The 115,343-nt window shown below is 43.7% G+C and carries 100 protein-coding genes and 2 other annotated features (2 of these 102 cut by a window edge); of the genes, 34 read left to right on the top strand and 66 right to left on the bottom strand.

From position 1 onward, the window contains the following. Nucleotides 1–159, top strand: partial view of an alpha/beta hydrolase gene (locus CIK80_RS07475; protein WP_095569442.1) — the end only. The gene continues 1,257 nt to the left of window position 1, outside the view; only the last 159 of its 1,416 coding nucleotides appear in the window; its start codon lies off the left edge, out of view; its stop codon occupies nt 157–159. A gap of 3 nt (nt 160–162) precedes the next feature. Here CIK80_RS07475 and CIK80_RS07470 read toward each other — a convergent pair whose 3' ends face one another. From CIK80_RS07470 to fmt, 10 genes are all read right to left on the bottom strand, one after another. Then, entirely contained in the window at nt 163–1,311 is a 1,149-nt protein-coding gene (locus tag CIK80_RS07470; protein WP_095569441.1) for a metallophosphoesterase, read from the bottom strand. A 196-nt stretch (nt 1,312–1,507) separates the two neighbouring features. Further along, on the bottom strand, nt 1,508–2,482 hold the full coding sequence (locus CIK80_RS07465; protein ID WP_095569440.1) for a DUF1731 domain-containing protein: 975 nt from the start codon (nt 2,480–2,482) through the stop codon (nt 1,508–1,510). 170 nt (nt 2,483–2,652) lie between these two features. Beyond that, nucleotides 2,653–3,618, bottom strand: a complete 966-nt coding sequence (locus CIK80_RS07460; RefSeq protein WP_095569439.1) for a fatty acid desaturase — start codon at nt 3,616–3,618, stop codon at nt 2,653–2,655. Nucleotides 3,619–3,732: 114 nt separating this feature from the next. After that, nucleotides 3,733–4,251, bottom strand: coding sequence for a MarR family transcriptional regulator (locus CIK80_RS07455; protein WP_095569438.1), 519 nt, complete (start codon nt 4,249–4,251; stop codon nt 3,733–3,735). A gap of 133 nt (nt 4,252–4,384) precedes the next feature. After that, nucleotides 4,385–5,014: a Sua5/YciO/YrdC/YwlC family protein gene (locus CIK80_RS07450; RefSeq protein ID WP_095569437.1), complete on the bottom strand. Its 630-nt coding sequence runs from the start codon at nt 5,012–5,014 to the stop codon at nt 4,385–4,387. A gap of 136 nt (nt 5,015–5,150) precedes the next feature. Beyond that, nucleotides 5,151–6,428: a DNA-processing protein DprA gene (gene dprA, locus CIK80_RS07445; protein WP_095569436.1), complete on the bottom strand. Its 1,278-nt coding sequence runs from the start codon at nt 6,426–6,428 to the stop codon at nt 5,151–5,153. A 60-nt stretch (nt 6,429–6,488) separates the two neighbouring features. Beyond that, nucleotides 6,489–7,586 carry a LysM peptidoglycan-binding domain-containing protein gene (locus tag CIK80_RS07440; protein WP_062846034.1) on the bottom strand — a complete coding sequence of 366 codons (1,098 nt, stop codon included), beginning with the start codon at nt 7,584–7,586 and terminating at the stop codon, nt 6,489–6,491. 206 nt (nt 7,587–7,792) lie between these two features. Beyond that, on the bottom strand, nt 7,793–9,214 hold the full coding sequence (gene thrC, locus CIK80_RS07435; protein ID WP_095569435.1) for a threonine synthase: 1,422 nt from the start codon (nt 9,212–9,214) through the stop codon (nt 7,793–7,795). A gap of 45 nt (nt 9,215–9,259) precedes the next feature. Continuing rightward, nucleotides 9,260–10,828 (bottom strand): transcription antitermination factor NusB, encoded by a 1,569-nt coding sequence (locus tag CIK80_RS07430; RefSeq protein WP_095569434.1) that lies wholly within the window; start codon nt 10,826–10,828, stop codon nt 9,260–9,262. Nucleotides 10,829–10,893: 65 nt separating this feature from the next. After that, nucleotides 10,894–12,042 carry a methionyl-tRNA formyltransferase gene (fmt, locus tag CIK80_RS07425; protein ID WP_095569433.1) on the bottom strand — a complete coding sequence of 383 codons (1,149 nt, stop codon included), beginning with the start codon at nt 12,040–12,042 and terminating at the stop codon, nt 10,894–10,896. Between the two features lie 205 nt (nt 12,043–12,247). Here fmt and CIK80_RS07420 point away from each other — a divergent pair, with 205 nt between their 5' ends. Next, a complete protein-coding gene (locus tag CIK80_RS07420; protein ID WP_095569432.1) occupies nt 12,248–15,133 on the top strand; it encodes a response regulator in 2,886 nt (961 codons plus the stop codon). An 83-nt stretch (nt 15,134–15,216) separates the two neighbouring features. Here the strand turns inward: CIK80_RS07420 and CIK80_RS07415 are convergent, their stop codons facing one another. The 8 genes from CIK80_RS07415 to rpmH form a co-directional block, all read right to left on the bottom strand. Further along, nucleotides 15,217–15,891: a riboflavin synthase gene (locus CIK80_RS07415; RefSeq protein WP_095569431.1), complete on the bottom strand. Its 675-nt coding sequence runs from the start codon at nt 15,889–15,891 to the stop codon at nt 15,217–15,219. A gap of 452 nt (nt 15,892–16,343) precedes the next feature. Continuing rightward, on the bottom strand, nt 16,344–17,399 hold the full coding sequence (ribD, locus tag CIK80_RS07410; protein ID WP_095569430.1) for a bifunctional diaminohydroxyphosphoribosylaminopyrimidine deaminase/5-amino-6-(5-phosphoribosylamino)uracil reductase RibD: 1,056 nt from the start codon (nt 17,397–17,399) through the stop codon (nt 16,344–16,346). A 281-nt stretch (nt 17,400–17,680) separates the two neighbouring features. Continuing rightward, the gene (nrdR, locus tag CIK80_RS07405) at nt 17,681–18,142 is read right to left on the bottom strand and encodes a transcriptional regulator NrdR (protein ID WP_062845766.1); all 462 of its coding nucleotides are present in this window, start codon (nt 18,140–18,142) and stop codon (nt 17,681–17,683) included. A gap of 88 nt (nt 18,143–18,230) precedes the next feature. Beyond that, the gene (mnmE, locus tag CIK80_RS07400) at nt 18,231–19,610 is read right to left on the bottom strand and encodes a tRNA uridine-5-carboxymethylaminomethyl(34) synthesis GTPase MnmE (RefSeq protein WP_095569563.1); all 1,380 of its coding nucleotides are present in this window, start codon (nt 19,608–19,610) and stop codon (nt 18,231–18,233) included. A gap of 264 nt (nt 19,611–19,874) precedes the next feature. Further along, nucleotides 19,875–21,563, bottom strand: a complete 1,689-nt coding sequence (yidC, locus tag CIK80_RS07395) for a membrane protein insertase YidC (RefSeq protein WP_095569429.1) — start codon at nt 21,561–21,563, stop codon at nt 19,875–19,877. 212 nt (nt 21,564–21,775) lie between these two features. Then, a complete protein-coding gene (gene yidD / locus CIK80_RS07390) occupies nt 21,776–22,153 on the bottom strand; it encodes a membrane protein insertion efficiency factor YidD (RefSeq protein ID WP_095569428.1) in 378 nt (125 codons plus the stop codon). A 1-nt stretch (nt 22,154) separates the two neighbouring features. Then, nucleotides 22,155–22,526, bottom strand: a complete 372-nt coding sequence (gene rnpA / locus CIK80_RS07385) for a ribonuclease P protein component (RefSeq protein ID WP_095569427.1) — start codon at nt 22,524–22,526, stop codon at nt 22,155–22,157. A 192-nt stretch (nt 22,527–22,718) separates the two neighbouring features. After that, a complete protein-coding gene (gene rpmH, locus CIK80_RS07380; RefSeq protein WP_007394757.1) occupies nt 22,719–22,853 on the bottom strand; it encodes a 50S ribosomal protein L34 in 135 nt (44 codons plus the stop codon). Nucleotides 22,854–23,507: 654 nt separating this feature from the next. Between rpmH and dnaA the strand changes: the two genes are divergently transcribed. The 4 genes from dnaA (at nt 23,508) to gyrB (ending at nt 30,822) form a co-directional block, all read left to right on the top strand. Next, the gene (gene dnaA / locus CIK80_RS07375) at nt 23,508–24,953 is read left to right on the top strand and encodes a chromosomal replication initiator protein DnaA (protein ID WP_095569426.1); all 1,446 of its coding nucleotides are present in this window, start codon (nt 23,508–23,510) and stop codon (nt 24,951–24,953) included. A 172-nt stretch (nt 24,954–25,125) separates the two neighbouring features. Further along, the gene (gene dnaN / locus CIK80_RS07370; RefSeq protein ID WP_095569425.1) at nt 25,126–26,301 is read left to right on the top strand and encodes a DNA polymerase III subunit beta; all 1,176 of its coding nucleotides are present in this window, start codon (nt 25,126–25,128) and stop codon (nt 26,299–26,301) included. 185 nt (nt 26,302–26,486) lie between these two features. After that, nucleotides 26,487–27,689 carry a DNA replication and repair protein RecF gene (recF, locus tag CIK80_RS07365; protein WP_095569424.1) on the top strand — a complete coding sequence of 401 codons (1,203 nt, stop codon included), beginning with the start codon at nt 26,487–26,489 and terminating at the stop codon, nt 27,687–27,689. 505 nt (nt 27,690–28,194) lie between these two features. Then, nucleotides 28,195–30,822: a DNA topoisomerase (ATP-hydrolyzing) subunit B gene (gene gyrB / locus CIK80_RS07360; RefSeq protein ID WP_095569423.1), complete on the top strand. Its 2,628-nt coding sequence runs from the start codon at nt 28,195–28,197 to the stop codon at nt 30,820–30,822. Between the two features lie 145 nt (nt 30,823–30,967). On the opposite strand, the gene rlmF is transcribed toward gyrB, so the two are convergent. Next, entirely contained in the window at nt 30,968–32,005 is a 1,038-nt protein-coding gene (gene rlmF, locus CIK80_RS07355; RefSeq protein ID WP_095569422.1) for a 23S rRNA (adenine(1618)-N(6))-methyltransferase RlmF, read from the bottom strand. Between the two features lie 65 nt (nt 32,006–32,070). Further along, nucleotides 32,071–32,772, bottom strand: coding sequence for a LysE family transporter (locus tag CIK80_RS07350; protein WP_095569421.1), 702 nt, complete (start codon nt 32,770–32,772; stop codon nt 32,071–32,073). A gap of 204 nt (nt 32,773–32,976) precedes the next feature. Here CIK80_RS07350 and CIK80_RS07345 point away from each other — a divergent pair, with 204 nt between their 5' ends. Next, nucleotides 32,977–33,780: a crotonase/enoyl-CoA hydratase family protein gene (locus CIK80_RS07345; protein ID WP_095569420.1), complete on the top strand. Its 804-nt coding sequence runs from the start codon at nt 32,977–32,979 to the stop codon at nt 33,778–33,780. 93 nt (nt 33,781–33,873) lie between these two features. Beyond that, nucleotides 33,874–34,533, top strand: a complete 660-nt coding sequence (locus CIK80_RS07340) for a hypothetical protein (RefSeq protein ID WP_095569419.1) — start codon at nt 33,874–33,876, stop codon at nt 34,531–34,533. Nucleotides 34,534–34,806: 273 nt separating this feature from the next. On the opposite strand, the gene CIK80_RS07335 is transcribed toward CIK80_RS07340, so the two are convergent. Both CIK80_RS07335 and CIK80_RS15500 read right to left on the bottom strand, forming a co-directional pair. Continuing rightward, nucleotides 34,807–35,301 carry a cupin domain-containing protein gene (locus CIK80_RS07335; protein WP_095569418.1) on the bottom strand — a complete coding sequence of 165 codons (495 nt, stop codon included), beginning with the start codon at nt 35,299–35,301 and terminating at the stop codon, nt 34,807–34,809. 148 nt (nt 35,302–35,449) lie between these two features. Continuing rightward, on the bottom strand, nt 35,450–35,581 hold the full coding sequence (locus CIK80_RS15500; RefSeq protein ID WP_257011701.1) for a hypothetical protein: 132 nt from the start codon (nt 35,579–35,581) through the stop codon (nt 35,450–35,452). Nucleotides 35,582–35,621: 40 nt separating this feature from the next. Here CIK80_RS15500 and CIK80_RS07330 point away from each other — a divergent pair, with 40 nt between their 5' ends. Further along, nucleotides 35,622–36,785 (top strand): MalY/PatB family protein, encoded by a 1,164-nt coding sequence (locus tag CIK80_RS07330; protein WP_257011700.1) that lies wholly within the window; start codon nt 35,622–35,624, stop codon nt 36,783–36,785. Nucleotides 36,786–36,909: 124 nt separating this feature from the next. Here the strand turns inward: CIK80_RS07330 and CIK80_RS07325 are convergent, their stop codons facing one another. Both CIK80_RS07325 and CIK80_RS15495 read right to left on the bottom strand, forming a co-directional pair. Beyond that, complete coding sequence (locus CIK80_RS07325; protein WP_095569416.1) at nt 36,910–37,758, bottom strand: hypothetical protein; 849 nt, start codon at nt 37,756–37,758, stop codon at nt 36,910–36,912. A gap of 125 nt (nt 37,759–37,883) precedes the next feature. Beyond that, nucleotides 37,884–39,890, bottom strand: a complete 2,007-nt coding sequence (locus CIK80_RS15495) for a YadA-like family protein (RefSeq protein ID WP_095569415.1) — start codon at nt 39,888–39,890, stop codon at nt 37,884–37,886. 715 nt (nt 39,891–40,605) lie between these two features. On the opposite strand from CIK80_RS15495, the gene guaA reads away from it, so the two are divergent. Beyond that, the gene (gene guaA / locus CIK80_RS07315) at nt 40,606–42,216 is read left to right on the top strand and encodes a glutamine-hydrolyzing GMP synthase (protein ID WP_095569414.1); all 1,611 of its coding nucleotides are present in this window, start codon (nt 40,606–40,608) and stop codon (nt 42,214–42,216) included. An 80-nt stretch (nt 42,217–42,296) separates the two neighbouring features. Here guaA and CIK80_RS07310 read toward each other — a convergent pair whose 3' ends face one another. The 4 genes from CIK80_RS07310 to soxR form a co-directional block, all read right to left on the bottom strand. Beyond that, the gene (locus CIK80_RS07310) at nt 42,297–43,136 is read right to left on the bottom strand and encodes an IS3 family transposase (protein WP_257011714.1); all 840 of its coding nucleotides are present in this window, start codon (nt 43,134–43,136) and stop codon (nt 42,297–42,299) included. Continuing rightward, nucleotides 43,124–43,642 (bottom strand): helix-turn-helix domain-containing protein, encoded by a 519-nt coding sequence (locus tag CIK80_RS07305; protein ID WP_095569412.1) that lies wholly within the window; start codon nt 43,640–43,642, stop codon nt 43,124–43,126. The genes CIK80_RS07310 and CIK80_RS07305 overlap by 13 nt, the downstream gene beginning before the upstream one ends. Nucleotides 43,643–43,773: 131 nt before the next feature. Beyond that, nucleotides 43,774–44,226, bottom strand: a complete 453-nt coding sequence (locus CIK80_RS07300; RefSeq protein ID WP_062843464.1) for a GNAT family N-acetyltransferase — start codon at nt 44,224–44,226, stop codon at nt 43,774–43,776. Between the two features lie 85 nt (nt 44,227–44,311). After that, nucleotides 44,312–44,761: a redox-sensitive transcriptional activator SoxR gene (gene soxR / locus CIK80_RS07295; RefSeq protein ID WP_084387205.1), complete on the bottom strand. Its 450-nt coding sequence runs from the start codon at nt 44,759–44,761 to the stop codon at nt 44,312–44,314. Nucleotides 44,762–44,866: 105 nt separating this feature from the next. Here soxR and CIK80_RS07290 point away from each other — a divergent pair, with 105 nt between their 5' ends. The 5 genes from CIK80_RS07290 to CIK80_RS07270 all read left to right on the top strand — a co-directional run bounded on the left by CIK80_RS07290 (nt 44,867) and on the right by CIK80_RS07270 (nt 51,931). After that, entirely contained in the window at nt 44,867–46,042 is a 1,176-nt protein-coding gene (locus CIK80_RS07290) for an MFS transporter (protein WP_095569411.1), read from the top strand. 89 nt (nt 46,043–46,131) lie between these two features. After that, nucleotides 46,132–46,653: an NAD(P)H-dependent oxidoreductase gene (locus CIK80_RS07285; RefSeq protein ID WP_095569410.1), complete on the top strand. Its 522-nt coding sequence runs from the start codon at nt 46,132–46,134 to the stop codon at nt 46,651–46,653. Nucleotides 46,654–46,804: 151 nt separating this feature from the next. Continuing rightward, nucleotides 46,805–49,156: a hypothetical protein gene (locus CIK80_RS07280; RefSeq protein ID WP_095569409.1), complete on the top strand. Its 2,352-nt coding sequence runs from the start codon at nt 46,805–46,807 to the stop codon at nt 49,154–49,156. A 47-nt stretch (nt 49,157–49,203) separates the two neighbouring features. Beyond that, nucleotides 49,204–50,423 (top strand): IS3 family transposase gene (locus CIK80_RS07275; RefSeq protein WP_095568366.1). Its coding sequence is split into 2 segments (ribosomal slippage): nt 49,204–49,480 and nt 49,480–50,423, totalling 1,221 coding nucleotides; the frame shifts between segments, so codons are not numbered across the junction. Beyond that, nucleotides 49,479–49,595 (top strand) — a sequence feature (AL1L pseudoknot). It overlaps the preceding gene by 117 nt. A 74-nt stretch (nt 50,424–50,497) precedes the next feature. Further along, on the top strand, nt 50,498–51,931 hold the full coding sequence (locus tag CIK80_RS07270; protein ID WP_095569408.1) for a hypothetical protein: 1,434 nt from the start codon (nt 50,498–50,500) through the stop codon (nt 51,929–51,931). A gap of 105 nt (nt 51,932–52,036) precedes the next feature. Here the strand turns inward: CIK80_RS07270 and CIK80_RS07265 are convergent, their stop codons facing one another. The 6 genes from CIK80_RS07265 to CIK80_RS07240 form a co-directional block, all read right to left on the bottom strand. Continuing rightward, complete coding sequence (locus CIK80_RS07265; protein WP_095569407.1) at nt 52,037–53,041, bottom strand: YhdH/YhfP family quinone oxidoreductase; 1,005 nt, start codon at nt 53,039–53,041, stop codon at nt 52,037–52,039. Nucleotides 53,042–53,194: 153 nt separating this feature from the next. Next, nucleotides 53,195–54,172 carry a zinc-binding dehydrogenase gene (locus CIK80_RS07260; protein WP_095569406.1) on the bottom strand — a complete coding sequence of 326 codons (978 nt, stop codon included), beginning with the start codon at nt 54,170–54,172 and terminating at the stop codon, nt 53,195–53,197. A 246-nt stretch (nt 54,173–54,418) separates the two neighbouring features. Then, nucleotides 54,419–55,030, bottom strand: a complete 612-nt coding sequence (locus CIK80_RS07255; protein WP_095569405.1) for a GDYXXLXY domain-containing protein — start codon at nt 55,028–55,030, stop codon at nt 54,419–54,421. After that, nucleotides 55,027–57,282, bottom strand: coding sequence for a DUF2157 domain-containing protein (locus tag CIK80_RS07250; RefSeq protein WP_095569404.1), 2,256 nt, complete (start codon nt 57,280–57,282; stop codon nt 55,027–55,029). The genes CIK80_RS07255 and CIK80_RS07250 overlap by 4 nt, the downstream gene beginning before the upstream one ends. 82 nt (nt 57,283–57,364) lie before the next feature. Further along, nucleotides 57,365–57,619: a DUF2798 domain-containing protein gene (locus tag CIK80_RS07245; RefSeq protein ID WP_062843474.1), complete on the bottom strand. Its 255-nt coding sequence runs from the start codon at nt 57,617–57,619 to the stop codon at nt 57,365–57,367. A 52-nt stretch (nt 57,620–57,671) separates the two neighbouring features. Continuing rightward, a complete protein-coding gene (locus CIK80_RS07240; RefSeq protein ID WP_095569403.1) occupies nt 57,672–59,183 on the bottom strand; it encodes a right-handed parallel beta-helix repeat-containing protein in 1,512 nt (503 codons plus the stop codon). A 221-nt stretch (nt 59,184–59,404) separates the two neighbouring features. On the opposite strand from CIK80_RS07240, the gene CIK80_RS07235 reads away from it, so the two are divergent. Further along, nucleotides 59,405–60,166: an aspartate/glutamate racemase family protein gene (locus CIK80_RS07235; protein WP_095569402.1), complete on the top strand. Its 762-nt coding sequence runs from the start codon at nt 59,405–59,407 to the stop codon at nt 60,164–60,166. Nucleotides 60,167–60,409: 243 nt separating this feature from the next. On the opposite strand, the gene CIK80_RS07230 is transcribed toward CIK80_RS07235, so the two are convergent. After that, the gene (locus tag CIK80_RS07230; protein WP_095569401.1) at nt 60,410–61,975 is read right to left on the bottom strand and encodes an MATE family efflux transporter; all 1,566 of its coding nucleotides are present in this window, start codon (nt 61,973–61,975) and stop codon (nt 60,410–60,412) included. Nucleotides 61,976–62,449: 474 nt separating this feature from the next. Here CIK80_RS07230 and CIK80_RS07225 point away from each other — a divergent pair, with 474 nt between their 5' ends. Next, nucleotides 62,450–63,403 (top strand): alpha/beta hydrolase, encoded by a 954-nt coding sequence (locus tag CIK80_RS07225; RefSeq protein ID WP_095569400.1) that lies wholly within the window; start codon nt 62,450–62,452, stop codon nt 63,401–63,403. A 1-nt stretch (nt 63,404) separates the two neighbouring features. Here CIK80_RS07225 and CIK80_RS07220 read toward each other — a convergent pair whose 3' ends face one another. Then, on the bottom strand, nt 63,405–64,451 hold the full coding sequence (locus tag CIK80_RS07220; RefSeq protein WP_095569399.1) for a nitronate monooxygenase: 1,047 nt from the start codon (nt 64,449–64,451) through the stop codon (nt 63,405–63,407). Nucleotides 64,452–64,735: 284 nt separating this feature from the next. Between CIK80_RS07220 and CIK80_RS15420 the strand changes: the two genes are divergently transcribed. Continuing rightward, on the top strand, nt 64,736–65,167 hold the full coding sequence (locus CIK80_RS15420; RefSeq protein ID WP_218830308.1) for a RelA/SpoT domain-containing protein: 432 nt from the start codon (nt 64,736–64,738) through the stop codon (nt 65,165–65,167). Between the two features lie 138 nt (nt 65,168–65,305). Further along, entirely contained in the window at nt 65,306–65,707 is a 402-nt protein-coding gene (locus CIK80_RS15415) for a hypothetical protein (protein ID WP_218830307.1), read from the top strand. Between the two features lie 57 nt (nt 65,708–65,764). Here CIK80_RS15415 and CIK80_RS07210 read toward each other — a convergent pair whose 3' ends face one another. The 3 genes from CIK80_RS07210 to CIK80_RS07200 form a co-directional block, all read right to left on the bottom strand. Continuing rightward, nucleotides 65,765–66,307 carry an acyl-CoA thioesterase gene (locus CIK80_RS07210; RefSeq protein WP_095569398.1) on the bottom strand — a complete coding sequence of 181 codons (543 nt, stop codon included), beginning with the start codon at nt 66,305–66,307 and terminating at the stop codon, nt 65,765–65,767. 74 nt (nt 66,308–66,381) lie between these two features. Further along, nucleotides 66,382–67,467, bottom strand: coding sequence for an alpha/beta fold hydrolase (locus CIK80_RS07205; protein ID WP_095569397.1), 1,086 nt, complete (start codon nt 67,465–67,467; stop codon nt 66,382–66,384). Between the two features lie 225 nt (nt 67,468–67,692). Next, complete coding sequence (locus CIK80_RS07200) at nt 67,693–68,289, bottom strand: YigZ family protein (protein WP_095569396.1); 597 nt, start codon at nt 68,287–68,289, stop codon at nt 67,693–67,695. A 196-nt stretch (nt 68,290–68,485) separates the two neighbouring features. On the opposite strand from CIK80_RS07200, the gene CIK80_RS07195 reads away from it, so the two are divergent. Continuing rightward, nucleotides 68,486–69,190 (top strand): pseudouridine synthase, encoded by a 705-nt coding sequence (locus CIK80_RS07195; RefSeq protein WP_062845775.1) that lies wholly within the window; start codon nt 68,486–68,488, stop codon nt 69,188–69,190. 485 nt (nt 69,191–69,675) lie between these two features. Next, nucleotides 69,676–70,740, top strand: coding sequence for a thioredoxin fold domain-containing protein (locus tag CIK80_RS07190; protein WP_095569395.1), 1,065 nt, complete (start codon nt 69,676–69,678; stop codon nt 70,738–70,740). Nucleotides 70,741–70,888: 148 nt separating this feature from the next. On the opposite strand, the gene CIK80_RS07185 is transcribed toward CIK80_RS07190, so the two are convergent. Continuing rightward, nucleotides 70,889–71,539 carry a DUF2939 domain-containing protein gene (locus CIK80_RS07185; protein ID WP_095569394.1) on the bottom strand — a complete coding sequence of 217 codons (651 nt, stop codon included), beginning with the start codon at nt 71,537–71,539 and terminating at the stop codon, nt 70,889–70,891. A gap of 424 nt (nt 71,540–71,963) precedes the next feature. On the opposite strand from CIK80_RS07185, the gene dnaJ reads away from it, so the two are divergent. The 5 genes from dnaJ to CIK80_RS07160 all read left to right on the top strand — a co-directional run bounded on the left by dnaJ (nt 71,964) and on the right by CIK80_RS07160 (nt 76,857). Next, on the top strand, nt 71,964–73,097 hold the full coding sequence (gene dnaJ, locus CIK80_RS07180; RefSeq protein ID WP_062843485.1) for a molecular chaperone DnaJ: 1,134 nt from the start codon (nt 71,964–71,966) through the stop codon (nt 73,095–73,097). A gap of 185 nt (nt 73,098–73,282) precedes the next feature. After that, nucleotides 73,283–74,113, top strand: a complete 831-nt coding sequence (dapB, locus tag CIK80_RS07175) for a 4-hydroxy-tetrahydrodipicolinate reductase (protein ID WP_095569393.1) — start codon at nt 73,283–73,285, stop codon at nt 74,111–74,113. Nucleotides 74,114–74,144: 31 nt separating this feature from the next. Continuing rightward, nucleotides 74,145–75,521, top strand: a complete 1,377-nt coding sequence (locus CIK80_RS07170) for an ATP-binding protein (protein WP_095569392.1) — start codon at nt 74,145–74,147, stop codon at nt 75,519–75,521. After that, nucleotides 75,522–76,019: a hypothetical protein gene (locus CIK80_RS07165; protein WP_095569391.1), complete on the top strand. Its 498-nt coding sequence runs from the start codon at nt 75,522–75,524 to the stop codon at nt 76,017–76,019. Then, nucleotides 76,003–76,857 (top strand): hypothetical protein, encoded by an 855-nt coding sequence (locus CIK80_RS07160; protein ID WP_095569390.1) that lies wholly within the window; start codon nt 76,003–76,005, stop codon nt 76,855–76,857. The genes CIK80_RS07165 and CIK80_RS07160 overlap by 17 nt, the downstream gene beginning before the upstream one ends. An 87-nt stretch (nt 76,858–76,944) precedes the next feature. On the opposite strand, the gene CIK80_RS07155 is transcribed toward CIK80_RS07160, so the two are convergent. The 8 genes from CIK80_RS07155 to erpA form a co-directional block, all read right to left on the bottom strand. Continuing rightward, nucleotides 76,945–78,120, bottom strand: a complete 1,176-nt coding sequence (locus CIK80_RS07155; RefSeq protein WP_095569562.1) for a type III PLP-dependent enzyme — start codon at nt 78,118–78,120, stop codon at nt 76,945–76,947. A 151-nt stretch (nt 78,121–78,271) separates the two neighbouring features. Further along, nucleotides 78,272–78,826 carry a peptide deformylase gene (gene def, locus CIK80_RS07150; RefSeq protein WP_062843488.1) on the bottom strand — a complete coding sequence of 185 codons (555 nt, stop codon included), beginning with the start codon at nt 78,824–78,826 and terminating at the stop codon, nt 78,272–78,274. A gap of 234 nt (nt 78,827–79,060) precedes the next feature. Next, the gene (locus CIK80_RS07145) at nt 79,061–79,315 is read right to left on the bottom strand and encodes a GlsB/YeaQ/YmgE family stress response membrane protein (RefSeq protein ID WP_062843489.1); all 255 of its coding nucleotides are present in this window, start codon (nt 79,313–79,315) and stop codon (nt 79,061–79,063) included. 351 nt (nt 79,316–79,666) lie between these two features. Then, nucleotides 79,667–81,151: a UDP-N-acetylmuramate:L-alanyl-gamma-D-glutamyl-meso-diaminopimelate ligase gene (gene mpl / locus CIK80_RS07140; protein WP_095569389.1), complete on the bottom strand. Its 1,485-nt coding sequence runs from the start codon at nt 81,149–81,151 to the stop codon at nt 79,667–79,669. 397 nt (nt 81,152–81,548) lie between these two features. After that, nucleotides 81,549–82,190, bottom strand: a complete 642-nt coding sequence (locus CIK80_RS07135) for a copper resistance protein NlpE N-terminal domain-containing protein (RefSeq protein WP_095569388.1) — start codon at nt 82,188–82,190, stop codon at nt 81,549–81,551. A gap of 481 nt (nt 82,191–82,671) precedes the next feature. Next, on the bottom strand, nt 82,672–83,199 hold the full coding sequence (locus CIK80_RS07130; protein ID WP_062843492.1) for a disulfide bond formation protein B: 528 nt from the start codon (nt 83,197–83,199) through the stop codon (nt 82,672–82,674). Between the two features lie 56 nt (nt 83,200–83,255). Continuing rightward, nucleotides 83,256–84,830: a glutamate--cysteine ligase gene (gene gshA, locus CIK80_RS07125; RefSeq protein ID WP_095569387.1), complete on the bottom strand. Its 1,575-nt coding sequence runs from the start codon at nt 84,828–84,830 to the stop codon at nt 83,256–83,258. Nucleotides 84,831–85,162: 332 nt separating this feature from the next. Beyond that, nucleotides 85,163–85,543, bottom strand: coding sequence for an iron-sulfur cluster insertion protein ErpA (erpA, locus tag CIK80_RS07115; protein WP_062843495.1), 381 nt, complete (start codon nt 85,541–85,543; stop codon nt 85,163–85,165). 460 nt (nt 85,544–86,003) lie between these two features. Between erpA and CIK80_RS07110 the strand changes: the two genes are divergently transcribed. After that, the gene (locus tag CIK80_RS07110; RefSeq protein WP_095569385.1) at nt 86,004–88,064 is read left to right on the top strand and encodes an ATP-binding cassette domain-containing protein; all 2,061 of its coding nucleotides are present in this window, start codon (nt 86,004–86,006) and stop codon (nt 88,062–88,064) included. Nucleotides 88,065–88,171: 107 nt separating this feature from the next. On the opposite strand, the gene CIK80_RS07105 is transcribed toward CIK80_RS07110, so the two are convergent. Further along, entirely contained in the window at nt 88,172–88,534 is a 363-nt protein-coding gene (locus CIK80_RS07105; RefSeq protein WP_095569384.1) for a septal ring lytic transglycosylase RlpA family protein, read from the bottom strand. A 620-nt stretch (nt 88,535–89,154) separates the two neighbouring features. Between CIK80_RS07105 and CIK80_RS07100 the strand changes: the two genes are divergently transcribed. After that, a complete protein-coding gene (locus tag CIK80_RS07100; protein WP_095569383.1) occupies nt 89,155–90,165 on the top strand; it encodes a DnaJ C-terminal domain-containing protein in 1,011 nt (336 codons plus the stop codon). Between the two features lie 90 nt (nt 90,166–90,255). Then, nucleotides 90,256–90,579, top strand: coding sequence for a chaperone modulator CbpM (locus CIK80_RS07095; protein ID WP_095569382.1), 324 nt, complete (start codon nt 90,256–90,258; stop codon nt 90,577–90,579). Nucleotides 90,580–90,714: 135 nt separating this feature from the next. On the opposite strand, the gene CIK80_RS07090 is transcribed toward CIK80_RS07095, so the two are convergent. The 5 genes from CIK80_RS07090 to CIK80_RS07070 form a co-directional block, all read right to left on the bottom strand. Next, nucleotides 90,715–91,902 carry an MFS transporter gene (locus CIK80_RS07090; RefSeq protein WP_095569381.1) on the bottom strand — a complete coding sequence of 396 codons (1,188 nt, stop codon included), beginning with the start codon at nt 91,900–91,902 and terminating at the stop codon, nt 90,715–90,717. A gap of 555 nt (nt 91,903–92,457) precedes the next feature. Continuing rightward, nucleotides 92,458–93,660 carry a serine/threonine transporter SstT gene (sstT, locus tag CIK80_RS07085; RefSeq protein ID WP_062843501.1) on the bottom strand — a complete coding sequence of 401 codons (1,203 nt, stop codon included), beginning with the start codon at nt 93,658–93,660 and terminating at the stop codon, nt 92,458–92,460. A gap of 203 nt (nt 93,661–93,863) precedes the next feature. Further along, a complete protein-coding gene (locus CIK80_RS07080; protein WP_095569380.1) occupies nt 93,864–94,346 on the bottom strand; it encodes a DNA polymerase III subunit chi in 483 nt (160 codons plus the stop codon). Between the two features lie 21 nt (nt 94,347–94,367). After that, nucleotides 94,368–96,032: a leucyl aminopeptidase gene (locus CIK80_RS07075; protein WP_095569379.1), complete on the bottom strand. Its 1,665-nt coding sequence runs from the start codon at nt 96,030–96,032 to the stop codon at nt 94,368–94,370. Nucleotides 96,033–96,460: 428 nt separating this feature from the next. Beyond that, complete coding sequence (locus tag CIK80_RS07070) at nt 96,461–97,066, bottom strand: cysteine hydrolase family protein (RefSeq protein WP_095569378.1); 606 nt, start codon at nt 97,064–97,066, stop codon at nt 96,461–96,463. 567 nt (nt 97,067–97,633) lie between these two features. Between CIK80_RS07070 and lptF the strand changes: the two genes are divergently transcribed. Next, nucleotides 97,634–98,920 carry an LPS export ABC transporter permease LptF gene (lptF, locus tag CIK80_RS07065; protein ID WP_095569561.1) on the top strand — a complete coding sequence of 429 codons (1,287 nt, stop codon included), beginning with the start codon at nt 97,634–97,636 and terminating at the stop codon, nt 98,918–98,920. Then, nucleotides 98,920–100,128, top strand: coding sequence for an LPS export ABC transporter permease LptG (gene lptG, locus CIK80_RS07060; protein ID WP_095569377.1), 1,209 nt, complete (start codon nt 98,920–98,922; stop codon nt 100,126–100,128). Before lptF ends, lptG begins: the two co-directional genes overlap by 1 nt. A gap of 280 nt (nt 100,129–100,408) precedes the next feature. Here lptG and CIK80_RS07055 read toward each other — a convergent pair whose 3' ends face one another. Together CIK80_RS07055 and CIK80_RS07045 are read right to left on the bottom strand one after the other, a co-directional pair. After that, on the bottom strand, nt 100,409–101,017 hold the full coding sequence (locus tag CIK80_RS07055) for a methyltransferase (RefSeq protein ID WP_062843507.1): 609 nt from the start codon (nt 101,015–101,017) through the stop codon (nt 100,409–100,411). 437 nt (nt 101,018–101,454) lie between these two features. Beyond that, a protein-coding gene (locus CIK80_RS07045) for an IS3 family transposase (protein ID WP_095568366.1) occupies nt 101,455–102,674 on the bottom strand; the annotation gives its coding sequence in 2 pieces (ribosomal slippage) (nt 101,455–102,398 and nt 102,398–102,674; 1,221 coding nt in all). Beyond that, nucleotides 102,283–102,399, bottom strand: a sequence feature (AL1L pseudoknot). (Overlaps the previous gene by 117 nt.) 50 nt (nt 102,675–102,724) lie before the next feature. Between CIK80_RS07045 and CIK80_RS07040 the strand changes: the two genes are divergently transcribed. Beyond that, entirely contained in the window at nt 102,725–103,771 is a 1,047-nt protein-coding gene (locus tag CIK80_RS07040) for an ImmA/IrrE family metallo-endopeptidase (RefSeq protein ID WP_095569375.1), read from the top strand. Between the two features lie 3 nt (nt 103,772–103,774). On the opposite strand, the gene xerD is transcribed toward CIK80_RS07040, so the two are convergent. From xerD to recN, 6 genes are all read right to left on the bottom strand, one after another. Next, on the bottom strand, nt 103,775–104,713 hold the full coding sequence (gene xerD, locus CIK80_RS07035; protein WP_095569374.1) for a site-specific tyrosine recombinase XerD: 939 nt from the start codon (nt 104,711–104,713) through the stop codon (nt 103,775–103,777). Nucleotides 104,714–104,761: 48 nt separating this feature from the next. Continuing rightward, nucleotides 104,762–105,088: a sulfurtransferase TusA gene (tusA, locus tag CIK80_RS07030; protein WP_062843510.1), complete on the bottom strand. Its 327-nt coding sequence runs from the start codon at nt 105,086–105,088 to the stop codon at nt 104,762–104,764. A gap of 187 nt (nt 105,089–105,275) precedes the next feature. Further along, on the bottom strand, nt 105,276–105,761 hold the full coding sequence (locus CIK80_RS07025; RefSeq protein WP_257011699.1) for a hypothetical protein: 486 nt from the start codon (nt 105,759–105,761) through the stop codon (nt 105,276–105,278). 95 nt (nt 105,762–105,856) lie between these two features. Next, entirely contained in the window at nt 105,857–106,387 is a 531-nt protein-coding gene (ruvX, locus tag CIK80_RS07020; RefSeq protein WP_095569373.1) for a Holliday junction resolvase RuvX, read from the bottom strand. 47 nt (nt 106,388–106,434) lie between these two features. Continuing rightward, a complete protein-coding gene (locus CIK80_RS07015; RefSeq protein WP_062843512.1) occupies nt 106,435–106,998 on the bottom strand; it encodes a YqgE/AlgH family protein in 564 nt (187 codons plus the stop codon). 116 nt (nt 106,999–107,114) lie between these two features. Beyond that, nucleotides 107,115–108,794 carry a DNA repair protein RecN gene (gene recN, locus CIK80_RS07010; RefSeq protein WP_095569372.1) on the bottom strand — a complete coding sequence of 560 codons (1,680 nt, stop codon included), beginning with the start codon at nt 108,792–108,794 and terminating at the stop codon, nt 107,115–107,117. Between the two features lie 743 nt (nt 108,795–109,537). Between recN and CIK80_RS07005 the strand changes: the two genes are divergently transcribed. Together CIK80_RS07005 and rlmB are read left to right on the top strand one after the other, a co-directional pair. Next, a complete protein-coding gene (locus CIK80_RS07005) occupies nt 109,538–109,873 on the top strand; it encodes a pyrimidine/purine nucleoside phosphorylase (protein WP_095569371.1) in 336 nt (111 codons plus the stop codon). Between the two features lie 211 nt (nt 109,874–110,084). Further along, nucleotides 110,085–110,855: a 23S rRNA (guanosine(2251)-2'-O)-methyltransferase RlmB gene (rlmB, locus tag CIK80_RS07000; RefSeq protein ID WP_095569370.1), complete on the top strand. Its 771-nt coding sequence runs from the start codon at nt 110,085–110,087 to the stop codon at nt 110,853–110,855. Here the strand turns inward: rlmB and coaE are convergent. From coaE to pilB, 4 genes are all read right to left on the bottom strand, one after another. Next, a complete protein-coding gene (coaE, locus tag CIK80_RS06995) occupies nt 110,818–111,501 on the bottom strand; it encodes a dephospho-CoA kinase (RefSeq protein ID WP_095569369.1) in 684 nt (227 codons plus the stop codon). The genes rlmB and coaE overlap by 38 nt on opposite strands. 135 nt (nt 111,502–111,636) lie before the next feature. Then, nucleotides 111,637–112,536 carry an A24 family peptidase gene (locus CIK80_RS06990; protein WP_095569368.1) on the bottom strand — a complete coding sequence of 300 codons (900 nt, stop codon included), beginning with the start codon at nt 112,534–112,536 and terminating at the stop codon, nt 111,637–111,639. A gap of 7 nt (nt 112,537–112,543) precedes the next feature. Then, nucleotides 112,544–113,767: a type II secretion system F family protein gene (locus CIK80_RS06985; RefSeq protein ID WP_095569367.1), complete on the bottom strand. Its 1,224-nt coding sequence runs from the start codon at nt 113,765–113,767 to the stop codon at nt 112,544–112,546. A gap of 218 nt (nt 113,768–113,985) precedes the next feature. Further along, nucleotides 113,986–115,343, bottom strand: partial view of a type IV-A pilus assembly ATPase PilB gene (gene pilB, locus CIK80_RS06980; RefSeq protein WP_095569366.1) — the 3' portion only. 349 nt of this gene lie beyond the right edge of the window; the window shows 1,358 of its 1,707 coding nt (coding positions 350–1,707); the start codon falls outside the window, past its right edge; it ends in the stop codon at nt 113,986–113,988.

The following is a 115,343-nucleotide window of genomic DNA, read 5'->3' as shown; positions in this document are numbered from 1 at the left end:
ATCCTCGTTAAAACACATACTGTCCTTGGGGCACCGCATGGTTTTATTCATCTCATGAGTATTCATCATGGTTTGGGGCAAGAAACAAACGATATCATCGATGGCTTTGTACACTTCGTACACGATCTTTTGAGTACCAACGTTCAGTTAGCCGCGTAGTCATCAATCAATTTTTTGATTGTCTTTATTGCCAACCAAGCTGATGAGCCAAATCTCAGAACGTGAACCCAAGCGAAAAGGGATACCCCAGAAGCCGTAACCAGAGGACACCACGAAATGACCTTTGCCAATGGCTTCATACCCGTAACCCAAACGATTAATGGCACTGACGATAAAGTTGGCAGGAAAGATTTGTCCATTATGAGTATGGCCAGATACTTGCAAATCAATTGGCAACTGACTGTGCGCCTCAATATCGCTTGGTCGATGATCAAGCAATACAATCGGTTGTTCGGTATCTACGTGCGCCAGTAATGCAGTCGTCGCCACGCGTTGGTGTTTATGATTGTCAAAACGACCAACTAGCCAAATCGGGGTGCCTTCGTGCTCTATGCTCATGACGTCATCATTCAATAACTTGACTCCTGCATTTTTTAATGCCTCGCTGATTGGCTGCTCATGACCATACAAATCATGATTGCCTAGCGTGGCATAAACCCCAGATGGCACGCTATCACAGAGCATTTTTAAATTAACGGCCATCTTATGGTCAACAAACGCGTCTGTGTTGTCGTCCATGATGTCACCAGGCATTAGCAGTATATCGGCGTTATTCTGCATAAGAAGATGTTGTAGCCTATCTATCGCCCCACTACCAAACAGCTTTCCTAAGTGTAAATCACTGGCTACCGCAACCCTCAAGGTTTTGGGCAGCACTTTATCTATAGTGATTGTCACTTTACGTACAACAGGAACGTAAGCACTGTATAACGCATAAGCAAACAATCCTAAAAATATAGCTAAAGCCAACGCTCGTAAGTCTTCATCGATTACAGCAGATACATTTATCCCATCTCCCATAAATGAGGCTATGAGCCAATATCCACCGTATAATATGCTCGTCAGCAAAGCCGTCAGTAGCACAAAATGCATGACCAACATCCAGCCGCTTATCCAGCGATAGCTATTGGCAAAAACTCTTTTGACACTTAACAGTAACAAGCCATTCGTAATAACAAATATAACAATCCACACGATGGTTGGTAAGTTTCCTATCTCCCAAGGTTGTAGCCACCACTGCAAGCTTAAAGCCGTACCAAGGCTAAACAGCTGCAATAGTGCAAAAATGGTGATAAAAAAAACATAGCGCATGGACGATCCTTGAGGGTTACTTTTAAAGCCACTTTGCTAAAATGAACCTTGATAATGTTAGAAGCCAATTTTGGAGCAAACAGAAAAACCTCTACTAAGATACATAGAAATAGTAGAGGCTTACGAAGTCACTATCAGGTTTCACATGAAACAATTTATCATAATGTTAAAACAAAGTTTCACGTGAAACAAAAAATCATACTTTTTGTTCTTCCAATGCTTGACGAAGGGTTGGCTGCTTGAATTCATATCCTGCATCAAGTAACGCTTGTGGCAATACTTTTTGTCCATCAATAAGCAGTGTCGACATCTCCCCAAACATCAGTTTAAGTAAAGCTTCTGGCAAAGTGAAAAAGGTAGGACGATGTAAGTGAGAACCCAGCGTTTTGGTAAACGTATGATTGGTCACTGGATTGGGGGCCGTCAGGTTATAGATCGTCACTGGTGTGTTATTGTCAATTTCTAGCGCATTGTCATCATTCGATACACTTTGTTGGTTATTGGTCTGGTTGGCAAGATGTTGCTCCATAATAAATATCGCCGCCCCTACCCAATCTTCACGGCTTATCCAGCTCATGACTTGTTTACCATTCCCCAGTTGTCCGCCAACACCCATTTTAAAGGGGGCCAAAAGCTTACCAAGCATACCGCCGTCGGGATGTATAACCACACCTGTACGAATAATAGCGACTGGCACCCCATAGGTAGTCGCTCTCACTGCCAGTTTTTCCCACTCATCACACAGTTTGTGAGCAAAGTCTGTCTCAAACCCACTACTTTCAGTTAAAGGTTTGTCTCCTTGAGTACCATACCAGCCAATCGCTGAACCACTGATCAATAATTTGGGTTTGTGCCCAGTGCTGGCAATGTAAGCAAGTAAAGATTCAGTAGGTTTGATTCGACTGGCAAGCAGCGCTTCTTTACGGTCATCACTCCAGCGTTTATCTGCAATACCTGCGCCCGCCAAATTTAATATGACATCGAAAGTCTTGTCGGACGTTGCAAGCTTATCGTAAGTCATCAGATCAATATTATCAGGATGCGCTTGACTGCTGTCACGCGTCAGCCAAGTGATCTGTAAATCTTTATGCATGCCCTGATAACGTTGCGTGATCTCTTTACTAAACGCACTTCCTAAAAACCCTGAGCCACCGCTGATTAAAATATTCATCGTCATATCCTTACGTTGTGTTTTTCATTATTCTAAAAAAGATAACTCTTGGTAATTATCGTGTTCTTTTTCGCCCCTCTTGTCAAAATGGCTTTTACATGACTTTGGTAAGGCAATATTCTTACAAGACTAAAGACAAGGTTTGTATTCAAATAATTCACTAAATTCATTTACGCAAAATATTTATGGATTGGACACTCATTTTCATCCTTCCTATTGCGTCTCACCTTCTTTATGTTTTTCCATCGATTGTCTATAAAACTTATAACTACCGCTTTATTTGGCAATACATGCTGCTTAGTCAAATGCGGCGCGGCCCTATCTAAACGTTTTGCCAGTTCTGGTGGATGATTTGAGGGTACGGCAGGAAATAGATGATGCTCTACGTGGTACAGCAGATTGAAAGTCAGTAAATTGACCACTGGGTTACGCTCTGTACGGGCAATCGTCTCATCACAATCATGATGCACGCCCCACACAGCGATGATACCGACACTAGCGTTTGCCAACATCATGATGAATAGGTGATACATCAATACTTGTGCTGACAGGGTGATAGCAGAGACATTGAAAAGCGTTAAGCCCATCAAAGTTAAGGTAACCATAATGACCAAAGCAATCAGACCAAACTCCAACCAAATGATACGCTGATTACGCTGGCTGCTTAGACGTAACCCTTGGCGATAAATATCCAGTCGATAGGTCACTCCATCTAACATAGCTTGCCACCATGAAAGCTTTGCCAGACTGCCTTCCATATCACTATCGCCTAGCGGGTCGCGATGATGTTCCATATGAGTGGCGCGAATGCTATGCAAACTCGTCAAGAGCAATACGCTTAATAGCAATAATAGCACGGTGGTCACACGCTTACCTGTGCCTAAGCCATGATGGTAGCCGTCATGAGCTTGACGGAAGGCGGCCGCAAAAAACAAATAAGAAGCACCGCACGCCAGTACATACCATGATTGACTGGCAAACCACCATGACAGCAATAAAAACGGATAAGGTAAAATAGTATTGTAGACAATTTGGCACCGAGTGAGCTGGCGCAAGTCTTGCCATTCTACTGAGCCAAGCGACTGCTTGATCACTGATTGTCTAGCCTCATGTTTATATACATTATTCGCTTTCATTGTCCCCACCCATTGTTTGTGGTTAATAAAAGAGCTAACAGATATTTTCATTAATTTCTGTCAAAACAGAAATATACATCTAAATTTTTTATTTTTAACAGTGCAATATGATTACTAGCGCAAAACCTTCTTGATACTGGCACCCAGTTTTAGTATTTTTTTGAGCGCGCTGGTCGGCAATTTAAGCATCTCAGAAGACCAAGTGGTCACCGTTTCCACGAATTCCTGCGTTTCACGGATACGGGTTTTTACTTCGCTATTCTCATGTTCAAACTCGGGACTGTCCATCAACTCTTGTAAGAATTGTACGGTGGGATCAAGTTCGCGCTTTTGGCGCTCAATTACGATAATACGTGCCAGCTCCCAAACATCGGTATTGGTACTAAAATGATCACGGCGATCGCCTAATATTGAAACTTTCTGTACCAAGCCCCAATGCTGCAACTCTTTAATGCTATTTGAGACATTGGAGCGTGCAACCCCAAGCGTTTCGGTAATCTCTTCTGCATTTAACGGCTTGCCAATGATATATAACAAGGCGTGAATCTGCGACATGGTACGGTTGACGCCCCATTGCGAGCCCATCTCACCCCAGTGCAAAATAAATTTTTCAGTAACGGGGTTTAGTTTCATGATGGATACTCATTTCATTATGGATACAGTATTGATCGACTGCTTAAGCTGTTCATAGAACCATCTTGCGCCATTCTTTTATTTCTGTCAATACTGAAATAAATAAAAAGATTTTTAAGTACTCATAGTATTTTTAGCGCAAAATTAATCCAGTCATTGCATCCCGTATTTGGCTTGGGAGCGTATAGCCCAAGGTATCGGCTTGCAAATAGCTGATTTGTTCGCCAAAATAATGATACGCTTCAGAAAACGTAGTGGCGGGCGGTTGTCCAGATGGATTACAACTGGTAGAAACCACTAATCCAAATGGATTGTGCGGACTGACTATCTGCTGACAAAGCCCTCGGATAATCGGATGTGCAATGACTCTAACTGCCACTGTCGGATGCTGACCTGTTATCCATGCAGGAATACGGTTAGCCAATGCCTCTGGAATTGGGAGTAACCAAGTATGCGCCTGCTGATATTGTAAGTCGGTATGCTCGCTGTCCGTTTGCCAGCTCTCTAAAATTGGAGCGCGCTGCATCTCATTTAATGACGCTAATAAAGGCGCTAAACGCTCTACGCTGTCAGTGATGACAATCATACCTTTGGCTTGAGGTCGATTTTTTATTGCCAAAATTTGCTGAACTGCTGCTTCATTATAAGGATCACAACCTATCCCCCACACGCTCTCAGTGGGGTATGCAAGCAGTTGTCCAGCCTTTAGACAGTCAGCCGCTTGAATAACAGAAGAGGTCGTTATGGAAGTAATTTGGTTCATGGTGCCAGTCATTTATGATGTTAAAGAAGTCAATATGAATCATAGCATAGCAGTCACACTGACTCAGTGCGTCACGGTAAAAAATAGTTAACGAACAGCTATGAAGTATTGGTTCATTACAAAGAAATGTATCATATTAAATACGAGAATAACGCCCACCTTGTACATTGATTGCGCCCAATAGCTCAAGCTCCATCAACTGTCCTATCAGACTTGGTGCGGTTAACTTAGTAGCAGCGATGAGGGCATCTAAGTCTTGTCCATGCCAATCAAGCTGCTCATAAACCACGCTCAAATGCTCAGGAATAACGATAGCAGTGCGCTGAGGCTTTATACTCACTGGCGACAATTGGCTAGCATTTTTACCCGTAGAATAAGAAGAACGGCGACTCAGATGGTTTTCTTGACTATCTGCTAGATTGTCGTTAATGACTGCTGCAGGCTCGTTAGAATCAGTGGTTGAAGTATCTGAACAAGTATCTAAATAAGGACTGTGAGCCAATTGACTGTTCACATCCTCAATCACTTGTTGCGGATGATAAATTAACGTCGCGCCTTCCCGTATCAAATGATGACAGCCCTCAGCATTGTTATTATCAATATGACTGGGAACAGCAAAGACTTGCTTACCTTGTTCAGACGTCAGGCGTGCCGTAATTAGGGAGCCACTTTGAACAGCAGCTTCTGTCACAATGGTCGCTAAACTGAGACCAGCAACCAAGCGATTACGACGAGGAAAGGTATGCTTATGCGGCTGAGTATGCGGTAGCAGCTCACTGATGATACAGCCGCCTTTCTCAATAATTTGAGTAAAAAGTTGGTCTTGATGATTGGGGTAATTCACATCAATACCCGTTCCCATCACCCCAATCGTACGACCTTGATAGTCGGAATCAGCCTGTGCCAATGCTCCTGAATGCGCACGTTTATCCACGCCCAGTGCAAGGCCGCTGGTGATAACATAACCAGCTTGCGCAAGATACTGCGCCATATCAAACGTGGTTTTTTGGGCATGAGCAGTGGGTTTTCGACTGCCGACAATGGCAACCTGCGCTTGCTGTAAGCGCATTCTATTACCACGATAAAACAACAAAGGCGGTGGATCGTAGATTTGTAAAAGCTGGGCAGGATAATCAGGTTGGTCAGCAAACAGAAGGCCATAACGCCCTTCTGTGAGTGCTTGCTGAATATTATCAATACTTGTGCGAGTTTGTTCAGGTTGCTCATGGCGTTTAAGATGAGTGTGATGCAGACCCAACTGCCGCCACGCCTCTACTTTGGCCTGCCAAGCAAGCCTGGCATGACCAAAAGAGGTAATAAGCTTATGATAGGCGGAGAGAGAGGCGTTTACCTCAAACCATAGCGCCAATACGGCGCGCTGATCGTCGGTTAATAAAGAGGAGACTGCCGTCATAGTCAGTTATCTCGTACAGGCGGACTTAGCTGGTTTATTTATCAAACCAGCGATAGATCGTTATAAGTAAGGCGGCGGTAATAGCTGATCGCCCACGTTGAGTGGTAGCTCAGAATCTAATACATACGCATAGCTAATATGGTCAAAGGTATTAAAAATCATTACCGTACCACTTGGCTCATTTGGCAAACGAACAGGCATGTCATTGTCTTTAGTATCACGCACCAATGGGCCTTTTTGATAGACTGTCAGCACATCACCAGGTTTAGCGCCTTGCGCACTACCTAGATTGATGGCGACCACACTACCCTTCGCCGCTGAGCTGATAGAATCCATGACTCGCACAATGAGTCCACCACGGCTTACAGACGCGGGCTCAGGATAAAACACTGGCGGAATAGAGTTATTCAGCTCAACAAATACTCGGTCCCCTTCACGTACTTCTTTGCCATAACTGTCTGTGAGCTGTAGGCTTGTGACACCATTGGTTTCTGTCGCGGTAACCAATCCTGTCGCCACTTGTGTAACCTCTAAGCCAATCACTTCTTGCGTTTTGGGCTCCACATATAGCTCACCTTCGCGGTAAATACCATAGCGCTGACCCACGATAAGGGGCACACCTTTGGCATACACTTTATCACCACTTGCCGTGATTAAATTACGGTTTTTAGAAGCCAATATATAAGGCGTGGTATTGAAATCTTGGGGATTGACGATGATCGCTTTATCTAACCAATGTTGAATAGCAGATAGCGGGATAGGAGGAATACTGTTGGCAGTAGAAGTGACGGTGACTGTGCTGGCAACTGTATTGCCTAATAATTGTTTTTCGACCCCAGCGCACCCTTCGCCAGTGTCCACACCGATGAGGGTTTTGCCTTGAATCACACACAAGATGAGAATGTCATCAGGATAAATAAGATTTGGGTTTTTGATTTGTTTATTAGTGGCCCAAATTTCTTTCCATCGCCACGGACTGTCTAGATAGCGTCCTGAGATGTCCCACAAGGTGTCGCCTTTTTTGACGATATAGCGATTGGGCGCATCTGCTTTAATGGTTGGTGGTGGGTTATTTGCGTAAGCCGTGGTCATTAGCATGGCACTGCTAAAGGTTGTCAATAACAGTGCTTTTGCTATCTTTTTTAAGCTCATCTTCATTATTATATCCACAATATATACCACTGTTTGGCTGGTATGATTCTTAAAAGAGCATCTGGCATAATAATGACCCGCCAACGCTGTTTCTAATATTACAATCATATCTACCATAACACAATCATAAACAATTTATTACAATGGCGTAACCTTAAAACCGTTATTCGTGTGGTGTTTTTTAGAAGATGTCGCTATAAATTCCCAGTATATTAAGCTGAGGTTGGTATGACATGCTGACGTATTTGCTCAGCGACCAGTTCAGCATTATTGTCCAGTACCACAACGTGCTGTGGCAAACTCTCTAGACCTTCTGTATGAGCAGGGCGCGCGATATCTGTCTGACCAATGGCTTCAACAATCGTATCCGCGAACTTCACAGGTAATGCCGTCTCTGCACAAATAATCACTTCGCCGTCTAACTGCAACTCTTTGGCGACTTTGATACCATCAGCGGTATGTGGATCAACCAGTTCACCATACTGCTCATAAAGCGCCTTGATTGTTTGTAAGCGGTCACTGTGAGTCGATTTACCAGCGGCAAATCCATAGCGCGTATTCACTGCTTCCATCACATCTGACAAGTCAAAACCCTTGCCTGATTTTACACCGTCGAATAACTCATGAACACGCGCACTGTCCTTTTCAAGCAACAGATAGACAAAACGCTCAAAGTTAGAGGCTTTGGAGATATCCATGGATGGGCTTGAGGTGACGTAGGTTTTTTCAGTCGGACGTGGTTGATACGCACCTTTATTAAAGAAATCATTTAAGACATCGTTTTCATTGGTGGCCACGATCAAACGCTCGATTGGCAAGCCCATTTCACGAGCGATGTGACCGGCACAAATATTACCAAAGTTACCAGATGGCACGCTGAAACTGACTTTTTCATCGTTACTGGTGGTGACTGCAAAATACGCTTTGAAATAATAAACGATTTGCGCCAATATGCGTCCCCAGTTAATGGAGTTCACGGTTCCCAAACTGTAAGCGGCTTTGAACTCGGCGTCTTGTTGCAGCGCCTTGACGATATCTTGGCAATCATCAAACATACCATCGATAGCAATGTTATGAATATTGCTATCGGTCAAGCTATACATCTGCGCGCGTTGAAATTCGCTCATTTTGCCATGAGGCGATAGCATAAAGACTTCGATATTGTCTTTACCACGTAAGGCATATTCCGCCGCACTACCCGTATCGCCACTGGTCGCACCAATAATGGTAATACGCGCGTCTTTTCTTTTGAGTACATATTCAAAGGCATTGCCCAAAAACTGCATAGCCACATCTTTGAATGCCAGCGTTGGGCCATTTGATAAACCCAAGATATATAAATTGTCTTCAAGCTTACGGACAGGAACAATGTCGTCAGAGCCAAACACATCAGCCGTATAAGTACGCTCAATGATGTCTTGCAAATCGTTAACAGGAATATCAGTCGCAAAACGCTTCATGATTGCCAAGGCAAGCTTTGGATAACTGAGCGTGCGCCATTCATCAAGTACAGCGCTATCAATCGTTGGATAATGTTCAGGCAGCATCAAACCACCGTCTGGAGCCAAGCCCATCAAAAGCACATCACTAAAATCCATCGGCGCTGTCTGACCACGGGTACTGATATATTTCATTAGATTGTCCTGTCTACAATAATGTTATTCAATAGTTAAAATGGCTCATTCAGAAGTTTTTTGCAACAACGCATAATAAAAGCCATCGCCGCTTTCGCTATCAATCGGCAAGCATTGGCGGCCAATCGCTTGTTCGATACCCCAATTACAATCGTCGCTAAATTCAACAGCTGCTACATTAGTATAGTAAGTCATAAAATCCTGCATTTGCTCGACGTTTTCTTGCTTTAAGATAGAGCACGTGACATACAACAGATAACCACCAACTTTAAGCTGTGGCCATAGATTATGCAAGATATCGGCTTGTAGCAATGCCGTTTGCTCGATGTCTTCCTCAGTACGCAAGATACTGATATCAGGATGACGACGGATCACACCTGTTGCCGTACAAGGTGAATCTAGCAATATGGCGTCAAATACGAGTTTGCTCTTTTTCTTACCAGCCCCTTGCCATGTGGTTGCATCCGCACAGACAATGTTAAGCTCAATATTTTTTTCAGCTTGCTGCAAGTCATGCTGACTTAAATTCAAGCGTTGTAAATTAGTATGAATGCGCTCGATACGTGGCGCTTCATTATCAATCGCAGTTAGCTTCACTTTCGAAACCATAGAAACTGATTCATCGTTTTGTTTCACGTGAAACAATGAAGAATCATTTGAGCTAATTAATTCTAACCAGTGAGCGAGCTTGCCACCAGGCGCAGCACAAGCATCTAAGATATGTAACTCATCGCTCTTTTCATCACTGTCAGTATCAGAGTTTTCGGCGCGAAGCTTATCCATCAATGCTGTATTAATAATCGGTGCAGCAAGCTGCGCATGTAGGTCTTGCACACTAGCAACACCTTCTGCAAAATGAGGCAGTGCATTTACGGCAGTGCTCTGATGCAGTCTTAGGCCTGTGGTTGATAGCGTCGTCGCTGATGCGTTCGATAAACGGATACCGCTCGTCAGCTCAACCAAGTCGGCGTCAATCTCCGCCCCATCCAATGTGTGCTGATAATCTTCTACTGAGCCAATAGCAGTATTCACTCGTAAAAACATCGGTGCTGCTTGGCGTAAGCCTTGAGTCAGCTCATCATACTGCTCACTCCAGTCTTGCTTAAGCTGATAAGCGAGCCAATTGGGTAGGCTATGTTTTTTATCGCATTTTTTACGAAATTTGCTGGGGTTTTTAGCGACTTTACGCAAAATAGCATTGACCAGACCACTTGCATGAGCAAATTCAATCTCTTTGACCGCTTCAACGGTTTCGTGAATGGCAGCATGATCAGCGACTTCTAAATACAGCAATTGCACCAAACCCACTTGGATCGTCGTGCGAACTTCAACCTCATCAATCGGGTTGTCTGCTAAGGTATCCAGCAAACGTGCAAGCGCGTGCCACTGACGTAACGTCGTCAATAATAATGCATGAGCAAAGCCTTTGTCACCGTCGTGCAGGCTGTTTAATAATGGGTCGAGCACACTTGAGAGCGACTGACCATTTTGGATAGCAAGCAAGGTGCGAATCACACGCACGCGCACGCTGCCATTCATAATAAGGTTACTTGATGGCTTAAGCTTGTTGTTTCTGGGCGCATTATTCTTAGACGTGCTGCTGGTGTTTCTCATTAAATTGGATTTCCTTGACGTAGGATGGATAACGTCTTGTGCAAGTAAGGTTAAATGTGGGTGTGCTATTTTGATTCTGCTGTGAACTGGTCGCCATCGTTGAGCTGATTGCCATGACAGACTTGTTCAGCTGTCATCGGCTTCCCACCTGCAAACTGTAAATTTGTGATTGCTAAGGTACTGGCAAGGGGCTTACTGCTATCTTGCATATTGCCATTCTGATGACTGTCATTGACTGTATTATCAAGCGTTTTCTGATCAAGGCTTTGTGTGCCACAAGCAACTAAAACGGCTTTGCGACCCACACTAATGACAGTGCCAGCTGGCTCATCGGTTGGCTGCGACGCATTTACTGGCAAGCTTGCTAGTATTTTGACACGTTGTCCTGCCAGAAAAGTATAAGCACCAGGCCATGGCGTCAATCCGCGAATTTGTCGTTCAATCACAGTAGCCGACTGCGTCCAATCAATCTCACCTTCGGTTTTGATAAGCTTTTCGGCATAATTGGCTTGCGTGTCATCTTGAACCGTTGCCTGTGCCTGATAATGGGACAAATCTTTTAATACCGTGGTAATGGCGGTCGCCCCAAGCGCTGCCAACTTATCGTGTAGACTCGACGCGGTGTCTTCTGCCGCAATAGGACAACTGACCTTATAAAGCATGTCGCCTGTATCTAGCCCCTTATCCATTTGCATAATGGTGATGCCAGTCTCGTCATCTCCTGCCAGTAGCGCACGGTGGATAGGCGCTGCCCCGCGCCAGCGTGGCAACAGTGAGCCGTGAATGTTTAGGCAACCATGAGTAGGCGTGGTCAATACGCCAATCGGCAAAATAAGACCGTAAGCTGCCACAATCATGACGTCAGGCTGATAAGTACGCAAAATCTGACGCGCCGTCATGCCCTCCACGCTAGATTTTTTGAAAGTAGCTGGCTGCTCGACCGCTATATCATGGTTTAATGCAACTTGCTTGACTGCCGATGCGGACAGTTTTTGACCACGTCCTGCTTTACGATCAGGCTGGGTGTAGACGGCAACGATGTCTATATTTAGTGCTTCTTGCTGACTGATAAGCGACTCAAGACTGAGCGCAGCGAATTCAGGCGTGCCAGCGAATACCACTCTCAATCGCTGATTGGATTGAATAGGGTTGGTAGTAAGAGAAGCAGACGAATCAGAGACTGAATCAGTTGTAGTCGAAGCACTTGTAATCATAATCAGGCAGTATATGTGGGTGGTTCCCCATTATAGGGGAGTTTGCAATGTTGTGCCATGATTGTAATAGCAGCAATCGAGCGTGACTAATGATACCGTTTGTCTTTATAATAAAAAATCTGAATGGATTCGGCAGATCCTCTATCACGCTGAGCTTGTTACTTATTCATAGTCCCTTCTTGTGTCGACATAGGACCACGCTTTCATGCAACAGTTTCAGTCCTTACAACGCTTAATTATATTTTATGGGCTGACGGTGCTAGTGATGCTGGCACTGTATTACTTCACACTTTTTTATGATGTAAAGCAGCACAATGAAGAACAAAGTGTCGATATTTTTCATACTTTGCAACACGAAATCACAAGTCATACCATTCCAGTAAATACTGAGATTAAAACGCTTTTAGAGCAGCCAGCGTTTGAGGATATCAGTTATCAGCTGATTTTTATGATGCCATCTGGGCAGACGTATATTCATCGGCACGTCCGTTCTAATGAACCTGCATTTGCCACTGTTACCTTTCCCATTATCCTCTCTCCCTTTGACGATAACAGTCATAGCGCCTATACACTGAGCAATCGCGCTCTAACAGGCACTATCAAACTCAAAAGCGGTCACCAAATCTATATCATATTGCGCCATAAGCCGATTGCTATTGATTGGATATCTTACCGTTATTGGCTACCATTGATGACAGCGATTATGTTTTTCCTTATCGCCATCATCTATATGCTCAGTCGTCGCAATAATTGGGAGCAACTCCTGAGCTATACCGACAGTTTAAGTAGCCATGCAAAAGAAGCCTATAGCCCGCCGCCGTTTTTGCACAAAAACTCTACGCCTGAGTTTTTGTATCTAGGTCATGCATTAAGCCGCGTCAGTTATCAGCTACACAATGACTATCGCCGTATCAAAACCCTCAATCATCGTCTTGATCGTTTGGTTGAACAAGCGCCTTTACCGATGCTCATGATCATGCGTCATGGTCAAATCAGTTTTTTTAACCAACGTTTTGAGCAAATTTTTATGGAGTCCTCTCAAGAGGATAAGCGTTATGAGTTGACAGATTTTGTGGCGGGCAAGGACGCCTCCACTCAGCAATTATTACAGACGTTAGCAAGCTTGCGATTGACTCGTACCTTGATTGTTTATGGCTTACAGAATAAACAAACTTATCAGCTTCACGTCACGCCTTGGTTTGGTGAACATGAGCAGATTCATGGTTTTACGGTACTTCTGAGTAATATCCATGAATTTGCCAACCAAACCGAACAATTACAGCTACAAAACCAGCAGTTGCAACAAAAGCTTGATGAGTTAAACAAGTTGCGCTCTTTGACAGGATATCAGCTACGTATACCACTAGAAGCGATGATTGATCTGCTTGAGCCAATTGACCCCTCTACCCTGACCCCAGAAAGGCATGAAATCTTAAAATCACTGATCACCGCCAGTCAAAGCATGTTGAACATGCTCAATAACACCTTCGGTATAGAAGAGGTGGAAGTAAGAAAAACGCGGCTTACTATCGAGCCGATAGATATCTACAAACTTGGGCAAGAGATCAATAATCTAGTCATCAGCAATGCACGGCAGCAAGGCATAGAATTGATTTATTTCTTTATGCCCGACTGTCCACGTTGTATTGACACTGATGACATTCGGTTACGCCAGATACTGTTGAACTTATTGAAAAATGCCATAAAATTTACCACCTCAGGTCATGTCTCCCTCATTATCGATCGCGTGACCAAAGCACAGATTATGGAAATTGGCAAAGATCATTTATTGCCTTCCAATGAGAATAAACTGGCAGAACCATCATCTCACTGGGTTCGTTTTAGTATCGAAGATACAGGTATCGGCATATCGGCAGACAAACAGAAAAAGTTGATGACAAGCCTTTTCCAGAATGACCAACAAGCCCATGAGCACATAGAGCAAAATATGGTTAAGACAGGCATTGGTTTAAACAATGCCAATAGCTTTGCTCAGTTACTGGGTGGTTTTATTGAATTAAAAAGTACAGTAGGTAAAGGCAGCATCTTTAACCTATATCTGCCGTGTCGTAGGCCAAGCTATCAACCTATTTATCACCATAATCCGCAGCTGACGAACATTCACCTCATTGCCATCGTCAATCAACCACTGGTCGCTACAAAAATACAGCGCTTATGCACATATTTGTCCGTGGCGACTACTATTTATACCTCTATAGATTTGGTTGATATCCAGTCACTCACAGAAAAATTAGCGCAGATGCGCCCGACACTGGTACCGATATTGCTATTGGACTATGAATACTATGAGACGATTACCACGCCTATCGTGATACATACCACAAGCGGTCATAATACAGAGCATCAAAAGCCAGAAACTGTCCATATAGAGCATGACATAGTAGAGCCTATAGAAACGGTAGACAAAGCATCAATTAATCGTAACAGACAAGAAGCTTTGAACACCTTACTGACCTACCCATCACTACCAAAAATATTGTTTAGCATAAAGCCTGAGCGCCGTATTCCCTCTGTGCTGTTAGGAAAATACGATGGATTCTTAAACAAACCACTAGATATGACTTTATTACTGTCTGAGATGCTGCGTTTAACCGCAACAGCAAGGCAAAAACTGGTTCAACCCCTAGTGCATGAAGAAAACAGCAGTCCGCTAACACCCGTGGCAAACGAATCGATCAGCGTCTTCCCCAATGAAACACCTCTTCCGCTGATTTTGGTAGTAGAAGACAGTCCAACCAACCAAAAAATAACCTGCAAAATGCTAAGTAAGCTGGGTTATCGTAGTATCGTTGCAGAAGATGGTCAGCAAGCGCTCGACTGTCTAAAGAGTCAACGCCATGAGATTTTACTGATTTTGATGGACTGTCGAATGCCAGTCATGGATGGATTACAAGCAACTCAAGCGATCCGTGCGCAAGGCGATGATATTCCTATCGTTGCGCTAACAGCAAACAACACCCAGGAGGATCGCGAGGCTTGTATACAGGCAGGTATGGACGAGTTTTTAACCAAGCCCATTAATAAGAAAGCGCTAGTGACGGTTTTACAAGCTTTTATAACAGCGTCATAATCACTCTGAATACCCTTTCAACTAGCGACTCACAAAAAGTCATTCACCCTCAATGGAGATTTATTGACGCTATACCATAAAGCTTATTTCATAAAGCCGTTATCTGCTAAGAAGGCTTCTGTAATTTGGCTTTGTGGGCTTGGTGCATTCATACCACCAGTTTGTGACTTGCTCAACAAACGCTCTAAGTAACGTGCGACGATATCCACCTCAATATTAACCTTATTACCAACCAGCCAGTGCTTGGCGATATTGGTGACTTGGGCCGTGTGCGGGATGATATTTAAAGAAACGATATTGTCGCGTACAAGATTAGTCGTTAAGCTGATACCATCAACGGTGATAGACCCTTTGGTCGCGGTGTAATGCGCCAACTCTTTCGGTATCTCAATTTCGATATAGATAGAACGTGCATCTTGTTGTAGCTTACTAACGATGCCGACGCCGTCTACATGACCTGCAACGATATGACCACCGAAGCGAGTGGTTGGTAGCATCGCTTTTTCTAAATTGACAGTATGACCTGCTTTTAACGTTTCTAACGCAGTACGCGCAATAGTTTCACGTGAAACGTCAACAGAGTAATGATTACTACCAAAATCGACGACAGTGAGACAAATACCATTTGAGGCGATAGAATCTCCCAGTTTCACATCGCTAAAATCTAATTCGTCTGACTCTATTGTCAAACGTATGTCGCCACCCGTGGGTTGCATAGATTTTACTTTTCCAACACTCTCTATAATTCCGGTAAACATACAAACCTCATCTTGTGGTGATATCGTCGCGATAGACACTATATATTGATTATATTGTGACTTTTTCCCATCGCTGATAATAAATAGTGTACTTCTATCTTTAGGGAAACATAGCGTTTTTCAAGCGTATTAGGGGATAAGTTGTGGATAAGTAAAAAAACCAGCCTTTAAACCACTATAAACCTATCTTATCTAAAAGTTATCCACAAATTGGTCATATTTCTAAATAGTTAGAAGGCACAATAGAATTAAAACTAAAATATTGATTTTATTATTATTTTTATAATTATTCTATGGAAAATACTTTATACAAGTTTCATGTGAAACAAAGTTATACACAGTTCCATGTGAAACCTATTGTCTCTATTATGACTTATCCACATTTAGCTCACAATGTATATGGATTGTGGATAAGTATCATAAAAGCGATAAGTTTAGATCCATATCTCAACCTATAAGGGCAATAAGGTCAACTTAAGATCGTGCCCTATCTTTTCATGACTCTCTATCTCAAACCGTAATTGCTGCGCCAAGCTCAATGGATTGAACTCGACCATGGCTCTTGCTGTATTGCCCAAGACACAAGGTGCTTGATAAACGACTAACTCATCAACCAATTGCTGACTTAAAAAACTGCCCGCAATACCAGCACCCGCTTCTACCAAGACATCATAACAGTGATGCTCACTCACCAAGTTTTTTAGTAAAGCAGTCAGATCATCTGCGCGCCAATAAAGCGTCTCCGCACGACGGCATAGCTGATACTCAGAATGTGGATCATGGCTTAAACGTTGGCGTCTATCCAGCACAACGACTCTCGGCGTTGGTACTTGTTCTGATGAAACGCCCAACTGCGTAGAGCGTACATTGAGCTGAGGATCATCAGCAATGATGGTTTCACTGCCAGTGATGATAGCGCCGCTGCGTGCACGTAATGTTTGCACATCTTCGCGAGCAGCTGCTGAGGTAATCCATTTTGATTCACCTGAAGCCATTGCCGTACGACCATCCAGACTGGTCGCCATTTTTAGGCGCACATAAGGCATCTGAGTGCGCATAGCTTTTAAAAACCCACGATTGAGCGCTTCTGCTGGTGCTGTCAGGACGCCCACCTTGACCTCGATTCCTGCCTGCTGCAATATAGCTACACCGCGACCTGCGACCTGTGGGTTAGGATCAAGACCTGCAATCACGACACGTTTTATGCCTGCTTTAATAAGGGCAATTGCGCAAGGTGGGGTGCGTCCTGTATGACTACAAGGTTCCAATGTTACGTATGCAGTTGCTCCGATGGTTTGGGCACCCGCATCTTTGATTGCAAATACTTCTGCATGCGGCTCACCCGCTTTGGGATGAAACCCTTGGCCCACGATTTTTTCTGCCTGAACGATGACACAGCCAACGGCTGGATTGGGTCTGGTGGTATACAAACCGTGTTTGGCTTGCTCAATGGCAAGCATCATAAAGTAACGGTCTTGAGCATCTAGCGCGTGGTTTTGAGTTGGCATAAAGGTGGCTTAAAAGATTGAGTAAGTATTATTGAGAAAATAGTGCTTTAACAAAATCATGGGCTCAAGCGTGTCTACAACAGAAAGATATTTTTCATCAAAAAATAGCCCAATCACAAGACGATATAGTCAATCCAATATAAAATAAATACACTGCTACCAACATCATATGTTCTTGCTTGTTATGCCTTCGCAGACAGAGGCGACGAACATATATTGTTGGCGAGCCATTATCATTGTTGGACCTTTTTTATTTAGAATTAACTACACTCACCCATTTTTTAGTCTTTTTCATTTGGGCGAATATTGGCAATCTCTTGATGGAAAGCGTCAATATCTTGAAAATCACGATACACGCTGGCAAAGCGTACATAGGCTACATCATCCAATGCTTTGAGCTCACTCATGATGATCTCGCCCAAGACTTTACTGCTAATCTCACGCTCACCCATCTGCCTGACACGCTTTTCAACACGGCTAATCATTGCCTCTTGCTCATCAATGGTAATTGGACGTTTTTGTAAAGGCAATAAAATAGAGCGTCGCAATTTTTCATTGTCGTAAGGCTCAATTTTGCTACTTGACTTGATGATTCTTGGCATCACTACCTCTACCATCTCAAAAGTGGTAAAGCGCTCTTGGCAACTGTTGCAAGAGCGGCGGCGGCGAACTTGCGCACCTTCCGCAGCAAGGCGCGAGTCGATAACCTTCGTGTCTGACGCATTACAATACGGACAGTGCATTCCATCTTCCTTATTCTATTAAAAGCAAGTGCCGCCACTTATTGGGCAATCATTACTTATCAGCTTACCCAAGCGGCATGTTCGTGGATTATTTACCAATACAAAAGCTACCAAATATCTTACCCAGTAAATCATCCGCGCTAAATTCACCCGTGATCTCACCCAGACTTTGCTGTGCTTGACGTAAGCTTTCAGCAACCAGTTCTCCTGCCATAAACACTGTGAGCTGCTCGTGTGCTTCTGTCAGGTAATCTGCCGTCCTGCGTAATGCATCTATATGGCGCGTGCGAGCAATCAAGCTGTTCTCTGGCGGATGAAACCCTACCTTGGTACATAGCGCCTCAATTAATGTATCAATACCAAAACCTGTTTCACATGAAACATTGACTTGCTCATATCCTTGATTTTCTATTTCTTTCTTTGAAGCAATAGCGGTTTTTTCGGCATGGCTGTCACTGAGTAAGTCGCTTTTATTGGCAATAATCAATAAACGTTTTGCCTCTGGTAGCGCTCCAAACAACTGCTCGGCAAGCTGTAGTGGTGTACTCTCTTCTTCCAGATCACGGGTCACATCATAGACCATTAGCAGCATATCAGCTTGAGTAATCGCTGTACGCGCACGCTCAATACCAATGCGCTCAACCGTATCCTCTGTTTCGCGCAGACCGGCAGTATCGGTTAAATGCAATGTCAAGCCATTGAGCACAACCGTCTCTTGTAGCGTGTCACGAGTGGTACCAGCCACATCGGTCACAATTGCTCTCTCTTGCCCTGCCAGTCGATTCAGCAGGCTTGATTTACCTGCATTTGGTCTGCCTGCTAGTACCACATGAATACCATCACGTAATAGCTGACCTTGTTTGGCAGTCGCTAATACTTGTTGAATCTTCGCCTGTGTTTGCTCAAGCTTATCTTGTATAACACCATCAGACAAAAAATCTACATCTTCTTCATCTGGAAAATCAATCGCCGCTTCCACATGCAAACGCAGATGAATCAGCTGCTCTAATAATTGATTGATCTTTTGAGAGAACTCACCACTTAGAGAGCGAATGGCACTACTAGCCGCAGCTGCACTGGTTGCATCGATCGCATCAGCGATGGCTTCTGCCTGTACCAAATCCAACTTATCATTATCAAAAGCGCGATAAGAAAACTCACCCGCACTCGCTTGTTTTGCACCCAGCTCAAATACACGTGCGAGCAACTGGTTCTGTAGGATCATGCCACCATGACCCTGTAGCTCAATCACATCCTCGCCAGTGAATGAATGCGGGCCTTTAAAATACAACACCAACCCTTCATCAATGACGATGCCATCAGCCTGATAAAAGCGGCAAAAACTGGCCATACGCGGCGTGAAAGCAGATTTACCTGTGAGGGTACAAGCTATCTCATAGGCATGGGCGCCTGATAAACGAATAACACCGACCCCACCACGACCAAGCGGCGTTGCAATGGCAGCAATCGTGGTCGCTCCAGATGAATCAGATTTTTCAGACGAATGGGGTACGGTTAACGCCCTCTCTAAGGAATCCACAATCACTCTCAGTAGCTAAAAACCCCATTATAGACGGCTGGACGCAGACTGACAAAGCAAACTTTGAAAGCTCGTCTAATCGTTGATGTTTTCGCGTGCATGTTGATAAGCTGTGGATAAAAATTCATCACCTATAAAAAAACCACCGCGATAGCGGTGGTTCTTGTTTTCATATTTTTGCGAGCTTGTCAGTTAATCGAGCACCTTAACCGTACGACGTTTTTGCTCTTCTTCAACTTTTTTATTGACGATGTATTGCTGAGTCATGCTGAATAAGTTGTTCACTGTCCAGTACAGTACCAAACCAGCTGGGAAGAATAGCATGAAAGCGGTGAAGATAATCGGTAAGAACTTCATCACTTTTGCTTGCATTGGATCCGCGGGCTGTGGATTCAGCTGTTGCTGTACAAACATCGACGCACCCATCAGTAATGGTAGGATAAACCATGGATCCATCGCTGACAAATCTTGAATCCATAGAATCCAAGGGGCATGACGTAACTCAACACTTTCAACCAGTACCCAATATAACGCTAAGAAAATCGGCATTTGCATCAAGATTGGCAAACAACCTGCCATCGGATTGACTTTCTCTTCTTTGTAGATAGCCATCATTTCTTGAGACATCTTCATGCGATCGTCGCCATGCTCTTCTTTTAGCGTCTTCAGTCTCGGTGCGATAGCGCGCATTTTTGCCATTGAGTAGTAGCTCTTATTAGAGAACCACATCAAAGCAATTTTAACCAAAATGGTCAGTATGATGATTGACCAACCCCAGTTACCAACAACTTTATGAACACCTTCCAAGATAGCAAACAAGACTTTTGATATTGGCCAAAGTAGACCGTAATCAACCGTTTTATTAAGACCAACAGCGACGTCTTTGAGCTCAGACTGTACTTTTGGACCAGCATATAACGTAGCATTCAACGTGATTTGCTTGTTTGGTGCTACATTTACTGGCTGACTATTAAAGCCAATAAAGTAATCATTTCCTGTTTCACGACTGAAGAACTTACCTGTGAAATTTTCAGGTGTCCATGCAGAAACGAAATAATGCTGCACGATCCCAACCCAACCTTTATCACTGGTCGTGTTCAATTCACCATCGCTAAACTTACCAAATTTTAATTTATTGTAAGGATCGTCAGGCGTACCCCAAGCACCGCCCAAATAGGTCGCCATGCTTAGCGCACCTTTATCAGACATACCAGGATCTTTACTATCATCACGCTTTAGCTGCGCAAACATTTGACCTTGCCACGCGTTTGTAGAAGCGTTTTGGATCTTATAGCTGATATCGATCGGGTATTTGTTGGCAGTGAAAGTAAAAGTTTTAGTGACTGTCACGCCGTCTTTTTTGTAAGTCAGGGGTACAGACAGGGTTTGCTGCCCTTCTTCCATTACATAATTATTTGCCGTATGGCTATAAACAGCGCGGCCATCTGCTGTATCGATACCGTTTGGACCAATAAGACCAGACTGAGCCACATACACACGATTACTATTATTTTCTAGCAATACGAAAGGCTTTTCGCTATTGAGCGTTGCGTCATACTGTTTGAGAGCAGCATAAACAATATCACCGCCTTCTGGACTGATTTTTATATCATAGCGATCGGTGGTTACCGTGATCAAACCTGTATCTTGAGCAGAAGCAGGAGTAGCCGTTACAACGTCGTTACCGACAGGTTGCGTCTGTGCCGGAATATCACCTGCTGCCCCAGTAGTAGAAGGAATGTCAGCACCTACTGAAGCAGTCGTTTCTGGCACCGCATCTACAGCTGGCGCATCGGCATAATCATCTCGCCATGCCAAAATCAGCAGATAAGCGGTGATTAACATCGCAATGATGATCATCACCCGAAATATCTTTTGCATAAACCTTTCCTAGATTAAAAAATTAGGGAATGAAAAATTAGGGCATGTGTCATGACCACCCGCCCGCTTGTCTTGGTATGTGACAACAGCATTGGCAGTCATTTACACAAAATGTGCATCATTTTACTAAAAATCTGCTTTAAATGATACCAAGAGTGTGGATAACTTGTGGGTAACTTATTAATCACAATACTAAAATAAACCATGCCTTGCTATGACTGCGCCTTCATTAAGTGATTGAGACGACAAACATAACTGTTGTGGTCTCTATAGACGCCTAATCCATGATGACTTACAGGTGAAAAAATAGTATGGGGGAGGTAGTGATACTTATAGGAAGCTAAAGGTAGAGGAACAAAATCAATACCGTGCCCACCTAATGGGTGACACCTACTGATACGTTTTAATAGCAACCAACTGCCCGCCCAAACTCCATGCCATACCAATGCCTGTTTGCCATAATTTGAGCACGTTGGATAGTAGCGACAACGTGCAGGTAATATAGGGCTTATTATCTTTTGATAAAAAACAATAAAATTAAAAATTAATCTAAAAATTATACTTTTAATCTTATTCAATAAAATTTTCATTTTATTTTTTTTCTATTTTTTTAAAAATATTATTTATTTGATTTTTTAATTCTTTTTTATCTATATCTTTTATTGATTTTTTTACGATAAAAACAATATCTTTGTTTTCTATATTAAATGCTTTAGTACGAAATTGTTCACGTATTTGACGTTTAATAAGATTACGAGCAACAGCGGTAGGTACTTTACGCTTGGTGATGGCCATGCCCACTCGTGGTTTTTCTTCGGTATTAGCGCGTACAAAGGCCATCAGATGGCTCTGATGAAGCTTGCGCTCTGGCGCATCAAACACCTCACGGAAAGCTGCTGGGGTGAGCAAACGCTGCTCTTTAGTGAAACGAGCGGTAGGTGTAGCTGAAACAGTATTGGACATAACACAACCTAGTGTAAGAGCGAGTGGCAAGTTTACGAATAATAGCAAAAGATAGAGACAAAAAAAGCGCCTGTGTGGGCGCTTTTAATATATGGCTACGTATCAGTGTTCAGTGTGGTGATTGACTATCACTATCGATAGATGACAAGAACACGATAAGCGTTACAGGCCATACGTATCGTAATTTACTGATTATACAGTAAGACGATGACGTCCTTTAGCGCGGCGACGAGCTAAGACCTGACGGCCTTTTTTAGTTGCCATACGAGCACGGAAACCGTGAGTACGTTTACGCTTGATCACGCTTGGTTGGAATGTACGTTTCATAACTCACCTATCAAAATAATGGACTAAATTCGTAATAACGGAGGATTATATCATTCCATAAGGTATTGGTCAATAAAGTAATTTCACTTAGATATTCATCTGGCTTTTTGTGTTGAATGAGACTTATCGTTTGATGATTACTGATTACTGATTACTGATTACTGATTACTGATTACTGATTACTGATTACTGATTACTGATGAAGTATCTAATTATTTACTCATAGACAACGCTTGTTATTTTATTCAATTCTAGAAGTTATCCACAGTTTACCTCGAGCTCTATAATAATAATTTAATTAATATATATAAGTATTGTTGTTATTGGGAGTCGTTTTTTCTGTGGTTAACTCTTATTTTTCTTTATTTATCAAAATACTACGCTATGGGTAAGCCTGTGGATAAGCTGTGGGTTAAATATGGATAACTTAGCATCTGTACTTATCCCCAAAACTATCCACAAGCTTATCCACAAAAAACAAGGTGTTATCCACAGGCTGATTATGGTAGATTAGCGTCCTATTGGATAAACGATTTTATATAGTTTATTAAGTGAACTTTTTGAGTGATTACTTATGGGTAGCGTTCGGGGTTAAGTGATAGCTTAGACCGTTAAAATGCATCTATTGTTTAAATTATAGGGTTAATACTTTTCATGATAGACACAGCAAATATTTGGGACAAATGTCTAAACGACTTACGGTATAACGTGAAAGACAACGTATTCACGATGTGGTTAAGACCATTATCAGCATATCAAGAAGCGCAAACGTTGATCATACTTGCTCCTAATGATTATTTTGTCACTTACATTAAGAAAAACCATTTACAAGATATTCAGCAGCTGGTTGCTAAGCACAGTCAAGGAAGTATCGAGGAAGTCGTTGTACGTGTTGATAACGCCGACCGTGATAGAGAAGACAGTAGTCAATCGCAGTCAGGGTCTTTGTTTGCTGAAGATAACCCCTCCCCTACCCTCGCAGATGACAAATTTGAAACCATTCATCACAACAATGCCAAAGCCGATATCGATGCCAACATGCGTCATGCAGAGTTCTCTGACTCTGCCGATGCAAAATCGCTGAGCTATCTAAATCCAGATTTTACTTTTGAGACATTTGTCACTGGTAAGTCTAATAATCTAGCCTACAAGGCGTGCTATGAGCTTAGTAAACGCCAATCAAAAAATCGGCATAATCCTTTATTTATATACGGACCTTCTGGTTTGGGAAAAACGCATTTAATGCATTCTGTAGCACATCGCTATTTAAAAAATAATCAAAGTTTTTATTATTTCACTTCTGAAAAATTTATCAATCAATTAGTTTATTCTTTAAGAAATAATAAAATAGAAGATTTTAAAAAGAAAATTAAAAAAGTGGATTTATTAATTGTCGATGATATTCACGTATTAGCAGGAAAAACCAAAAGTAGTAATGAGTTTTTGACATTATTCGCTGATTTTACCAGTGGTGATAAACAGCTAATTTTAGCGTCTGATCGTCACCCGTCACAAATGACAGAATTTGACGAACGTTTTAGGTCACGTTTTTCTTGGGGATTAACGGTCGCCGTCGATCCACCGGAGATTGATACTCGAGTTCAAATTTTGCAGAAAAAAGCAGCTTCGTATGGCATGACCTTACCTAAAGAATGTGCCCTATTCATTGCCCAAAATGTCGTCTCTAATGTCAGACGCTTAGAAGGTGCTCTTAATCAGGTTTTTGCTAATGCCAATCTGACTGGTGCTCAGATTACGCTGGAAATGGTGCAATATGCGCTAAAAGATATTGTGGCTATGCGTGTTCAAGCGGTGAACATGGACAACATCCGTAAGGTAGTCGCTGAGTATTATGATGTGACGGTAAAGGACATCATGGGTCGCAAACGCACGCGCAGTATTGCAAGACCACGTCAAATAGCCATGGCGTTATCTAGAGAACTAACTGGAGATAGTTTTCCTGAAATTGGTCAGTCGTTCGGTGGCCGCGACCACACAACGGTGATGCATGCCTGTGACAAAGTGAATGAGCTGAGAGTGGCGGATCCTGCATTTGATAAGGATTACAAGACGCTGGCACTTATGTTGCAAGCAGGTTAGTAGATAAGGTATTGCTGTATTTTCGTGAAGACAGATGATTTATAATATCGGACATATAAGCACACAGATACCTGATGGATTATCCTTGGTAGACAAGGTATTATTGAGTCACTATTTTATATTTATACAAAAAAACCATTCAAATAAGAGTAACCAATAAGAGTAATTAAGCATGCAATTATCGATTAATCGAGAGTCGTTACTAAAAGCCATTAATTTAATTGCCAAAGCGGCTGATAAACGCCACAACATGGTTATTTTGGGAAATATTAAGCTACAGCTGTCTGAGTCAGCGCTTGTTTTGACTGCCTCTGATCTAGAAGTGGAGCTGATGTCGACATTGAAATTGCCTGCGGGTGCCTGTGTAGAAGCAGGTACAACCACATTGCCTGCAACGAAACTAAAAGACATCTGTAAATCATTACCTGCTCAAGCCCAAATCAATCTTGCCACTCAAGCCAATGAGCGTTGCCTGCTGACCAGTGGCAAAAGTCGTTTTACCTTGGGTACATTACCTAGCGAAGATTATCCAAGTCTTGGCAATCCTGAAAACATCACGCCATTGAATATCAGCCGCAATCGTCTGATAGACTTGATTCATAAAACACAGTTTGCGATGGCGATTCAAGATGTCCGTTATTATTTGACGGGTATGTTGTTTGACGTATCACAGCAGCAATTGACGACAGTAGCCACTGATGGACATCGATTGGCTTTGGCGCGCAGCGTAATTGATGTGAGTGCTGATCTTAATATGCAATCTATCTTGCCACGTAAAGCTGTGATTGAGCTTGAGCGATTGGCTTCTGAGCTTGGCAAAATGCTGGGTGAGCAAGACAATCAAGTCACGCTCAGTTTTGGTCGTGAATTCTTGCAAGTCAGTTTGCCATTTGGTGACGTTGATAGTGCAGGGCAAATCACCCAAAACTTAATGGTGACTTTTACTGCTCGTTTGATCGATGGCAAATTCCCTGATTATCGCCGTGTGATGCCGAGTAATACTGACAAGCTTGCTTTATTCAATCAAGAAAAAATGACAGACGTACTGCGCCGTGTGGCGATTTTGAGTAATGAAAAATCTCGCGGAGTAGTCTTTAACTTTGCCAGCGACGGTATGGTTGAAGTAAGAGCCAACAACGCTGAGCAAGACGAAGCGGTCGAAATGATACAAGCAAAATATCAAGGCGAACCAATGGAGTTGTCTTTTAATGCGGCATACTTACAAGACGTTCTCGGCGTGGTCCAAGGTGATATACAAATGCATATGAGCCAATCGAACGCCTCTGTATTGGTCAACCAGTTGAACGATGAATTTCATCAGTATGTCATCATGCCGATGCGTATATAGTGCTCGGTAAATAATATTTGGATTACTGGGAGTTGAGCCATAGAGCAGTCTGCAAGCACTGTATATAAATACCGTGATCTCCATAACTTTATGAAAAATCTTAACTTCCAAGACCTTGTAAATTATTTTAATAACAAACTTTTGTATATAAATTTAAACCATGTCTATAGGCGGCTGTCGGTATTATGATTGAACGTCTACAAATCTCACACCTCCGTAACCTGACCCAAGTCAACCTACCATCAGCGCCGTGTAATGTCATTATTGGTGTCAATGGTAGTGGAAAAACATCGTTGCTCGAAGCCATATTCTTGTTATCAAGAGGCAAAAGTTTTCGTCATCATCAACCAAAACGCTATATCCAGCATCATCAAAACACTGCAATTGTCCATGCTAAGATCAATGACGGCAGTACTTTGGCTATTCAAAAGCAAGCTGACGCGACGACGATTTTGCGGTTGAACCAAACCACCGTCTACAACCAAAGCATCTTAACCGAGCAACTCCCAACCTTATTAATCGATCCTTCAACCATGGATATGCTAGAGCAGGGTAGTGCCAGCCGTCGGCAACTGCTAGATTGGTTAGTGTTTCACATGAAACAAGGCTTTCATCCACAGTGGGTAGCTTATCAACGTCTCTTAAAACAGCGCAATAGTTTGCTAAAAAAAACACGCCATTTGACCCAAGTACAGCTCGCTGAGCTAAGATCTTGGGACAAGGGGTTGAGTAATCATGCTGCATTGATTCACCATTATCGCGAACGCATATTCGAAGAATGGCAGCCTTACTTTGCCAAAAGCATTACTCAATTACTGCCAAGCTATGCTGAACAACTAAGCTTAAGCTATAGTGCGGGCTATGACACCAGTATCGCCCTTGATGTGCAACTTGATGAGCGATTAGAGCAGGACTTACAGCTGGGGTATACTCGTATTGGTAATCACCGAGCGGATATTCATGTGCATTGGCGCTCTCATGGCTCAACAAAGCTCAATGATGCTCTAACCAATGAGAAGGTAGATACTGATGTGAATAAAGCGTTGCCAGTCTTAAAAGAGCAAGCAGCAAATGTGCTGTCTCGTGGTGAAAAAAAGCTGCTGATTACCGCGCTGCGTTTGTCACAACTGCCACTACTGTTAAATAACGCAGACTCAGATTTATCTACTGGCTATGCTACCTCTCAAATCACACCAGTGGTGTTATTAGATGACATCACTGCCGAGTTAGACGATAGAGCAATACATATTTTATTATCGACATTATCACAGCTACCATGCCAAGTATTCATGACCAGTTTGACCGATGATATTGTGCCATTGGTACAGTCGTTATGGTCAACTCCGAACGTGTTTCACGTGAAACAAGGTCAAGTGTTTTTATCTTAATGTGCCTACTTTTCTCTACCTATCTTATACTTCATACATGTTCCAAGACAGCCTATATTCATACCATTCCTTCTAATAATATTTACCATTCTTAAAGACAGGTTTAATAGCCATAAAACTGCCAGTAAACAGTGACTTAGAAGCAAAAAAATGCTAAAATACGGCTTTATTTTTGTCCTGTTTTCAGCAAGTTGTTTGATAGCGTTATACAGATATTTTTTATTGGCTAGAAATTTTAAGTGATTGATAAATATGCTTTTTATTTCTTCTGTTTTGGCATTGTTTTATTTTAAGACAAAACCACTAACATTGGATAAACGAGAGATCAACTTAAGCTTTTTAAGCTCGTCAAATATCTTCTATAGTTTTGGCTAATAGCCTCTAAAAAATAACCCCTATCAAAATTTTTGACTATAAAAGTTAAGTCTAAAATAACGTTATGAGGCGTCGCCGTAGTGGTGCGTTAATGACAGACGGCTGATTATGGCTAGATTAAGGAATGCACATGAGTGATTCATTACCTACAGAGCACCAGCAACTGACATCAGACGGCGTTGCCGAAACGACTGCACCAGCTGCGGTTTCTGAAGGATTACCCTCTGATTATAGCTCCAAAGATATTCGTGTATTGCGTGGCTTAGAAGCAGTACGCGTGCGCCCTGGTATGTATATCGGTGATACAGATGATGGTACTGGTCTCCACCATATGGTCTTTGAGGTAGTGGACAACTCTATCGATGAGGCGCTTGCTGGTCATTGCGATCAAATTGACATCATTATCCATGAAGACGAATCGGTTAGTGTGATGGACAATGGTCGCGGCGTACCTGTCGATGTCCATCCAGAAGAAGGCGTGTCAGCAGCACAGGTCATCATGACAGTTCTTCATGCTGGTGGTAAGTTCGATGATAACAGCTATAAAGTATCAGGTGGCCTACACGGCGTTGGGGTATCGGTTGTTAATGCCTTGTCGAAAAAGCTTGAGATGAACATCTGGCGCGAAGGCTATCATTATCATCAAACGTACACTGATGGCGTACCGGATGCAGATATCCAGCAGATGGAAGCCACGGACAAAACGGGTACGCAGATTCGTTTTTACCCAAGTGCTGACGTCTTTACGGGTACTATCTTCGAGTACGATATTTTGGCCAAGCGTTTGCGTGAGCTGTCGTTCCTTAACTCAGGCGTGCGTATTGTTTTGACCGACGAGCGCATCGATAAGCGTCACGAGTTCGAGCATAAAGGCGGTCTATTAGAGTTCGTCAGCTATATCAATGCGGGCAAAGATGGCGTCAATGAAGTGTTTCATTTCAACAGTGAACAAGATGATGGCATCAGTGTCGAAGTCGCGCTGCAATGGACAGACACTTATAATGAAAAAGTATTGTGTTTCACAAACAACATCCCGCAGCGCGATGGTGGTACGCATCTATCAGGTTTCAGATCTGCACTCACACGTGGTCTAAACAGCTATATAGATCGTGAAAACTTATTCAAAAAAGAGAAGGTCGTCGCGACTGGTGATGATGCGCGCGAAGGATTGACCGCCATCGTTTCTGTCAAAGTCCCTGATCCAAAATTCTCAAGTCAGACCAAAGACAAGCTGGTATCGAGCGAAGTAAAATCGGCGGTTGAATCGGCGATGAGCGATAAGTTCAATGACTACTTGTTAGAAAACCCAAGTGCGGGTAAAGCGATTGCCAACAAGATTCTTGATGCGGCTCGCGCTCGTGATGCAGCTCGCAAAGCACGTGAGATGACACGTCGCAAGACCACATTAGACATCGCAGGGCTGCCAGGTAAATTGGCAGATTGCCAAGAAAAAGATCCAGCATTGTCAGAGCTATACATTGTGGAGGGTGACTCAGCAGGTGGCTCAGCCAAGCAAGGCCGTAGCCGTAAAACTCAGGCTATCTTGCCCCTAAAAGGCAAAATCCTGAACGTAGAGCGTGCCCGTTTTGATAAGATGTTATCGTCTGCTGAAGTGGGTAACTTGATTACTGCGCTTGGGTGCGGTATTGGCCCTGACGAATACAATCCTGATAAAGTCCGCTATCATAAAATCATCATCATGACTGATGCCGACGTGGATGGTTCACACATTCGTACCTTGCTATTGACCTTCTTCTTCCGTCAAACGCCTGAGCTGATCGAACGTGGTTATGTGTATATTGCTCAGCCGCCGCTTTATAAAGTGAAAAAAGGCCGTCAAGAGTTATACCTTAAGGATGACGAAGCGCTTAAAGCCTATTTGTTGTCATCGACTATTGACAACACCAAGCTACATATCAGTGCTGATGCCCCTGCGATTACTGGTCAGGCGCTCGAAACACTTTTAAATGACTATAACCAAACGCAGCTGATTAAAGCGCGCTTGCAGATTCGTTTCCCAGCGGTGATTTTGGATGCCTTAACGCATACACCGAAGCTTAGTACAGACATGACTTATGACAAGTCTGCCATGCAGGCTTGGAAAGACGCCATGCAGACTCAACTTGATGCGTTTGGTAGTGATCTAAGCCCTGAGATTGAATTGGTCAATATCCATGCGCCTCAGCCTGAAAACATGGATGCCGCTGCCGCAGATTTGCTGGGTATGACATCAGGCGTGGCCAGTCTAGAGAAAGCCGATTCAGACACGGAGACTGGTAACGAGGCGCTATCTACAAAGGCGCAGTGGCTACCACGTGTCACCGTCTATGTGCACCAGTTAGCGCATCATTATCTGCTCGATTCTAGTTTTATCAATTCAGGCGAGTATAGCAAGCTACTGCGTTTGTCTGCGGAGTGGAACACCTTATTGGAAGACGATGCCTTTATTCGCCGTGAAGCCAGTGCAGGCACGACCAAAGATATCCCCATCCGTGATTTTGATTATCTCTGGCAGCAGATGATGCTCGATGCTCGTCGTGGTTTAGCCATCCAGCGCTACAAAGGGCTAGGGGAGATGAATGCTGATCAGCTGTGGGATACGACAATGGATCCTGAAAACCGTCGTATGCTGCGTGTCACTATCGAAGACGCTATCGCTGCTGACCATATGTTCACTTGCTTAATGGGTGATCATGTTGAGCCGCGCCGTATCTTCATCGAAGAGAATGCATTGACGGTGTCTAATCTAGACATCTAAGCATCGCTTACTGGCATTTAAAATAAAAAATACCGCTTTCTTCATAAAAGCGGTATTTTTTTGTTTCACGTGAAACTTTGCTTATAACTTATAAGTTACAACTTTTTGTTTCACGTGAAACTTAGGCAAAGAGTATTTTTAGTAGTTACGCTTCGTCAGTATTGAAACGCCATGCCAAAACACGCGTGTTTTTTTGACCTTGACTCATCTCAATAATGCGCATTTGAGCTACATCCAATTGTTTGAGTAATAGCTGCAACGGTTTCACGTTTTCAGATTTTGAGACCAAAGTGGTAAACCAGCCAACGTGCTCTGCAAAGTTTTGACTCTCTTTTGCCATTTTTGTCAAAAAAGTAATCTCGCCGCCTTCACTCCAAAGCTCTTTATGCTGACCACCAAAATTGAGGTTTTGCGCCGCATTGCCTGATTTGGTTGAATGACGGCTTATTTGTTCGCTTTCATTTTTGCCGCGATGTCGTTGCAGGTTATGCTGCTTACGGCTATTGGCTTCCATCGCTTCTTCGAGTGACGCATGAAAAGGTGGGTTGCACACGACCACATCAAAGTAATCTTGACGACCGATGATATTTTTAAAGATAACCTTAGGCTCAGGTTGCAGCTTTACTTTTACCGCGCTTTTTAGCTTTGGGTTGGCCTCGCAAATAAGCGCTGCTGTGTTGACCGAAACGGGATCGATGTCACTTGCGGTAAAGCGCCAGCCGTAGCTTTGGCTACCGATGATGGGATAGATGGCACTGGCACCAGTACCAATATCGAGCGCATGGATCTCTTTACCAGTAGGCGGTGTATTATCGTCATTGACGTGCGTGGTTTGCGCCAGTAGATCGGCAATGTAATGGATATAATCCGCGCGTCCTGGGATGGGCGGACACAAGTAGCCTTCAGGAATGTCCCAAAACTTAACACCATAATAGTGCGCCAATAGTGCCTTGTTAAGGACCCGTACGGCTTGGTGGTCAGAGAAATTAATCGTCGGCTCACCCTTTGGATTGGTGATGGTGTGATCGGCAAGCTCAGGCAAAGCGCGGGTCAATACCGCAAAGTCATAGCGACCCTGATGCGGGTTGCGCGGATGCAGCTGACCGAGTTTTTTGGCAGTCTCGGGCGATCTATTTCTGTGATTATTGGCGGTCGGGCGACGGTTCATAGGCTTACTGGTCATAGTGTGGGGCTTTGATATCTGAATATAATCAACCAGTTTAGCAGATTTCACAAAAAACTAATGGCTTATCGGCTACGTAAAATAAGATTTAATCCCAATACAATCATCGCTGATCCCAAGACGCGGTCTATCCAATGCTCGAAGCGCTGAAATCTTTGGTGAATGGCAGGAATAGAGAGCAACATGACGACTGCGCTGAACCATGCCATCTGCAACACCATCATCCACACGCCATAGATAGCCAACTGCCACAGCGGGATATCGGGCGATAACACCAGCGTAAATATAGCAACAAAATACACGGGCGCTTTTGGATTAAACACATTACAAAAAAAGCCACGGCGTAAAATAGCAAAGGACGTTTCTGTATTTTCTGCTCTGTTAAACGACTTTTTGGTCGCGACATTCTGTTGAGACGGTACTGGTTGTGAAACGCTCGCGTCTGCATCTGCCGAATGGACTAAATTGGATGGTTTTTTGGGTTTGGCCCTAATACCTTGCCAACCGAGATAAATCAAATAGCCACCGCCTAGCCATTTAATCGCGGTCAATAGTGGCTGCGAATGGGCAATGATCGTTGCCAGTCCCAGCACCGAATAAATGACATGTATGCCCAAACCAAACGTGATGCCAAGACTACATATCAAGCCAGTGCGCCGACCCTTTGCTAAGGTTTGTTGCGAGACCAAAACGAAATCAGGGCCAGGCGAGGCAGCCGCGAGCAAGTGAACGCTGGTGATCAGCAAAAAACCGTGCCAAAATTCCATAAAGTGCTCTAAATGACGTCTTAATTGGCTAATAGTTGCACTTATCGCAAAGGATATCAACAGCTATTCACGTGCCTCTTTATGAACCACGACCGTCATAAATCCACGCGTTGCTGCTTGTGTTCTAAAGCAAGGGTGCTATATTAAAAACACAGTGAGAATCACTGCCTCACCCATTACGTGAATTTTGACAAGGATACAGTCATGACGACGGACAGCAATACCCATACCGACAACCGCATCACCTACGAGACGCAAGATCACATCTGCCTAATTGGTCTCAATCGTGCAAGCAAGCGCAACGCGTTTGACAGCCATATGATTCAGCAATTATCCGACGCACTAACCCATTACGAGCATGACAATGACCTACGCTGCGCGCTTATCTTCGCACATGGCGAGCACTTCACCGCCGGTCTGGATTTGATGGAGCTACAAGATAAATGGGACAAAGGCGCGTTTGAGTTTGATCACGATCAAATCGATCCGTGGGGCATCAGTGGTCAATTACGCAGCAAACCTGTGGTCGTCGCGGTACAAGGCACCTGCTTTACCGCTGGTATCGAGCTGATGCTTAATAGTGATGTGGTCATCGCAAGTGAGAACTGCAACTTTGCCCAAATGGAAGTGCTTCGCGGTATCATGCCGTTTGGTGGGGCGACGGTCAGGTTTGTACAAGCCGCTGGCTGGCAAAAAGCCATGCCCTATCTGCTTACTGGTAAGCGGTTTAACGCGCAAACGGCGGATCGACTCAATCTGATCAGTGAAGTGGTCGAAAATGGCACTGAATACGCGCGCGCACTCACGATTGCCAAAGAGATCTGCCAAGCAGCACCGCTTGGCGTGCAAAGTCTACTGTCGTCAGCACAAGATGTGAGCCGTAGTGGTGTCGGCGCGGCACTGGCCAATATCCATAGCTATCTGCCGGATCTGTTTTATTCAGAAGATGCGCGTGAGGGTGCGATGGCGATGGTTGAGCGGCGCGAGGCGGAGTTTAAAGGAAAGTAGCGAAATCATCGCTTGTGATATATGAAGCTAACATTCTAAGATTGAACGATTTTCTAACTATGCTAAAAGGGCCACAAAGGCTAACGACCACTTATGACTGATCATTTTTATTTACTATTATTTTTGCTGTTTTTGACTTTTATGCTCAGCTTGTCAGTGGTCATGTTTCTGAAATCCATTAATAAAGAAGGTGGCCTGTCAGATGTTTTGCGTGAAAAATTACAGCGCTGGCTACCTTTTGATTTTATGGAAGATCGCTTCAACATTGATAGGCCAGAATATGTTGGCTTACGGCAAGTCTTTAAACATGGCTTACGAGAAGATTATTTTTATATCAATATCGCAAAAAAAAGGCGCTTTATAGAGCTGAAAGAGTATATTGCCGTCAGAGACAAAATCAGTTTTTATGAGAAAAAATGGCGCTTTATCCTTTGGGTGATGCCTTTAGTGCTGATGGTTTGCATACCGTTACTGCCATTGCCGAATGGAGTGGATAAGTATGTAATGCTAGTACCTTTGGCATTATTGTTCTTTTCGATTCATAAATTAAGAGCAATGCCTTATAAGGATGAGTTTTTAGCTATCCAAAAGAGGATATTGCAGCAGATATATAACACTGTGTTTGATGACAATCGTTTTGATAGCATTGAGTTAGCCGTCAAATTAAGGAAAGTAAATAAGGTAAAAGTTTTATCCAATTATTATGAGTTAGAAGCAATTGTCGATCAGATGAACGCAAAGAGTATGAAATAGGGTTGTATTGATAGTGGATTGGGCGAGCTTCTCTGTTCATACGATGCGAAAGAAGGTGTAATGGCTATGGTTGAGAGAAGTGAAGCGGAGTTAATTAAATATATTGAAAACTTAATTTTGGCTAATAGAAACAATGCTTTAGATGAATATTGACAAATTTATTCTTACATGGAGGTTTATACAAAGCTATGTTTTTATAATATAAGCTAATATAAAGCCTCCTATTAATCTAAAGTAACAAGTAAAGCTTCCATCTTAAAGATAACACTACCCTCAAACCTCACCCAAATCTTCTAAATCCACATACTCTTTTTTACCATGTATGTTATACATCTTGCGGTCAATTTCTGGATACAAGGTAATGTCAATCGGTGGTCGGCTGCCGCCCATCAGATACGTGGCATCGGCATCGCTATCATTGCGCATCGAGTGCGCCGCGCCATGTGCAGGGAAGCCCACAAAGTCACCAGCACGCAATTGATAATGCTCATCGCCATAGCGCAGCGACAGCTCACCTGACAGCACATAAATGAACTCATCGGACTCCTCGTGATAGTGGTGCGTCGTCGTCTCATCGCCTGCTTTCACGCGTACGAGGTGCAAGCCAAACTTCGTGAGACCGACGATGTCGCTGAGCGAAACCGTATGGCGAATGGCGTTCTCATTGAACTGATGGACGTGTCTAGTCTCGGTGGTGTAATCGATATCAGACTTGGTTAGGACGTAAGCGTGCGTGTCCGTCTGCGGCTTTTGGTCAGGTAAGGTCATCGTCTCTCTCCGTGATTGATGTTTTGAGTGTACCTCACTATGAGCCAGTCGTGCTAGGTGTCAAACGTGGTAAAAGAGAGGTGTCTCAGTAGCATGGTGATATAGTCAATTCACTTTAAAAAGCGATACAAAGCTGCTGGGATACATTTTACGCCGCCTCTGTCAGCGCAGACACAGCAAGCAAGTAAAATTTATACCAGTAGCGAATCAAGATGGATGTATCGATTTTATTTTGAGATGACGATATACCCATAAAGCGATTGGTTCTGACGGCGCTCATGTTGTACCCTAAGGGATTATTTTTGTGTGAGGAGAGGCCAGTGTTATACAACTTTGATGAAGTCATCGACAGACGGAATACAGGATCGGTCAAATGGCACTATAGCGATGACACAATTCCGCTATGGGTGGCAGATATGGACTTTAAAGCCGCTGCGCCTATTTTACAGTCGATTGAGCAAGTCACGCAGCATGGCATATTGGGTTATACCAAACCCACCGAGGCGCTATACGATGCGATTATTGACTGGCATCGCAGTCGTTATGATTTGCAGCTGGACAAAAGCAATATCTTGTTTTCCCCAGGGGTGGTGCCAAGCCTAGCGCTGATGATGCACGTCTTTACCGAGGTAGGGGACGCGGTACTAATCAATGATCCCATTTATGCGCCCTTTATGAGTAAGGTTGAACAAAATAGCCGCACGCTTGTGACCTCAGCGCTCAAAGACGTTGAGGGACAGTATCGTCTGGATTTGACGGATATCGAAGCCAAAATCACCCAGCATGACGTCAAGCTGTATTTATTGTGCAATCCGCATAATCCGGGCGGGCGCGTATGGACGGCTGAAGAGCTTGAAGCGGTTCTGACCTTATGTAAAAAATACAATGTCGCTATCGTCAGCGATGAGATTCATCAAGATTTGACCTTGAGCGGACACACATTCACGCCCTTATTAACGCTAGCAACAGGCTATGAGCACAAGGTGGTGAGTCTGACCTCAATGACCAAGACCTTTAATATCGCTGGTATCAAAGGCTCAATGATATTTGCTAAAGATGAGGGGTTAATCAAAAAAATCAGTCAGCAGCAGCACTTAAATGATGAATATGAGCTGAATTTGTTTGCTTATACGGCGATGCGTAGTGCCTATGAGCAAGGTGGCGCATGGCTCACGCAAGCGCTTGAATATATTGAGGCCAATATTGATTTGACAGTGCGATTTTTAGAAGAGTATTTACCTGATATTAAAATCATGCGTCCAGAAGCGTCTTATCTGATTTGGCTGGATTGCTCTGCGTATGCCAAAGATGATCAAATGCTCTATGACACGTTGAGAGCCGCCAAGGTTGAGTTAAATGCAGGGATCAAATACGGTCAGGAAGGGCATCTTAAAATGCGTATCAACGTGGCTTGTCCCAAAGCGCTACTGACAGAAGGGTTAAATCGTATTTATCAAGCGTTAGAGAACAGCAGCAAGCATTGATAATACCAACATGAGAGCTGGGTACTACTTTTATTTTAGATGAATGAAAGCCATAAAAAAACCCTGCCATTGCAGGGTTTTATTGATTTCGATTAAAGGAATGCTCTCTACTTTTATAATCGGCTTATTGAGCAGACTTATAATAGTCAACCATCATCGTACCCAACGTGCCGTTTTCATCAATGGTTACTATCTTGACAGTACCCGACTGCGATGCTGTACTAGCGTTGACTTGACCGGCATTGCCTAAGACGACTTGATTTCGATTAGCTGCTTTTGTGCTGTTACCAATAGCGATGCTATTTAAACCACCTGCCATTGCCATATTACCAATCGCTACAGAAGACTCGCCCTGTGCCATTGCTGCTTCACCAACGGCAGTGGCACGCATGCCACTAGCATCGGCTAAATGACCAAACGCTTGCGCACGCTCTCCTGTCGCTTTTGATTGCCAACCGATAGAAGTGGAGCCTAGACCCGCTGCATTGGCTTGACCGCCAACCGCAGTGGCAGAGTTCATACCAGCTTTGGCTTGGTTACCGACCGCAACCGTATCATTCGTGCCACCAGCCATGGCAGCTTCACCAACGGCGGTTGCGCGTACGCCACTGGCATCGGCTAAATGACCGAACGCTTGTGCGCGCTCCCCTGTCGCTTTTGATTGCCAACCAATAGAGGTTGAGCCTAGACCCGCTGCGTTGGCTTGACCGCCGACCGCAGTGGCAGAGTTCATACCAGCTTTGGCTTGGCTACCGACCGCAACGGTATCGTTGGTACCGCCAGCCATTGCCGCACTGCCACAGGCGAAAGCCGTTTTAACATTGCTGGTCGCACCTAAAATAGTGGTCGCATTTGCATCATTAAGTTGACACTCAGACGCCATGACAGCCGTGGTGCCCAGAGAAGCGGCCGCAACTGCTAGGGCAAGGGTAGTGATCTTCAGTGTAGAGCGTGGCAAAAAATCCATTTTCATTGTTTTTTATCCTGTGTTTTAAAAGCTTTGAGACTTTTAATTGATTCGGTTGGGTGTTGAATAAAATAACGCTTGTCTGCTGCACTCAGCTTATTTTGTGAATGCAACAGACCGTTATCAGTGATTTACCAAGCAAACGTGACGCCGCCACGTGCGCCGACTTTGCCAGTATCCGCACCAACACCAGCGCCAGCTGAAATGGTCACACTGTCAGTTGCTCGTCCAGCAAATGACGCGCTCACAGCAGTGCTGCCATTATAGTAACCAGTACCAAATCCCATGGCATATCTTTTACCTGAAGGAATGACTGGCGTTTCCATAGACAGCGCCATTGCGATACCGTCTTCTGCTTCCTCTAAACGATCTTCTTGACGATTGTATTGTCTACGTAAGTCGCTGAACTGTTGTGATGTGGCGAGCGAGTCTATGCTGACACTGGTACCTAATGTGCCATTTGCATCTGTGGTGACGATATTGGTGCCACCTGATTGTGAGGCTGTACTGGCTTGGAGTTGACCTGCATTACCCAACACGATCTGGTTGTCACCTGCGGCATTTGCGCCATTACCGATAGCAATACTGTTTGTACCACCCGCTGTTGATTCGTTTCCTAAAGACACAGAACCAGCGCCTTGTGCTTGAGCCGCTTCACCCACTGCAGTCGAGCGTACGCCAGTTGCTTTGGCTAAATGACCGAACGCTTGCGCGCGTTCAGCAGTTGCAGCTGATTGCCAACCGATAGAGCTTGAACCCAAACCAGCAGCATTGGCTTGACCGCCCACAGCGGTGGCTGAGTTTTGACCTGCATTGGCCAAGTTGCCGATAGCGACTGTATCGTTTGTACCGCCAGCCACTGCTTCATTACCTAAAGCAACAGAGCGCTCGCCTTGTGCTTGCGCAGCTTCACCGACTGCGGTCGAGCGCACGCCCGTTGCTGAAGCTAAATGCCCAAAGGCTTGAGCGCGTTCAGCACTTGCCGTGGATTGCCAACCCATTGCCGTCGCACCTGCTTGAGTCGCTTGCGCTTGAGCGCCAATAGCTGTTGATGAGGTGCCAGAAGCAGTGGTTTGACGCACGCCACTTCTGTCGCCACCTATTGCAACGGCATCCAAACCTGAGGCTACTGATTGATTGCCGATAGCGATGGCATTGTCTGAACTGGCATTAGCCGCTTCACCGACTGCGGTTGAGCGTACCCCACTGGCATTGGCGAGATGACCAAATGCCTGTGCGCGTTCGCCCGTGGCTTCTGATTGCCAACCGATAGAGGTTGAGCCTAGACCTGCTGCATTTGCCTGACCGCCCACAGCGGTGGCTGAGTTTTGACCTGCATTGGCCAAGTTACCGATGGCGACCGTATCGTTTGTACCGCCAGCCGTTGATTGGTTTCCTAAAGCCACAGAGCGCTCTCCTTGTGCAGCAGCATCTTCACCGACTGCGGTAGAGCGAACGCCAGAAGCACTGGCTAAATGACCGAATGCTTGAGCACGCTCGGCGGTAGCCGTTGCACGCCAACCGATAGCAGTAGCACCCGCCGTATCACCTGTAGAGATGAGATTACCTTCATTTAAGTTAGTACCTGCCGCTACCGTTCCAGTAAAAGCCTCGCCACCTAACACCGTTGTCGAATTACCATTGGCTTGAGTTTTATTACCCACCGCCACAGTATCGTTGGCTCCGCCAGCAAAAGCATCTTCACCAACTGCGGTAGATCGAACGCCAGAAGCACTGGCCAAATGACCCACTGCCGTCGCTCTTTCTGCGGTCGCTGTTGCACGCCAACCGATGGCAGTAGCGCCTGGCGTACTACCAGTAGAGGTGAGAGCGCCTGCATTTAAATCAGTACCTGCTGCTACGGTTCCAGTGAAGGCTTCGCCGCCAACGGCTGTTGTAGAGTTGCCAGTGGCATTTGCGGCATTACCGATAGCGACGGTGTCGTTAGCACCACCAGCGACTGCGGCATTGCCACAAGCGAGTGCTGTGACACCATTACTGGTTGCGCCTCCAACAGTGCCATCATTGAGTTGACATTCAGCCGCCATGACGGTGGTGGTACTAAGAGAAGCGGCAGCGATTGCAAGAGTGAGGGTGCTGATTTTGAGGGCTGAGGGCGATAACAATTCCATTTTCATTATTTGTATCCTTTTGAGAAAGCCGTCATGGCTTTACGGTGGTTTGGTTGGATGTTGACAGAGATCATTGCGCACTTGGTATCAAGACGCTCCGACATGAGTAATCTAACAATTGACCATCTAGTAGTGCAGGTAGTGGGACTAGGTCACTTACGGGTCACGTACTTAAAGGAACGATAATAGATTGGCCTAAACGCTGTCCTGCGATTAACGAACCAACCTACTGCGATATGTCAAAACATAAGCCATTTACTGCATTCAAGATTTTTTTGCTTGGAATAATGGCATATTGATGGCTCACATTATTGGCAATCACTTCTTTACTGTACACGGTTATATAACAAAATTCGACTACTAATCGGGGCTTATTGTTAACAAATCCTACATAAACTAAGGGATGAGAAAAGCTATTTTGTAAGCAAAAGTTTCAAGCAAATACAGGATTAGGGAATGACTATCGTTCTCAAATACAGTTGTACCTGACCTTGATAGTAAAGATCATTAAAAATTATTCTCTAGGTTAAAAGTAGAAGAGCAAACTATTAGCAATAAAAGACCGCCTCATGAAGTGCCTAAATAGAAGATAGTTAGTGCTATAAAATATTTTTTCTGAATAAAGTGTTTGAAACACGAAATTTTGCTGAGGAAGTAACCCTGATGCGGCCTAAACTTGTTAAAATAGGGCACCAATTTATCAATTGATGGATATCGATTTATGACTACTGCTGCTGCCACTCCCACCATTAAAGAAGATCGCATCTTAATTCTCGATTTTGGCTCACAATATAGCCAGCTAATCGCTCGCCGTGTACGCGATTCTGGCGTGTTTTGTGAGATGTTACCTTATGATATCGACACCCAGCGCATCACCGAATTTGGCGCAAAAGGCGTTATCTTATCGGGTGGTCCTGAGAGCGTACATGCAGAAAATAGTCCACGTATCAATGACGCTGTATTTGAGTTAAATGTGCCAGTATTGGGTATCTGTTATGGCATGCAAGCAATGGCGGATCGCTTCGGTGGTCAGGTTCATGCCAGTGATATTCATGAGTTTGGTGCAGCGACGATTGAGGTGACAGGTCATTCGCATTTGACCGAAGGCATTGAAGACAGTAAGAGTGAGGCATCGTTAGCCAAGCTTAATGTGTGGATGAGTCACGGTGACAAAGTCATCGAAGCACCTGAAGGCTTTGATATTGTAGCCAGCACTCCAAGCTGCCCAATCGCGATTATGGCCAATGATGACAAGCAATACTATGGTCTACAGTTTCACCCAGAAGTGACGCACACCCTGCAAGGTCAAGCGCTGCTTAGCCGTTTTGTGCATCAAATTTGCGAGTGTGCGGGCGAGTGGACGCCAGACAACATTATCGATATGCGTGTGGCGCAGTTAAAAGAGCAAATCGGTGATAAGCAAGTGTTGCTTGGTCTTTCAGGCGGCGTGGACAGCTCAGTCGTCGCAGCCATTTTGCATAAAGCCATTGGCGATCAGCTGACTTGCGTGTTTGTTGATAATGGTCTCTTGCGTCTGCATGAAGGCGATCAAGTCATGCAAGTGTTTGCCGAAAACATGGGCGTGAAAGTGATTCGCGTCGATGCCGAAGACTTGTTCTTAGATGCATTGGCGGGCGAGTCTGATCCAGAGAAAAAACGTAAAATTATCGGTAAAACCTTCATCGACGTATTCGCTAACAGCGCACGTGAAGTGAGCGAGCAAAGCGATGGTAAAGTCGTTGAGTTCTTAGCACAAGGTACGATTTACCCAGACGTGATAGAGTCTGCCAAGTCACATCAAGGCAAAGCTCACGTCATCAAGAGCCATCACAATGTTGGCGGATTACCAGACGACTTAGCATTTGAGTTGGTCGAGCCGCTACGTGATCTCTTTAAAGACGAAGTGCGCAAATTGGGTATTACGCTAGGCTTACCAGAAAAAATGATCTATCGTCATCCGTTCCCTGGTCCAGGTTTGGGCGTGCGTATCTTAGGTGAAGTCAAAAAAGAATATGCTGATATTCTACGTTTGGCAGATGCGATCTTTATGCAAGAGCTTGAGCGTTCAGGCTGGTATGAAAAAACCGCACAGGCATTTGCTGTATTCCAACCAATCAAATCGGTCGGTGTGGTGGGTGATGGCCGCCGCTATGCATGGGTCATTGCGTTACGTGCCGTTGAAACAGTGGACTTTATGACAGCGCGCTTTGCGCATCTGCCATATGAGCTGATTGAAACAGTCTCAAATCGCATCATGAATGAAATCGCGGAAGTATCACGCGTGACGTACGATGTGTCAAGCAAGCCACCAGCGACGATTGAGTGGGAATAATCCTTCCTTAGACATTGTTAAATAGTTATAAAAAAAGCCCACGTGATTTGAACTGACCCCCGAAACTTGGACGGTTTAGTTTATATCAAGGACTGAGTTCTGTACTGCACAGGACTCAGTCCTTTTAGTTTCAGCTGAATACGATCATTATTGTAATAATGCATATACTCATGAATCTGTTGTTCTAACTGCTCGATGGATTGAGGCTTATCAATATAAATGGTCTCACACTTTAATGTACCGAAGAACCCCTCCATGAGCGCATTATCCAAGCAGTTGCCTTTTCTGCTCATGCTTTGCTTGATACCATGCTGTTTTAGCACCTGTGCAAACGGCTGCATTTGATAATGCCAACCTTGATCAGAATGTAGCATGAGTGTCTTATCCCGACACGCTTTCGTCTTTGCTAAAGCACGACCTAGCATATTGCTTACTAAGTCATAAGTCGGGCGCTTTGAGATTGTATAACTGACAATCTCATTGTTATAACAATCAAGTATGGGTGATAGATACAGCTTATCATCACCCACCTTAAACTCAGTAATGTCGGTGAGCCAGCGCTTATTTGGTTTATCTGCATGAAACTGGCGCTTTAAATAGTTCTTCGCAATCTTACCTTGTATGCCCTTATAAGAGCGGTACCTTTGTCTTCGAATTCGCGCACTCAAGTTTAAACAACGCATAAGCTTAGCAATGAGTTTATGATTGTGATGACCATCTAACTGCTTTAGTGCGGCCGTGACTCTACGATAGCCATACCTACCTTTATGCTGATGGTACAACTCAGTAATACGCTGTTTTAAGTCTGCATATTTGTCTTTAACATCAAACTGACACCTATGGTAGTAAAAGACACTCTTGGCCATCTTAGCAATGTCTAGCAAAGTAGATAAAGGGTGTTCTTGCCTCAATGCTTCAATGAGCCTTGCTTTTTGCCTGCTTGTTCCTCTGCTTTGAGCAAGGCATCGAGCTTTTTTAGGTAGGCAACCTCCGCACGTAGGTATTCATTCTCACGCTTTAATTCTGCTAAGGTTTTCTCATCATCAGGTTTGTCTGTCATAAAGGGTTTATTCATGGCGGCTCTACCTTTAGGTTTGGATATGAGTCCAGATATACCATGAAAACGATACGCTTTGTGCCAGTGACTGATGAGCGCAGGTGAGCTGATGTTAAATGTCAGTGCAACTCCAGATTGACTTAAGCCTTGCTCTAACATGACTGTGAGTACTTTAAGTTTAAACTCACTGCTGTATTTGGCCTTACTTGTCTTTGGCTTGATCGCTTCTATACCACCGCTTTGGTATTGCTGAACCCATTTATGTACAAACTTTGCATTCACGGCAAACACCTTACCAGTCGCAGGTCCGGTATGTCCTTGCCGATAGTATGCGATGACTTGCATCTTAAAGTCTAGATCGTAACGCATAAAAATACCCCATAAGTTGTGTCCAACTTATGGGGGTCGGTTCAATTGTGGGCTTTTTTGAATCTGAATGTTTGATAAAGCTATTAATGGCAATAAAAAATAGTGTACGTCAGTTACAGATAGCGGAGAAATTATTTTTCCAAAATCATATCAATATGCGGAATGTCATCTTCTAAATACATGTCTGAGGTTCTGACAAAGCCATGTTGTGTATAAAACGCTTCTAGATACTCTTGCGCGCCAATCTCAATAAATTCATTGGGCCATAAAGACTGACAAGCTCTCAAGGCTTCTTCTAACAGTTGATGACCAATACCGCCGCCGCGATGATTGGCTGAGATAGCAACACGGCCAATACTGACGGATGGATAACTCACGCCTTTTGGTAATAAACGGACGCAGGCGATAAGCTTATCACCGGCATAACCTAACAAGTGATAAACGTCTTTTTGATGATCTTTATCATCCAATTCAGGATATGGACATTTTTGTTCAACCACAAACACGTCCACTCTGAGTTTAAGGAGTTGATACAGTTGGATGGTTGTTAATTCAGTGAAAGGCTTGAGCTGCCAAGTTATCATAAGGTTTCCGTCTGATTATGGATAATACGCTACTGTAGCAAGGTTGGTAGATTAGGTCATGACTCATTGTTGATTAAGACTGTGTTTATCCCGTCAGCCGCTGTGGCCCTGCGCCTCTTTTACCCAATTCATCATAAGGATTGAGCAGTTTACAACGCTCAAGCGATAGGCAACCACAGCCGATACAGTCGCTCATCATGTCTCTTAACTCTGTTAACTGTACGATTTTTCGATCAAGCTCTCCTTGCCATCTGATGCCCAGCGCCTCCCAGTCTTCAAGGGTAATGCGAGTATGATTTGGCAATTCTTGAAGTTCTAATAATATGTCTTCTAGCGAAAAGCCTGTACGCTGTGCCACTTGAATCAAAGAGACGATACGAATGACGTGCTTTGGATATTGCCGATGATTTGAGACATTTCTTTGGCTTTTGATTAGCCCTTTTCTCTCGTAGAAATGTAAGGCTGATATCGATACGCCTGTCCTTTCACTAAGTACACCCACCGATATCCATTCAGGAATGAGTTTTTTTTGCATTTTTCGCTTGACCTCAACTTAGGTTTAGGTAGCAGAATAGGCGCAAATCAATATGAGTTCAAGTCCAATACTTGAGCGCACAGGCGACCAAAAAGAGAACAATCCATGAAAGTTAACGTATTAGCATCAAGCTCACTATGCTTGCTTTTGATTTCTACTTTAACCGTGATGTCCAATGCGACCATTGCACCTGCGCTACCGGGTTTGGCCAGTGAGTTTTCGGGAACGCCTTCTGCTGATCTTTTAGTAAAAATGCTGCTACCGATACCCGCGCTGTTTGTGGTGATTTTTGCGCCTATCTTAGGCTGGACCGCAGATAAGTTTGGTCGTAGAAATCAGATTATTCTCTCAACCTTTATGTTTGCGATATCGGGTGCAGCAGGCGCAAAACTGGCAGGACTGGAGGCCATCCTCATCAGTCGCGCACTCTTAGGTATCTGTGTCGCGGGTCTGATGACGGCCATCACGGCTTTGATAGCGGATTATTTTTCTGGCCAACAACGCAGTCAGTTTATGGGATTGCAACAAGCATTCTCAAATATCGGCGGCATCATATTTATCGTCACCGCCGGATATTTGGCCAGTATTAGCCCACGCTTGCCATTTTATATTTATGGACTTGCCATTTTTTTGGTGCCGTTGGTGTTTGTCTCTATCAAAGACAATAAATCTATCAACCTCAAAGACGATCAACTGCCAGACGATAGCGATGTAAATAGTGGCTGGAAACGAATCCTTGCAGGCTGTGCTATTTTTCTTTTTTGTCACTTAATCGTCTTTTATATTCTACCAACGCAAATACCGTTTTTTATGGTTGATATCGGTATTATAGACCCAAGTAAAGCTGGGTTGGCTATGGGTGCAGGCACACTTGCAGCAGCGATATCCGGTGTCTTTTTTGGCAAGCTTGTCGCTAAGATTCATAGTCATGGTGTGGCGTTTGCAGGATTTATGGCCATGAGCGTGGGTATGTTGGTGCTCTCACAGGCCAGCTCTTTTGGCTTAGTTGCCCTTGGGTGTGCGCTCATGGGCGTTTGTATGGGCCTTGTGATGCCAAATTTTATGGTAACAGGATTGGCGTTTGTCCCCAGTGACAAGCGGGGACTGGCGTCAGGTATACTGACAAGCAGCATTTTTATCGGACAGTTTGTGTCACCACTGGTAACGTCTGCGCTTATCTCGGCACTGGCTTATAGCCATTTTTATTTGGTAACGGCGGGCTTCACGTTAGCGCTGGCAGTCGCAAGCGCCTTAATGCTAAAAGCGCAGTCCGTATCATAATATGTGGTGGTGTCGCATCACATCTAACCGCAACGCGTTTTTTACTCTCACGACAAATTAAAAATAACAACGATCATAAGGATTTTATAATGAAAGTACTAGCCTTTGGTACCAGCAACAGCAGAAATTCAATCAATCAAAAATTGGCTCGCTATAGCGCGGCGCAAATCGATGATGCCGATGTCACTCTACTCGACATTCATGACCTTGAGATGCCAATCTTTAGCGAAGAGCGCGAAAAAGAAAGCGGTATCCCTGCTTTCGCGCATGATTTTTATCAAGCGATTGGTGAGGCGGACGCGATTGTCATCTCGTTTGCTGAATACAATGGCTCGTATACGTCTGCTTATAAAAACTTATTTGACTGGGCATCACGCATCGATATGAAGGTGTATCAAGACAAGCCAATGATTATGCTGGCCACGTCACCAGGCCCTAGCGGCGCTCAAAGCGTGCTTGCTGCGGCAGAAGGGTCAGCGCCATTCTTTGCAGCTGATGTCAAAGGCGCACTGTCATTGCCCAGTTTCTTTGATAACTTTGATGTTGAGACAGGCGTTGTCACTGATGAAGTGTTTAATCAAAAATTAAATCAGGCTATTAGCACGCTTTAATCCTTGATCTAACTGTAAGAATCACTCAAAAAAACACTCAACTTGATTGAGTGTTTTTTTTGTGCGAAGAATTTAATTTAGGAATGTTAAATTCTATATATAATAAATAAACGAGAATGCCATTAAATAAACAAAAAATGAGAAATATAAAATGAAAAGCTTGGAGCTCACTGTTGAAGACATCACATCATTGAATGATGGCGACTTAAGAGAACTAATTGGACGCTTATGCGAAGCTGAGTTTTTGCAGCAGCAATTGCCCTTAGCTGATGTGACTTGGGGAGGCGCACAGGAAGCAGCCGATGGCGGACTTGATGTGAGCGTTGATAGTAATAGCCGACTAAAGCAACCTAATTTTATACCAAGAAACTGTACAGGCTTTCAAGTCAAAAAGCATTCGATGGGTAAGGCAGCTTGTCATAAAGAAATGTTAGATGGTAGTAACCCTAAACCAATTTTGTCAGAAATTGCTGATAAAAAAGGAGCTTACATCATTGTTAGTGGTAAAGATGATTGTTCCGATAAAATGTTAAAAGATCGTTTAGCTGGTATGCAAGAAGCCGTCAACTCTCTAACTAATAAAGACGATTTACAGCTCGACTTCTATGGTCGAGATCGTATTTTATCATGGTTGCATCTATATCCAAGTGTGACTTTATGGGTTCGCCAAAAAGTTGGCAAACCTCTATCTGGCTGGAAACCTTTTGGTAGGTGGGCGGCAACTCCTATCGCCTTAGAAGATGATTTTATTACCGATGACCATCGTTGTGTAAGCGATAGTAGTTTAGGTAATCAAAATTCATTAACAGTACTTGAAGGTATTAAAGCGGTACGCGATAAACTCCGAGGAAATAACAGTATTGTACGTATTACAGGAGTTTCTGGAGTCGGTAAAACTCGATTTGCTCAAGCTCTATTTGAACAAGAAATTGGAGATGAGCCTCTACCATATACTAATACGATTTACGCCGATTTAGGTGAAGATTTAGCTCCTTCAGCATCGGAAATGGTCGACTATCTTATTGCTAACAATAGCGATACTTGCATAGTTCTTGATAACTGTCCTCCTGATATCCATCGAACCTTACAGAAAAGGATTGCAGCAAGTAATGCAAAGATCAAACTACTATCAATTGAATATGATATTTCTACTGACAAACCAGAAGAGACTCAGGTTATACATATTGAACCAGCTAGTGAAGATACGGTATCACTACTTTTGCAAAGGCGCTTTCCCAAATTAAATAAAACGAACTGCGATAAAATTGCAGAGTTTTCTGGAGGTAATGCAAGAGTTGCTTTGGCTTTAGCTGATCAAGTAGATATTAACGAAAATTTAAGTCAGTTGTCAGATGAAGAGTTATTTAAGAGACTTTTCCACCAGAGAAAACAAGTAGATGTTAGTTTTTTAGAAAGTGCAGAAACACTCTCTCTAATTTACTCTTTTGACATTTCAAATGAAAATAATGAACTGTTAGCGTTAGGTCGCATTTCAGGTATCGAAAGTAAGACCCTGTACCGTCACCAAGCAGAGTTACTTAGACGGCATATTGCTCAAAAGCGTGGTAATTGGCGAGCCGTCCTTCCTCATGCCATTTCTAACAAACTTGCTAGACGTGCATTCGAAAACCTTGCCATATCTCAGATTAACACTGAGCTATTTAAAGAAGAAAATGAGCGTTTACTCATGTCTTGTGCTCATAGAGTCAGTTATTTGCATAATAGCTTAGAAGCTCAGGCACTAGCTGAAAGTTGGATACAAGAAGGCGCACCATTGTATAACCCTGCTACATATAGCCCTATCCACCTAAAATGTTTTAGCTATATTGCTCCTGTTATTCCTCAGGCAGCACTTTATCTACTTGAACAAGCTTGCCAAAACGCTGAATTTGCTTCTCGAAATAACCCTAACTTTAATCAGTTTGTTGGGCTCTTACGTCAGCTTGCTTACGATGATGAATATTTTAATCGTGCTGCAAATCTTCTACTCAAGTTTGCTGAGACTGAGAAAGACGGTGAAAGAAACAATAGTATTGTTAACTGGATGGAAAACTTATTTTCCTTATATTTATCAGGGACAGAAGCGACACCAAATAAGAGACAAGCATTTATTAGAGATCTTTTTCAATCATCCAATCCCAGATACTATGAAATAGCGAAGGTGTTACTTAATAAGGCTTTGCAGACATCTTCTTGGCGTTCTTTTGCGTCATTTGAATTTGGGGCACACAAAAGAGGAATGGGGTGGCAACCTTCTACTCAGGAAGAATGGAAGGACTGGTATTCTGGATTAATAGATATTTTACAAGAGTTATTGCATTCAGATGATACTGTACAGGTTGATATAGCAAAACAGCTCATTGTCTCCAACTTTAACGGCCTTTGGGTTAATTCTAGATGCTGTAGCAAGCTTGAGGACATTGTTAAAAACTATGGTAAAGACGGCGTTTGGCCTGAGTTATGGAAAGAAATTAAAAGTACTAAGGCTAACTTTACAGTTTGAACCGCCCCGAGATTGTCGGAGACTCAACTTTCTGAGAGAATACGACAATGAAAACACGAAACTATACCCCTGAAATGAAAGAGCGTGCGGTTCGCATGCTCATTGAAGCCAAAGACGAATATCCTTCCACATGGTCTGCAATTCAAGCCATTGCCCCTAAGATTGGCTGTACGCCTGAAACCTTGCGGTCATGGTATAAGAAGCACATCGATCAAACCATACCTGCTAATGTTCAAGCTCAAAGCCAAGCCGAGCGCATCAAAGCGCTTGAACGTGAGAACAGAGAATTAAAGCAAGCTAATGAGATTATAAGGAAAGCAGCTGCTTTTTTCGCCCAGGCGGAAATAGACCGCCCACCGAAGTGATGATCAAATTTATTGATGAGAATAAGTCAGAATATGGGACCCAAGCCATTTGTAGAGTCTTGCCGATTGCTCCATCAACCTATTACCGTGCTAAAGACTTGGAGAGCTGCCCTGACAAGCGCTCATTACGCAGTCAACATGACGACTTCTACATCAGTGAAATCAGGCGCATCTGGCAGGACAGCAAGTGCCGCTACGGTGCGCGTAAAGTCTGGCAGCAAATGAAGGCTGACGGCAGTCATGTGGCTCGTTGTACGGTAGAGCGGTTAATGAAGCAGCATAGCATGCAGGGGGTTTGGCGCGGTAAAGGTAAGATAACCACCAACAGCCGTGATGACCAGAAGCGCGCTGATGATTTGGTCAATCGCAACTTTAGCGCACGCCACCCTAACCAGCTGTGGGTGGCTGATTTTACCTATATCAAGACGACAAGCGGCTGGGTTTATACTGCTTTTATCATTGACGTGTTTGCTCGCGCTATCGTGGGCTGGAAGGTATCTAATCGTATGAACACCGATATGGTGATGGCAGCACTAAACCAAGCAATAGCAGATAGAAATAATCCAAAAGATGTGATTCATCATAGTGATCGCGGGGTTCAGTACTTGTCTATCCGCTATACAGACAAAATGACAGATTCTGGTGTGATCGCCTCTGTTGGTACAACGGGTGATTCATACGATAATGCGTTGGCTGAAACGGTTAACGGGCTGTATAAAACGGAGGTGATTGATTATTTAAAACAGCAGTGGCAAGGTGTGAATGATGTTGAATTAGCAACCCTTGAATGGGTGGACTGGTTTAATAAAAAAAGGCTGCATAGTGCGATTGGCTATGTGTCACCTTTTGAGTTTGAGAAGCGGTATTATGATAATCTTAATCTGTTAGGCATTGCTGCTTAACTTGAATAAACAGTCTCCGATATAGTCGGGGCGGTTCAGTTGGGTCCGATAGTAAATCAATTAGACGTTTGGAAATGCTAGAAAAAATTACTGCTCCAAAAGATATTAATACAGAGATTTATGCCTATATATTTTCTAATACTTGGGATCATATAACATATGGTGGTAACGAAAGTCCTTCTGACTATAGAAAAGAAATTATTACGAAAGTAAAATCTTTAGGAGAAGAAGCTGCTCAAGATACCAGTCTTATTGAAGGCTTAGGAATTGATTTGTGGCAAGAAAGATTTGACTCGTTTATTCATTTTGGTGAAGGTCTTGCTTTAGGAAGCCCTGATCTAATAGAAACATTCAAATACCTAGCCAATCTTATCCAAGATGTGCCAGTCGAAAAATTAAACCCTTCTGTGCTACATGGATTTATTAAACAGGTATATGAACAGGATTCTAGTCTCGCACGTATTATGCAAGAGTCTACTCTTGAGATAAGTAACCTAAAAGAACATTTTGTCTTCTTGCTTTGTAGTACGCCATTGGCAGAATGGAGTATCCAAAAGCTTATCGATCTAGTGACTAAGCAGGAGATTAATGCATCTCAGTTCGAGATGATAGCTTATGGTCGCACTCATGAAGCAATAAGCGACAATGAGTTATCTGAACTATTAGATAGAATAATAAGTATGGAGCAAGGTATATATGCCGCTATAGAAATTCTTAGTATGCGTTTTTATATAGATAAGAATAGTAGTTATCAACCAACCTCTACTATATTGTCAGCAGGACGTAACGCTATTAAGAAAGCAGTTTCTCTAGGTAGTTTAAGAAATTTGCGCAGTCATTCTTTGAAAAGTATAGCCAATTATTGCTTAGAGTCATCAGTACCTCAGAACGAAATAAGCGACATATTATATTTAATCAAAAAAGGTATTGAAGAGCATCGTATATCTAGCAAAGATATTGAACCACTTATGGTTGTGTTGCTCAAGAATTTTCCAGAGATGGTGCTCGAAACTATATTATTTGATAACAATCAGCTTTCAGAGAATGACTTGATGTATTGGCAATTTTTTGATCAATATGATGGAGTTTCTCTCAATATAGTACCTGCCCAGAGACTTTTAGACTGGTGTAATAATGATCAAGCTAAAATCCAACAAGTGGCAAACTTACTTGATATATATACTCCAATAGAAGAACCACTTTTCCCAACAGTGGACAAAAGGCCTGTTGAACTAAGCGGCCATATAAAAGCAATTTTTCACACAGCTAAGAACAAAGACAAAATAGTTGAAATTATATATGACGAGATAATGCCAAGTGGCTGGTCAGGTTCTCTGGCAGATGTTTTGGAAACAAGAGCCAAAGCCTTTTCCGAATTAAGCAACCATGCTTCTGTAGAGATACAGAAATTGATTGAAGAGAAATTAGCTTTAGTTAATCAATGGATACAGAAAGAGAGAGAAAGAGAAGCACAAGAGCATAATCAACGTGAACAACGCTTTGAATAATGTAGTTCTTTTAACTCACTGTAAGCTAGAGTATTAATTGGCTAAGAAAAAAGCAGCCCCCCACAAAGGAGCGCTGCTTTTATTTATCTGTCAAAAAACCAAATCCTAACTCCGCAGATTCACCACATAACGCCCCACGGTTTTACTCGCGATAAACCGATCCAAATATTCAGGCGTTTGCGCCAATGTAATCTCTTCGCCATAGCTTTCCAGATTAGGCAGTTTCATGTCGGTAGCCACACGCTGCCAAATCGCCTTTTTATCTTCCAGTGGAATATAGACCGAATCAATACCCAATAACGACACGGCTCTTGTGATAAACGGCATGACCGTCATCGAAAATTCAGGGGAGGCCGCCAATCCGCAGCTGGTGACCGCGCCGCCAGCTTTGGTCTGTTTGAGCAAGTTGGCTAAGTAATCGCCGCCGATGGTATCAATTGCATTTGCCCATAGCTCACGGCCGATAGGTTTTTGTCCGATCTCATTGATGGTATCGCGATGACGGACTTCGCTTGCGCCCAGTGCTTTTAAGTGTTCGCTTTGTTCAGGTTTGCCTGAAAATGCAATCACCTCATAACCCAAGTGTTTCAAGATTGCGATACTGATGGTACCCACGCCGCCCGTGGCACCTGTAACTGCAACTGGGCCATCACTGGGTTTTGCGCCCATTTTTTCTAGCTTTTGAATACTTAAGGCTGCTGTCAAACCGCCAGTGCCATATATCATCGCTTCTTTTAATGTTAACGATTCTGGACATTCTATCGCCCAGTCAGCAGGTATCGAGATCATTTGACCAAGACCACCTGCGGTGTCCATGCCGAGATCATAACCAAATACCACGACTTCTTGACCTTCTTCAAAGGTGCCAGACTTGTCGCTGATCACGACACCAGCGGCATCAATACCAGGTGTGTGCGGGTAGTGCTTGGTGATTCTTTTATTGCCTGATGCTGACATGGCATCTTTATAGTTGAGTGATGAATAATGCACTTCAATAAGCAAGTCGTTTTCGGGTAAGTCAGTGAGACTGCGCTCTTGGATGCTTTTGTTAAAGTTGCCATCAGCGTCTTCTTCGACGACTAAGGCGTTAAAGGTTGGTTGGTTTGACATGGTGATATCCCTATTTATTTTTTGTTGTTGGTATTTATGAGTGACTGTTTGGCTTATCTATTTAAGCAAAAAAAGCCCACCGTATTGTTATATGAATACCAATGGGCTTTTGCATGTGTTTTGCGTGAGTAGACTTTGACAGTCAGTTAAATATTAAGGTTTTAATAACACTTTACCGTTTTTGCTGGATTGCAAATCACCATCGACCGCCTTTTTGACATCTGCCAAATCAAACGTGGCTTCGACAGGCAATTTTAGATTGCCATTGGTCGCGCGTTCGATCAGCTCATCAATCAAGCGTTGTTTGTTATCGACACTCATCTCTTGGCTAATTTTGCTGCCCCAGAAGCCTTTGATAACCGCTTGTTTAAAGATGATATTGGTTGGGTCTAGGTTCATTGGCTTACCTGACATAATACCAAACGATGCCAACGTGCCACCATGACCGAGCAATTCTAGTAAGTCATTACTAGACTCACCGCCAATTGAGTCAACTGCCGCAATTATCTTGTCATCGCCCACGAGTTTACGAACCTGATCTTTCCAGTCGTCATCTGAGGTGTTGATATTGTTTTTGATACCCAGCGCGTCCAGCTCTTTTATCGCGTCCGCACTACGGACGACATTGATGGTATTGATACCGCGGGCAGCGGCCAGCATCGCAAGTGATTTACCGACTGCCCCATTGGCTGCATTATGAATAACCCATTGATCTTCTTTTAATTCTAAGAATTCAATGAGCATCAAGGCGCTAAGCGGCATGGCAATAAGCTGGCCTGCAATTTGATCTTCTAAGCTGTCAGGAACGGCAAATACCATGTCTTTTGAAGCCACAAAGTACTCTGCCCATGTTGCTTGTACGCTGGCTGCTGCGACGCGCTGACCGACTTTGATGTCTTTCACATTATCCCCAATCGCATCAACGATACCGACGGCTTCACTACCACCGATGGCTGGCAGTTCTGGTTTAAAGCCATACTGACCGCGAATGGTGAGTAGATCATGATTGTGAATAGAGGCCAGTATGGTTTTGACTCGTACCTCATCGGCTTTTGGTTCAGGAATAGGGCTGTCGCCAAGACTTAAGACTTCGGTGGGTTTGCCAAATTTACTGTAAGTTGCGCTACGCATGGGTGTGTCCTTTTTATTTATTTTGAATGAAGTAATCGTATATGACTGAATAGATTATTATTGGTTGATTGTCAGCTCATTCATTATTATCAGTTCATTTATCAATGATTAGTTATCAGTGCTCCGTCAAGAAGCGCGTTATCCGGTCACCACAGTAGCAAGTCCAGCTTATGGTTATCAGTACTTATTTGGTTAAATAAGGTTAGTCTTTGCTTACAGTTGTGAAGTAGGAGTTGCCTATTTTATTTAATTGTTAACTTTGGCTTTATGTTTATCTGTTGGGTCAATCACTTCAAATGTCTCGTTGACGAGATCGGCCAGTAGCGGATCACCCTTGTCATTGACGCGAAACAAGCCGTATTTTGCTGCTTCAAAAGCATTGGCATGACCTTCTTGAAAGAAAAAAGCATTGGTTGCAAGTTTTACTGAGCCGTTGCTCAGACGGTAACGGATAGCTTTTTCATTGGCCGCCAATGTATTGGGCTGATGACTATCTGCCAAGCGTACAAAATGCCCGACATCATGCTCATCTAAAGCGACTATCACATAGCCCTCAGTCGATTTAGGACGATCGCCAGTTTTATCTAATGTATCCAAAACATCACGCTCCAAGGCATAACTGAGTGTCATATAATCGCCTTGCATAAAGCCGCGTGGATCGACGGGCGCTAGTTGCAATAACACAGGATCACCACTAGCAAGATGCCTCTCATACTTCATCACATTCATGCTGATAAAGGTCAAAATACCGACCAAACCCAGTACGGCAATAGTGATGGTCACTGCTCGTTTTTGCCACCATGCTAAAGCAGAGTTGGAGACGTTGCTTGCATCAGTACGTTTATTGGCATCATTCATGATAAAGGCTCCTCACTATCGGCCTGACTGGCGTTATGCTGGGTGCGCGCTCCAGAGGCGGATAAGCCGTGAGCACTATAGCGTTTGACCAACACCCAACGCAGCAGTAGCAGTACAATACCGACCACCAGCACGGAGACAGATTTGACCAGTAAAGACGTATTGAGCTGGTAGTAGTACCAAAACACATAGCAAACCAAGGCAAACACGCCAATACCTAACAGAGTGCGTTTGCTATTGGCCATGGCAATGATGATAATCAAACTGGTGGCCAGTAAGCCTGTAACATAGGTCGATACAATACCCAAGACAATGACAGCGCTGCCAGTTATCAGCCCTACGGCAGAGTGCCATTGGATACGGTAACGCTTCAAAATGAGGTAGGCGGCATATAGGCTGGCGAGTGTGAGCAGTCCTTGTGCCCAGTAGTAATGATAACGAAACAGCCCGTCGTTATTATCGAAGCCATAACGGTACTCGTCGACAATGAAATAGACAGAAATGCATAAAAGCATGAGCGCACTGGCATAACCAATGGCTTTTATCACCTCAGAGCTTGCTAAATGCCACCGAACTGGAATGTGTTGCAATAATCGATAGCGCTGTAAATGACTGACAATCGCAATCAATGCCAATAGACCCAGACTGATTTCGGGTAGGGCGTAATAACTGAGTAAAAAAACCACGCAGCCAAACACAGTTAAGCTCCCAATCAATCGGTACACAAAACTTGGCACGATAAGGGTCAAAGCACTTTGTAGCAATAAAAATACCCACACATCGAGCGGATGGCTGATACTACTTTCGATTAAGCTGTACACCACGTATGATTGACCTGCCACGCTGATCATAAAAGCCAGACTGCTCAAAAACATGCTGTGACGCCGGTGTTCATATTTAAATATAATGAAGCCACACGCATTCAACAACAGCCCAATCATGCCTATCATCATTGCATTGTCTAACGCGCCAGTACTTTCTAATATTAAGGTCAAAAAACCAATAAAAAACAGGCTGGCTAACAGCCCACTAAAGCCAAAAAGGACGTGTACAAACCAAGGCGTATCCTCTTGATCATGACCATTGCCAAGGTTGGTTTCACTCTTTTTATCAATTGCACTTCCATCGATTGCACTTCTATCAGTCGCATTGACCTCAACCGATTCGTTAACCATGTCACTTGTCATAGTGCGCTTATGACTTAAACGAGCCGCTTTACGTAGCCAAACAACGGCCGCTGAACTCATGCCAACCAATAACAACGCTAACATTAAAAAACCACTGCTATTAGCATTCTCTAATAAGAGTCTGCTTGCCCAAAACATCACCACGATAATGGCAGAGCCACTGACATAGGTCAGCATCAATACATCAACACGGTATCGGTAAAATCGCCACACCATAAAGCCACACCAAATGGCCCATAGCGATAATAAAATCGCAGGTATCGTAACGCCACGGTTGTCAAAAATAGTGAAGATAGAGAGGTGAGTGATGGCGTAGGTACTTAATAAACCAACCACATAAGTGCTCCAGTGCAAACCAGCTCTAGCCTGATTTTGTGTATGAGCGGCGGTATGAGACGGAGTGTCTATATCTGCATTGGCAGAAGTTGTTTGAGAGGGGCTTTTGTGATCAATAAAAAATAGCCAGAGATTCAGTGCGACAAAATTAATGAAGGCCAGCGCGCCTATTTCTATCACGCCTTGGTATACATTATCGTTGAACAAAAAACCAGTCACGTCTAAATAAGACAGTAGGCAGGCATTCAGCAGACCCAACCATAACAACCACAGCGCAGGGAAACGAGCAATCATGACCCACGGCATAATCAATAGCGCCCATACAAAAAACAGCTGCCATGTGTCTGCGCCTGTCTGATAGGTCTGTCCAAACAAAGCCAGTAAGCTGCCAGTAATGATGCTGGCAATGAGTAAAAGCAGTTGACGAATGAGGAGAAATTGTCGCCTAACACACAAGCCAACGTATAGGGTAATGGTTATAACCAGTGCGCCTTCGACCAGTGCAAACTTACCCATTTTGCCCATGTCTAACCAGTTATAAGCGATAAAGAAAACAAGGGCTAACGCCAGTGCGACTGATCCAATCACCAGCAGCGCTTTATCAAAAAAAGCAAGCCACGCTTGCTGGGTAGGGTAGACATCAAGATAAGCGGCCGTATGATCGGCGCGTTCGATAGGAGAGGTATCGTGTTTAAGCGAATGCTCAGTCGTGCGCTGTGGTTGGTTCATAGCACGCTCTCATTAAAAACAGTGTAAAGACTATCTTAACTGTTTTTATGGGGAGGTGATATTGATTGTGTTGTGTACTTGTTTAATAAAACTCAATGCGACTCAGTACATGTTCTTGAATCATGTAGGCACAGACATAAGCGCTCGGCCACGCTACGATAAATGCCAATCCCCACGAATGGAACAGCGTATCAAAAAACCCCTCAGTCCAGCCGACTTTAATCAGGATCAAAGCAGCTGAGATAATGAGTGACATCATCAGTGCCATAAGCCCGGTAAAGATAAGGCGGTAGTATTTGCGCCGTGTACGGATTCTGATGGTGGGTATTTTACTCATAGTTTTACTTATTTTGGTGATAAAAGGTCAGGACATGTCAAACATTCGCACGCTATTTGCATTGTAGCAACACCGCACAGTTTTCAAAAGCGGTACTACTGCTAAACGTTTTGTTACCGAGTACCCATAGTAAGGACAAATTACTGTTTTGAGGGAGGTAACGGTTATTGTCAAAGCTGACTTCGCCGCGATCAAGCTGATTGGCAACGATCATATAGCGTGAGGGCGAGCTGGTAAATGTATTATCCTTAATACTTAATTTTTGAATATTAAATTGCAGTAGTAGTTGACCACCTTGTTGCTTACCAAGATCATTGTTGGTGACGGTATTATTAATAAGGGTGATTTGTCTGACGCCGCCACGTTGCTCATCATAGCCACCGACTGCGAGACCAGCATAGCTGCTATCGGTGACCGTATTGCCCTCTACCCAGACCTCTTCTGTTAACTTTTGGAAGTGTTCACTGGCGACTTCGATACCAATATCGTTGCCAGTCACGATATTGTTTTGAATAAATACTTGCCTGCCTCCATCGACATAAATACCACCCGCTGAAGGATCATCACCTTTGTAACCGGGATTGCCAACGATGCTATTGCGCGCGACCGTATTGCCGATGATATCGCCGCGACGGGCGTAGTCGTTAGCGGTCTCTGCTGTTCCTTCAAAACCAATGATGTCGATACCAATGTTATTGTTGTTATTGACTTGGTTATAGTTCACTTCAAAGTTAGTTACATCACCATTGAGTACGATCGCTTCACTACGACCTAAGGTGAGGTTTTCGACTCGATTGTTATTTATTTGAATATCTCTAATAGGCTGAGTACCGTACACCGCAATGCCATGCGCATTGCCGTTCTCATTCTTAACGCGTGTGCCTAGATTATGAATATAGTTGTTTTCGATGAGGATATGATGGCTACTACCTGTCACATAGATCGCAGTGGGCGTAACCTGATCGCTGGTTGTCCAAAAGTTAGTAAACTCTAAACCGCGAATGATCACATAAGCTTGGTCTTCTATATGAAACAGATGCTCATCGTCAGTACTTGGCGTGCCTGTGATGACTATTTTTGCAGCTGGCATCGCCTCAAAAATAATAGGCTGCGCTAGTGTGCCAGAGTTTTCAATATAGACAGGCCCTTTATAAGTACCGGCGGCAATGTGTACTGTCGTGCCAGCGGTGGCGAGATCCGCCGCTCTTTGTATGGTCAGTACTGGCGAGTTAGCACTACCTGTTGCCGTATCGCTACCCGTTGTCGCCACGTAGATATGTTTACGCGTACTGTCATCGAGCGTTACATCATCAAGGGCTGAGCTGCGATCATAAAATGCTTGGCTATTAGATGTCGGCGGTACTGTTTCAGGCGGTGTCGGGATATTTGGTATTGCGGGCGTGGCTGGTTCAGAAGTAGCAGGAGGCGTTGAAGCGTTTGAGTCTGTATCTGAGTCGCCACCACCGCAAGCAGGCAATACAATCACTAGGGATGCAAGTAACCCAATAGGTAATAGCATGGATGAACGAATCTTTGAATACAGCGTTGACTGACGAGTCTTCATAGTACTTCCTAATAGTAGGATATAAGCTATCGATGAACAAAAAAATAGATAAGTCCGAAGTGATTTTTGCTATAGCGGTTATAAAAACTGTCTTAAAAATAATTTATATAATATAACGGTTTTTGCTACGATTGAATGACTTTTTACGCTTACGCGTTTGTCTCTAGTCCGTTTAGATGACCACTGATTGAATTGAGGACACCTCTTAATAAGGAAGAAAAATGCCTAACCAGAATCAGCAACACCCATCCTCTCAGCAAACCACGCCTCAATACAGTACTCAAAGAACACTTGGCATCATCGGTGGCATGAGCTGGGAGAGTACCGAAAGCTACTATCGCCTGATTAATGAAGGTGTCAAAGCCAAGCTGGGTGGATTGCATTCAGCAGATTTGCTCATACACAGTGTCGATTTTGGCCCTATTAATACGTTGCAAGAAACGGGAGAGTGGGAAGCACTGGGTTCGCTTATGGTGAGTAGCAGTAAACGCTTGCAAGCGGCGGGCGCGCAAGGAATCATGATCGCTTCTAACACCATGCACAAATTATTCGACGATGTACAATCAGCCACAGACCTACCGTTGATTCATATTGCAGACGCCACTATCGATGCCATCAAAGCACAAAATCTCAGCAAAATAGCGCTACTCGGCACGCAGTTTACGATGACCCAAGATTTTTATAAGCAGCGTTTGATTGATGCAGGGCTAGAAGTGTTGATACCTGCCGAGGACGAACGTGCCGAAGTACACCGTATTATAAAAAAAGAGCTGTGCGTCGGTGAGTTCAAAGACAGCTCACGGGCATATTATCGTCAAGTGGTTGAAGCTTTAGCGGCGCAAGGAGCAGAAGGTGTGATATTAGGCTGTACTGAGATTGGTCTACTCATCACTCAAGCAGACAGCCTAATTCCTGTGTTTGATACCACCGCCATTCATGCGACCGCTGCGGTAGATTTTTTATTGGCTGATACAAGGCTTTAGTATATGCAGCAATAAGTCGAGATTATAGACAGCTTACTCCTTATACCAATGAAAAAGAGTCATCAAGCTAAACGTATATATAGTCAGCTGAAAATGATACATCAATTTAAATACGCTACTGGAAGAAATTTTGCACAGCCTATGTCGTTATAGGCTCTGGTATAGACACAGCACGCAAGTAACATTTCTTCCAGTAACGCTATAAAACATTTAAAGCATCTTAACCATATATAAACCACGCTATTAGCCTTTATTACTCCTAATCATGCGGTGTCTATAAAGTCGTCTGCGAAGTCGTCGATGTAGCCTTGTGATACGGCGTAACGGGAGCAGCTTCCACACAGTCGTTGGTGCGATATCTCGGCACGACGCAGAGGTGCCACCATGCACGCGATAGCCTTCGCTGCCTTGAGCAGCCTCTTCTGCGACCAGTTTTTTACCCTTGCGCCATCCGCCATGTACATATAGTCCTGCCCCCATCAGCGCGGTGGCTACCATGCCTGCTGGGAACGACAGCCACAGTGCGTCGTCCCCAAGGAGTGGGTAAAGCCCGAACGCAAATCCAAGGCGCACGGGGTACATCGAAATCGCCATAACGATCAATGGCCAAATCACATAGCCGTTTGCTCGCATGGTGCCAAACAGCACTTGTGCTATCCCAAAAAAGACGAAACCCCATGTTGCCATTAACTGAATGTGTTCTCCAATTGGCAACGCCTCGCTATCACTACCGAGGAAAAAGCCCAAAATAGTGCCATCAAAAATCGTCAGCACCGCGATAATGGCACCGGTCAATATCACGTTAAAAATGAGTCCCCATCGCGTGATGTCTGAGACTCTACTCCATTTATTAGCACCGATATTTTGTGCAACCATCGCACTGGCGGCGGCACTGAGCGCCATCGCTGGCATCTGCACATATGTCCAAAGTTGCTGGGTGGCACTATAAGCGGCGGTCGTCTGTACCCCTTCGCGGTTGATCAGTGACAGCATGGTCAACGCTGCCGAAGAGATAACGATCATTTGCAGACCCATCGGCAACCCTTTTGAAAACATTGACTTTAGGATTTCTCGGTCTGCACGTAAAAAGCGTAGCTCTGGCATCTTAAGTGTCAGCACAGAGCCACGCAGGTACATGGTGATCACCATGCCAATAAGTGCTAGCGTGTTTGCGGTGGCGGTTGCGAAGGCTGCGCCAAATATACCCCACTCGGGAAAGGGGCCTAAACCCAAAATCAATGTCGGTGTCAAAATTATATCAAAAATCACCGATATAATGATAAACCAAAGCGGCGTCGTAGAGTCGCCTGTCCCACGCAGTGCCATCATGATCAGCGTAAACGTGAGTGTGACAGGCATTGCAACGAAAATCATCCGTAGATAGGTCAGAGCAAGATCTACTGCACTGGCTGGCGTGCCAAGCAAATCCAGTAACATTGGCGCAAATAGCCACCCTACTGCCGACACCACTATACTGATCGGAATAATACTACCGAGCGCCGTTCCCATGGTTCTTTTGACCATAGTCTCGTCACGGCGGCCCATGGCTTGACCAATCAAAATAGTAGACGCCATACCAAAACCAAAAACAAAGGAGATGAGTATAAACATCAAAATATTGCCGTTCGCTGTCGCGGCGAGCGCCTCTTCCCCTAAAAACCGCCCCACCCAGACAGCATTGATTGAGCCGTTTAACGACTGTAGCGCTGATGATCCAAGTGTTGGCAAAGCAAATAGGAGCATCGTTTTGGCAATTGACCCTTCAGTGAGGTCACGCCGTTTGTCAGTGGCAATACTGGTGTCGCTCAATGTCTTTCCTTTTGCACCGTTCAATTGGGCTTCGGTTTGTTATAAGAATGCGTCCTAAGAAAGGTGTTAGATAACAGACTTAGGATTGATGGAATAAAAACGCTCATTATAAATGACAATGCCTATGCCATCTTGATTAAAACGGTAAACAAATCAAGTGCTGACATAAGCTCCAGTACTGAATGTGTTACTTTTCTTTTGGTGTTGTGTCTTATATGAAGCTAGCTCGGTTTCTACTGATGATAAAAAGCCTGAAAAAGATGACGCTGACTTGACTACAAAGTAATAGATTTATAAATACGAAGAAACATTTATCGTTAGAATCATAGCGTAAATACTTTTTATACTATAGTTGATGCAATTTAAGAGTGGTACAAGGCAACCGAGCGCAGAGGTATAGGTCATGCTTCAAGCAAGGTTAACGCTGTAACGCTTTTATAGTGGATTGACTATATTTCTAACAAGGATGTTTCGATGAAACTAAAACGCTTAAGCCTTGTCGCACTATTTAGTCTGTCAGTCGTCGGCTGTACCACCGCGCCTAATACGCTTGCCGTCAATGCGACCCAAAAGTTGATACAGTTTGAGCGCAATAAAGCCAACCTTGAAAAAAAGGTAGTGACGCTGGCCTCTGGCGATACTTTGACCTATCTAGAAGGTGGCAATATTAACGGCGAGCCTTTACTGCTCATTCATGGGTTTGGGGCAAACAAAGACAATTTTACCCGTATCGCCAAGGAGCTGAGCGATTATCATCTGATCCTACCAGACTTGCTGGGCTTTGGTGAATCCAGCAAACCGCCGCAAGCTGACTATCGCGCCGATGCTCAGGCGCAGCGTTTACATGAGCTGCTGCAAGCCAAGGGCATGGCGTCCAATATCCATGTCGGTGGTAACTCAATGGGCGGTGCTATCAGTGTTGCTTACGCGGCCATGTATCCCGATAGCGTCAAAAGCTTGTGGCTACTCGACAGCGCAGGTTTTTGGTCAGCAGGATTTTCTCAAGATCGATTTGGCGATGGCGGTATAACAAGCAGCCCGCTATTGATCGAAACCAAAGAGGATTATTTTGCCTTATATGATTTGGTCATGTACAAGCCGCCTTACATTCCCAAAACCGTGCAAGCGGTCTTTGCTCAGACCAATATTGCCAACCGCGAACTACACGGCAACATCCTTGAACAAATCACAGCAGACAATGTGGAAGCACGTGCCAAAGTGATTGCGCAGTACGACATACCCACGCTCATCGTTTGGGGTGCTGAGGACAAAATCATCAAGCCTGAAACCGCCGTCATAATGAAACAAATCATGCCGCAAGCACAGGTGATGATGATGCCTGAGGTTGGGCATGTACCGATGGTCGAAGCGGTAAAAAAGACGGCCCATGATTATAAAGACTTTCGTGCAACGCTTATGGACAAGTAACTCACAAGTTCTTTGTTAATCGCGTCAGCAAGGCGTCTGTACTTTCGTTTCTGACCAACGTGACGCCTTGTCCTGCCCATAGCGACAAATGCTCGGCGTCCAAATGCTTGGTCGCATCCGCCCGCATAAACTTGCTCATGGCATTGAGTTGCGGGTAGGGCGGTAGTGCATCTGCATTCTCAAATTGCGCAAAATCACGCAGATAATCATTTAGTAAACCACGAGCAAGCTTGCCTGAAAACAGTCGCGTTAAGTGTGTCTCGCTACTGCGTACTCCTTGACTGGCATCAAGTAGCGCTTGCTTATACGTATCATTGATACCGCACTGATCTGTGGTCAAAAACGCCGTGCCCATTTGTGCAAGCTCAGCTCCTGCTACCTGCACTGCCTTTATATCTTGCGCCGTCATAATGCCACCGGCGGCAATCAATGGAATGTCGGTGAGGGCGCGTGTTTGGCTAATCAATGTCAATAATCCCAATGGATCAGTTTCGCTTTGAGCCAACCAACCACCGCGATGTCCGCCAGCTTCTACCCCTTGCACACAGACCGCATCTGCACCAATATCGCTCCATGTTTTGGCTTCCAATGGATGGTTTGCCGTACCGATAACACGCGTGCCCACACTTTGTAGACGCTGAACTTGCGCGGCCTCAATAATACCAAATGTAAAACTAACGACAGGCACAGGATTGTTATAGAGCACTTGCAACTGTTCAGCAAAGCTTTGTGCGGGACGCTCGGGTAACGTAAATTCGATATCATGCTCTTGATAGTAATTACTCAGCCAAGCAGGCATATCCGTATCGAAGGTGCTCGACTCATATTCAGACAACACCATTAGATTGACCATAAAAGGACGGTCGGTCAGGGTCTTAATCGTATTGATTTGGCTATCCAATACGTCTGGCGCGGTCATGCCAGCGCCCAATGAACCCAGTCCACCAAAGTTACTGACACTCGCAATCAGCTCAGGGGTGGTGGCACCGCCTGCCATTGGCGCTTGAATGATGGGGTAGGTTAGGTTAAGGGTATTAAGTAAGCTCATGAATGGCTCCTTTTTATTAGAACATTTACATGACTTACTGTAGCAGAGGTAGGCGGTACGCGTGTTGGATAGTGTTTATTTAGTTGCTAAATAAGGGGGTGGGCTTTGGCTACGAAGTTGTAGTTAAAATATTTGACTATGGTTTTGTAGTGGAAATAGTTGGCTACGGTTTTGTAGTTAAGTCATGCATCAAAACCCTTAATTATAAATTAGTTTATTCGAGCATTTATGATGTAAGATACAATTATCGACTTTCCGTAACAATCTATCTAATGAGCTACAAAATGAATTTAATACTAAAAGAATATGACAATTCAAAAAACGTATTAGATAACTTCGATAAAACCCTTCTTAGTCTAATAAGCTCGTTACTTGAGCAAAAAAATATTAGAGTACATCAAGTGCAGACCAGAGTTAAAGATAGAGGTAGTCTTGAAAATAAAATCATAAGAAAAAGTGAAAAATACAAGGCTTTAAACGATATTACCGATATAGTTGGTGTACGTATTATTACCTATTTCGATGATGAAGTAGATCAAATTGCAACTATGATTGAAGAAGAGTTTGTTATAGACCAAGATAATTCTGTAGATAAGCGGGAAATAGATAGTGATAAATTTGGTTATAGAAGTCTACATTATGTGGCAAGTTTAAAAAGAGATAGGACAAATTTACCAGAATATTCTAGCTATGGAGAACAGAAATTTGAGTTTTAAATTAGGACAATCTTACAGCACTCATGGGCTGAAATTGAGCATGATTTAGGCTATAAGGGTGAGTTTGAAATTCCGACTACTGCAAAACGTACTTTTTATAGGGTTGCAGCTCTTCTCGAACAAGCAGACATCGAGTTTGTGAAATTAAAATCAACTATAGCGCAGTATGAAAAGAATTTGAGTCAAGATATTAAAGCTAATCCTAGCCAAATAGAAATAAATAAGGCCTCGTTAATATCCTTTATGAGCGAGAATGATGAGGTGATTAATTTTGAAAACATTGTATTTATTGGCGAATATGATTTGATTATCACAGAGTCTGATGTTGAAAGCTCTGCTTATGATCAGCTAATAAATAGAATTAAAAGCTTAGGTATTGAAAATATAAAGCAATTAGAAGAATTCTATTTGAAGCATGAAAAACAACTTAGGGACAGTATCAAATCTATTTTCCCACTAGGAAAGAATACTATCAGACGAGGTGACTCTGTATTAATACTAATAAACTATACTCTTTCTAAGCTTACAGTTCAGAAGTAGTACGATAAAAGTATTAATACGCTTCCAAGTACGAATTTATCTAACCCTAAAACTATTCTAACCGACAGGAGGCCACGGACGATCAGCATCACTCTCAATCCATTCGGCCACGTAACCTGTTGGCGGTAGCTCCCAATCAGACTGACCCAACGCCGCAAGCACTTTTGATGTATCAATGACTCTACCGCCTTTGGTCACGCCAGTACGCAGTAGGGCAGAAGAGCATGGCTTACCCTTAACCCACATCGACTGCTCGATATACATCCAGCGCGCATCGATGCCAACGATTTTGGTTTTTAGCGTGACCTTTTCAAAGGCACGAATACGCTTGCGATATTGGATGGTACTACCAGCGATGACCAAACCCCAACGCTGTTTTAGTAGCTGCTTACCAAGTCCGCTACGCACTGCAAAGTCCATACGCCCCAAATCATACAAGGTGAACACGCGACCATTATTCATCTCCAAAAAATTATCGATGTCGGTCAGACGACAGCGAAACTGAATCTCGCTGGTTTCTTTGAGCGTTAACGTATTGCCCTTTTTTGCTTGTAGAGCCGCATGGGCGATGGTGCTGGCATAACGGATAAATGGATACATAAAGCAGTCTCAAAGGGTTAAAGGATAGAGTTAATGGTCGTCACATCAGAGTGTATGGTCAGGGCTACTTAGACCTATTTTTTACGTGATTCGACGCCAATCCAATTAAAGTAATCACTCACAGTTTCGGGTATCCAATTGATATCAAATTTTGATTTTTTGCCTTTTTTATTATAAACAGTCGATGCTTGATCATAATTTTTATCTTCGGCTTGTTCGTTGTGAGAGCGATAACGCAAATACCCAATGTGTCCACCATGAGCCGTATCGAGAATAGTGACACTGTCAGAGACATCATTTGGCGTGGCGGTAAAACCGATAAACGGATCGTCCTTGGCACTAATGAGTAATAAAGGCTTGGTCACTTTTATCAAATAGGGAAGGGCTGATGAGGCTTGATAGTAGTGATTGTTAGATCGGTAGCCGTGACGCGGCGCGGTAAAGATATCATCAAAGTCGCTGATACGGTTGACCGATTTGATGGAGTCGATCTCATCTTGAGTAATGTCATTGGCTAAAGCTTTTTTGATAATTGGGTTGAGCAAATAGGGCGTATAAATGCGATGACTCAAGAAGCTGTGCATACTAAGCGCCGCTGAGGACATATCGACTGGCGCAGAGATCACCACCGCACCACGACACAGCGCCTTATCCGCATACTCGCCCATGTATTTGGCCAGCGCATTGCCCCCTAGCGAGACGCCAACGGCATAGATATTGGCATACTGCTGACGTAAGTTTTGTAGCGCATGATGTACTTCGTCCGTGTCACCCGCGTTGTAAAAAACCGTACCACTGGCAGGAATCCCGCCACAGCTACGAAAATGTGCCACGACAAAATGCCAGCCCTGAGCGTGCATTTGATACGCCAATGCTCGCGCATAGTGGCTGTCGCTGCTGCCTTCCATCCCATGAAACAAAACGATCAATGGCGTTTGCTCAAGCTCGCCATCTGTCGCTGCTTGTACAGGATGCGCATCATAAAAATCGTAGGCAATATCGCTTTCATCCAAAGAATCCTTTTCGACCACACGGCGATAAGTTGGTGTTTTGGGCGCAAAAAACTTGGGCAAAATGCTTTGCAAATGTGGATTGGTGAGCCAAAACGGCGGTTTAAAAGGTGCTGGCGAAAAAGGCGTGGTTAGTGTTGACTGTGACATAGAGAGTTTCTTATTTTAGTAGGGTTAAAAAGCAATGCGTTATCATAGCGCCCGCCAGTATCAAAACCAACGCTTTTCAGTGAACGCGTGGTTACTCAAGACTGGTTACTCAAAAGCAGTTAATCAAGACTGGTCACTTATTACTTAACATCAGTCACTCAAGGTCAATCAGTTAAAGCCTATTACTCAAACCATAGCCAATCAGCAGCTCACTGGTTAAAAAGTTTACGACGGATCTAACACCCGTCCATCCATGGCAAGGCGCTCTTTTAGCGAGTCGATATCCGCCTCAGCCAGCGTCGCAGTCAATAGCACTTGTTTGCTATAAGCCACATCATCGATACGACCGTTAAGACTGTCGACCACATAACGGCATTGCGCTTCGGTCGCAAACTCTGCCAGTATCTGCACTTGAATCATTGGCACATGCTCAAGCAGGGTCATCATGTCCACAGCCGCTTGTGCCGATCCTGCATACGCGCGCGTCAAACCGCCAGCACCCAACTTGATACCACCGAAGTAACGCACCACAATGATAATGACGTTGCCAATCGACTTATGCTGCAATACATTCAATATGGGTCTGCCTGCGGTGCCATTTGGCTCACCATCATCGTCGAAACCCGCGCTGGTCGTATTATGGGGATCGCCAATGATATAAGCCCAGCAGTGATGGCGGGCATCGGCGTACTGCTCGCGTAGTTGTTCCACGTGAAACATAGCGTCTTCTCGTGAAGTGACAGGATATGCGTAAGCAATAAACTCAGATTTTTTGATTTCTAAGCGTGCGGTGACAGCACGTTTTAGGGTTTGATAGCTCATATTTCATCAGGCTTAGGTTGGATATGGTAAACTGGTGTAACTTTCATTGTTTGCCGTATTTGGCGCAGTGTTCATTTTATTTTTTATTATAGTACCACTTCTGACCAGTTAAGATAGCGAACAAGAATGATGTGCAGGCTTGTGAGGTTGGCTTTGAGGCAGAATGGGTATCCCAAAACGGATGGTAGTTAAGCGTATGCGTCTAGATAAATTTATTAGTAAGGCCACTGAGCTGTCGCGCAAAGAATCAAAAAAGATTATGCACGCAGGCGAAATCACAGTGAACGATCAAATCGTCAAAGATCCAGGGTTGCATGTCGATATCGCTAATGATGATGTGATGTGGGCAGGCGAGCCGTTATCAGTGGCGACTGGTAACCGTTATATCTTATTGCATAAGCCTGAAGGATTTGAATGTACCTTAAAAGCCAAAGAATACCCAATCGTTACCGAGCTGATTGCTGTACCAGAGCTGGGCAGCTTGCGTATCGCTGGTCGACTTGATGTCGATACCACGGGCGCGCTGCTTATCAGTGATGATGGTGGCTGGCTACACCGTGTGACCAGTCCGAAGCATGAGCATGCCAAAGTCTACGAGCTGACTTTAGCAGATGCTATGGACAGTGATGCGCAAGAAAAAGCAGTTAAAAAGGTTGCCGAAGGGATTTTGTTAGAAGGCGATCATGAACCTACCAAGCCTGCAATTCTTGAATTTATCGATGAAACGCATGCACGCCTGACGCTAGAGCAAGGCAAATATCATCAAGTCAAACGTATGATGGGTTACTTTGGCAATAAGGTCGTCGAGCTGCATCGCGCCAGCATTGGTCATATCAACTTAGATGGTCTAGACAAAGGTGACAGTCGTTTCTTAACCGCAGAAGAAGTGGCCAAATTCTAAATTCGTCTTATTCTAAGTGTGCCCTATCTGTGAGTTTGTAACGTCAAAAGCAGCTTTTAAACATTAGCGGCTTTAGACATTGCCTCAAAATAATTAGCAGCATACGTATCGTCAGTTCAATATAAAAGAAATACGTTCAAAATAACATTCTGTTAGGGTAAATTTTGCGAAGCATACAGCAAGCGAGCAAAATTTATCCTAGAAGCAGGGTATTCTTTTTAAATGAAATTGACTGTATCGTGTGCTGCTTTTTTTGTTGACTATGTCTCTATCCTGACTATATTGCCTGCCTCTTAAAGCTGGGTAGCAATTTTGCAATAATGCGTTTTTAAGCCTTTGCAAAAATCCTCCTTGTGCTACAGTCTATTTTTCTTTTCAATATATGTTTTTGCATAATATAAGGCTTATCTGCTTTTTATTTTCTAAGCAGTGATGTCATTATCAGTAAAGCATACTCATTGTTAAAAACAGATAGGACGGTCTTCGTGAAACTCTCTTTATTAACATCCACTACGTTTATTGGTACTTTTATCGTGGCGACCACTGCCTGTGCTCAGCCAAGCGCCAATGATGCCACGAGTAAAAACATCAGCCAACCTGCAGTAGGTAGCCAAGCAGCTGGCTCGATAAGCCAGTCTATCGACAGCCACTTGCGCCAAGTGCTCACGCAAGCAGGTATCAAGACGCAGATAACCTCTATTGCGCCCTCAAACTTGCCCAATATGTATCAGGTGACTCTTGCAGGACAAGCACCATTACATATCATCAAAGACGGCAAATACGTCATTCAAGGTGAGCTACAAAAGAACCCAAGCAAGCGGGTAGTGACCAAAACGTTGCCGCGCAGTCATAAAGAGCAAATAGGCCAACCAGTCAGTGCAGCCGTCAAATCGGCAATGCTTGCCAATATGAGCGCGCTCAAAAATATGAGCACCAAAACACCGTTTTTTTACACCGCTGTACCAGGCGTGATTTGGGGTGCAACTTTAGAAGGCGTGCCTTTTTTACTCTCAGATGATGCGCAATATATCACCGATGGCGAGATATCTGTCATCGAAAACGGTCAGTTCGTGGGTCTGGACACAGAGTTTGAGCAACGCAAAAATCAGTCGGTATTAGCGATTTTGGATGACAAACAGCTGATTCGCTACCCCGCCACCAGTACCGAGAAAGCCGTAATATATGTGGCTGACGACGTCAACTGCCCGTATTGCCGCCGATTTCATCAGCAAATACCCATGCTCAATGCAAAAGGCGTGACAGTCAACGTGATTGGCTATCCGATATATGAGCAGTCACCCGCGCAAATGCGAGGTATCTGGTGCCAAACTGATGCAAACAGTCGTCGGCAGGCGTTTGATAAAGCCATGTTGCAAGGTGAGATGACGCCCGCCTCTGCCAGTTGTGACGTCGATCAAGTGACGCCCAATCGCGACAAAGCTGCTGGCTTAGCGGTAATGGCGACACCCGCTATTTATCGTGAAGATGGTGTGCTGTATCAAGCAAGTTTTGAGAGTCCTGAGTTTTTAAAATTTTTAGGTATCGAATAATAATAAATAATATTAGTGCCGCCCAAAATCCTTATTCATCACTATCTTGAATAACATAATAAAAAACCGCTTTATGAATTAAGTCATAAAGCGGTTTTTATCGTTTAACTTATCAATATTTTGAATATTAAAAGCGGTCTCAACTTGTCTATGGCAAGACAATATCGACGATCTTCCATTCAACAAGCCCTTGGCGCTGCATTTCGATAGTAAGCGGATAACCTTTAACTTGACCACTGATGTTAAAGCAATTGATACCGCAATAGCTCAAGGTTGGCTTATCACTGTCTGTACCTTGGGCGGCCTGCTGCTCAAGCTCTGCCGCTTGTTTTTTCATGATTTGCTGCATCTGGCTTTGCACCACGGCATTCACATCACCGCGCTGGAGGATCAAATTTTGAATCAGGTTCTTTAAATCCACTTGGTTGCTCGCGATGGCCCAAGCAGCAGCCAGCTCTTTAGTGGCAGTATTGGCTTGACCTTGAGTATCAATGATCTTCTCAACGTTTTGTGGCGTAATGGCACCATCCACGGCTTCGGTAATAAAACGGTTTGCCGCTTGTGTTAAAGGCTCACCGCCCAACTCTGCAACCAAAGGATATTTGCCCATGGTCGCGGTAAATTGCGTGGTCAGCTGATTTTGAATACTAGGCTTTACTTGGTCATAATCGATGGCGGCGGCAATGGTAGCGCCATCTTTATCTTCATAAGCATTTTTGAGCTGATAAGCACTGTAATAAGGCGAGCCTGCATATACAGCTATCGCAATCACGATTAATAACACAATCAGCTTCTTCATAAAAATGGATACCTTATCGCAAAATTAATAGAGTCAAATATAAACAAGAGATTCAATCAAACCGTTTGAATAATGCTAAATACTAGCATGGCCCATACAAATTAAGGTATGAAAACCTTTATCCGTTCCTTAATAGAACCTTTTTAACTGGTCTAAATGATTTTAGCGCGCACTTTCCCTATCTAAGCGCTTGATAAATGGCCATACCATCTCCATAAATAGCGCAAACTTTTAATAACTGATTTGGCTAAGCAGCATCCTGCCGTATTTGCTTGTAAGATTCATATCCTTCTTATTTTTGACTTTTTATCCCCTATGTTTCATGTGAAACCTTTGTAGACGATGAAGGGTTACAGATAAAGTAGGGAAGCGTAAAATCTATGAATCGACTGGCCGGTGGACTGTAAAGACGATAGGAGAGCCCATGAGTAAGCGCGATTTTTATGAAGTATTAGGTGTCAGTAAGACGGCTGACAGTAAAGAGATTAAGCGAGCCTACCGCAAGCTGGCGATGAAATACCATCCAGACCGCAACTCTGATGATCCTGATTCTGAAGATAAATTTAAAGAAGCGTCTATGGCTTATGAAGTACTGAGCGATGAAGAAAAGCGTTCAGCGTATGACCGTATGGGTCACTCTGCATTCGAAAATGGCATGGGCGGTGGCGGCTTTGGTGGTGCAGGCGGTGGCAACTTCCAAGATATCTTTGGCGATATCTTCGGTAACTTTGGGGATATCTTCGGTCAGTCGCGCGGTGGCGGTGGACGTTCGCGCCGTGGCTCAGACTTGCGTTATGTGATCGAGCTGACATTAGAAGAAGCGGTACGCGGCTGCAAAAAAGAAATCAGCTTTACCGCCCCTGCACCATGTGATACCTGTGACGGTAAAGGCGCAAAAGATGCCTCTGATGTCGTGACCTGTCAGATGTGTCATGGCCAAGGTCAAGTACGTATGCAGCAAGGTTTCTTTGCGGTTCAGCAAGCTTGCCCACAATGTGGCGGCACTGGTAAGCAAATCAAAAACCCTTGCCCTGACTGTCATGGTAATGGCGTCAAAGACAAATCGCGTACGCTCGAAGTCTCTATCCCAGCGGGCGTCGATGATGGCGATCGCGTTCGCCTAGCAGGTGAAGGTGAAGCGGGCGGCGCTGGCGTGCAAAATGGTGACTTGTATGTCGAAGTACGCGTCAAAGCGCACAACGTCTTTACGCGTCAAGGGGCGGACCTTTATATGGATGTGCCCGTGAGCATCACTGATGCGGCACTTGGTAAAGAAGTTGAGATCCCAACTTTAGATGGCAAAGTAAAAATCAAAGTTGCAGAAGGCACGCAAAGTGGTAAATTGCTACGAGTACGCGGTAAAGGCGTGACGCCAGTGCGTACCACCATGAAAGGCGATTTGATCTGCCGCGTCGTTATTGAGACTCCAGTCAACCTAACCCGTGAACAAAAAGACCTGCTACGTCAGTTCCAAGATACTTTGGATGGCGATAGTAAGCATCAGCAATCGCCTCATAAAAAATCCTTCTTCAAAAAAATCGGCGACTTGTTTGACTGATTATTTAACTAAGACAGACTGTCTTTAGGTAGCTATACTGAAAGTAAGCCCAAAAGTTTCACATGAAACCTTTGGGCTTTTTCTTGTGCCGATAAAAAACCACTCAGGTAGCGATATTTGTTAAACTGACGATAAATGATATCCAAAAATAACCCCGCCAAATATAAAGTATTTAAGGTAGAGATATGAGTCAACAAACAAAAGAACAAGCCATCAAAGTTGGTGTCATTGGTGCAGGCGGACGTATGGGTCGCATGCTCATCGAAGCGGTCAATGACAATCCACAAACCACCCTCAATGCAGCGATTGAGCGTCAAGGCTCAAGCCTCGTTGGCACAGATGCGGGTGAAGTCGCTGCTATCGGACATTTGAATGTGCAGATTGTCGATGACTTGCAAGCCGTGGTTGATGATATCGATGTGCTGATTGATTTTAGCCTGCCTGATGCCACTGAAAAAAATATGCAAGTTTGTGCTGAGCACAACGTGGCTATGGTCATTGGCACCACAGGATTTAACGAGCAGCAAGAGCAAGTATTGGCAAAAGCAAGTGAAAAGATTGCTATCGTTTATGCAGGCAACTATTCCACAGGCGTCAATCTGTCCTTAAAATTATTAGAAATGGCTGCCAAAGCGTTTGGAGCAGAGGCTGATGTAGAGGTGATTGAAGCACATCACAAGCATAAAATTGATGCACCTTCTGGCACAGCTTATATGATGGCAGAAGCCGTCGCAGATGCTCGTGGACAGAACCTCAAAGACGTTGCCGTCTATGGACGCGAAGGTCAAACGGGCGAGCGCGAAGCCGGTACGATCGGTATTCATGCCATTCGCGGTGGCGAAATCATTGGCGATCATACAGTGATGTTCATCGCCGATGGCGAAGTGGTTGAGATTACGCATAGAGCACGGGCGCGCATGACGTTTGCGGCAGGTGCAGTACGCGCGGCGACTTGGGTAATTCAGCAACCAACGGGACAGTATAATATGCAAGATGTCTTGGGTCTGAGTAACTAATATTAAGCCATTTAACGTAAGTGAGGTTGTTATGGAAAACAATGCCAGTATTACCATCAAAAATTTTAAAAGCTATAAAGATGCAACCTTACCTCTATCGCCTTTGACTCTACTGATAGGGGCGAATGCATCAGGCAAAAGTAATGCTATCGAGGCATTTCGCTTTTTAAGCTGGGTTGCTGGTGGTGAGCGTTTATCGACGCTTAAAAATAGAGTAAATGATAGTGATAAGGTAGTTAGAGGAAGCATCATAGATTTAGCTTTTAATCATGAAGATAGTTTTTCACTATCATTTAACTTTACTCCTGATATTAGCTATTCTGGTATATTTCTCAACGAGGACATGCAACTTCATTTAGCTGGTGAAACTTATCAAGAGAAAGAAAAGAATTTTTTTTTCTATAGAAGCAGTAAATATACAGCATTAGCTCTGCATTACTTCAATGCTAGCGCTAGCGAACTAATAAAGCTTACTCCATTAGAAACTATTTTAAAATTAAATGAAAAAGAAAATAATGAGATTTTTCAGAAAATTAGTGATTCTGAAGTTTCGGTGTATTTTCCAGAGCAAGACTCATCCGTACTTTCGATGAAAGATTGGTTATATATTTTTTTGTGGAGAGGATTCTATGATGATGCCAAAGTTAATCCAAAAAATACAGACTCTTTTGACAACTTGGCGAATTTCTTAACAAATACTTTCTTCTATGATTTTGTACCTAGTACCATGCGTCAAGACAGTATTAAAGATAGCGTGTTAAATAATAGTGGCTCAAATTTAGCAGGCGTATTGTCTTATCTTTGTGAAGAAAATTTAGAATATAAAGGAAAAATACTAGTATTAGTGCAGAGCTTACCTGAGCAAGATATTACTGATATTAAATTTTATACTGATAAAAGGGACCGAGTAGAGTTTTTACTGTGTGAAAGCTTCGGAGACGTTTCCGTTGAACGCACGATGGACTTACTATCAGACGGGACTTTAAAAGTATTAGGTATCGCAGCTGCTCTACTATCTGTGCCAAAAGGATCAACGGTAGTCATTGAAGAGATCGACAACAGTATTCACCCTACACGTGCGCATCAGATATTAAGTTTGATGCGCCAATATGCAGATGAGCGTAATCTAAATCTGTTGTTATCAACGCACAACCCTGCTTTGATGGACGCATTGCCTGATGAGGCATTGGCAGATGTTGTATTTTGCTATAGAGATCCGAAAGAGGGTGATAGTAAGTTGGTTAGATTGGGTGACTTAGATGACTATCTGGGCCTAGTAGCTCAAGGAACGCTTGGTGACTTAGTAACCCAAGGTATCGTTGAACGTTTTATCAAGCATCCAACCACCAGTGAACAACGTAAGCAGCAAGCGCTCAGTTGGCTTAATCAGCTACAAGGAGCTGATTAAATGACAGACATTTGCATATTAGATACGACTATTTTACTGAATATTCTAGATGTACCTAATCGAAATAACGAAAAAAACAATGTCATGGCAGACTTTAAAACTTATATAGAATCGGATTGTCGATTTATCATACCATTCGTAGTAGCGGTCGAGGTTGGTAATCATATTAGCCAAAATGGTGATGGGACTATGCGTCGACAAGCTGCTAGAAGGTTTGTTGATATGATGCAAAAGACATTTAATGGTGAATTACCATTTGAGATAAGTGATTTTGAATTGAAGTTGGAATGGCAAAAGTGGATTACTGAGTTTGTTGATAAAGCGGGACAAAACAAAACGGCTGCTAAACCCAACGAAGGTATGAGTTTGACAGATTTGTCTATTATCAAAGAGTATGAAGATATTCAGGCCAAGAACAAAGCAAACAGGCGCACACACGTAGAAGTGTTTATTTGGTCACTTGATTCGGATTTGACAGCTTATGGACGCTCTTATTAAAAAACTAACAACGCCATTACTGGTTATAGCCGTAAGTCTTATACTGAGCACTTCATCTATCGCTACTATTTCTCAAACCTATGTGATTGACACTTATGGCGGTGATGCTTTACTGCCAGCGGTGCGTCAGCAGTTAAGCACGAGCCGTGACGGTGGTACGGTGGCCACTTACCAAGGCAAGCTGGTACTACAAACGACGCCCGCCAATTATCAAGCGGTACAGCAGTTATTGGCACAAATCGATAGTCAGCCGCAAGCCTTGACGGTTTATGTACGTGTCGGCAGTGACAGCCGTACTCAATATGATAATCAGCAAGGTCAGGTTGTGATTACGAGCCGAGGTATCCAAGGTACAGGGATAATTAGCCAGCGTAATAACCAGCGACAAGGCAGTAGTTTGTATCAAGTGCAAACCTTATCTGGCAGTGCGGCAAGTATTGGGACAAGCACGTTGTGGTCATTGGCTCAAAGCTACTATCCAACGGCGTCAGTGTATTCTCGTTCGCTAGGGCAAATTATTATTCAGCAGCAGGTATTGCTACCAACGATCCAAGGCATTAACGTGACACCGCGGCTACTACCGAGTGGTCAAGTCGAAGTAAAGCTATCACAAGTTGAAGAGCGACTGGCGCGATCTAACTCATCTTACAATCGATACGGCATGAGCAGTAACAGCATTCAGGGTCAAAGCCTCAATAGCACTATCATTGTGCCACGTGGACAATGGGTAACGATTGGTCAAATTGTTCAAAATAGCCAAGACCAACAAGCAGGGGGTAGAGGCTACGGAGCGACCAATAGTTATAATAGCGTACCGATTTCGCTATTGGTGCAGTAGTTGATAATGGCAGTAACAACCCACAAAAAAGCGCGGCACTGTGATTTACAGTGCCGCGCTTTTTACTCAATGATTTCTCAGCGATTACTAATCAACATAGACTACTTCTAATGGCGGAAACCCATTAAACTCAACCGATGAATACGAGTTGGTATACGCACCTGTGGTCAACCAAAAGATTTTATCACCAATTTCAAGCTCTTCTGGTAATTGGTAGCCTGCCTCTTCATACATAATATCGGTCGAATCACAAGTCGGGCCTGCCAATACGACCGTACCTTCACTGGTCGAGGTTTCCATCTTTGGCGTATAGACAGGATATTTGATAGATTCGCCAAGCGTCTCAATCAAACCTTGGAACAAGCCCACATCCGTATATACCCAGCGCGTCAAATCTGTGTTTGATTTACGAGAAATCAATACCACATCACTGACTAGGACGCCTGAACCACCAACCAATGAACGTCCTGGCTCAAGAATGATTTCAGGCATATCTTCCGCATCATAGTCATCGGTCAAATAACGATTGATTTCTTCAGCATAAACTTTGATAGGATTTACTTCACTGATGTAATTGGCTGGAAAACCGCCACCCAAGTTAATCATTTGCAACTTGATGCCTTCTTCATTTTTCATCCAGTCAAACATGTATTTGACCTTAGCAAGCGCATCATCCCAAGCAGCGACATCTTTTTGCTGACTGCCCACATGGAACGAGATACCATAAGGCACCAAACCCAATTCGCGCGCTTGAATCAAAAGCTCGATCGCCATGTCAGGATGGCAACCAAATTTACGAGACAATGGCCATTCAGCGGTTTCTGACCCTTGCACCAAGATACGCACAAATATTTTTGAACCAGGCGCGTGCTTAGCGATATTTTTTAAATCCGCTTCTGAGTCGGTCGCATACAAGTCGATGCCTTTTTCAAACGCATATTTAACATGTTCTGCTTTTTTAATGGTATTACCATAAGAGATACGTGACGCGTCCACGCCGCAATCAAGTACTCGATCTAACTCATAGATAGACGCACAATCAAAATTTGAACCAAGCTTGGCGAGTAAGTCAATGACTTCGACAGCAGGGCTTGCTTTCATTGCATAATGGATTTTGGCATTCGGGAAAAATCCCACCATTTCATGAAATTTCGTTTTGATGCGGCTTAGATCCACTACCAAAAGAGGCGTCTCGCGACCTTCAGCTGCTTTGGTGAATTTCTGCCAGCCGGCAGGGTCAAAATATTGGTCAATTTTGATCATGGTCATGGTAGGAAACCTTTAATAAAAAAACATACGTTAAAAAATGAAGGCCTAGGCCATATTGCTAGTGTAACGTCACATTATTATCATAATGTGTCATAAAGCGACGAGAATGGTACTCACGCAACATTTGGCCTAAAAAATAAATACATCAAGAGTTGGTCGGTTGTGGCTGCTTATCAGCGGATTGCTCGCCTTGTTTTTCGCGAATTTTGATGACTTTACGTACCTTATCACGAGCACGCGTTTGTTTTAAACGCGATAAATAATCAACGAAGATGACACCGTTTAGATGATCCATTTCATGTTGGATACAGACGGCAAGTAACCCATCAACTTCTTCATCGATTTTTTCACCATTTTCATCCAAAGCTTCGATACGCACTTTATTAGGACGTTCAACCTTGTCATAGACGTCAGGTACAGACAAACAACCTTCTTCGTAAGCTTGTTTGTCTTCTACCAATGGGGTTACCTTCGGGTTGATGAAAACCCGAGGGCTGTTTTTATCTTCAGACAAATCCATGACGATCAGTTGAATATGTTGATCCACTTGACTGGCAGCCAGACCAATGCCTTGTGCATCATACATGGTCTCAATCATATCAGCGATTAAGGTTTTGATTTCAGCAGTCACTTCCTTGACAGGCTTTGCAATGGTGCGCAAGCGCGGGTCTGGATAATTTAAAATAGGGAGTAATGCCATAACGCTCACCTCAATGATAAGGATAAAATAGGGTTGGTATTATAAGATAAATGGGGACAAAAGTAATGCTTATCAATACTTTGCTTATTAATACTTGCGCGCGTAAATCCTCTTTTAGATTTTTATAGACGCCATATTATGACTTTAGCGAATTCAACAAAAAGCCCTGCAATTTGCAAGGCTTTTTTATTGTGAGTTTAGGATTCTTATTCACATCTTATCTATCATATAAATTTATACGCGGCGTTTACTGACAATCATTTCATACAAGAATAGGAGGATAATAGCACCGATTACAGAGAAAATTAGACCAGTAAAGCCACCATCTGCATCAATACCGATAAGTCCTGCAAGGAAACCACCCAACATGGCACCCACGATACCCAGTACAATCGTCATAATCCAGCCCATAGGGTCACTGCCTGGCTTGATAGCACGTGCCAATAGACCTGCAACCAAACCTACGATAATCATCCAAATAAAGCTCATGTTATTCTCCTAATTTATTGTCATTTATAATAGTTTGCTAGTTTTGATAAGCTCATTGTAATGACTGCAGAAAAATAAAGGTAAGCGCGAAATGTTACCAGTGTATGAGCTATGTGAGAAAAACAAGGGATTTGCTAAGATGGAGGGAGGATAAGTAAATGAAAGGTTACAAAGGTAATTAAGACGCGAATAGCGTTCGCGTCGAACCATTAAAATCCCTGAGAACCATTCGCTAAATTTTGACAATAAAAAAGCGCCGCTTGTCTGCTACGACGCGACGCTTCATTTATGTATTGAAAACATAGGTACATGAAGGGAATAAGAAATCCCTTAATTGCACTGAATTTTTTACTAGCGCTGACGCAATGATGTCAGTAGGCGCTGATGTATCCCTTCAAAGCCGCCGTTCGACATAATCACAATCGCATCACCTGCCTGTGCATGGACGACAATGTGCTCAATAATGGCATCGATACTAGCAAGGACTTGTTGATCACCGATGTTGTCTTGAGCAGCATTAGCTTTTTCAATCACTTCTTTTAATCCCCATTCCAAACCTGTCGGCTCGTACCATAGGGTATGGTCAGCGAGGGCAGCAGATTCAGCCAAGCTGTCTTGATGGATACCCATCTTCATGGTGTTGCTACGCGGTTCGATAATGGCCCAAATTCGTCGACCTGCCAGTTTCTTTTTGGCGCCGTCTAGTGTGGTCGCAATGGCCGTTGGATGGTGAGCAAAATCATCAAACACCAAAATATCATGCGCATCACCGATAAGCTCCATACGGCGTTTGATACCAGCAAAGGCAGATAACGCAGCACAAGCGGTATCAACGCTGACGCCAACGTTATAGGCGGCGGCTACCGCAACCAAGGCATTATTGACGTTGTGAATACCGCTCATTGACCAATCGACAATGGCTGTTTCATTATTGTCCGTAAAAATAACTTTAAATTGACCGCCGTCTGTACTGATCAGCTCAGCTTGCCAATCGCTACTATTTTTTAGATCAATATCTTTTGCTTGTTCATCCGGCACAGTGGTATCAAGCACCGAAGTACGCCAAATTGGCGTCCATACGCCTTTTGTTAAGGTGTCTTCTAAGCTGATGGTCGCAGCTGGCATGATGATTTTGCCTGTGCTTGGAATCATGCGTACCATATGATGGAACTGCGTTTGAATGGCATTGAGATCCGCAAAGATATCAGCATGATCAAATTCAAGGTTATTTAAAATGGCCGTACGTGGTCGGTAATGAACGAATTTTGAGCGCTTATCAAAAAACGCCGAGTCGTACTCATCTGCTTCAATAACAAAATACCCAGTCTGTGACGTGCCATTGCTGTCTTTTTCTGCGCCCAGATAACTGCTGTGCGCAAAGATCTGCTGTAGATGGACATTAGGCGTATCGACCAAGGGAACTCCCCCAATCAAAAACCCCGTATCAATACCAGCATAATGTAGTATCCAAGCCAACATCGTAGTGGTTGTGGTTTTGCCATGAGTACCAGCAACGGCGATCACATGACGCGATTGTAGTACTTGCTCAGATAAAAACTGTGGTCCTGATGTATAGCGAAGCCCTGTGTCCAGCATATACTCGATGACATCCATACCACGCTTCATGGCATTGCCGACGACAACCAAATCTGGCGCAGGTTGCAAATGCTCAATCAGATAGCCTGACTCAATCGTGACGCCTGCATTCTCAAGTTGGGTCGACATGGGCGGGTAAACATTGGCATCTGATCCTGTGACTGTATGCCCAAGTGCACGCGCGAGCAGCGCCAGCGAACCCATAAAAGTACCACAAATACCAAGAATATGAATATGCATAGACGTTCCGTACAAGCTTAATTAAGAGAATAAAAGAATAGAGTGATCCGTAATTTCAACAGGGACTTATTATCGGATATACTCGGCCTAACGATTATAAGTAGTGATGATATCTTGCTATAAAAGAGCAAATCATGATCAAGATATCAGCGCGATAAATAGCCATTCATTGTAAAGTAAACACCATGAGATGACCAATAAAAAACGCCTAACAAGTAGGCGTTGTTTGGTCCATACATTCGACTCATTTCATCATATTACGTATGGCATTTAAAAACTGAAAAGGTTATTTTTATGTCTCTAACGGCATCTATATAAAGATATGCTTATCTAAAAACTGGTTCTCTAAAATTATATCCTGTAGATAAGTACCTCTTTAAAACGTTATATGATGGGATTATTGACGCGATAAAATATAGTCATTATTCGGGGTTTTGTCCGCATGCATCAAGATAAGATGATTGTCTTGGATATCATAACTTTCGATTTTCTTATCTTCATAAACAATCGTAATGGTATTGTTGTCTTGGCGATACACACCCGATTCAAGTAATGGGGCACGCGGGCTGTCAGGATTGTTATAGATACTGGTCTTTGATACTGAGCCGTCAGCAAACAGATTTAAGGTAACATCGATACTACTACAAACATCACAGGGCACCATGCCACCGTAATCTCCCATTAGCGTGGCCTGCAATGTGTTATTACGACTACTTGACTCTACTCCCATGAGGGACTGGCTGGGATTGGCATCGTTACTTGATTGCGCAGCTGCGATTAAGGACTGTCCTTGCGCTGCTTGGTCCAGCGACTCATTTGACAGCTGAAGGCTATCATCTTGCAAATTTTGGGTCAGATTTTCCGAGTCATGTGCTACGTTGTCAGAAGGGGAAAGCGTATTTGCTAAATTTTTGTCATCATTAGAAGAGGCGCTATCGCAACCAATCAACGCGACACAAAGTGGCAGCACAAGTAGAGAGCGGCCAAAGCATTTGGCTACAGTAAGCATGGTCGCGCAGGTAGGCGCAGAATATATCATGGTCACCCCAAAGAACGGTTTATCAAACAGTATTTCTTGTCACACAAGGTTTCTTATCAAGCAATGCTTCTATAGATCACCAGCATTACTAACAACGCGATATGATTATAAAAAATATAAGTATGTTAAAAATAACGAATAAAAAGTGTCAGCAAATTATTTGATGTTTTAAAGCTACAATCAAGGATTTATCACTAACAATTTACGAAAAAACGATAAATATCTAATGATATCAGGCAATTAAAAAATGCAATAGAATGAATCAAGATATCAAAGGTTAAGTATATCTCTGTGGACTTTTTGTTATAAACAAAAATTAAGGAGATAAAAGTAGCCGTTTAAGGAGTCACCAAGGTAACTTATAAAGGTTGTCAAAGAGACTTAACAGTCGCCTCATCCAAACAGGGACAAATAATCATATACTTATGCCTGTTTAGATGAAGGATTATATCGGAAAAATAAGTTGAATTCTAACCCTCTTTTAGGCAAGACGGTTGTGGCTAGCAGGTCGTACGATACGCCATAGTATCAGCACATGTACGATCAATAGCACAGCAAATAAAATCAAAGATTGCTCAGGAATACTCAACCCCATAAATGTCCAGTCAACCGTGGCACATTCACCAGAGCCTGCAAATACTTCTTTGAACACCTGTAAAATAGGTAAGGTATCCATCCAATAGTCCAAACCAGGTCCGCATGAAGGTACTTGGTCGGCAGGTAAATGCTGGAGCCAAACATGACGAGCTGCAACTAGGGTTGCCCAGCCAATACCTGCTAAGCTACCAATCCATAATATCAATCTTACCACCATCGATTTTGGGTTGAATAGTGCCGATATTAAAGCGAATCCACCCATTATAATCAGACCAATACGTTGGAAAATACAAAGCGGGCAAGGTGTGAGACCTAAATGACGCTGTAAAAAGAACAGCGCAAAACTCATACCTATCACGGCCATTATCACGAGAAATACTTGTAAATTGCGGTAAGTGGTCAGCTGTAGCATCAGGTGGTTACTCTTGTAAAGTTAGTCATCTATAAAGGGTAAATAGCCATTAAGACTTAGCGATATTGCTGCAAAAATTCCATAAAATCTTGTGTTTCGGCTTCTTCAATCTCAGCTTGCTGTAGTATGGATTTTTCTGCCAGTACTTCATACTTTGCCTGAGTATTTGGGCTAAGTGTTTGCTGTAATAAAGACTCACGATGCTGCTCAGCCAATGTAAAACCAAGCTGCCATAAGCTACCTAAGCGCTTACTATCAGAGTTGACTTGTGCTGAGATGGTTGATTCAGGATGTCCTGCTTTGCCTTGCATTAAAGCCACAGCCGCGCGGTAATCATTGCCACCATAATGAGCATCTAACAAAGCTGCCAGTGGTTGCATACGCTCTAGATGGGTCAACATCCAGCTCTCAAGCAATTGCTCTTCACCATTGTCTAAGATATGCAGACCTTCGCGGCGACCTTCATTGACCACGCGCTCAAGGTTGATGGCCAGCGTCTCTTCTTCTTCTGGCAACAGATCCGGTGAGTCACTAAGTAGGCAATACAGTGCCATGACTTCTAAAAAACAAGCGCTTGATAGACGAATACCAACATCGCTATATGGGTCGAGGTCGATGGCACGAAACTCAACATAGGCAATACCGCGACGCTCAAGCGCCTCGGTTGGCGTCTCGCCAGTCAAGGTGACTTGTTTTGGACGAATAGGGCTATAGTATTCATTTTCTATCTGTAGAATATGATTGTTGATCTGAATGGGGTTGCCATCCGCATCTTCTAGACCCAGCTTCTCAAAGCTTTCATGCGGTGTTTGAATGGCACGGCGCAGTCCTTCGACATATTCTGGCAAATAATTATAGCGAATATCAAGATGCTCTTGCACACTATTGGTATAGCCAAGCTTGCCCATGCGCAGGCTGGTTGCGGTAGGCTTGTAATACGTTGATTCATTGAGCAGCTCTAAGTCATGCTCGCGGCCCGCTATAAAACAAGGACAGACGCTTGGGCTGGCACCCAATAAGTAAAGAACAAGGCTAGTCAGACGCTTAAAGTTACGGATAAGACCTAGGTATTTCTCATTTTTAAATTCTGTCAGCGTTTGGCTTTGCGTAGCAGATGTTTGTGCTTGCCAAGCTTCAAACAATTCGTCACCAAAAGACAAGTTGTAATGTAAACCTGCAATCGTCTGCATGCGGCGACCATAACGGATACCAAGACCACTACGATACAAGGTTTTAAGTTTACCCGTGTTAGAGCTGCCATAATCCGCCAAAGGAATGTCTTCATCGTCAGATGACAGCATACACGGCATTGAGAGCGGCCACATGAGCTCGCCTTCAGGTATGCCCTGATAGACCAATACATGCAGCTGACGGAGCATGTTTAGTGTTTCTTTTGGGGAGGTTTTGGGATCAGTGATGAGCTCAAGTAGGCTTTCTGAATAATCTGTGGTGATAAAAGGATGGGTGAGTTTTGACCCAAGTTTGGTAGGATGCGGCGTTTGAGACAAAAAACCATCAGGCTTAACGCGCAGGCCTTCTTTTTCGATACCACGAAGCATACCTGTTAAATGTTTGCTGTCAAACCAGTTGGGAATGTCAAAGCTGACAAAGCTACTCGCTGAATTACTCATAATAGTCATCTATTGTTATTTATTATGGCGAATCAAAACACGACTGACGTTTGACCATAAAAGAAGTAAATATTGAATTTAGAATTCCGTCAGTTTAGCTCAAAGCTGCTTTGAAAACCACGAGCGATTACAAATACAATAAGCTTTGCAAAGGCACACCCGCCTATCTTTTGGCAGCTGTTTGGCTTCCATAACATTTGTGCTAGACGATATAAAAATCGATAAAAAAAGCATCTACCAAATAGATAGATGCTATGAATGTGCTGCACTAGGCGATGTACCATAGCGTCAGCTCACCATATAAGGCATCCTGATAACAATATACCGATACCTTAAATCGAGAATGACGAGCCACAGCCACAAGTGGTGGTGGCATTGGGGTTGGTCACTATAAAGCGCGCCCCTTCTAATCCTTCCGTATAATCAACAGTAGAACCTTGTAAGTACTGATAACTGAGCGAGTCTACGACCAGCGTCACATCACCGTTATCAAAATTGGCATCGTCTTCGTTTAAGTCATTAGCGAAATTAAAGCCATAAGAAAAACCTGAACACCCACCGCCTGTCACATAGACACGCAGCATAAGGTCACTGTCACCTTCTTCTTCACGTAGGCGACGTACTTTTTGTGCGGCACTATCGGTGAGTCTTAATACCGTTGGGTCTACAGGCTGGCTTGCGCTTGGATTAAATTGGTTGGCTGATTCGTTCATATCTACCTCAGTTGCTAGGATCAAATGCTTTCGTCATCCTGTTTGGGTTTGCTATATATAGGTTGCAAATAAAGATACGTACGGCGTTTGATTCGATTGGGTGCTGTCATTAGGGCGGTGCTATAGGCGCATTTTATCTATTCTATTGAGTGCCGTCGCCACCATTTTGTGGCGTACTGACACTCATCTGGTAGCAGTATATCATAATGGGGATAAGGATTCGTTTGTCAAGCGTGTTACTGCCAACCAAATTTAACGCTCTAGTACAAATCACTTATCGCGCCATTATTTGCAATAAATCACATCAATTATTCATCAAATAAATACTTAGTTTTGAAATAGTTATTTAATCATTTGCCTATGCGGCAAGCGTTTGAAATAATAGCCGCCATTAACATGCCAGGTGTGTGTTTTTCTACTTGCCCCATATTTTATATTACTGTTGAGATGAAGAGATTATATGATCGAATTTAAAGACGTTGGTGTTCGCCGTGATGGTCGTGAATTGTTTGCAGGTGCAAGCTTCCAGCTACATCCGGGCCACAAAGTTGGCTTAACGGGCAATAACGGCACAGGCAAATCTACGTTGTTTGCTTTATTGTTGACGCAGATGAGTAAGGGCGATACCGAAGTCACACTGGATAGGGGCGAAGTCAGCATTCCTGATAGCTGGCATGTAGCACACATGGCGCAAGAAGTGGGTGCCAGCGCTCAGACCGCGATTGACTATGTACTCAGTGGTGATGAGCAGTGGTATGAGATTAATGCCGCTTTGAATGATTTGAGTAGCGTGAGTGATGAGCAGATTGGCGTATTGCATCAGCAATTTGATGAGATTGATGGCTATCGCACACCAACCAAGGCGGCGCAAATCATGGCAGGTCTTGGTTTTAATACCAGCCAGCATGAGCTACCCGTAGAAGGGTTTTCGGGAGGCTGGCGCATGCGCTTAAACCTTGCCAAAACGTTGATGAGCCGAGCCGATTTGATGTTGCTCGATGAGCCAACCAACCATTTGGATTTGGATGCGATCTTGTGGCTTGAGACGTGGATTAATGCGTACACAGGGCTGGTCATTGTCATCTCGCATGATCAAGCATTCTTGGATGCGACCGTTGGTCATATCTTGCATGTCGAACAACAAAAAATCACCCTTTATACGGGTAATTATCAGCAGTTTATTCGTACGCGTCATGAGCGTATGGCGCAGCAGCAGCAAGCGTTTGAAAAGCAGCAAGCCACCAAAGCACATTTGGATGACTTTATTCGTCGCTTTCGTGCCAAGGCCAGTAAAGCCAAACAAGCACAAAGCCGTATCAAACAGCTTGAGCGTATGGCAGAGCTGTCACCGATGATGGCAGACAATCCTTTCTCATTTCGCTTTTATGAGCCTGCAAATATGAGCTCGCCACTGATTGAATTGACTCAGGCAGACATCGGTTATAGCGACATGCCGCTATTGCGCAATGCCAATGTGCAAGTCACGCCCGATACACGCCTTGGTTTGCTTGGGATGAATGGCGCGGGTAAATCAACGCTTATTAAAGCCTTGGTGGGTGAGCTTGGGGTGTTATCAGGCACATACCGTGCATCTGATACCCTCAAACTTGGTTACTTTAACCAGCACCAAATGGACGTGCTCGATGCTGCCGCAACGCCGCTACAAATGATGCGCCGCTTGGCAGGCAAGACCTCGGATGCCGAACTGCGCTCTTTCTTGGGCAGTTTTGATTTTCGCGGTGATCGCATTGATACCCCAAGTGAGCTATTTTCTGGTGGCGAACGCGCGCGCCTGACTTTGGCTTTGATTGTCTGGCAACGTCCAAACGTCCTTGTCCTTGATGAGCCAACCAACCATTTAGATTTACAAATGCGTCAAGCCTTGACCATTGCATTGCAAGGCTTCCAAGGAGCAGTGGTACTGGTGTCGCATGACCGTGAGCTGATCGCCAATGTCTGTGACGAGTTGTTTTTAGTCCATGATGGTCAAATTGATGAGTTCGAGGGTGACATCAGTGACTATGGTAAATGGCTTGCTGAAAAGCGTAAGCAAGAAAACGCGCAAGACAAAACTGCCAGCAAGAAAAAGAACAAAAAAGACAGTAAAAAGTTTGTTTCACGTGAAACAACAAATGCAAAATCTGTTCATCAAGCGGCGTCTGGTTCAGAGACCAAATCAGGTTTAGCTTCGAGTAGCACAGCAGCGCACAAGAAAGTTTCTACTCAACCGACGCTAAGTAAAGAAGAACAGCGTAAATTGGCCGCAGAACAACGCAAACTAACTGCGCCTGTACGCCGTGATATTGAGAATACAGAAAAAACATTGGCTAAAATCAATGAAAAACTGAATGCGCTTGAAGACAAGCTGGCTGATACCAGTCTCTATGAAGAAAGTCGCAAAGCTGATTTGATGGTTTTATTGAATGAGCAGACGGCATTACAGCAGCAGCACAGTGACAATGAAGAGCAGCTATTGCAGTCAATGACGACATTAGAAGAGATGGAAGCAAATTTTGAGTAAATAGTTAAATGTAGAGGTTTTTAATTATTTATTAGGCAGTATTCTGTCTGAAAAACAGTTGTAAAAAAGGGAAGGCATAGGCCTTCCCTTTTTTATTACATCATTCTTTATTCTTTACGGTATTTACCATCTCCATAAGAGAGGATTTTCATCGTTGTGGTACATAACTGACAGTCTATCTGACTGGCTGCAGCTTTTGATAAATCAAGAATACGACCTTTAATATAGGGGCCTCGATCTGTGATTTTGACCACGACACTTTCTTTTGTTTTTTGGTTGGTTACTTGTACTTTTGTCCCAAACGGCAGAGTTTTGTGTGCTGCTGTGAGAGAGTTCATATTGAAGATACTACCACTTGCGGTACGTTTACCATGAAACTTACTACCGTAATAACTTGTGTTAGCAGCGAACACCGTGGTACTCAGCAATATTGACAACGTCACAACCAGAGACTTAATTAAATAAGACATTTAATACCTTTTTTCTATGAACGAAATAGACAGAAATATCTGCCTATGTTATCCATACCCCCTATGAGTATAAATAATCGACGTATTCTACAAGGGAGAACTTGTTATATTCTTACTGTGATGTAGGAGAACTTTCAAAGGCAAATGTCTGTTTTTTAAGAGAAAAAAGTGTTTTTAAGCATAAATGTGCAAGTTATAAATTCGTATAATACCTTACGAAGCATTGATTTTTATGAGCGAGAGTAAAAAAACTCTCACCAGAATGGGTTAGAAAAAGATATTTTTTATTCTCATGACAGCGTGTGTATCCAAAAAGCTACGAGTAACATTTGAAGTTGGCAGTAACATTTGTAGGAGAATATATTTGTGACGTAGTTATAGTTAACCATTTATGGAGTCTATATTTTCTTATCTATATCGCTGTTTTACTGAGAAAGAACGGCAGCTTGGTATCACTACTGGTAATATTTATATAACGGTATTTGTTTGTTTTATTGATATCATCGTCTATAGACGATAGTCATCATCTGTTATGTCGCAGTCAAACAAACTTCTACACCATAACGTTTAAAATTGGCATATCAGTATCATTTACCTGCTTTTATTTTGAGGAAAACAACATGGCAGAGAAAAATTACTATGACATTTTAGGGGTCAAAAAAGACGCTTCAGACGCTGATATCAAAAAAAAATACCGTAAGCTTGTCCGTCAATACCATCCAGATGTTAGCGATGATCCAGATGCTGATAATAAGATTGCAGAGATTAATAACGCCTACGAAACCATTAGAGATAAAGACAAGCGCGCTGAATATGACGCCATGCTAGACAGTCCTTTTGCTGGTCAAGGGAGGGGCTTTAATAGTCAATCCGCTGGTGGGCAGGGTGGGTTTCGCTGGGAAGATATTAAGGGACAGTTCGGTGACGGCGAAGCGTATGGCGATGGTGGCTTCCGTTTCGACGATATATTTTCAGCGTTTGGCCGCGGCGCACGTGGCTCAACCAATGGTCAAGCAAGCGGGCAGTCTCAACGCGGAGGTTTTGATCAATTCGGTGGCGGATTTGGTCCGCAAGACAGCAAGGGTCAAGATCAGCATGCTGAGATTATGGTTGACCTAGCCTCTGTTTATAATGGAGACGACTATAGTATTAAGTTAAATGTACCCGTTCGCCAGCCTAATGGTAGCGTCGATTATGACAAAAAAACGCTCAAAATTAAAATCCCTAAAGGCATCACTGATGGTAAACAAATCCGCTTAGCAGGACAAGGTGCTGCTGGTAGTGGTGGTAAAAACGGTGATTTATTCTTAAAAGTAAAAATTCATCATGCAGACAATATTCGTATCGAAGGTGCGGATGTCTATCAAACCGTGAACATCGCACCATGGGAGGCAGCATTGGGTGAAAAAATAAACGTCACAACACCAGCAGGTACGCTGGCAGTCAGTATTCCCAAAAATAGCAAGTCAGGTAGCAATTTACGTCTAAAAGGCAAAGGCATTCCGGCCAAGCAAGCAGGTGATCTGTACTTGACCTTAAATATCGTCAATCCTGATATCACGACTGACGCAGCCACCCAAGCTTATGAGCAGTTAAAACAAGCCTTTGCCGATACCAATATTGACCGTTAATGACAGTGATTCATCATCACTAAAAATCATTGTAAGAGAGATAAAACCATACGAGAACGACGACACAAAGCGTAAACGAGGATAATAACTATGAAACACTCGCCTGAATTTACCGATATTACCATGAGCCTAGATGAGCTGGTATCTACCTGTGGTCAAGAGCGCCAATGGGTCATCGAATTGATTGAAGAAAATATTATTGAATACGATGTGCCAGAGCGTGAGCAGTTCACGGGTTACCAGCTAACGACTGTGCGCCGCGCGTCACGTTTGAGTCGCGATTTTGACGCCAGTGTGCCAGCGATTGGTCTGATACTTGAGCTGTTAGACGAGCTTGAGCAGTTACGCCAACTAAAACGTCAGCTAGACACGCAAACGCCCGTGATTGAAGTGGATATTGATCATTTGAAGTAGTGAGATAACCATAAAGAATAGACGATAAAAAAGAGCCAAGTGGCTCTTTTTTATGTTTATAAATAACCAAAAATAGCAGATATTCGTTGATATTTCATCAAGCGTATTCTCTTTTGGGTCGTAGTATTTCGAGTTTTAGCTAGAAACAAACCCATTTCTTCTAGCAGACCATACTACTGATAGTCCTAATAAGGCAAGCGCAAGGACTGCCCACGGAAACGATACCGCCCCAATGCGTTGTAATAGTATCGCCCCCGCTACCCCGCCGCAGGCTATCGCTAGGTTAAATACGGTCACAAGCATAGACTGTGCAACATCAGCGTTATCGCCTGCGGCTCCTGCAAGCGCGGTCTGTAGCAATATTGGTGCGCCGCCAAAGGTCAGTCCCCATATGGCTATGCCCACCAGAACGATAGCTGTGGAACCACCAGAGAAACCCAATACTAATGCTCCTATCGCAAACACACTCAGACTTATCAAAGCCATCAACCGTAGCCAGTTATCTACTAGCAGTCCAGTAAGCCAAATTCCTACTATGGCAGCAATACCGAATAACAGCAATATAGCATCCACTCGCTGTGCCAGCCCAACCGATGCTAAAAATGGCTCGATGTAAGTATAGAGAATGTTGTGAGCCGCGATCCATACAAACAACGTTAGCAGTACAGGGCGAATACCCGGCATCGAAAAAACGTGCCGGATTGATAGGCGCTGTTTGGCTGACTGACCAGCGAAGTCAGGTAATGCCAGACGTACCCAGATCAACGATAGCAATGTTAACGCTGACATGATCCAAAACACGCCGCGCCAGTCAAATAGTAGACCGAGCCATGTTCCTAAAGGCACACCAAAAGCCAGTGCAATTGGCTGACCCACTCCTGTTATTGCTAACGCACGTCCCCGCATATTGTCTGCCACCATACGCAATACATAGCCAGGTAGTAATCCCCATATGACTCCAGCTGCCATACCTGCAGCAAAGCGTGCCGCTATAATGATTGCATAGCTGCTTGACAAGGCAGTAACAATATTAAATACCAATAGGCTACCAATTGCCAATAAGAATAACCGGCGGCGATTCCAACTACGAGTGGCGGCAATAACTGGGATGGCGGCTAGCACAGAGCCTAGTGCATAAAACGTTATCAACTGGCCTGCTAGCGCTTTAGAGACCCCTAATGACTCACTAATTTGTGGTAACAAACCAGCTGGCATGGTTTCGGTCATGATAGTGAGAAAGCCTGCTAATGTGAATGCTAGTAGCTTCCAGATAGGTAAACTTGGGGCGTTAAGCTCAGAGGTTTTAGGTTCGTCGATATTCATATCGCTTTTGCCTCCGTTACCGTACAGAAAACAAAATTAATATAGGATATAGGGAAAATGATGCTGTTAATGTTCATGTTAATTTCTTTTAATAATAGGTAAAACCCCTGTCCATAAATGGCTAGGGTATTCGTATATTTTGAGTATCTATCGATCGATGCGATTAAGCACCAAAACTGATGTAGACAAAGCTACAAAGGTGACTGTGGAATAGATTGAATTGTACAACTAGGGCGTGTCCTCAATTCAAACGGTTGTATCTAAATAGGCTAGATTTTGCAAAATACTGTCAAATAGTTGATTAATAGCTCGATATTATTTGCACGACTTTCCTCGTTTGACTGCCATCTATCTCATTTTACGACCCTTTTTAAAATAAGGATACGTCCTAGAGTCTAAAATAGATGTGCAGTATAACTGGGTTTTTAAAGTAGACGTATGGTGCTATGTATCGTTTTTTAGATTGAGAAAACATCCTAATTCATAGGACCAAATTTTTTAGCAATAAAAAAGAGCCAAATGGCCCTTTTTTATTTGTGAGCGTGTTTTTAACTATTAACGTGAATAGGTAGGATCAGCCGCCGCTGTAAACAACACATCGGTTGATGAGTTCAGGGCCGTTTCTGCTGAGTCTTGAATCACACCGATGATAAAGCCAATGGCGACTACTTGCATGGCGATGTCGTTTGGAATATTAAACAGACTAGCGGCAAGAGGAATTAGCAGCAATGAACCACCAGCAACCCCAGAGGCGCCGCATGCACTAATTGTTGCAACCAAGCTTAATAATAGCGCTGACGCGAAAGTCACTTCGATACCAAGCGTATGTGCTGCGGCAAGCGTCAGCACGTTAATAGTGATTGCCGCGCCTGCCATGTTGATAGTGGCGCCTAATGGAATCGTCACCGAATAAGTGTCTTCATGTAGACCCAGTTTGCGCGCCAAATTCATGTTGACAGGAATGTTGGCCGCTGAACTACGGGTAAAGAATGCCGTAATCCCTGACTCACGCAAACATCTAAATACCAATGGGTAAGGGTTTTTGCCCGTTTTGACAAGGACAATAATAGGGTTGGCGACGAGAGCGATAAATAGCATACAACCGATCAGTACCATCAAAATACGTGCATAACCAGCTAAAGCCTCAAAGCCTGTCTCAGCTACCGTATTGGCGACCAAACCCAATATACCGAAAGGTGCTAAGGCAATGACCCATTTTACTACTTGTGAGATCGCATCAGAAAAGTCACTGACCACCGCACGCGCAGTGTCGCTGGCCTGACGCAAGGCAAAACCGATGATAATTGCCCAAGCCAAAATACCAATATAGTTGGCTTCAGCGATTGCATTGACAGGGTTTGCGACCAGATTCATCAGTAAGTTGGTCAACACTTCTTTTAGACCTGCTGGTGGTACTTGCTCAATCGTGGCATTTACCAACACCAACTCAGTTGGGAATAAAAAGCTTGCCATGACTGCGGTGAGGGCTGCCAAAAAAGTGCCGAACATATACATAATCAGCACTGGCTTGACATACACTTCATTGCCACTACGATGTTGACTAATGGCGGCCATGACCAGAACAAAGACCAACACTGGCGCAACTGCTTTTAAGGCTCCAACAAATAGTGTCCCTAACAATCCCAATGCGACACCAACGCTTGGCGCTAACCAACCAATCAATACTCCCAATACTAAACCGATAATAATCAGCGGCACCAGTCCTATACGCTGATACATCGCAATCAATGAACGCATCTATACACCCTCGAATTAGTCAGTAAACAAACAAATAATGATAAAAAGTAAAAGTAGGCGCAAGATAGTAACATTTTTCAACATGAGCGCCTACCTTTAACCCTTCTCTATACGGACTGATATATCGCAAAAAAACGCCCGTATCACAAAGGATAGGGCGTTTTTTAGGGTTAAGACGCTGAATAATACAGTACCTTTATGCATTAGACTTTAAAGTGGGTCAACTCATAGCCCAATTGCTGATAATTTTTGTACTTATGACGACCTGCGTCCACGCTGCTAGAATCTGGTTTGATTAGCTCAAGAACCCGCGTAGGATGCGCGTTATGAGTCGCCGCCATAAATTGATTCACAGGATGTGCGGTGGTATTCAGCACAATCCCTTTAAAATCAGCTGGCATGTGGTTGCCCAGCAAAACAGGAGCAGATGTTTTATCATTCATAGAGGAAGAAGTAGCGTCAGGACGAGTAACTGTATCAGAGTCATCGATACGTTGATGCGGTATAAAGCTGGTTGCCTCTTGTGCCCATAAAGACGCATCAAGTGACGCCAGCAATGCTTCGTCCTCAATCAGTATCAGTACCGATTGGGTGCTCTTGTTAAGAGCTGTTTGAGTGAGCTGACAAATAAAGCCCAAGAAATCTTGGGCTTTATTTTCGCTTAAAACATAAAAGCTAATATTCATAAAGTGGTGTTCATCAATGGATTAAACCATAGTGGCGCTGTTTTTTAAGTATTGCATAAACAGCGGTACAGGACGACCAGTGGCGGCTTTATTGGCACCTGAGTTCCATGCCGTGCCAGCGATGTCTAGATGCGCCCATGCTTGACCTTCTTCAACAAAGCGCGATAAGAAGCAAGCTGCAGTCACAGCGCCTGCACCTTTACCACCAATGTTTTGCATATCAGCGATAGGTGAGTCGAGCTGCGCTTGATACTCGTCATCCATCGGCATATGCCAAATAAGATCGCCTGATAGGTTACTGGCGTTTTCAAGATCAAACAAAACGTCTTCATCATTACTAAAGACCGCTGAACGGACATGACCTAACGCCACCACACAAGCACCAGTCAAAGTTGCCACATCGATAATGGCTTTTGGATTATAGCGTTGTACATAGCATAGTGTGTCTGCCAACACCAAACGACCTTCGGCGTCTGTGTTCAAAATTTCAACAGACTTGCCGTTCATGGCTTTGACGATGTCACCTGGACGAGTGGCATCTCCTGAAGGCATGTTTTCAGCACAAGCAAGAGCACCAACGACATTAATCGGTAGGCGCGCTTCACACAAGGCCTTAATTGTGCCAAGTACTGAGGCCGAGCCGCCCATGTCAAACTTCATCTCATCCATTGCCGCACCAGGTTTGATTGAAATGCCACCTGAGTCAAAGGTTACGCCTTTACCTACTAAGACGATAGGAGCGTCATCGTTAGTCACTGGAGTAGAGGTCTCGTTATTTTTGTCTGTCTTTTTAGACGCTTTCTTACTTGGCAGCTTGGTTGGCAATTTATCAGTTAGGGCTTTTAGGCCGCCTGTTACTTTTGCACTACTAACAGACGCTTTGCCCGTGTTGGCACTAAATGCTGACTTACCTTGATATTCCATCAATACCAGCTTGCCTTCTTTGGTAGAGCCCTGCGCCACTGCTAAGAAGCAATTCATACCCAATGCTGACATCTCATCTTCACCCAATACGGTGACTTTTAATAGATCGGGATAGGTTTTGGCCAAGGCTTGTGCTTGTTCTGCCATATAAGCTGGGAAGCAGATGTTACCCGGTTCATTAGCAACGTCACGAGTCAGGCTTTGACCTTTAAAGACAGCTTCAGCAAATACGAGTGAATCTTGCAATGACTTATCAGCCAACAAATAAATATCGGTCAATACAGGCGTTTTTTGTTCAGACTTATATTTATCAAAACGATAGCTTGCGGCCAATAAATTCAGCGCAAACTGACCAAATTGATTTTCTTCCAACGCATCGCCTAGGGCAACAGTAATAGAATCCACACGTTTTTGCGTGCTTTGATGAATGGTATTGGCAATTTTTTGCAAGGCGCTCTGGTTAAGCTTCTCAAGCTTACCAACACCTACCAATAATAATTGTACAGGGTTTTGCTTGGTGGTCTTTTTATCGCCTGCTAGCGCATAATCTTCTACTGTTTCACAAGCACTACCACTGAAGTGTGAGACTTCAATCAATTGTTCAATGCGTGTTTGATAGTCGCTCAAGGCTGATTCAGCAATGATGTTTTTCTTATCATCGACCAAGACCACAAGACAAGCTGCATCTTTGCTCTTGGCTTCTTTTTTGAGGATTTTTTGCGTGTGCGTCTTTGGTAAACTTTGGGTTAATTTGATATTCATATAATTATCCTTATTAGAGTTATAAAATCAGATTCATAAAAATGATCGCGTTTATTTAATTGGTTTTACTTATTAGATCCTTTGGCCTATTGAGCCACCGCCCTAGTGTAGCATATTGCAAGACCAGTGCGCAGTGAGCAAGGCTTAGGTAATATGTTAGAACAAGTTTGCTAATCTAGTTTACGTTTATCAGTATTATTAAAGGTAAATTTTTATTATATAGCGAGTTCAGTATAAAACTGATACAGCGGGACTGGAATGCTTATCTTTAAATGAGAAGTTTTGCAGCCTCTGTCTGCGCAGGCACAGCAAGCAAGAAAAAGTCATTTCAGTTCGGCGTTGGCATATAACGTATCTGTTTCATTTAGAATCGACTATAGCTTTGATGTCATAGTACATTGTGTCAAAAAATAATGGATGGATTGATGCTAGCCATTGATTAAATCATTTGTCGTCACCAAAGCGGCAAACCTGTCTTGTAGCGCTGCCATCGCAGTATCGTGCATCATCTCAGCACTGATGGTTTCTCTTTGAGCGCTTGGCAAATCACGAGTGGCGCAGGCGTCGTGACAGACGACATTATCAAACCCTAAGTCAAACGCGGCTCTGACACTTGAGCTGACACACATATGACTCATAAACCCAGCAAAGATGATTTGCTGCTTTTGCGCTTTTTTAAGCAGGGCGTCAAGCTGCGTCTCATAAAAGGCATTGGGGTGTTTTTTGACGATAACGGTCTCGTTGTCCTGGGGCTGTAAGTCACTGACAATATCGATGTTGGCTGATAAAGGGTCGAACACTTGACCGTTTTCTGCACCATGATGGGTAATATGAAAAATAGGTACATTCAGCTCGCGCGCTTTATTCAGCAATAGGCGTGCATTTTCAGTCGCTTTTGCACCGGCTTGCCCTAGCGGCATGGCACCATTGACGTATTCGTTTTGAAAGTCAATCAATACGAGAGCGCAGTTAGACCAATCAGGGGGCGCAAAGGCACCGCCAGCAAGTTCAAGTAAGGTAGAGGGCGTAGACATGGTAAAGTCCTTAATCGATATGATTTGTGAGATTTGAAGAGTCGTATAAAATCACAGAAGTGAACGCTTTAAAAATATGGAGAGATTAGTCTAGCAATTATTGTCAAACATACGAGCGTCATGATACGAATGACAAACAAACCTTTCTAAAGTACATAAACCAAAAACGTCTAAGTAGAAATATACTCAATTTCAAACAGTTGTATGTTTTGTGCGCCCTTTAATTTTTGATTATTGCCTTTATATTAGGCAGGTATACCAAGCCACCAGCAAGGTGAGCGCAATCTCTTTCAAACACATTTCACAGCCATTTTTAACCAAAATATGCTAGGATTAGCGGTTATCTTTATCGCTGATATTTGTAGAGTATGGCGCATAAACTGTGTCGTTACTTTTGTCATTATGAATCTAGCTGAGTGAGCAGTATAACGCCATTACAGCGCTGATAAATTCCATCAACTGTGCTGGAAACCCCTATAATCTGTCGATAAGCATGTGATGACTTGCGCGACTGCCAACCCATGACCAAACTATGAAAGAGTACCTATTGTGATATTACGCCGCTATATGACTCAACAAGTTGCCTCAACGACCGCTTTGGTGTTGGGGTTTTTAGTGGTGATGATGCTGGGCGGGCGTTTGATCCGCTACTTTGGTATTGCAGCCGAAGGCAATCTGGATATCAGTTTGTTATTCACCATTATTGGTTATAACCTGCCGTACTTCTTAGAGTTGATCTTGCCACTGGCATTTTTTATTGCATTGATGCTGGTTTTTGGACGCTTGTATGTCGACCAAGAAATGGCAGTCATCAACGCCAGTGGCATCTCGCGTGGTAAGCTTGCGCGTTTGATGACGCCATTGATACTAGCCCTATTTGTGGGTGAGGCGGCGCTTTCGGTGGTTGGAAAACCGTGGGGCGTGCGTTCATCTGAGAGCGTCTGGCAACAGCAAGCATTGACCAGTGCTTTTGATTTGATTCGCCCAAACCAATTTATTAGTAGCGGCAATTATCATTTGTACGTGGGCAGTTTGAGCGATGATAAGAAACAATTACAAGACGTGATACTCATTCAGTCGAAGCCCAAAGCCAAAGGCAGTACAGCCAACGATGGCATGCCTGATAGTACGTCTGTTGATATGGATAATCGCATCGATGCAGAAACTGCTGAGCAATTGGATATTCCAGAGCTGCCGAACGCACTGATGAGCAAGAACGATATTAGTAAAGACACCATCACGTTAGCCAAACGGGCTGAGCAAGTAGAGACAGAGGCGAGTGGTGTGACGCAATTGGACTTGTTCCAAGGACGTCGCTATGAGGTTGGCGCAGGCAGTCTAAAATACAATCAAGTTGGCTTTGATCGCTACCGCATCACATTGACGGAATCTTCAAAAGAAGTTGTTACCGAAGACAATATCGAAACCCAAGCGATTGGGCCGTTGTGGCAAGCTGCCACAGGTGGGCAAGTGGGCAGTGATAATGCGTTGCGAGCCGCACAAGGGGAGCTTGGTTATCGTTTGGCGCTGCCGTGGCTGATGATTATCGCACCCATGCTGGCCGTACCACTTGCGCAAGTACGTCCACGTCAAGGGCGCTGGTTGCGTCTATTTCCATCCATCTTATTATTTGTCAGCTGTGCACTCGGTATTATTTCGCTTAAAAATGCCGTGAGTAAAGGCAGTGTCAGCGTGTGGGCCTACGCGTGGTTTATTTTAGGATTTATGGCATTGGCGCTTTATATGAATTGGGGTAGCCGTGTGCAGCATCGATTACGCTTTCGCAAGCAAGAGAATGAGCCTTTGATGACAGCTGATAGCCAACATAATAGCTCACAAGGAGGGCAACCATAATGCGCTCCTTATTTTCAAAATCCTCAGCGACCGATCAGCTGGCAAGACTGCCGAGCAACCTCAAGGTGCTGAGCCGTTATGTCAAGCTCAATGCCTTGCTCGCCATTATCGGCGCGGTACTAGGTCTGTGGGCGCTGCAATTGGTATTTTCTTATTTATCTGAGCTAGATTCGTTGGATGACAGCTACACGATGGGTGAAGCCATCAAATACATATTCTATCGCTCACCTTACTTTTTGGAGCAGTTTATTCCGACGGGTGCCTTGCTTGGTGCGGTGGTTGGTCTGGGATTGCTGGCAAACAAAAGCGAGCTGGTCGTGATGCGCGCGGCTGGGGTAAGTGTGTATCGTATCGTCAGCTGGGTGCTACAACCTGCCTTGATTTTTGTGATTTTGGCCTTGGCAATCAATCAGTTTGTCTTGCCGACCTCCAATCAACTGGCAAAAGAGATCAACGATGCTGACAGCAAATCGCTAGTGACGTCGGTACGAGGCTATTGGACCGTGCAGCCACGGTTTGAAAAATCAGAAGATGGCGGTGCCAAACCGGATGGTAGCGACATTCTTTATATCGATTACGCCGATGTTAAAGGCAATATCGGTGAGGTCAAGCGTTGGCATTTGGACAATAGTGGTAACTTACAAACCGCAGTGCATGCTGAGGGCGGGAAGTATATTGGTCGTGAATCTTTAGATACCACCACTGACAAACTGAGCGAGCAGTATCGTTATGATTGGCAGCTCAATAACATGACTGAGCTGAGTATCAATCAAGGGTTTGAGAGCAGTCAGGCCATCTCGACATCTGATACGTTAAGCTTACCATTTGCGCCTGAGTCCGTGTATTTGCTGACCCGTAAAGCAGAGGATTTGTCACTGACGCAACTGTATGAGCATCGTCAATTTATGCGCCAACAAGATCAACGCTCTTTGAGTCATGAGCTGGCATTTTGGCAAAAACTGCTGTCGCCGTTGTCTATTTTATCTTTGGTTATTGTGGCCTGCTCATTCGTTTTTGGCTCGCTACGGACGCACAGTCTAGGCTTGCGTATCGTGGTGGCATTACTATTTGGCTTGCTGTTCAGTTATGTGCAGGATTTGGTCGGTTTTGTCTCGCTGGCTACTGGGTTTTCGCCCATGCTGATGGTGATACTGCCGATTATTGGCAGTGCGATCTTGGGTGGCTATTTACTCAAACGGCAAATGTAGGTCACAACGGACAACTCAAAACCAAATCGCTCTGTTCATAGTGACAAGCGTTTAGAGTAATAAGCGACTGGTATAAACTTTCTTTGCTTGCTGCTAATACAGATGCTACAAAAAACTCATCCCAGTCGCTCTGTACATTATCAAAGCTCATCAACTAGCCAGTTCACCATAAAAAAGCCCGTCGAAACTTATCGTTTTGACGGGCTTTTTATTTGCTCAACTCTGAAAACCTTGAGCTTGCAATCAGTTAAGTGTTTAAAAAACCTGGTTTTTCCTAAAACTAATCTTTGGTCGCCATCGTAATCGTGTACGTTTTACCTTGTTTGACCTTTTCGCTATTGCCAAACACTTCGGTAAATGAGCGCTTCATAAATTGACGTAAGCCATTGATGGTCACTACATAAAAACGGCCACCTTGCCGCATGCGTGCATAGGCATCAAGGAAGTACAGATAGTGTTGCTCTTTGCCGACTTTGGCGGGCAAGTTTGACATCACAAGGCTAAAGTCTTTGTCTTTTGCTACGTGATTAAAGCCATTGGATAAATGCACATCGACATTTTTTAAACCGTTTTTTTCACAATTCAAGCGCGCATATTCTACTGCCATAAAATCTTTATCAATCAGTGTGTGCTGACCATTTGGACATTCGCGCGCGGCTGTCATACCCAGTACGCCATAGCCACAGCCCAAATCGATCGAATCATCATCTGCTTGAAAATCGACGTAATCAAGTAGCATTAGGCTACCGTCATCGAGCTTTTGCGGTGAAAAAATACCCCACGTGGTCGCAAAATCAAACGGCTTACCCAGCACGTCTTGGCGAAAGTTAATGTCTTCGCGCCAGTGTTGGGCGTTTTTTAATAAGTCAGCAGGTGGTCTATGGCTCATGAGATTCTCAAATAATAGATAAGTAAAAGGGTGTGCGCAGTGCAATTAGACAGCTCACGCAGTATGACGAGTATTGTAACGAGAAAAGGGCAGGTTTGCAGCATCCTATTTTTTGATAGTCGAAAACCTAGGTCATATACTAATTTTGTAGTGTAAGATTGGTTTATAACGGTACAGCCTATGAGACTATCTATGAATACTACAAAAAAAGGTGATGATTTCGAGGAAGTGATATATGAGTTATTTCTACAAGACATTAAAGATAATAAAACTACAATAAACTCTAGTTCCTATATTAAAGCCTTTAGAAAGAAAAAGTATTACTCGAGGTACAGAGAAAAATATATAGAGTTTGATATAGCTATAGAGGTGTATCAAGACATTAAGCTACCTAATATTTGAACCGCCCCGACTATATCGGAGACTGTTTATTCAAGTTAAGCAGCAATGCCTAACAGATTAAGATTATCATAATACCGCTTCTCAAACTCAAAAGGTGACACATAGCCAATCGCACTATGCAGCCTTTTTTTATTAAACCAGTCCACCCATTCAAGGGTTGCTAATTCAACATCATTCACACCTTGCCACTGCTGTTTTAAATAATCAATCACCTCCGTTTTATACAGCCCGTTAACCGTTTCAGCCAACGCATTATCGTATGAATCACCCGTTGTACCAACAGAGGCGATCACACCAGAATCTGTCATTTTGTCTGTATAGCGGATAGACAAGTACTGAACCCCGCGATCACTATGATGAATCACATCTTTTGGATTATTTCTATCTGCTATTGCTTGGTTTAGTGCTGCCATCACCATATCGGTGTTCATACGATTAGATACCTTCCAGCCCACGATAGCGCGAGCAAACACGTCAATGATAAAAGCAGTATAAACCCAGCCGCTTGTCGTCTTGATATAGGTAAAATCAGCCACCCACAGCTGGTTAGGGTGGCGTGCGCTAAAGTTGCGATTGACCAAATCATCAGCGCGCTTCTGGTCATCACGGCTGTTGGTGGTTATCTTACCTTTACCGCGCCAAACCCCCTGCATGCTATGCTGCTTCATTAACCGCTCTACCGTACAACGAGCCACATGACTGCCGTCAGCCTTCATTTGCTGCCAGACTTTACGCGCACCGTAGCGGCACTTGCTGTCCTGCCAGATGCGCCTGATTTCACTGATGTAGAAGTCGTCATGTTGACTGCGTAATGAGCGCTTGTCAGGGCAGCTCTCCAAGTCTTTAGCACGGTAATAGGTTGATGGAGCAATCGGCAAGACTCTACAAATGGCTTGGGTCCCATATTCTGACTTATTCTCATCAATAAATTTGATCATCACTTCGGTGGGCGGTCTATTTCCGCCTGGGCGAAAAAAGCAGCTGCTTTCCTTATAATCTCATTAGCTTGCTTTAATTCTCTGTTCTCACGTTCAAGCGCTTTGATGCGCTCGGCTTGGCTTTGAGCTTGAACATTAGCAGGTATGGTTTGATCGATGTGCTTCTTATACCATGACCGCAAGGTTTCAGGCGTACAGCCAATCTTAGGGGCAATGGCTTGAATTGCAGACCATGTGGAAGGATATTCGTCTTTGGCTTCAATGAGCATGCGAACCGCACGCTCTTTCATTTCAGGGGTATAGTTTCGTGTTTTCATTGTCGTATTCTCTCAGAAAGTTGAGTCTCCGACAATCTCGGGGCGGTTCAATGTCCAATTTATTACTAATAGAATGTAAAGACTATAAAGGTGCAGTAGGTGTAGATCAATTAGGTAAGTTTCTAGATGACATTAGAGATATTTCAGAAGGCGAACTGACTTATAAAATACGCCCGATAATGGCAATTAACTCTAATCTTGCTGAAGGAGCTTTCAATAAAGCAAAAAATAGAGGTGTAGGACTCGTAAAGTTGAACAGTGAAAAAACGCTGACTCATATACTAAATCGTAAATATAGATATCAGAATGTGGATAGTAAATACGATGTGGAAGGTATCTTTGTCAAAGGAGAACTTCCTAGTTCAAGTAATCTCTCTTATATGATGTATGCACAAAGCCAATGGTTCTTTGGAGTAGAAGACTATATTAAATTCTTGATAGGGCAACCATTTAACAACTCTAGTCAAAAAGTAGACTTCATTCCTAAAGTAGGCTTAGACAACTTAGCTGAAAAAATATTGATGGAGATTGATTATTCCGATGGCTCAGTCAATTTAGATAAAATAGTTCTACTTGATACTTCATCCCATATAACGATTGTTAAAGATGTAACAAATCACGACCATCAATTACTTGGAAAAATAGATTTCATTCAACAAGAAATTTACTTGTATAAGCAGAGTGATGATAACTTGCATAGAGATAGGTTTACATTAGCGCACGAGATTTCTCATATATTATTAGATCATGGTAGATACTTGATAAAAGATACTTTTTCCAACGAAGATATGAATGGAGAAAGTAGAAACAGAAATGGGTTTATTAGCAAATTAGAGTTTCAGGCTAACTATTTGGCGTCTTGTATTCTTATGCCCAAAAAGACTTTCGTAGACCGTTTCTTAGAGATTTATAAAAAGTTAGGTCTAACTCCTAGAGGAAAAGTATTTCTTTACAACGATAAGCAAGAATGCAATAAAATTATGGTGAATAATGTACTGGTAGGACTCTCTAGACATTTCAACGTATCGAAAAAAGCAGTTGAGATAAGGTTAAAAGATTTAGGAATATTATTTGATGAATCTAATTTTATGAAATGAAACTCACCCCCTCGGATGATGCTCTGCATGCAATTGCTGCAATCTCGCCGTCGCCACATGGGTATAAATCTGCGTGGTGGACAAGTCACTATGCCCAAGCAACAACTGCACGCTACGCAAGTCAGCGCCATGATTGAGCAGATGCGTGGCAAAAGCGTGACGTAATGTATGCGGTGACAATTCTTTGTCGATACTGGCGACTTGCGCGTATTTTTTGAGCAAATACCAAAAATTCTGCCGCGTCATATAACCGCCTTGCGCGGTCAAAAACACCGCTTGGCAGTTGCCCGATTTTAAATGCGCAATCAAATCCCCACGTCCATGCGACAGATAGTCTTCTAGCGCGTCCGCTGCATATTCACCGAGTGGCACCAATCGAGTTTTATTGCCTTTACCGGTGATTTGTAGCCAGCCTGAATTGAGATTGACTTGTTCTAATGACAGATTAATCAGCTCACTGACGCGTAAACCGCAAGCGTAGAGCACCTCTAACATGGCTTTATCACGCAGTCCCAGCGCCGTACTGGTATCGGGCGCGGCAAGAAGGTTATCGACATCTGCTTCGCTCAAATCTTTTGGTAGGGGACGACCAAGTTTGGGGCTTTTGATGCGCTCACAAGGATTGTCTTCACGTAAATTGCTCGCAATCATCCATAAGTAGAACTGACGCAGGCTGGACAGCATACGCGCTTGAGTACGGGGCGTTTTGCCATCTTGAGTGAGGAGGGAAAGACAATGCAGCACATCATCAGGCTGCCAGCGTGTCAGCGCGATAGGGTTGGTCAACTCACAAGAACGCAAGTCGCGCACATAAGCGTTACGGGTACGCGTCGCTAAACCACGAGCCAGCATGGCTTGACGAAACTCTGTCATATAAGACGGCTCATCATCGACGGCCAAGGACTTGGGCTGCCTTTGTTGTACGGCACGATCACGGCTCATAAGACGATTCTCAGTGAATGACGAAAGATAAAGAATAGGTTAGAGCGATCATGCGCTTTTTTTCTTCACCAAATAACGATATAGCGTACTATTTACGGGCGTCTCATTATCGCCAGCAACAGTGATTTCATCAGGATCAATATCCAAACTCACATTGTCAGCCAACGTTTCTTGACCGAGCAACTCATGACCCAGATGACGACAAAAATTAGGAATGTCGCGTGTGGTGGCAGGATCAGTGGCGAGTATCTCAATCACCTCACCGCTATCTGCTTTACGGATCACTCGGTGTAGCATCATCACAGGCTCAGGACAGATCAGGCCTTGCGTGTCTAAATGATGGTGAATAGTCGTTTGCATCGTTGAGGTCGTCATAATGTGTTATTTGAATCAATTAGGTAGATTTATAGTATAAGGGTGATACATAAAAAGTGCGCTACTGGAATACATTCCCTCGCTTGCTGCGCCATTGCAGACAGAAAATTCAAAAAATCTATCCCAGCAGTACGGTATGCTTTTTAAATAAAAAATACATTTATTACAGTGATTTCATTCGTACCACTTACATCTCTTCAATGATATCAGTGTCTTCTTGCATTTCTAAAAAGTTAAAAAAGCGTTTAAAAGTCACTTTGAATAAAAACGCCACGCCCAGCCAGCAGGACAGTCCCAACCACGCCGTATTAGAAAACAGTAACTCACCGATCAGAATAAGGCTAGACACACCGATACTCATGGCAATCATTGAGGGCTGGTTGAGTCGATAGCGGTAAATCACTAAAGCATCATAAATGGTAATAGGAATGGTCAGTGCCACCAACGCATAAGGCAAATTGTAAAACAATTGATACAGCAGCTGATTGTCATGGAACGCCTTGATACTGGCAATGGTACCAAAAATCACAAATGCCAAAATCGCGGCATAAATAAGATAAATTGCTATCTGGTTTACGCTCTGAGCGCCTTTGATACGCGCGATCGCAAGCGGAGCAAAACCATGTTGCGACTTATTTTGCAAGGCTTGGTCTGGGGCATTGGTCATAGTCATCAATCACGCATTCGTTTAGAGGGGCAATAGGGTAAAAAACAACAAGGCTACAATGCCTGCCATTTATGTCTGTCACTTTTGCCGCTGCTGTATCTTCATTCTGGTTTGATAGCATCAATAGCGATACTGCTATTAGGGTCAGCAAAATAAGTCGACATCAAAATACAGGCAGAGATATCATCAATGGGGTCGCGCTCATGTTTGATCCAGCCATTCTCCCATGCTATTTCTCTGGCGGCGACAGACGTCAAGCGCTCATCACATAGAGACACCGTCACAGGCAAATGCTGCTCCATGATTCTATGTGCCAAGCGACGGGCAAACTTGTGCGCACGCTTAGACAGCATGGAACTGCTGCCATCCATGTTCAGTGGCAAACCAACCACCACTCTTGCCACGCCCCACACTTTGATAATACCCAGTAAATTATCCCAGTCTGGCTGACCATTATCCATGGCCAAAATATCAAAGGCACGCGCGGTCTCGGTAACGGTGTTGCCTAAAGCCATACCCATCTTTTTAACGCCGTAATCCAGAGCTAAAATAAGATGCGGTTTGACGGTTGATTCAGAAATGCTGTCATCAATCGCTTCTACGGCATCTTCTATAAGCGTGCTATCTACCATAATAAGGGAAGTTTCCTATCGTTGAGTGTGTTATTAAGCTTGGAAGATTAAGCATGACCAATATCACTGCTCAAATAATCAAAATTCACACCAATTTTGTCAGCGGCGATTTGCCAACGCTCTTCAAAGGGCGTATCAAACAATAAGTTCAAATCAGCGGGACAGACCAACCAATCGCCATTGCCCAGCTCTTTTTCCAGCTGTTTTTTGCCCCAACTGGCATGTCCCAAGCACAACTGATAATGACCCACGCCTTGACCTGCTGCAATACGTTTGAGAATGTCTTGGCTGGTGGTAATACAGACATTCTCTGAAATGGCAAAAGAAGAAGCCCACTCCGGTTGTCCTGTATGCAATACAAACCCCACCTCTGGATACATGGGACCACCTTCTAATGCCAAGTCTTCCATCACTTGGCGGTTGGTCACTTCAATATCCAAGTCTTCCAAGAGTTTACCGACGCGCGCTTGTTCTAATGGACGATTGACCATAAGACCAAGTGCGCCATATTTATCATGACGACAAATATAGATTAAAGCCTGTGCAAACCTTGGATCTGATAGCTCTGGCGCCGCAATTAAGAAATGATGGGTCAAATTGGCTTTAGACATAAAAAAACACGTAACCTAAATAAAGGTGAGAGACCACTATATGGCGACAATGAGGTAAAAATCAACCAAAGTTGTTGTTTATCAACGCCTAGTCAAGAATTGAGAGTCGCTTGTTTTTACTTAACATCGGTCAACAAACTACGCGCATGTTCGCGCGTCACATCAGTGATGGTCACGCCGCCCGACATACGTGCCAACTCATCCACTTGCGCATGACCTGTCACGATGAGCAGTTCGCTTTCTGTCTGTTCTTGATGATGTTTTTGTACCAAGATATGCTGATGGGCTTGTGCGGCGACTTGGGCTTGGTGAGTGATGGCGAGCAATTGCTGCGTCTGTCCAAGTGCACGTAATAGCTCACCGACCACTTGTGCGGTGCCGCCACTGATACCGACATCGACCTCATCGAATACCAACATCGGCTTGGCGGCATTGTTATCAGCACTGGTTGCTTGCAATACTTGCATCACAAGCGCCATACGCGACAGCTCACCGCCTGAGGCGATTTTATGTAGTGGCTGCATGGGCATACCCACATTGGCACTAAACAACAAGTCAATATCAAAGCAGCCTTGTGCATTATATTGGCTGGTTTCTACTTTTTTGGTAAACACAAACTCGCAGCGAGCATTGGGCAAGGCAAGAGGCTGTAGTTGCTCAATCAGCTGTTTACTCACCATGGGTGCAGCTTTCGTTCGCGCTTTATTCAATTGTGTGGCAAATGCCAAATACGCTTGCCATGCTTGTTCGATTTGCGACGCCATGGCATCACTGCTTGGCTCATTTTCCAATTGATCTAATTGTTCTTGCCAGCCTTTTGCTTCATGAACCAATTCACCAGCGGGCAAATTGTGCTTGCGTGATAAGCGGTGACCTAAGCTTATTAAACTATCTAGCGTTTGCAGGCGCTCAGGGTCAGGCAATTGTTGTTCTGCATAATCCGACAGTAACGCAGTCACTTCTGTAATTTGCTGCTGTGCCAAATGCAATTGCTCAGAGGCTTGCTCAAACGTTTGGCTGACACCCACTTGGTGGTCACAGATTTTGATCGCTTGACCCAGCAAGGTCATGACATCTGGCTCATCGGTATCATTGTCCAATAAATGCAAACCATGACTGGCCTCGGTCATTAGCGCTTCGATATTAGATAGCTCTTCATGCTCCGCCTCGACATCTGCATAGTCGACTGCCAGCAATGGCGCTATGTCTGCCAGCTGGTTTTGCAAAAGCTGAATACGGTCTTGACGCTGAGATTCGCGGCTAGCAATATCATCGGCGCGGCGTTTAAGCTGTTGATACTGCTGGTAGCTATTGGCTGTTTGTATTGCAAGCGGCGTAGTTTGTGCCATCTCATCTAACCATTGCACCACAAATTGCGGTTTTAGCAAGGCTTGCTGAGCATGTTGGCTATGAATATTGACCAGTAAGGCACCCAAGCTTTTTAATTCAGCCAGACTCACTGGTGTCCCATTTAGCCAGGCTTTTGAACGACCCGTATTGCTCAGTTGGCGTCGAATCAACACTTCAGGTTCTTCTAGTAGCCGCTCGTTTTTTGTGAACCATTCGGCAACGATAGGATTGTTTTCTACATCAAATTGCGCGTAGATATCGGCATTCGCTGCGCCATGTCTGACCATGGCACTGTCTGCGCGCTCCCCAATACATAAGGACAACGCGTCAAGTAATAGCGACTTGCCAGCGCCCGTCTCACCGGTGATGACATTAAAGCCACAAGCCACGTTTAGCTCATGTTGAGCAATCAACGCAAACTGATGTAAAGTTAATGATACTAGCATCAACGCCTCTCATGACAGATCGCAAGCTTTATATAAAGCTTAAAAATACTGCCTAAAATAGGATAAAAAAAAGAATAAATAGGTTCAGCTAACAGCGCGAATAGATAAATGTGATTGGCAAATATTATGGTGTTAAATGTCTTTAAATACAAATATTAAAGGCAGTAAATCTCATAAATGGGTCTGGCAAGACTACCACAAAACCAGTAGACGTTGACCATAAATGGCCTTTCTTTTTCTTACAATATTCACGATAAAGATGAGTCGTTTGTCTCAATAAAACCTTTAAAAATAAAAGCCTTGAATCAATTGTCGAACCAATGCTTGAATCAATGACAGTGGCTAACTATAGTCACGAAAGCCGCGAAAAATAGAGCAGTGTGACAACGTCATAACAAGCCGAGCCAAGAGAATTTACCGCTGCTGTAACAAACTTTATAGAGATAATGTGGTAGCATAATCTCACATAATGATAAACTCTGACTATGGGTTCTATGCACTCTTCATGATGATATAAGTCATGGTTTCGTAAAATTAGAAGCTTATAGTAAAAGCGCAGAGAACTCAGCGATGATGTCAAAATATTTTTATAGAATCTGCTCCTATAGTTAGCGGGCAGGTCTTTATCGTAATAGAATCCAGCATTTAAGATTGAGCGCTTCTTTAAAAACGCCCACACTAGCTGACTCAACTCAGTTACTTATTTTTTAGTTTTATAATAATTATTTGATAAGGAAGCCACTATGACAGCGGCGCAATTTACTAATGTAACCGTCAATGCCCACGCAACCGTCTCTTATGATGGTCGCTGTTCAAGCCATACTATTATGTTTGAGGATGGGCGCCATAAGACGCTAGGTGTGATCTTGCCTTGTGACAACTTGGTTGACCACTATCATTTTAGTACCAATACCTCTGAGCGTATCGAAATCACTAGCGGTGAGTGTGAAGTCAAGATAAATGGTGATGAAGAGTTTACCTATTACCGTGCAGGTCAATCATTCGTGGTTGAGGGCAACAGCGGGTTCAATCTGCGTACCGAAGAGATTGTTCAGTATGTATGCCATCTAGAAGGCTAAGCGACAGTCAGATGAGTGTCATCATATGGTGACTTATCACGCTGGACAGACAATATTCAAAAAATAAACAATATCGAATCGGTATTGTTTATTTCTTTTTTGGCGAGTATTACCAATCTCTAATCATTGATTGGCTGGTACAATTAAGTCATCTCTCTTTTTTATCTTATCGCAATGTGCGATACCCACTTATATTTATAGTAGGCCTATTATGGCAAAACCCATTTATTTTTATGGCATTCACGCGATTGATGCCTTACTTGAACACCGTCCGCTTGATGGGCTTAGCTTGTTTGTCCAGCAAGGGCGTGAGAGTGACAGTCATGTACAAGCCATCATGGCGCAAGCACGCGACAATGGTATTAGTATCCAAACCGCACAAAAAGACAAGCTGACGCAATTGTGTGGTAGCCCGCAACATCAAGGCGTTGTATTACATGCCCGTCCATTGGGCTTCGCTGATGAAGGCTTACTGGACACGATTGCTGGACGTGATCAGTGCTTGTTATTGGTGCTCGATCAAATCACGGATGCCCATAATTTTGGTGCGTGTTTGCGTACCGCTGTGGCGATGGGCGTGGACGCCGTTGTTTGTCCTAAACATCATGCCGCAAGCCTAACACCAACCGTTGCCAAAGTCTCAGTTGGCGCGGCCGAGATGATGCCTATTATCAGTGTGACCAATTTGGCGCGTGCGTTGTCACAGATTAAAAATGCAGGGGTATTTGTTTTTGGTACCGCTCTTAATGCGGATGCCAAACCCTTACATGCTGCTGATTTGACAGGTAAGACAGCAATCATTATGGGCTCAGAGGGGGAAGGGATGCGCCGTTTAACCACAGAAAGCTGTGATGAGCTGGTTTACATCCCGATGTCAGGCAATGAGCATGGCAACTTGCAAAGCTTGAATGTCAGTGTTGCCACTGGTATGGCACTGTATGAGGTCAATCGGCAGCGTACTTTAGCTGCTGGGCAAGCGTAAGATATTGTTGATGTAAGGGCTCAAGCTTGACGTAAAGAGAAGCCAAATCACTTTCATTGAGAATGACATGATCTGCATGGCGATTGCGCTCTTCTCGGCTAAGCTGATTGGTCATAATGGCTTTAATCTTTTGTACACTTTGCTCATCACGTCGGCTTGCGCGTGCTAGCTGAGTCTCCTCAGTGGCATCCATCACTAAGATGCGCTGACACAAATTGGCCAGTCCAGCCTCTGCGCCTTCAATAAGCAGGGGTGCTGACAACACCATATAGGGCGATGTACTGGCGGCCAGTTGCAGCTTTGCGGCCTCACGTATCGCTGGATGCGTGATCGCCTCTAGCTCAATAAGTGCTTCAGGGTACGTAAATACGTGTGTTCTGACCGCCGCTCTGTCCATTGTGCCGTCACTGTTCAATACCCAATCACCAAATTTTTTCTGAATCTTGCGTAAGGTTGGGCTGCCTTTAGCGGCTACTTCATGAGCAATAACATCTGCATCAATGATATCAATACCTTGCTCAGCAAACCAAGCACTGGCAGCAGACTTGCCACTACCGATGCCACCCGTCAAACCGACTACTAGCGTCTTGTTTTTTGTTGGCAGGTTTTGTGATTGATGCGAATAAAGGGTCGTCTGTTTTGACATAATGGTGACTTATCTGACTGATATAATGAGGATGGCAGTGACTTATTAATAATCACACCTCAAAGCCAAATGGCCTTTAAAGGTTGATAATAATTAAAAATGACTGCCGACAATTGAATTGGCTAAAAGAGTTTGTTAAGTATACATGCCAAGATACCAGCTGACGATATCTGAACCATATAATAACGCAACGATTCCCGCAATAGCGATATAAGGCCCAAAAGCGAACGGCCGGCTCTCACCCTGTTTTTTCATCAAGATCAATCCAACGATAGATCCCAATAAGGAAGACAACAATATAATGAGCGGTAACATCAGTGGCCCAAGCCAAGCACCCAGTACGGCCAGTAATTTAAAGTCTCCTTGGCCCATGCCGTGCTTTTTGGTAATAAGATAAAAAATCTTAACCACTATCCACAATGACAAAAATCCAAGCAATAAGCCCCAGATGGACTGAATAGGGGAGACAAACCAACCTTGCGAATTGACGGCCAACCCTAAGCCTGCCAATGGAAAGGTTAGACGATCGGGCAATAGCTGGGTATCAAAATCAATGCCTGTTAAGGCAATAAGCGTCCATACTAAAACTAATGCTGATAACCCAGTAGCATTGACCCCAAATTTGTAAATTACTAATACCGATAGTAGGGCAGTAACCAACTCAACTAAAGGATAGCGCAGACCAATCGAAGCTTTGCAGTCTGAACAACGACCGCGCAATACCAACCAACTGATTAAAGGGATATTTTCATACCATTTAATTTTATGAGCACAATGAGGGCAGCGTGAGGCTGGTCGACTCAAAGTAATGGGTTGATCATTTGCGACAATGTTGGTTAAAGGTTGCGTATGTTCACGTGGCATATCGACCTGATCAGAGATGAACTGACTGCACTCTTGTCGCCAGTCATAAATCATTATTAGCGGGATACGATGAATAACCACATTCAAAAAACTGCCAACACAAAGACCCAATAAACCAAATACGAGTAAAGCTAGGGCCATATTGTCTTGTAGTAACTGTATAAATTGCATCAAATCGTTATCCTACCACTGAACCCATTTGGAAGATTGGCAAGTACATTGCAATGACCAACCCCCCTACTAAAACCCCTAACACTGCCATGATTAGTGGCTCCATCAGACTGGTTAAGCCATCCACGGCATTGTCGACTTCGTTCTCGTAGTAGACAGCCACTTTATCAAGCATCTCTTCTAAACTACCTGACTCTTCTCCAATGCCGACCATTTGGATGACCAAACTTGGAAACAGATTGGTCGAGCGTATCGAAAATTGTAGTTGTTGCCCGGTTGATACATCATTTTTAATCTGCTGAATGGCATTATAAAAAACGACATTGTTTGCTGCGCCTGCCGTAGAATCTAATGCATCAATAAGTGGCACACCAGCCGCAAAAGTCGTCGATAGCGTACGAGCGAAACGGGCAATGACCGCTCGATAAGCAATATTGCCAAATATGGGCGCTTTTAAGGCGGCCCGATCTAAAAAGTCACGGAATTTTTTGGAGCGTTTTTTAGCCTCTGAAAAGCCAATAATGGCACCACCAATAAGGATAATTAAAATAAACCACCATGATTGCATCCACTCAGACATACCAACGACCATTTGCGTAAACGCGGGCAGCTCGGCACCGAACGATTCAAACAGATCTGAGAATACAGGCACTACTTTGATTAGTAAGATAGTTGTAACTATAATAGCGACAATAATAACCGCAATCGGATATTTCATGGCTTTCTTGATTTTGGCCTTCAGTAATTCGCTCTTTTCTTTATAAGTAGCAACCCGCTCCAGCATGGTCTCAAGCGCACCTGATTGCTCACCAGACTCAACGAGCGAACAAAAAAGGTCGTCAAAATAGCGCGGATGTTTACGTAAGGCAGAAGCAAAGGTGCCCCCTGCCTCGATATCCGCCTTTATCTGTAATACCAACTCTTTCATGCTCGGATTGTCTAGTGAGTCAGCCACAATTTCAAAAGATTGGGTCAGCGGCACACCCGCTTTCATCATCGTTGCCAGCTGACGTGCAAAAATAGCAATATCAATGGCTTTGATAGATTTTTTAAAGGTATATAGGGGTTTGGGTTTTTTCTTGATCCCTTTGACGGTAATGCCTTGTTTACGCAATGTGGCTTTTGCTAGCTCTAAACTACGACTGGTGGTCTCGCCTTTTACTTTTTGTCCGCGCCGGTTCACTCCATCATAGACAAAGTCTAACAGCATATCGGTCTTAGCTTTTGCCATATTATTATCCTTAAAAATTGTCTGATGAAGTATCAAGAAGTAAAACAATGCTTAGCTCACACTTTTAATTTTACCTACTGCATTTTAGCGCAAAAAACCAGACCTTATCTGTTTTATTTTTAAGCGCTTAAAGTCATTATTACTTGCTAATAGCGGTTATATAAGTAACAAACCCAAAATATAAAAGAGGCTACTCATAAATGTGTGAAACTCTACCTTTACTCCGAGGTTACTCGCATCATTTCTTGGATACTGGTGACTCCTTGTAAAACCTTTAAAACACCTGAGCGGCGCAGATCTCGGAAACCATTTTTGAGTGCCGCATCTTTGATATCTATCGCATTCCCATCTTCCATAATAATGCGTGAAATATCAGGTGTGACTTTCATGACTTCATAAATACCGACACGTCCTTTATAGCCTTCACGGCACTCATTACAACCTACTGGTTCATAAATGATATTATCTGGATTGTCTAAATCCACATCCTTAAATCCAAGCTCAAGTAGGCTTTGGCGAGGGATATTGATAGGCTTTTTACAGTTTTTGCATAGACGTCGTGCTAAGCGCTGAGCGATAACCAAGTTGACGGAAGTAGCGATATTAAAAGATGCCACACCCATGTTACGCAGACGGGTCAAGGTTTCAGGGGCAGAGTTGGTGTGTAAGGTTGAGAGTACCATGTGACCAGTCTGAGCGGCTTTGATGGCAATTTCTGCTGTTTCAAGGTCACGAATCTCACCAACCATCACAATATCAGGATCTTGACGCAAAAAGGACTTGAGGGCGTTAGCAAAGGTTAACCCCACTTTGGGATTGACGTTAACCTGATTGATACCCTCTAAATTGATCTCGACAGGATCTTCAGCAGTTGAGATATTGGTCGCGCCTGTATTTAAGATATTGATACCGGTATATAGTGAAACAGTTTTACCGGAACCCGTAGGACCAGTAATCAATAGCATGCCTTGCGGCTTATGCAGCGCTTCTAAGAACATCTCTTTTTGATCAGGCTCATAACCCAAGGCTTCAATACCTAGCATGGCTGAAGAAGGATCCAAAATACGCAGAACAATTTTTTCACCGAACAGCGTTGGTAAAGAGTTCACACGAAAATCAATGGCTTTACTTTTAGATATTTTAAGTTTGATACGTCCATCTTGTGGCACACGGCGCTCTGAGATGTCCATCTGTGACATGACCTTTAAGCGTGCTGCGATTTTTCCTGCTAGCTGTACGGGCGGGCTAGACATTTTCTGCATCACGCCATCGACACGAAAGCGAACACGATACGTTTTTTCATAAGGCTCAAAATGCAAATCAGAGGCGCCCATACGAATGGCATCCACCAGCATTTTATTGACAAACTTTACCACAGGTGCTTCATCTATACTGTCTGTAAGTTTGACTTCACCTTCTTCTTTATCTTCTTCAAAGTCAACATTTAAGTCACTGTCAGAGAAGCTATCGAAGCTTTGCATGGTATCAGCATAAATTTTTTCGATATGCCTTTTGAGCTTGTCTTCTTCGACGACAATGGTTTCAATAGAAAGTCGAGAGTTAAAGGCGATGGCAT

Source organism: Psychrobacter sp. JB193 (assembly GCF_002285555.1).
GTDB lineage: Bacteria > Pseudomonadota > Gammaproteobacteria > Pseudomonadales > Moraxellaceae > Psychrobacter > Psychrobacter alimentarius.
The sequence above is the reverse complement of the archived record's forward strand: the minus strand, read 5'-3'. Positions and strand labels throughout refer to the sequence as shown.

What these genes read in the sequence shown, in the direction of transcription:
- CIK80_RS07235 (WP_095569402.1), top strand. Translation starts at nt 59,405, where the DNA reads ATGCCTAACCAGAATCAGCAACACCCATCCTCTCAGCAAACCACGCCT.
- rlmB (WP_095569370.1), top strand. Translation starts at nt 110,085, where the DNA reads ATGGCAAAACCCATTTATTTTTATGGCATTCACGCGATTGATGCCTTA.
- dnaA (WP_095569426.1), top strand. Translation starts at nt 23,508, where the DNA reads ATGATAGACACAGCAAATATTTGGGACAAATGTCTAAACGACTTACGG.
- CIK80_RS07455 (WP_095569438.1), bottom strand. Translation starts at nt 4,251, where the DNA reads ATGAAACTAAACCCCGTTACTGAAAAATTTATTTTGCACTGGGGTGAG.
- CIK80_RS07440 (WP_062846034.1), bottom strand. Translation starts at nt 7,586, where the DNA reads ATGAAGATGAGCTTAAAAAAGATAGCAAAAGCACTGTTATTGACAACC.
- xerD (WP_095569374.1), bottom strand. Translation starts at nt 104,713, where the DNA reads ATGAGCCGTGATCGTGCCGTACAACAAAGGCAGCCCAAGTCCTTGGCC.
- CIK80_RS07465 (WP_095569440.1), bottom strand. Translation starts at nt 2,482, where the DNA reads ATGAATATTTTAATCAGCGGTGGCTCAGGGTTTTTAGGAAGTGCGTTT.
- CIK80_RS07055 (WP_062843507.1), bottom strand. Translation starts at nt 101,017, where the DNA reads ATGAGCCATAGACCACCTGCTGACTTATTAAAAAACGCCCAACACTGG.
- def (WP_062843488.1), bottom strand. Translation starts at nt 78,826, where the DNA reads ATGGCATTACTCCCTATTTTAAATTATCCAGACCCGCGCTTGCGCACC.
- CIK80_RS07270 (WP_095569408.1), top strand. Translation starts at nt 50,498, where the DNA reads ATGCTAGAAAAAATTACTGCTCCAAAAGATATTAATACAGAGATTTAT.
- CIK80_RS07240 (WP_095569403.1), bottom strand. Translation starts at nt 59,183, where the DNA reads ATGAAGACTCGTCAGTCAACGCTGTATTCAAAGATTCGTTCATCCATG.
- CIK80_RS06985 (WP_095569367.1), bottom strand. Translation starts at nt 113,767, where the DNA reads ATGGCAAAAGCTAAGACCGATATGCTGTTAGACTTTGTCTATGATGGA.
- tusA (WP_062843510.1), bottom strand. Translation starts at nt 105,088, where the DNA reads ATGACGACCTCAACGATGCAAACGACTATTCACCATCATTTAGACACG.
- CIK80_RS07220 (WP_095569399.1), bottom strand. Translation starts at nt 64,451, where the DNA reads ATGAGCTTACTTAATACCCTTAACCTAACCTACCCCATCATTCAAGCG.
- CIK80_RS07245 (WP_062843474.1), bottom strand. Translation starts at nt 57,619, where the DNA reads ATGAGTAAAATACCCACCATCAGAATCCGTACACGGCGCAAATACTAC.
- rpmH (WP_007394757.1), bottom strand. Translation starts at nt 22,853, where the DNA reads ATGAAACGTACATTCCAACCAAGCGTGATCAAGCGTAAACGTACTCAC.
- CIK80_RS07185 (WP_095569394.1), bottom strand. Translation starts at nt 71,539, where the DNA reads ATGAAGAAGCTGATTGTGTTATTAATCGTGATTGCGATAGCTGTATAT.
- dnaJ (WP_062843485.1), top strand. Translation starts at nt 71,964, where the DNA reads ATGAGTAAGCGCGATTTTTATGAAGTATTAGGTGTCAGTAAGACGGCT.
- CIK80_RS07335 (WP_095569418.1), bottom strand. Translation starts at nt 35,301, where the DNA reads ATGACCTTACCTGACCAAAAGCCGCAGACGGACACGCACGCTTACGTC.
- CIK80_RS15500 (WP_257011701.1), bottom strand. Translation starts at nt 35,581, where the DNA reads ATGAGCGCCGTCAGAACCAATCGCTTTATGGGTATATCGTCATCTCAA.
- yidD (WP_095569428.1), bottom strand. Translation starts at nt 22,153, where the DNA reads ATGAAAATTTTATTGAATAAGATTAAAAGTATAATTTTTAGATTAATT.
- CIK80_RS07280 (WP_095569409.1), top strand. Translation starts at nt 46,805, where the DNA reads ATGAAAAGCTTGGAGCTCACTGTTGAAGACATCACATCATTGAATGAT.
- CIK80_RS07005 (WP_095569371.1), top strand. Translation starts at nt 109,538, where the DNA reads ATGACAGCGGCGCAATTTACTAATGTAACCGTCAATGCCCACGCAACC.
- CIK80_RS07165 (WP_095569391.1), top strand. Translation starts at nt 75,522, where the DNA reads ATGACAGACATTTGCATATTAGATACGACTATTTTACTGAATATTCTA.
- CIK80_RS07080 (WP_095569380.1), bottom strand. Translation starts at nt 94,346, where the DNA reads ATGAATATTAGCTTTTATGTTTTAAGCGAAAATAAAGCCCAAGATTTC.
- gyrB (WP_095569423.1), top strand. Translation starts at nt 28,195, where the DNA reads ATGAGTGATTCATTACCTACAGAGCACCAGCAACTGACATCAGACGGC.
- CIK80_RS07155 (WP_095569562.1), bottom strand. Translation starts at nt 78,120, where the DNA reads ATGATCAAAATTGACCAATATTTTGACCCTGCCGGCTGGCAGAAATTC.
- CIK80_RS07305 (WP_095569412.1), bottom strand. Translation starts at nt 43,642, where the DNA reads ATGCGTTACGATCTAGACTTTAAGATGCAAGTCATCGCATACTATCGG.
- CIK80_RS07075 (WP_095569379.1), bottom strand. Translation starts at nt 96,032, where the DNA reads ATGAATATCAAATTAACCCAAAGTTTACCAAAGACGCACACGCAAAAA.
- CIK80_RS07345 (WP_095569420.1), top strand. Translation starts at nt 32,977, where the DNA reads ATGACGACGGACAGCAATACCCATACCGACAACCGCATCACCTACGAG.
- CIK80_RS07015 (WP_062843512.1), bottom strand. Translation starts at nt 106,998, where the DNA reads ATGTCTAAAGCCAATTTGACCCATCATTTCTTAATTGCGGCGCCAGAG.
- ruvX (WP_095569373.1), bottom strand. Translation starts at nt 106,387, where the DNA reads ATGGTAGATAGCACGCTTATAGAAGATGCCGTAGAAGCGATTGATGAC.
- CIK80_RS07265 (WP_095569407.1), bottom strand. Translation starts at nt 53,041, where the DNA reads ATGTCAAACCAACCAACCTTTAACGCCTTAGTCGTCGAAGAAGACGCT.
- CIK80_RS07100 (WP_095569383.1), top strand. Translation starts at nt 89,155, where the DNA reads ATGGCAGAGAAAAATTACTATGACATTTTAGGGGTCAAAAAAGACGCT.
- CIK80_RS07430 (WP_095569434.1), bottom strand. Translation starts at nt 10,828, where the DNA reads ATGAGAAACACCAGCAGCACGTCTAAGAATAATGCGCCCAGAAACAAC.
- CIK80_RS15420 (WP_218830308.1), top strand. Translation starts at nt 64,736, where the DNA reads ATGAATTTAATACTAAAAGAATATGACAATTCAAAAAACGTATTAGAT.
- CIK80_RS07255 (WP_095569405.1), bottom strand. Translation starts at nt 55,030, where the DNA reads ATGAATGATGCCAATAAACGTACTGATGCAAGCAACGTCTCCAACTCT.
- yidC (WP_095569429.1), bottom strand. Translation starts at nt 21,563, where the DNA reads ATGCAAAAGATATTTCGGGTGATGATCATCATTGCGATGTTAATCACC.
- CIK80_RS07095 (WP_095569382.1), top strand. Translation starts at nt 90,256, where the DNA reads ATGAAACACTCGCCTGAATTTACCGATATTACCATGAGCCTAGATGAG.
- fmt (WP_095569433.1), bottom strand. Translation starts at nt 12,042, where the DNA reads ATGATTACAAGTGCTTCGACTACAACTGATTCAGTCTCTGATTCGTCT.
- guaA (WP_095569414.1), top strand. Translation starts at nt 40,606, where the DNA reads ATGACTACTGCTGCTGCCACTCCCACCATTAAAGAAGATCGCATCTTA.
- CIK80_RS07160 (WP_095569390.1), top strand. Translation starts at nt 76,003, where the DNA reads ATGGACGCTCTTATTAAAAAACTAACAACGCCATTACTGGTTATAGCC.
- gshA (WP_095569387.1), bottom strand. Translation starts at nt 84,830, where the DNA reads ATGAGTAATTCAGCGAGTAGCTTTGTCAGCTTTGACATTCCCAACTGG.
- CIK80_RS06990 (WP_095569368.1), bottom strand. Translation starts at nt 112,536, where the DNA reads ATGCAATTTATACAGTTACTACAAGACAATATGGCCCTAGCTTTACTC.
- CIK80_RS15495 (WP_095569415.1), bottom strand. Translation starts at nt 39,890, where the DNA reads ATGAAAATGGAATTGTTATCGCCCTCAGCCCTCAAAATCAGCACCCTC.
- recF (WP_095569424.1), top strand. Translation starts at nt 26,487, where the DNA reads ATGATTGAACGTCTACAAATCTCACACCTCCGTAACCTGACCCAAGTC.
- CIK80_RS07200 (WP_095569396.1), bottom strand. Translation starts at nt 68,289, where the DNA reads ATGAGCTATCAAACCCTAAAACGTGCTGTCACCGCACGCTTAGAAATC.
- coaE (WP_095569369.1), bottom strand. Translation starts at nt 111,501, where the DNA reads ATGTCAAAACAGACGACCCTTTATTCGCATCAATCACAAAACCTGCCA.
- CIK80_RS07070 (WP_095569378.1), bottom strand. Translation starts at nt 97,066, where the DNA reads ATGTCTACGCCCTCTACCTTACTTGAACTTGCTGGCGGTGCCTTTGCG.
- dnaN (WP_095569425.1), top strand. Translation starts at nt 25,126, where the DNA reads ATGCAATTATCGATTAATCGAGAGTCGTTACTAAAAGCCATTAATTTA.
- rnpA (WP_095569427.1), bottom strand. Translation starts at nt 22,526, where the DNA reads ATGTCCAATACTGTTTCAGCTACACCTACCGCTCGTTTCACTAAAGAG.
- CIK80_RS07325 (WP_095569416.1), bottom strand. Translation starts at nt 37,758, where the DNA reads ATGAAAATGGATTTTTTGCCACGCTCTACACTGAAGATCACTACCCTT.
- CIK80_RS07205 (WP_095569397.1), bottom strand. Translation starts at nt 67,467, where the DNA reads ATGTCACAGTCAACACTAACCACGCCTTTTTCGCCAGCACCTTTTAAA.
- CIK80_RS07300 (WP_062843464.1), bottom strand. Translation starts at nt 44,226, where the DNA reads ATGATAACTTGGCAGCTCAAGCCTTTCACTGAATTAACAACCATCCAA.
- thrC (WP_095569435.1), bottom strand. Translation starts at nt 9,214, where the DNA reads ATGAAATATATCAGTACCCGTGGTCAGACAGCGCCGATGGATTTTAGT.
- CIK80_RS07170 (WP_095569392.1), top strand. Translation starts at nt 74,145, where the DNA reads ATGGAAAACAATGCCAGTATTACCATCAAAAATTTTAAAAGCTATAAA.
- CIK80_RS07260 (WP_095569406.1), bottom strand. Translation starts at nt 54,172, where the DNA reads ATGCGTAGCGCAACTTACAGTAAATTTGGCAAACCCACCGAAGTCTTA.
- sstT (WP_062843501.1), bottom strand. Translation starts at nt 93,660, where the DNA reads ATGCGTTCATTGATTGCGATGTATCAGCGTATAGGACTGGTGCCGCTG.
- CIK80_RS07350 (WP_095569421.1), bottom strand. Translation starts at nt 32,772, where the DNA reads ATGGAATTTTGGCACGGTTTTTTGCTGATCACCAGCGTTCACTTGCTC.
- CIK80_RS07290 (WP_095569411.1), top strand. Translation starts at nt 44,867, where the DNA reads ATGAAAGTTAACGTATTAGCATCAAGCTCACTATGCTTGCTTTTGATT.
- CIK80_RS07130 (WP_062843492.1), bottom strand. Translation starts at nt 83,199, where the DNA reads ATGCTACAGCTGACCACTTACCGCAATTTACAAGTATTTCTCGTGATA.
- CIK80_RS07285 (WP_095569410.1), top strand. Translation starts at nt 46,132, where the DNA reads ATGAAAGTACTAGCCTTTGGTACCAGCAACAGCAGAAATTCAATCAAT.
- CIK80_RS07450 (WP_095569437.1), bottom strand. Translation starts at nt 5,014, where the DNA reads ATGAACCAAATTACTTCCATAACGACCTCTTCTGTTATTCAAGCGGCT.
- CIK80_RS07415 (WP_095569431.1), bottom strand. Translation starts at nt 15,891, where the DNA reads ATGTTTACCGGAATTATAGAGAGTGTTGGAAAAGTAAAATCTATGCAA.
- CIK80_RS07340 (WP_095569419.1), top strand. Translation starts at nt 33,874, where the DNA reads ATGACTGATCATTTTTATTTACTATTATTTTTGCTGTTTTTGACTTTT.
- CIK80_RS07110 (WP_095569385.1), top strand. Translation starts at nt 86,004, where the DNA reads ATGATCGAATTTAAAGACGTTGGTGTTCGCCGTGATGGTCGTGAATTG.
- lptF (WP_095569561.1), top strand. Translation starts at nt 97,634, where the DNA reads ATGACTCAACAAGTTGCCTCAACGACCGCTTTGGTGTTGGGGTTTTTA.
- CIK80_RS07040 (WP_095569375.1), top strand. Translation starts at nt 102,725, where the DNA reads ATGTCCAATTTATTACTAATAGAATGTAAAGACTATAAAGGTGCAGTA.
- CIK80_RS07225 (WP_095569400.1), top strand. Translation starts at nt 62,450, where the DNA reads ATGAAACTAAAACGCTTAAGCCTTGTCGCACTATTTAGTCTGTCAGTC.
- CIK80_RS07090 (WP_095569381.1), bottom strand. Translation starts at nt 91,902, where the DNA reads ATGAATATCGACGAACCTAAAACCTCTGAGCTTAACGCCCCAAGTTTA.
- nrdR (WP_062845766.1), bottom strand. Translation starts at nt 18,142, where the DNA reads ATGCACTGTCCGTATTGTAATGCGTCAGACACGAAGGTTATCGACTCG.
- lptG (WP_095569377.1), top strand. Translation starts at nt 98,920, where the DNA reads ATGCGCTCCTTATTTTCAAAATCCTCAGCGACCGATCAGCTGGCAAGA.
- CIK80_RS07025 (WP_257011699.1), bottom strand. Translation starts at nt 105,761, where the DNA reads ATGACTATGACCAATGCCCCAGACCAAGCCTTGCAAAATAAGTCGCAA.
- CIK80_RS07460 (WP_095569439.1), bottom strand. Translation starts at nt 3,618, where the DNA reads ATGAAAGCGAATAATGTATATAAACATGAGGCTAGACAATCAGTGATC.
- dprA (WP_095569436.1), bottom strand. Translation starts at nt 6,428, where the DNA reads ATGACGGCAGTCTCCTCTTTATTAACCGACGATCAGCGCGCCGTATTG.
- mpl (WP_095569389.1), bottom strand. Translation starts at nt 81,151, where the DNA reads ATGCATATTCATATTCTTGGTATTTGTGGTACTTTTATGGGTTCGCTG.
- CIK80_RS07210 (WP_095569398.1), bottom strand. Translation starts at nt 66,307, where the DNA reads ATGTATCCATTTATCCGTTATGCCAGCACCATCGCCCATGCGGCTCTA.
- CIK80_RS07135 (WP_095569388.1), bottom strand. Translation starts at nt 82,190, where the DNA reads ATGATATATTCTGCGCCTACCTGCGCGACCATGCTTACTGTAGCCAAA.
- CIK80_RS07145 (WP_062843489.1), bottom strand. Translation starts at nt 79,315, where the DNA reads ATGAGCTTTATTTGGATGATTATCGTAGGTTTGGTTGCAGGTCTATTG.
- CIK80_RS07250 (WP_095569404.1), bottom strand. Translation starts at nt 57,282, where the DNA reads ATGAACCAACCACAGCGCACGACTGAGCATTCGCTTAAACACGATACC.
- recN (WP_095569372.1), bottom strand. Translation starts at nt 108,794, where the DNA reads ATGCTAGTATCATTAACTTTACATCAGTTTGCGTTGATTGCTCAACAT.
- rlmF (WP_095569422.1), bottom strand. Translation starts at nt 32,005, where the DNA reads ATGACCAGTAAGCCTATGAACCGTCGCCCGACCGCCAATAATCACAGA.
- erpA (WP_062843495.1), bottom strand. Translation starts at nt 85,543, where the DNA reads ATGAACGAATCAGCCAACCAATTTAATCCAAGCGCAAGCCAGCCTGTA.
- CIK80_RS07105 (WP_095569384.1), bottom strand. Translation starts at nt 88,534, where the DNA reads ATGTCTTATTTAATTAAGTCTCTGGTTGTGACGTTGTCAATATTGCTG.
- soxR (WP_084387205.1), bottom strand. Translation starts at nt 44,761, where the DNA reads ATGCAAAAAAAACTCATTCCTGAATGGATATCGGTGGGTGTACTTAGT.
- CIK80_RS07420 (WP_095569432.1), top strand. Translation starts at nt 12,248, where the DNA reads ATGCAACAGTTTCAGTCCTTACAACGCTTAATTATATTTTATGGGCTG.
- CIK80_RS07470 (WP_095569441.1), bottom strand. Translation starts at nt 1,311, where the DNA reads ATGCGCTATGTTTTTTTTATCACCATTTTTGCACTATTGCAGCTGTTT.
- ribD (WP_095569430.1), bottom strand. Translation starts at nt 17,399, where the DNA reads ATGCCAACTCAAAACCACGCGCTAGATGCTCAAGACCGTTACTTTATG.
- CIK80_RS07195 (WP_062845775.1), top strand. Translation starts at nt 68,486, where the DNA reads ATGCGTCTAGATAAATTTATTAGTAAGGCCACTGAGCTGTCGCGCAAA.
- dapB (WP_095569393.1), top strand. Translation starts at nt 73,283, where the DNA reads ATGAGTCAACAAACAAAAGAACAAGCCATCAAAGTTGGTGTCATTGGT.